We start from the raw sequence: 102716 nt of genomic DNA on the forward strand, positions 1-102716 counted from the left end.
CCTAGCACGCTGCCCTCTCACGGCAGTAGCGCCGGTTCGAATCCGGTCGGGGGTACATCCTGGAAGGCCCTCCACTTCGGTGGGGGGCCTTCCGCATGCCCCGCTCACTCGAAGCCGTACCGCCGTGCCGACTCCTCCTCCTGCGCCAGCCGGTGCAGCGCCCGGAGCACCGGCTCCACGAAGATCGCGCCCGCCACCGCCGTCTCCACCTTCTCGGCCTCCGAGGGATGCGTCTCCACGAAGTCCAGGTCGAGCACGGCCGCCTCGTGCATCAACTTGGCGTAGTTCACGACGAGTTCGGGGGGCCAGTCGTAGCCGAGCCGGCGAAGTGCGGCCACCGCCACCACCAGTGAGCGGTAGGACGGCGAAATGGTCACCAGGGCCTGGGAGTTGGACCAGCCCAGCGTCTCCAGGAGCTGGTCCACCTCACGGTGCGCGGCCTGAACGTACTCGTCCTCCGCGTCCGGCTCCGGAACCTGCGGCAGCGCCCAGAGCGCCGCGCCCAGCCGGATCGTACGGCCGAGGGAGTCGTCGTCGACATGGCCGAGCACCTCGCGGACCGTGGCCACCGGCAGCCGGCCGACCTGGATCATCGCGCGCACCAGCCGCAGCCGTCGCAGATGTTCCTCGTCGTACTCGGCGGTGGTCGCGTTGAGCTGACGGCCGGGGCTCAACAGCCCTTCCCGCAGGTAGTACTTGATCGTCGCGATGGACACACCGCTCCGCTCGCTCAACTCGGACAGCCGCATGTCTTGCGCCCCTTCTCGGATACCGGCACTATCCAAACACGGGTCATCGGATAGCGCTGGTACCCAACAAGGGGGAGTCATGTTCGCGAAGGCTGTCAACGGCCGCACCACCGCTGCCGCCGAGGGGGAGGTGGTGGTGCTCCTGATCGGGATGCGCGTCAATCATTTCTGGGCCGTGCACCACTGGGTGCCGGTGTTCCTCGCGATGCCGCGCATGCTGCGGGAGTTGGGGAAGGACAGGAGCCGCGGACTGCTCGGGCACGTACTGCTGACGGCGTCCCCGCGGACGTACTACGTCGTCCAGTACTGGGAGTCCAAGGAGAAGCTGTACAAGTACGCGAGTTCGCCCGACATGCTCCACCACAAGGCGTGGGCCGTCATCAACCGCAAGGAGAAGGCGGGGAAGGTGCGCGGGCACGTCGGTCTGTGGCACGAGAGCTATGTGGTGCCCGAGGGTTCGTACGAGGCGATCTACGCCGACATGCCGGCCTTCGGACTCGCGGCGGCGCACGGACAGGTGCCGGTGGAGCGGCGGGGGAGGCGGGCGAAGGACCGGTTCGCGTATCGGTCGGGGAGTGTGACGTCCGAGTAGTCGGACCGGGGGAGTGGGCAGCGCCCCGAAGGGGTGCGGAGCTGTGTCGATTTGTGGCTCCGCCACGCGGGCGCGGCCAGCCACGACGGCGCGGCACCGGAACGACGGTCGATGTGAGGCGCTTGATCCCGGACATGACGAAGGGCCTGCCGCGGCGTTGAGGCAGGCCCTTCTGTGGTGTTCCGGGGGGTCAGCCCGTACGGCGCAGGGCCTCGGAGAGGCGGGCCGCGGCGTCGATGACCGCCTGGGCGTGCATACGGCCCGGGTGGCGCGTCAGGCGCTCGATGGGGCCGGAGACGGACACAGCGGCCACCACGCGGTTCGAGGGGCCGCGCACGGGTGCGGAGACGGACGCGACGCCCGGCTCGCGCTCGCCGATGGACTGGGCCCAGCCCCGGCGCCGTACGCCCGAGAGCGCGGTGGCCGTGAAGCGGGCGCCCTGGAGGCCGCGGTGCAGGCGCTCCGGCTCCTCCCAGGCCATCAGGATCTGGGCCGAGGAGCCGGCTTTCATGGTGAGGGTCGAACCGACCGGGACCGTGTCCCGCAGTCCGGACAGGCGTTCCGCCGCGGCCACGCAGATGCGCATGTCGCCCTGGCGGCGGTAGAGCTGCGCGCTCTCGCCCGTGATGTCCCGCAGATGCGTGAGCACCGGGCCCGCGGTGGCGAGCAGGCGGTCCTCGCCCGCGGCCGCGGCCAGCTCGGCGAGGCGGGGGCCGAGAATGAAACGGCCCTGCATGTCGCGCGCCACCATACGGTGGTGTTCCAAGGCCACGGCCAGCCGGTGTGCCGTGGGTCGTGCCAGCCCGGTCGCCGCGACCAGACCCGCGAGGGTGGCCGGACCGGACTCCAGAGCGCCCAGGACAAGGGCTGCCTTGTCCAGGACGCCGACGCCGCTACTGTTGTCCATGAAACGATACTCGCGTCTCACTCTGTGAAACGCAAGTTCCTTTTTTCGTGAGACGCGCAACTCTTGTAGACACAGCGGCCCGCGTTCCAAACGGGCCAGGCGGCGGCTGCCCGTGAACCAGGGGTGCGAGCGCCGTCTCCTCAAGATCTCTAGTTGGGCCGGCTCTGTTCTGCCGGCCGGAGGGAAAGCGATGGGTAGGACACTCGCGGAGAAGGTCTGGGACGACCATGTCGTCCGGCGCGCCGAGGGCGAGCCCGACCTCCTCTTCATCGATCTGCACCTGCTGCACGAGGTGACCAGCCCGCAGGCCTTCGACGGTCTCCGCCAGGCCGGGCGTCCCGTGCGGCGCCTCGACCTCACCATCGCCACCGAGGATCACAACACCCCGACCCTCGACATCGACAAGCCCATCGCGGACCCGGTCTCCCGGGCTCAGCTGGAGACGCTGCGCAAGAACTGCGCCGACTTCGGCGTGCGCCTGCACTCCCTGGGCGATGTCGAGCAGGGTGTCGTCCACGTCGTAGGACCGCAGCTGGGTCTGACCCAGCCCGGTACGACGGTCGTGTGCGGTGACTCCCACACCTCCACGCACGGCGCCTTCGGCGCGCTGGCGTTCGGCATCGGCACCTCGCAGGTGGAGCACGTGCTGGCGACGCAGACGCTGCCGCTGGCCCGCCCGAAGACCATGGCCATCACCGTCGACGGCGAACTGCCCGACGGCGTCACCGCCAAGGACCTGATCCTCGCCATCATCGCGAAGATCGGCACCGGCGGCGGCCAGGGCTACATCCTCGAATACCGCGGCTCCGCCATCGAGAAGCTCTCGATGGAAGCCCGCATGACCATCTGCAACATGTCGATCGAGGCCGGTGCCCGCGCGGGCATGATCGCCCCCGACGAGACCACCTTCGAGTACATCAAGGGCCGCGCCCACGCCCCCGAGGGCGAGGACTGGGACGCCGCCGTCGCGTACTGGAAGACCCTGAAGACCGACGAGGACGCCGAATTCGACGCCGAGGTCGTCATCGACGGTCCCTCGCTGGCGCCGTTCGTCACCTGGGGCACCAACCCCGGTCAGGGCGCGCCGCTTTCGGCGTCCGTCCCCGACCCGGCTTCGTACGAAGACGCTTCGGAGCGCCTCGCTGCCGAAAAGGCCCTGGAATACATGGGGTTGGAGGCCGGCCAGCCGCTGCGCGACATCAAGGTGGACACCGTCTTCGTAGGTTCGTGCACCAACGGCCGTATCGAGGACCTGCGTGCCGCCGCCGCGATCGTCGAGGGCCGCAAAGTCGCCGACGGCGTACGGATGCTGGTCGTCCCGGGCTCCGCGCGGGTCGGTCTCCAGGCCGTCTCCGAGGGCCTGGACGTCGTGTTCAAGGACGCCGGTGCCGAATGGCGGCACGCCGGCTGCTCGATGTGCCTGGGCATGAACCCCGACCAGCTGGCGCCCGGCGAGCGCTCCGCGTCCACCTCCAACCGCAACTTCGAGGGCAGGCAGGGCAAGGGCGGCCGTACGCACCTGGTCTCGCCGCAGGTCGCCGCCGCGACCGCCGTGCTGGGCCATCTGGCCTCGCCCGCCGACCTGTCCGACGCCCCTGTGCCCGCTGGAGTCTGAGAGTCATGGAAGCATTCACCACGCACACCGGCCGGGCCGTCCCGCTGCGCCGCAGCAACGTGGACACCGACCAGATCATCCCCGCCCACTGGCTCAAGAAGGTGACCAGGGACGGTTTCGAGGACGGGCTGTTCGAGGCCTGGCGCAAGGACGAGAACTTCGTCCTCAACCGCCCCGAGCGCAAGGGCGCGACGGTTCTGGTGGCCGGCCCCGACTTCGGCACCGGCTCCTCCCGCGAGCACGCCGTGTGGGCGCTGCAGAACTACGGCTTCAAGGCCGTCATCTCCTCCCGCTTCGCCGACATCTTCCGCGGCAACTCGCTGAAGAACGGCCTGCTCACGGTCGTTCTGGAGCAGAAGACCGTGGACGCGCTGCAGGAACTCACCGAGAAGGACCCGCAGGCCGAGATCACGGTCGACCTGGAGGCCCGTGAGGTGCGCGCCGAGGGCATCACCGCCGCCTTCGAACTCGACGAGAACGCCCGCTGGCGGCTGCTGAACGGACTGGACGACATCTCCATCACCCTCCAGAACGAGGGCGACATCTCCGCGTACGAGGCCAAGCGCCCCTCGTACAAGCCGCGGACGGTCCAGGTCTGACCCCAACCCCCGCACCAGGTCGAGATCCGGCCACCGCGACACCCTCTGTACCCCCGATCGCCACGATTGGGGGTACAGCCATGTCTGCACCCGAACGGCCCCGCGCGCCTCCAACGCTTCTCTCAACTTCCCATGTTAGACAGGGTGTTGACTGGGTAGGCGCACCTTTGAGCCAAGGCTGCCGCCGGGCTCCGTCAGGCCGTTCGAGGCACCAGTTGCGACCCCCGCAGGCGACAACTCGCCCCAGATGGCACAATCTGTGCATGGAACACGACGGCCAACTCAAGCTCTATGCGGCAGTCGCGGACCAACTCAAGGAAGCGCACACAAGGGTGCGCGCACTGCAAGTCCCGGAGGGCGTACGGATGGCGCTGGCCCGGAAGCTGCTGGTCATTACGGCCGCGGCCAAGCACGATCTCGCCGACGCGACAAGGCGACTGGACCGGTTCACGGCGGACCTCGACGCGGGTCGATTCCCCGAAGAGGAACGCTGAACAAGTCCAGGACAGTCGAGTTCGTTGCGGCGCACGGGTGATTAGCCCGTTTCGTGTTTGATTTGCGGTATATATCTGCCTAACGTGCGGAAAAGCCTGAACACTTTCGTTCCGGCAATGTCTCCGAAGGGGAAGACGTGAACAAGGCGCAGCTCGTAGAAGCGATTGCCGACAAGGTCGGTGGCCGTCAGCAGGCCGCCGAGGCGGTCGACGCGGTACTGGACGCCATCGTCCGTGCCGTCGTCAGTGGGGACCGGGTCTCGGTCACCGGTTTCGGTTCGTTCGAGAAGGTCGACCGTCCGGCCCGTTACGCCCGCAACCCCCAGACGGGCGAGCGGGTTCGGGTCAAGAAGACCTCCGTTCCGCGCTTCCGCGCGGGCCAGGGTTTCAAGGACCTGGTGAGCGGCTCGAAGAAGCTCCCGCGCGGTGGCGAGGTCGCCGTCAAGAAGGCACCCAAGGGCAGCCTGAGCGGCACCGCTTCGGCGACGGTCAAGAAGGCCGCGGCCAAGAAGACCACCGCCAAGAGGGCGACGGCCACCGCGAAGAAGACCGTGGCGAAGAAGACCGTGGCCAAGAAGACGGCGGCCAAGACGGCCACCGCCAAGAAGACCACGGCCAAGAAGGCGACCGCCAAGAAGACCACGGCGACGGCCAAGAAGACGGCGGCCAAGAAGGCCACCGGCACCGCCAAGAAGGCTGCGGCCAAGAAGGCCCCGGCCAAGAAGTCGACAACGCGCAAGACCACCGCCAAGAAGGCCACCGCCACCCGCTAGTCAGCGGAACGCAGGGCACTCACGCGCCGGGCCGGACTCCCGCTGGGAGTCCGGCCCGCGGCGTGTTCACGCCCCGTGCACGGGCGTTCAGAAGGTTTGCAGCGTCACCAATGTGACCCTGAGGCCGTCCTTCGGCCCCTCGGTCTCGATCCGCACCCGCTGTCCCGGGCGCAGCAGCCGCAGCCCGCCCGCGTCGAACGCGGCGGAGTCGAAGGGCACCGGGGTGCCGTCGTCGAGCAGCACACTGCCGGTGCGGGTATCGGCGTCGTAGGTGTAAGCGGTCGCCTGCATGGCCGCAGCCTACTGCCGTCTACTGCCCGGGGATCAGCAGCCCCGCGGCCGCCGCCGCCGTGCGCGGCCCCACGCCGAGGGCCAGCGCCGCCCGCAGGTCCTCGCCGGTGTCCACGTCCTGCCGTACGGAATCCACCGCGTCCAGAGCGAGTTCGGCAGCGCCGGAGGCGCGATGGCGGGCGCGGGAATCGGTGCCGAATGCCGGGCGCAATTCCCGGCCCGCGCGCGCGGTGAGCAAGGTGGTGCCGATTGCGGCGGCGTCCGGGAGAAAAGCGCGCGGGAATTCCGCCGCCGCGTCCAGGACCCGGGCCAATTCCATGGGGCGCAGCGCCGGCAGATCGGCGTTCAGGGCCGCCACCGCGCTTTCGGGGCGGGAAACCCGCACGACCGTCGCCGCGTGCCGCAGTGCGGCGTTCAGGCCGTCTCCCGGCTCGTCGGCGACGATACGGGCGCCCAGCGCGGCCAGTTCGCGGCCGGCCAGGGCGTCGCCCGTGACGACCGCCACATCACGGACCGCCGGGCAGGCCAGCACGGCCGCCACGGTGTCCTGCGCGAAGGCGAGGGCGAGCCCCGGCCGCAGCCCGTCGCCGGCCGTGTCCGAGAGCCTGGTCTTGGCTCGCGCCAGAGACTTCAGGGGTATGACCAAGGTCCACTGCACGCGGGTTCCGTCCCTCTCTTGTCGCGGCCATTGTCACCCGGGCCCCCTGGCGTTGTCGGTGGCGGGGCGTACGGTGTTCTCGACAGACCGACGGCCTGGGGCGACACTTGTGCGGCCCCCCGGGTCCAAGAGGAAGGTGTTCGCGTGCCCCGCCGCAGAATCGGGTTCTGGTACCGCTTCGCAGCGGTCCTCTGCAAACCGCCGCTGGTGGTTCTGATCAAGCGGGACTGGCGCGGAATGGAGCACATTCCGGCCGAGGGTGGATTTATCACCGCGGTGAACCACAATTCGCACGTAGATCCCCTTGCTTACGCTCACTTTCAGTACAACACCGGGCGCGTTCCGCGATTCCTCGCGAAGAGCGGCCTTTTCAAGAAGGGATTCGTCGGCGCCGCGATGCGCGGCACCGGACAGATCCCCGTCTATCGCGAGACCACCGACGCGCTGAGCGCCTTCCGCGCCGCGATCGACGCCGTGGAGCGCGGAGAATGCGTCGCGTTCTATCCCGAGGGCACCATCACCCGCGACCCCGACCAGTGGCCCATGACCGGCAAGACCGGTGCCGCGCGCGTGGCCCTGCAGACAAAGTGCCCGGTGATTCCCGTCGCGCAGTGGGGCGCCAACGAACTGCTGCCGCCGTACGCCAAGAAGCTGCACGTCTTCCCGCGCAAGACCAGCCACGTGCTCGCGGGCCCGCCGGTGGACCTCACGCGCTTCTACGGCAAGGAGATGAGCCCGGACCTCCTCAAGGAGGCGACCGAGGTCATCATGGCCGACATCACACGCCTGTTGGAGCAGATCCGCGGCGCCAAGGCACCCGAGACGCCCTACGATCCGCGCCGCGAGCGGATCGAGCAGCGGCGCCGGACGGCCGCGGAGACCGAGCAGTTGGAGTCCAGGGCCGAGTCGGCGACCGAGCCGAAGGTCGAGCAGGAAGAGGGGCAGGGCACGTGAGCAAGCCGGTCAAGGCGGCTGTTTTCAGCGCCGGTTCATGGGGCACGGCTTTCGGCATGGTGCTCGCCGACGCGGGGTGCGAGGTCACCCTGTGGGGGCGCCGCGCGGAGGTCGTGGACGCCATCAACTCCGGCCGCACCAACCCCGATTACTTTCCCGGTGTCGAACTCCCGGAGAACCTGCGGGCCACCACCGACCCCGCCGAGGCCGCCGCCGACGCCGACTTCACCGTCCTGTCGGTCCCGTCGCAGACACTGCGCGCCAACTTGGCCGACTGGGCACCCCTGTTGGCGCCCGACACGGTCCTCGTCTCGCTCATGAAGGGCGTCGAGCTCGGCTCCGTCATGCGGATGAGCGAGGTCATCGAGGACGTCGCCAAGGTGAGCCGGGACCGTATCGCCGTGGTCTCCGGACCCAACCTCGCGCGGGAGATCGCCTCCCGGATGCCGGCCGCCGCGGTGGTCGCCTGCACCGACGAGGCCGTGGCCCGCCGGCTCCAAGCTGCCTGCCACACCCCGTACTTCAGGCCGTACACCATCACCGACGTCGTGGGCTGCGAGCTCGGCGGCGCGGTGAAGAACGTGATCGGGCTCGCCGTCGGCATCGCGGACGGCATGGGCCTGGGGGACAACGCGAAGGGCTCGCTCATCACGCGCGGGCTCGTCGAGACGACCCGGCTCGGTATCGCGATGGGTGCCGACCCGCTCACCTTCTCCGGACTCGCCGGACTCGGCGACCTGGTGGCGACCTGCTCCTCGCCGCTGTCGCGCAACCACACCTTCGGCACCAACCTCGGCAAGGGCATGACGCTCCAGGAGACCATCGCGGTCACCAAGCAGACCGCCGAGGGCGTCAAGTCCTGCGAGTCCGTGCTCGACTTGGCCCGCAGGCACGGCGTCGACATGCCGATCACGGAGACGGTCTTCGAGATCGTGCACGAGGGGAAGTCGCCCGTGGTCGCGGTCAAGGAACTGATGTCGCGGAGCGCGAAGCCGGAACGACGCTGAGCAACGCGGGTCAACGGACGCTGACTCAGGGCAGTACCACCGGGTACGCTCATCGCGATATGAGCACCGAGAACCTCTCCCAGAACCCTGAGCAGCCGCCTCGCAAGCCGCGTGTGGCCGTCGTGTTCGGCGGTCGCAGCTCCGAACACGGGATCTCCGTGGTCACCGCCGGCGCCGTCCTCGCGGCCATCGACCGGACCAAGTACGACGTCCTGCCGATCGGCATCACCCGCGAAGGCCGCTGGGCCCTCACCGCCGACGCGCCGGAACGCATGGCGATCACCGACCGCCGCACCCCGGACGTCGAGGAGCTCGCCGAGTCGAGCGAGGGCGGAGTGGTGCTCCCGCTCGACCCCGGAAACCGCGAAGTCGTCATCAGTGAACCGGGATCCGTGCCCAAGGCCCTCGGTGAGGTCGACGTCGTCTTCCCCGTCCTGCACGGCCCCTACGGCGAGGACGGCACCCTTCAGGGGCTCCTGGAGCTGTCCGGTGTGCCGTACGTGGGCGCGGGTGTGCTCGCCTCGGCCGTCGGCCAGGACAAGGAGTACATGAAGCGGGTGTTCACCTCGTTCGGCCTCAAGGTGGGCCCCTACGTGGTGATCCGGCCGCGCGAGTGGCAGCGGGACGAGTCCGCCGCCCGGAAGAAGATCGTCGACTTCGCCGGTGAGCACGGCTGGCCGCTGTTCGTGAAGCCCGCGCGTGCGGGTTCGTCCATCGGCATCACCAAGGTCGACGACCTGTCCGGCCTCGACGAGGCGATCGAGGAGGCGCAGCGGCACGACCCGAAGATCCTCGTGGAGGCCGCGCTGCGCGGGCGCGAGATCGAGTGCGGGGTGCTGGAGTTCGAGGACGGGCCGCGGGCCAGCGTGCCGGCCGAGATCCCGCCGCCCCAGGAGCACGCGTACTACGACTTCGAGGCGAAGTACATCGACTCGACCCCCGGCATCGTGCCCGCTCCGCTGACGCCCGAGGAGACGGCCGAGGTGCAGAGGCTCGCGGTGGACGCCTTCGACGCGGCCTCCTGCGAGGGGCTGGTGCGGGCGGACTTCTTCCTCACCGAGGACGGCGAGTTCGTCATCAACGAGATCAACACGATGCCCGGTTTCACGCCGATCTCGATGTACCCGCAGATGTGGCAGGCCAGCGGCGTCTCCTACGGGGAGCTGGTGGACCGTCTGGTGCAGGCGGCCCTGCGCCGGTCCACCGGACTGCGCTGAACGGGCCGGTCCGGTCGAGCTAGTCGGCGATCCCCGCGGGGATCGCCTTCTTCACGGACTTCGCCAGGTCGACGAGGGGCGCCAGGCCGTCTCCGGTGCGGTCCTTCGGGATGGTCACCTCGACGTAGGCCCTGCGCAGTGTCGTGGTGAACCGGAAGGACCCGTCGTCCTGCTTCTGCAGCAGCCAGCCGACGCCGTTCACCTCGACGCCGTCGGCCTCGGGGTCGTTCATCTTCGCGGGTCTCACGACACCGCAGCGCAGTATGATCGCCGGGTTCCCCCAGCCCGCGGTCAGCGCGGACGCGGGCTCGGGATCCCGGCGGCCTTGGCCGTCGACCTTCGACGGCAGCACCTTGTCCAGATTCCGGCACAGCCCGGTGACCTTCGCGCCCGGTGAGGGAACCGCCGCCGACGCGCTGTCGTCTGCTGAGGAGCAGCCCGCGAGGGTGATCAGCGGGGCGAGCACGGACAGCCCGATGACAGAACGGCGCCGGTGACGGAGAGAGTTCACCGGCCAAGGGTAGACGGGGGCTACAGATGCACCACCGGGCAGGTCAGGGTGCGGGTGATGCCGTCCACTTGCTGGACCTTGGCGACCACCATACGGCCGAGATCGTCGACCGTGTCGGCCTGGGCGCGCACGATCACGTCGTACGGTCCTGTGACGTCCTCGGCCTGGATCACTCCGGGAATCTTGCTGATCGTCTCGGCGACGGTCGACGCCTTGCCGACCTCCGTCTGGATCAGGATGTACGCCTGTACCACGGAACCTCCAGGGCGGCCACGAGGATCATGTGGGGAAAAGGAACGCCACGGTATCGCGTCGCCGCTCACCACGGGGAGACCCGCGGAAGCCCTTCCCCTCGTGCCGGGGCACGGGCACGACTGAAGTTGACGGTCACCTCGACCGTACCGAGCACACCGACGGCTCGCGACCGGGCGCTGCCGTCACGAGAAGAGGACGAACGATGAAGGGCACCGTCGGTGAGTTGGGGGAGTTCGGGCTCATCAGGGAGCTCACTTCCCGGCTCACCACCACCCCCTCGGTCCGGGTCGGCCCCGGCGACGACGCCGCGGTCGTCGCCGCGCCCGACCGCAGGGTCGTGGCGAGCACCGACATCCTGCTGGAGGGGCGGCACTTCCGCCGCGACTGGTCCACGGCCTACGACGTAGGACGCAAGGCCGCCGCGCAGAACCTCGCGGACATCGCCGCGATGGGCGCCGTACCGACCGCCCTGCTCCTCGGACTGGTCGTGCCGGCCGAGCTCCCGGTCACCTGGCCCATGGAGCTGATGGACGGCCTGCGCGACGAGTGCCAGGTGGCGGGCGCCTCGGTGGTCGGCGGCGATGTCGTACGGGGCGACACGATCATGGTGTCGATCACCGCGCTCGGTGATCTGCGCGGCCGGGAGCCGGTCACCCGGGCCGGCGCGCAGCCCGGTGACGTGGTCGCGGTGACCGGCTGGCTGGGCTGGTCCGCGGCCGGGTACGCGGTGCTGTCGCGGGGCTTCCGCTCGCCGCGCGCGTTCGTGGAGGCACACCGGCGCCCCGAGCCGCCGTACCACGCGGGTCCGGCGGCGGCCGGGCTCGGCGCGACCTCGATGTGCGACGTCAGTGACGGGCTGATCGCGGACCTGGGGCACATCGCCGAGTCGAGCAAGGTCCGGATCGACATCCGCTCGGGCGCGATCGACATCCCGACCCAGATGCACGACATCGGGCAGGCCGTCGGCGTCGACCCCATCCAGTGGGTGCTCACCGGGGGAGAGGACCACGCGATCGTGGCGACCTTCGCCCCGGACGTGAAGCTGCCGGCCCGCTGGAAGGTGATCGGCGAGGTCCTCAACCCCTCGGCGCTGCCCCAGGTGACGGTCGACGGAGCGCCGTGGACCAGCAAGGGCGGCTGGGACCACTTCGGGGACATCGAGTCGTGAAGCCCCTTGTGCTGACCGTGGCCGGCTCCGACTCCGGTGGAGGGGCGGGAATCCAGGCCGACTTGAAGACGATGCTGGCGCTCGGTGTGCACGGCATGAGTGTCGTCACGGCAGTCACCGCGCAGAACTCCCTTGGTGTGCAAGGGGCTTGGGAACTTCCGGCGGAGGCGGTGCGCGCCCAGTACCGCAGTGTCGTCGACGACATCGGCGTCCATGCCGTGAAGACCGGCATGCTCGCGTCGGCCGAACTCGTCGAGACGGTCGCGGAGTTGCTCGCGGGGACGGACGCCCCGGCGGTCGTCGACCCGGTCGGCATCTCGAAGCACGGGGACTCGCTTCTGGCGGACTCCGCGCTGGACGCCGTACGCACGAAGCTGCTTCCGGTGGCGACCGTGGCGACGCCGAACCTCGACGAGGTGGCGCAGCTCACCGGGGTGCGGGTCGAGACGGAGGAGCAGTTGCGGGAGGCCGCGGCGGCCGTGCTGGCGTACGGACCTCGGTGGGTGCTCGTCAAGGGCGGGCATCTGTCCGGCGACGCCGTGGACCTGCTCTCCGACGGCACCGAGGAGCACTGGCTGCGCGCGCCCCGGTACGACAACCGGCACACCCACGGCACGGGCTGCACGCTCGCCTCGGCGATCGCGTCTGAGCTGGCCAAGGGGCGGTCGGTGCCGGAGGCGGTGACGGCGGCGAAGGAGTACGTCACCGGGGCGATCGCGGCGGGGTTCGCTCTGGGGGGCGGGATCGGGCCGGTGGATCATGGATGGGCGCTGCGGTCGGATGCCGTCTGACACGGCACGGCAAAAAGCCGGCCCACACGAGGTGGACCGGCTCGATGCAGCGAACCAGCAGTGGCCGCGCGCTCAGCAGTGCGTCAGCGCGAGACCTTGCCGGCCTTGATGCACGAGGTGCAAGCGTTCACGCGCTTCGGCGTCCCGCCGACCACGGTACGAACGCGCTGGATGTTCGGGTTCCAGCGACGCGGCGTACGGCGGTGCGAGTGCGAGATGTTGTTGCCGAAGCCCGGCCCCTTGCCGCAGACGTCGCAGTTGGCAGCCACGGGTCACTCCAAAGACTTCAGATGCACAGATGCACTTACGGATGATCCCGGCATGCCGGGATCAGGATCTAGGATCTGAAGTGGCACTGCCAGGGGGGATGGCCCGATCGGGATCGGGCAACCGGAGCAGCATACAACGACTGCGCCGGTTCAACGAAACTACCATGCCTGGTCGAGGGCCTGCTCCGGCCCTCCTCGGGCCCGGCCCCCTCCGGGGTCTACGCTGCGTGCCAGTCCAGCAGCTCAAGGAGGCGCAGGTGCCGCAGGTGCCGCAGACATTCTTCGATGCTCTCGCGGTGCGTACCTGGTGCGGTCTCGCGCTGCGCGCGCTGGGGCGTGCGCGCGAGGAGATCGACGCCATCAACGTGTATCCCGTGGCCGACGGGGACACCGGCACCAACCTCTACCTGACCATGGAGTCCGCCGTCACGGCCGTCGAGGCGGTGTTCGCCGGACACCGCACCCTGACCGAGCAGAAACCGCCGCTGGCCGACGCGGCCCGCGCGATGGCCCACGGGGCGCTCATAGGGGCGCGCGGCAACTCCGGGACGATCCTCGCGCAGCTGCTGCGCGGCATGGCCCAGGTGCTCGCCGCCGACGGTGAGACGGCTCACACGGACGGGGAGGGGCTGCGGCTCGCGCTGCGGCACGCGGCCGACTCCGCCCGGCAGGCCGTGGCCCACCCGGTCGAGGGCACGGTCCTCTCCGTCGCCTCGGGGGCGGCCGACGCTGCCGACGACACCGAGGGCGACTGCGGGACGGTGGCACGGGCCGCCTACGACGGAGCGTGCGTGGCGCTGGCCGCGACCCCGGGGCAGCTGGCCGTCCTGGAGCGCGCGGGAGTGGTCGACGCGGGCGGCCGCGGGCTGGTGGCGGTGCTGGCCGCGCTGGTGGAGACGTTCACCCGGGAGGCGCCGGTCTTCGGAGGGCACGCGCGCGTGGAGGCCCGTTCGGTTATCGGGGCTCCCGGAGTCGACGACGTCCTCCTCTGCGAGGACGACCCGACTGCCGCCCAGGAGGGCGGGCCAGCCTACGAGGTGATCTACCTCCTGGAGGCCGAGGACGCGGCCGTGACCCGGCTGCGGGACCGGCTCGACGCGCTCGGCGACTCGCTCGTCGTGGTCGGCGGCGACGGCCTGTGGAACGTCCATGTGCACGTCGACGACGCCGGCGCGGCCGTGGAGGCGGGCGTCGAGGCCGGACGGCCGTACCGCATCCGGATCACCCACTTCGCGCTCGGCGACGTCCACACCACGGGTGCCGAACGGCCGCCCAGGGAGCGCGCCCAGCGGGCCGTCGTCGCCGTCGTCCCGGGGGAGGGCCTGGCGGGGCTCTACGGCGAGGCCGGTGCGACCACCGTGCTCGCGCGCCCCGGGGAGCCGCCTGCCAGCGGGGAGCTGGTCGCGGCCCTGCGGCGGGCGCACGCGCGTGAGGTCGTGCTGCTGCCCAACGACGCCGACCTGCGGCACACGGCGGCAGCGGCGGCCGAGCAGGCGCGGGCCGAGGGCATCAGGGTCGCGCTGATCCCGACGCGCTCCGCGGTCCAGGGGATCGCCGCGCTGGCCGTGCACGAACCCGAGCGCCGCTTCGACGAGGACGTCGTCTCCATGACCTCGGCGGCCGGCGCGACCCGCTACGCCGAGGTCGCCGTCGCCGAACGCCAGTCCTGGACCATGGCCGGCATCTGCCAGGCCGGGGACGTCCTGGGCCTCGTCGACGGCGACGTGGCGGTGATCGGCGCCGACGTCACCGCCACCGCCCTGGCCGTCCTCGACCGCATGCTCGCGGCCGGCGGTGAACTGGTCACCCTCGTCCTGGGCGACGAGGCCCCAGAGAGCGTTGCCGACGTCCTGGAGGTCCACGTCCGCGAGTCGTATCTCGCCGTCGACACGGTGGTGTACCGGGGCGGCCGGCAGGGCGCCCTGCTGCTCATCGGCGTCGAGTAGGGACTATTTGTTCTCGTTCTGCTCCTCCATGAGCTGGAGCAGCTGCTCGGCCTCGGCACGACGGGCCCGTACCGTCTCGTCGCCGTCGTCGGCACCCTCGTAGGCCTTCAGCACGCCACGCGCGCGTGCCGCCGCGTCGGCGGGACGGCTGAGGTCGGCCTCCAGCCAGCCCGCGGCGAGTTCGGCGGCGGTGCGGGTGTGCACGGCGCCGTCCCCGAGGGCGGCGAAGACGGCGACAGCCTCTGCGGTCTGCGCCAGGGCGTCCTCGAACGCCCCCTGGATCGCGGTGTCCTCGGCCTCCTCGGCGACCGAACGGGCCAGCAGCTCGCCGAACTGCCGGTGGGTGTGGCCGAGTTCACCGGTGAGCCGCTGCCGCGCCTCCTCGTCGTCCGTCACCAGCAGCGCGGCCTCGCACTCCTCGATCGCGGCCGACATCAACTCCCGCGCGCTGTCGAGCCCTTGGTCGGCGCGCAACGCCAGCCAGGCGCGGGCGCGCAGCGACCGCACCAGCCCGTGCACATTCCCCAGGGACCGCCACAGGTCACCCGCGCGCGTGTACGCCTGGTCCGCCTCGGTGTGCAGCCCCGCGTGCCCCAGGGACTCGGCGGCGAGATGGGCGAGCGTCGCGTGGTCGTGCTGCTCCGGCCAGTGCCTGGCGATCTCGGCAGCCTGCAACCGATGTTCGGCCGCCGCGCGGTGCTCGCCCAGCTCGCTCAGACAGTCCCCGAGCCACCACTTCGTCTGGACGACCGCGCCGTCGCCGTGTGTCTCGGCGCTCAGGTCGGGCAGCGCCGACTCCAGCACCTCCGCGGCCTCGGCCCACCGGCCCTGACGCAGCAGGAAGCCGCCCAGCTGGTGCCGCGCCCAGGCGCCCAGCGTCGGGCCCTCGCCCGCCTCGTCGGACCAGTGAGCGGCCTCCAGGGCGTGCTCCGCCGCCTCCTGGGACCGGCCCCGGCCGCCGAGCACCTCGGCGAGCTGGAGATGCAGCTGCGCCCGCCCCGGCGCCTCCAGGTACGGCCCGCCGTGCTCCAGGGCGGCCCGCAGTGCCCGCTCCGCCTCCCCGATGTCCCCGAGGTGATGGGCCAGCCCGGCCGACCGGGCCTCGTACTCCACCGCGAACCACGGCAGCCCCGCCTCCACGAAAGCCGCCGAGGCCTTCGCGAACAGCCGTACCGCCGTCTCCAGGTCCCCGGTCCGCACCGCGAGTTCGGCCAGCATCGCCTGCCCCTCGGCACCCCGCGCGGCCAGCCGGACATCGACCTCGCCACCCGGGAGGGGCCGCCCGTCCACCAGGGCCAGCACCTCCCGGACAGCGGCCTCGGCGGCGGCCAGGACCTCCGCGTCGGGGGAGTCGCCCGAGGGATCCTCGTGCACGCCCCGCATCAGGACACGCGCCCGGCTCATCAGCACACCCGCCGTCTGCCGCACACCTGTGGCGCCCTCGGCGTACAGCGCGAGCACCCCGTCGTACGGCTCGGCGATCGCCGCGAGAGCCTCGTCGACCTCGCCCGTGAGAGCCCGTACGTACGCCCCACGCGCGCGTGCCGCCAGCGCCTCCCCGGGGTCGCCCGCCTCCGCGTACAGCTCGGCGGCGCGCTCGAAGAGGGCGATGCCCTCCGGGCCCCGGTCCATCGCCTGGTGATCGGCGATCTCGGCACGGTCCAGGGCGGCCAGCTCGACGCCCTCGGCGGCCCGCGCGACGGCCAACCAGGCCTCCACGGCGTGCGGTTGCAGCGTGTCCGACAGTCGCCGCGCCTCCGCGAGCAGCGCGGAGAGGTCCTTCTCGGGGGCCGATCCGGGGACCGGTCGGGGGGCGGGGACGGTCACCGGCGCGGTGGCCGGCCGGCCCGCCGAACGCACTCCCAGGGGCAGTCGCTCCACCAGGGGACGCTGATCCATGCGGGCGCGTGCCCGGTCGCCGACATGGGTCGTGCCGTTGCGCTCGTCGAAGCGGGCGGCCAGCGCGAGGGCCTCCACGCGCGCGTGGGCGGCGAGTTCACGTGCCGTCCAGGGACGGCCGGCCGGTCCCGGCACCCGCTGGTCGCCGAGCCCCAGCTCCGTCAGCCGGTCCATCAGCAGCGTCACCACGGACAGGAACTCCAGCCCGCTGCGCGGGTTCCCGGAGTCCGTGAAATACGCCGGACGCTCCGCCAGCAGCTCCAGACCGCGCGCCTCGTTGCCGCTCAGCGCGCAGAACTCCACGTGGTCCGCGTACGCGCCCCGCATGCTCTCCATGGGCCGTACTAGCCGGAAGCCCCGCAGGTGATGGGCGCGCGCCTCGTCGGCCCGTCCCAGGCGCAGCAGCGGGGCCAGGGAGGATGCGAGGACGGTGTGCGGTTCGTGGGCGCAGGTGAACTCGCCCTCCAGGACCGGACCCCACAGGTCCAGGGCCTCGGCGTCCCGCCCCCGCTCGACCTGCCACTCGCCCTGGCTGTGCAGCTCGCACGCGTGGCAGTCGGCCATGGTGTCCCGGTCCGCGGCCAGCCACGCGGCGTACGCCCGCTCGGCCCGCGCCAGGTCCCCGACATGTGAGGCGACGCTGAACTCGGCGCTGCGGACGGCCCGTTCGGAGTGCCCGGCCAGCCGGTAGCGGTGCTCCATCTCGGCGAGCCACTTCTCGATCGACGCGAGCGGGATGTGCGGCTGGCCGAGCATCCCGGACGACATCCACTTGAAGACCCAGTGCAGCGAGTGGATCTCGTACTCGTCGAAGTCCTCGGGCCGTTCGTCCCACATGCGCAGCAGGCGCGCGAAGGGGACGAACATCTTGTCCTTCTCGGAGCTGTAGTTGTAGACCTTCAGCTGGTGTCCGAGCGCCTCGATCACCGCGAGCGGGATGTCCAGCTTCTCGGCCTCGGCGAGCAGTTGCTCCGCGCGCGCGTTGCGGGCCGGTCCCTCCGGCTCCTCGGAGTTCTCGGCCATCGCCCGGCGCAGCGCGTCGAAGTCCGTGATCCCTGTCATCAGTGGTCGCCCTCCCCGTGTGTGGCCCACTCCAGGAGGCCGATGAACGCCCGGTTCAGCAGTGCCGAGTCGGCGGGGCGCAGGGGTCGCTGCGCCATCAGGAGTGCCTGCCCGTAGAGCGACTCCGTGGCCGTCCCGATCAGGTCCCGGTCCTTGAGCGAACTGATCCGCCGGATCAGCGGGTTGAGATGGTTGAGCACCAGACGCGCGCGGGGCGCGCTGCCCCGCAGCGAGCCCAGAATGCCCGCCCACAGGTCGTCGGCCTGCTCCTCGGCCTCCGCGCGGGCCTGCTCGTGCCGGGCCGAACGGTCGTCCAGATGCAGCGCGGGCACCGACAGCGGATGGAACGCCCGGAGGACGACATCGCAGCCCAGGGGGTCCAGTTTGGCCCGCACGGCGGCCAGGAAGTCCGCCAGCGCCAGCTCCTCGGCCGGATCGACCGAGTCCAGGTGCGCGGTCACGGTGTCCGAGTCCAGCTCGGCGACCACCGTCCCCGGGCGCACCGACGGCAGCGCCTCGACCAGCTCGCCGTCGTAGGTGTAACCCCCGTTGATCACGCCGATGCCCTGCGCGGACGCGATCGGCGCGACCTGCCGGTACTCCTCCACGGTCCGCGTGAAGTGCACCACCGCGTGCCGCTGCGCGAACTCCTCCAGGGAGACCCGTCCGTCGGTCGTCTCGAACGGGAGCCACGGCAGCATCGTGCGCAGCATCTCCGGGTCGTGCCGCGCCAGGGACTTCACCCCCAGGTGGTGCACCGACAGGAACGCGGCCAGCCGCTCCGGATCGCCCGCCGCGAGCCCGGTCAGCCAGGAGCGAATCCTTTCACCCAGCGCCTCCCGCACGGCGGCCAGCGTCTCGTCCTCGTACAGCGACTCGCGCGAGGCCGTGGGCCGCAGACTGTCCGTGTCCAGCACACAGCGCACGAAGAACGCCCAGTCGGGCAGCAGCTGTTCGGCCCGCTCGGTCAGCAGCATGCCCTTGAGATGCACCCGGTGCGTGGCACGCTGCGCCGGGCTCACCGCCGACGGCAGCACATAGGCCACCCCGCGGATCCCGGCGAGCGGCACGGACAGCTCGATCGAGTCCAACGGCGTGAACCCGAACAACTCGTGACAGTGCCGGGCCAGCGCCACCCTGCGCGCGCCGGGACTCGGATACGACCGGTCCCAGGGCGCCGGCAGATCGGTGATCGCCTCACCGTCCACCCGCACGTCGTACGGCAGCAGCGCCCCGAAGTCCCGCGCCAGCGCGAGCACCCGCTCCTTGGTGAGCCACTCGCCGGCCCCGGCGCGCGCCACCAGGTGCACGGTGGTGCCCGGTTCGGGGTGCTCGACGGCGGGCAGGGTCCGCACGGTGTACGACCCGTCGTCCGTCGCCGTCCACTCCACGGGCGGCGCGTCGGGGGTACGGGCGCTGCGGCTGACGACCCGGATCCGCTCGGCGACCACGAAACAGGCCAGCAGCCCGATGCCGAACTGCCCGAGGAACTCCGAGCGGGCCTCCTGGAGTCCGTCGGCGCGCTTGGAGCTGCGGCCGATCGTCGCGAGGAGGCTGTGCACGTCCGCCTCGGTGAGCCCGACGCCGGAGTCCTCGACACGCAGGGTGCCACCCTCGGCGTACAGCCGCACCAGGGCGGGGGCGTCGGGCTGCTCGGCCCGGCGCGCGGTGATCGCGTCCACGGCGTTCTGCAGCAGCTCGCGCAGATAGACCTTGGGGCTTGAGTAGAGGTGATGGGAGAGCAGGTCCACCAGACCGCGCAGGTCGACCTGGAACGTGTGAGGTGACTGGGATGCCTGTGATGACTGTGAGGTCTGGGAGTCCATCGTCGCAGCGCCGAGGTGGGGGAAGGTGCGAACGGCGCGAGGGTCGGGCGGTCCCTGTGAGGCGGTGACCGCGGGGGATGGCCGGAGCGCGCCATCCTAGAGCCGGAACGAGCCGCCTGACCAGGGGTTTCGCGAGACGTATACGGCAATGTCAGTGGCGTGGTGTGCAATGGATCTCGTGCCCGCACTGGAAGAACCACTGAAAAAGGTGCTCGGCCCCGCCACCGCGAAGGTGATGGCCGAGCATCTCGGCCTGCACACCGTGGGCGACCTCCTGCACCATTACCCGCGCAGATACGAGGAGCGCGGCCAGCTCACGCACCTCGCCGAGCTGCCGATGGACGAGCACGTCACCGTGGTCGCCCAGGTCGCCGACGCCCGCCTGCACACCTTCGCGTCCAGCAAGGCCCCCCGGGGCAAGGGCCAGCGACTCGAAGTCACGATCACGGACGGCAGCGGCCGGCTCCAACTCGTCTTCTTCGGCTCGGGAGTTCACAAACCCCACAAGGAACTCCTGCCGGGCACGCGCGCGATGTTCGCCGGCAAGGTCTCCGTCTTCAACCGCCGACTGCAACTCGCGCATCCGGCGTACGAGTTGCTGAAGGGCGACGCCGAGGAGACGGTCGAGACCTGGGCGGGCACCCTGATCCCCATCTATCCCGCCACCGCCAAACTGGAGTCCTGGAAGATCGGCAAGGCCCTCCAGACAGCCCTGCCCAGCGCCCAGGAGGCCGTCGACCCCCTCCCGGACTCCCTCCGCGAGGGCCGCGGCCTGGTCTCCCTCCCGGAAGCCCTCCTCAAGATCCACCGCCCCCACACCAAGGCGGACATCGCCGCCGCCCGCGACCGCCTCAAGTGGGACGAGGCCTTCGTCCTCCAGGTCGCCCTGGCCCGCCGCCGCCACACCGACGCCCAACTCCCGGCCGTGGCCCGCAAACCGTCCCCGGACGGCCTCCTCACCGCCTTCGACGACCGCCTCCCGTTCACCCTCACGGACGGGCAGGTGAAGGTCTCCAAGGAGATCTTCGACGACTTGGCGACCGAGCATCCGATGCATCGGTTGTTGCAGGGAGAGGTGGGATCGGGCAAGGCCCAGCCGCTTGACTCGCTCGTGCTCACGCCTGACGGGTTCCGCCCCATGGGGGATCTGGAGGTGGGTGACGAGGTCGTCGTTCCGGACGGCGGGATCGCGCTGATCGACGGAGTCTTTCCCCAGGGAGAGCGTGAGGTCTGGCGCTTGGTCCTCTCCGACGGAAGCCATGTGGAGTGCGACGACGAGCACCTCTGGATCGTCGGCACGAGCCGCGGGTGGCACCGAGGACAGGCTCCCGAAGTCATGACGACTCGGGAGATCCGGCTGGACACGTTCAAGGCGAATGGATCTCCGAAGTGGTATCTCCCGACAGCTGCCCCGGTCGATCTCGGAGGCGACTGTGGACTGCCTCTGGATCCCTACCTGTTCGGTCTCCTTCTGGGAGACGGCTCATTCCGGCACAACCTGCGGTTTTCCACGATGGACGACGAGATCCGTGATGCTGCGGCGACTGTTCTCGCCCCAGAGTGCCGAGTGGTTCCGGTGAAGGGCTCCCGTTGTGACTTCACCATTCAGCCTGCCCACCGGGCCGGAGGCGTTCGTAATCCCGTGATCCAGACCTTGCGTGGTCTGAATCTCTGGGGTGTCACACCGCACGGCAAGTTCGTTCCCGACGAGTTCAAGAACACATCGATCAAGAACCGTCTGGCTCTGCTCCAAGGGCTGATGGACACGGACGGTACCGTTCACGCGGACGGTTTGAGCATCTCGTTCTGTTCTGCCTCGCTCGCACTGGCCAACGACGTTGCCTGGCTGGTGCGTTCACTCGGCGGGCGAGCGCGTGTCCTGCCGAAGAAGGCGGCCTTCAACGTCTCCGTGGCCCTGCCTGACGAACATGCTCCGTTCAGGCTCGCTCGCAAGGCCGAACGCGTGGCGGCCAGGCCGGAATACAACACGTTCCGCCGTGGAATCCGGGCAGTTGAGTACGTGGGACGCAAGCCCGTCCAGTGCATCAGCGTCGCCCACCCAAGCCATGCCTACGTCACCGACAACTTCACCGTGACGCACAACACCATGGTGGCCCTCCGCGCCATGCTCGCCGTCGTCGACGCGGGCGGTCAGGCCGCGATGCTCGCGCCCACCGAAGTGCTGGCGCAGCAGCATCACCGATCCATCACCGAGATGATGGGGGAGCTGGCCGAGGGCGGGATGCTGGGCGGGGCCGAGCGGGCCACGAAGGTCACGCTGCTCACCGGCTCGATGGGCACGGCCGCCCGCCGACAGGCACTGCTCGACCTCGTCACCGGCGAGGCCGGGATCGTGATCGGCACGCACGCGTTGATCGAGGACAAGGTCCAGTTCCACGACCTGGGCCTGGTCGTGGTCGACGAACAGCACCGCTTCGGTGTCGAGCAGCGCGACGCCCTGCGCGGCAAGGGCAAACAGCCCCCGCACCTCCTCGTCATGACCGCCACCCCCATCCCGCGCACGGTCGCCATGACGGTCTTCGGCGACCTGGAGACCTCGGTCCTCGACCAGCTCCCGGCCGGCCGCTCGCCCATCGCCAGCCATGTCGTCCCCGCCGCCGACAAACCCCACTTCCTGGCCCGCGCCTGGGAGCGCGTGCGCGAGGAGGTGGGCGACGGCCATCAGGCGTACGTAGTCTGCCCCCGCATCGGCGACGAGGAGGACGACCCCAAGAAGGCCGGCAAGAAGAAGTCGGCCGAGGACGAGGCCGAGAAGCGCCCCCCGCTCGCCGTCCTCGACGTGGCCGCCCAGCTCGCCGAAGGCCCGCTCCAGGGCCTCAAGATCGAAGTGCTGCACGGCCGTATGCACCCCGACGACAAGGACGCCGTGATGCGCCGCTTCGCCGCCGGGGACACCGACGTCCTGGTCGCCACCACGGTCATCGAGGTCGGCGTCAACGTCCCCAACGCCACGGCGATGGTGATCATGGACGCCGACCGCTTCGGAGTCTCCCAACTCCACCAGCTGCGCGGCCGGGTGGGGCGTGGTTCGGCACCCGGTCTCTGCCTCCTGGTCAGCGAGATGCCCGAGGCGAGCCCGGCCCGCCAGCGCCTCAACTCCGTGGCGTCCACCCTCGACGGGTTCGAGCTCTCCCGCATCGACCTGGAACAGCGGAGAGAGGGCGACGTACTGGGACAGGCGCAGTCCGGCGCCCGTACGTCTCTGCGGGTGCTGTCCGTCATCGAGGACGAGGAGGTCATCGCGGAGGCGAGGGAGGAGGCGACGACGGTTGTCGCGGCCGATCCCGAGCTCACGGGGCTTCCCGGCCTCCGTACGGCCTTGGACGCCCTCTTGGACGAGGAGAGGGAGCAGTACTTGGAAAAGGGCTGAGGCTGCCCCACCCAGGCGCGGGGAACTGCGCGACCAGCCACAATGGACCTGCACCCACCCACGATCAAGGACCCCAGATGACCCGCGTGATCGCCGGCGAAGCCGGTGGACGTCGACTCGCCGTGCCGCCAGGCACCGGCACCCGCCCCACCTCCGACCGCGCACGCGAGGGCCTCTTCTCCACCTGGCAGTCCCTCCTCGGCGCCCCCCTGAGCGGCGAACGGGTCCTGGACCTCTACGCGGGCTCCGGAGCCGTAGGCCTCGAAGCCCTCTCCCGTGGCGCGAGCCACACCCTCCTCGTCGAGGCCGACGCCAAGGCCGCCCGCGTCATCAGGGAGAACGTCAAGAACGTCGGCCTCCCCGGAGCCGAGGTCAGGGTGGGCAAGGCCGAGCAGGTCGTCCAGACAGCGGCGCCGACCGACCCGTACGACATCGTGTTTCTCGATCCGCCGTATGTTGTCCCAGATCACGATCTTCGGGAGATTCTCCTCACACTCCGGTCTGGGGGCTGGCTCGCGCCGGACGCTCTCGTCACCGTGGAGCGCAGCACCAGAGGCGGCGAATTCGGGTGGCCGGACGGTTTCGAGGGGATCCGGGCCCGTCGCTACGGCGAGGGGACCTTTTGGTACGGTCGCGCCGCCTCTACGTGCGAAGACGCACGATGACCGGACCGGAGAGCGAGGGAAATCAAGTGCGCCGCGCTGTTTGTCCGGGGTCCTTCGACCCCATCACCAACGGACACCTCGACATCATCGCCCGTGCCTCCCGGCTGTACGACGTCGTGCACGTCGTCGTGATGATCAACCAGTCGAAGAAGGGCCTTTTCACCGTCGACGAGCGGATCGAACTGATCCGCGAGGTCACCGCCGAGTTCGGCAACGTGCAGGTCGAGGCCTACCACGGCCTCCTCGTCGACTACTGCAAGCAGCGCGACATCCCCGCCATCGTCAAGGGCCTGCGCGCGGTCAGCGACTTCGACTACGAGTTGCAGATGGCCCAGATGAACAACGGACTCTCGGGCGTCGAAACCCTGTTCATCCCGACCAGCCCCACCTACAGCTTCCTGTCGTCCTCGCTGGTCAAGGAGGTCGCGACCTGGGGCGGCGACATCTCCCACCTGGTGCCGCCGGTGGTCCTGGACGCGCTCAAGGGCCGGATCGGCAAGGCCTGAGGGACTGACTGTGCGTCACCCGGTGTCGGGCGGGACGGGAGTGGTCGTACAGTCGACCCGTCCGTCTCCAACACGTCGGTAGAGAGTGGCGAGCACACGGTGGACGTGCAGAAGAAGCTCGACGAGATCGTCGCCTCGGTCTCCAGCGCCCGGTCCATGCCCATGTCGGCCTCCTGCGTGGTCAACCGCGCCGAGCTGCTCGCCATGCTCGAAGAGGTGCGCGCGGCACTGCCCGACTCGCTGGCCGAGGCACAGGAGCTGATCGGCGGCCGGCACGAGATGGTCGAGCAGGCCCGCCAGGAGGCCGAGCGGATCATCCAGAGCGCGCACGCCGAGCGCGGCTCGCTGATCTCCGACACCGAGGTCGCCCGCCGCTCGCAGAACGAGGCGGACCGCATCCTCGCCGAGGCCCGCCACGAGGCCGAGGAGGTCCGCGCGGAGGCCGACGACTACGTCGACTCCAAGCTCGCCAACTTCGAGGTCGTCCTCACCAAGACCCTCGGGTCGGTCGGGCGGGGTCGCGAGAAGCTGCTCGGCACCGGCCCCGGCATCGACGACCAGGGCTACGAGGACGAGGACGCCCCCGAGCGCAGCCACGACCCGGAGACCCTGCGCCGCGACGCCGACGCCTACGTGGACGTCAAGCTCGGCGCCTTCGAGGCGGTCCTCGCCAAGACCCTGGAGGCCGTGGGCAAGGGCCGGCAGAAGCTGCACGGCCGGATCGCCAGCGACGACCTCGGCGCCCTCGCCTTCGACGACGACGGCAACCAGGTCCAGCACACCAGCGACGCCGACTACCTCGCCGACCTCGCGACCGTCACGGACACCCCGGTCTCGAACACCCCGGTCCAGCCCGAGCAGCAGGACTACGCCCCGCAGGCGGCCTACGACTACCAGCAGACCGGCCAGCAGCAGGACCAGTACGGCTACCAGCAGCAGTACGCCCAGCCCCAGCAGCAGGACCCCTACGGCTACCAGCAGGCCGACCCGTACGCCTACCAGGGCTACGACACCGGCCAGCAGCCCGTGTACGACCCGAACCAGATGCAGCAGGCCCAGCTCGACCAGCAGGCGCAGCAGGCGCAGCAGGGGTACGCCCTCGACGAGACCAGCCTCTTCGACACCGGCATGATCAGTGCCGAGCAGCTGCGGGCGTACGAGCAGGGCCGAGGCCTGTAAGGACCACCGGATTGGGCCGTGAGCGAAAGGTCCAGTATCCTGGCTCTTCGGTCGCGTGTACGTCCGCGATCACCGCTGCCCGGAAGCACCGAAGGGCAGCGCTCCTTGAGCTCAGCAGACCGAAAGACAGGAATGGCTCTGAACGCCCGCCTCGACCACCGCAACCCTCTCGTGTTCGACACTCACGAGCTGGGGCGGCGTCCTGGTGCGCTGCAGCGCCTGACCCGTTCGATCGACGCTCCCAAGGATCTCGGGATCCAGGGAGTCATCGGAGTGCCGGAAGGCGCCCCGGTGAAGCTCGACCTCCGCCTTGAGTCGGTCATGGAAGGTGTGCTTGTCACAGGCACCGCCCGTGCACAGGCCAAGGGGGAGTGCGTAAGGTGTCTGGAGCCGCTTGAGCTGTCGCTCGAAGCGGACTTCCAGGAGATGTTCTCGTACCCTGACGCCGACGACCGTGGCCGTGTGAAAGCGGAACCGGTCGACGACGCCGAGGAAGACGAGGACAGGCTCTTCATCGAGGACGGCCTGTTCGACCTCGAACCCGTGCTGCGCGATGCGGTGGTGCTCGCACTGCCGATGCAGCCGGTGTGCCAGGACGACTGCCTGGGCCTGTGCTCCGAGTGCGGAGTGCGGCTCACGGACGACCCGGACCACCACCACGAAGCCGTCGACATCCGTTGGGCGGCACTGCAGGGACTCGCCGGTTCACTCGAAGACGGCGAGAAGGACGAGATCAGTGGCGAGGCGCCCCGACCGGCGCGCGCCAACGAGAAGCAGGAGAAGTAGCCGTGGCTGTTCCGAAGCGGAAGATGTCGCGCAGCAACACGCGCCACCGCCGGTCGCAGTGGAAGGCTGCGGTCACCCCTCTGGTTGCGTGCGAGCGCTGCCACGAGCCCAAGCAGCAGCACATCGCGTGCCCGTCTTGCGGCACGTACAACAAGCGCCAGGTCCTCGAGGTCTGAGCGGCTGGTGAGAGGCACCATGTCTGACGTCAAGGCCGACTCAGTCGCCAAGAAACACGCGGACACAGCCTCGTCCCACACGCTGTTGGAAGGGCGGCTCGGGTATCACCTCGAGTCCGCCCTTCTGGTGCGTGCGCTGACCCACCGTTCGTACGCGTACGAGAACGGCGGTCTGCCGACGAACGAGCGGCTGGAGTTCCTCGGGGACTCCGTGCTCGGCCTCGTCGTCACGGACACGCTGTACACCACCCACCCCGACCTGCCCGAAGGCCAACTGGCCAAGCTGCGGGCCGCGGTGGTCAATTCTCGTGCGCTGGCGGAGGTCGGTCGCGGTCTGGAACTCGGCTCCTTCATCCGGCTCGGCCGGGGCGAAGAGGGCACGGGTGGCCGGGACAAGGCGTCCATCCTCGCCGACACCCTTGAAGCGGTGATCGGCGCGGTCTATCTCGACCAGGGCCTCGACGCGGCCTCCGAACTGGTGCACCGCCTGTTCGACCCGCTCATCGAGAAGTCCTCGAACCTCGGTGCCGGCCTGGACTGGAAGACCAGTCTCCAGGAGCTCACCGCGACCGAGGGGCTCGGTGTCCCCGAGTACCTGGTCACGGAGACCGGCCCCGATCACGAGAAGACCTTCACTGCTGCCGCCCGCGTCGGAGGCGTCTCGTACGGCACCGGCACCGGCCGCAGCAAGAAGGAGGCGGAGCAGCAGGCCGCCGAGTCCGCCTGGCGGTCCATCCGGGCCGACGCGGACGAGCGAGCCAAGAAGGCGAAGGAGACGGCCGAACAACAGGCCGCCGAAACCGCCGCCGAGGCCGCAGAGCAGCCTGCCGAGGAGAGCGCCGACCAGTCGTCGGCGTCCGCCTGACCGAACAGCGCGACCCGAGCGCCTGTCCCCGCCGAGGGACGGGCGCTCGGCTCATTCACCCGTGTCCACAGGGGATGCCATGCCCGAGTTGCCCGAGGTCGAGGTCGTCCGGCGCGGTCTGGAGCGGTGGGTCGCCCAGCGCACCGTCGCCGACGCCGAGGTTCTGCATCCGCGTGCGGTACGACGCCATATCGCGGGCGCCGACGACTTCGCGCACCGGCTCAAGGGGCATCGCATCGGCACCCCGAGCCGGCGCGGCAAGTACCTGTGGCTGCCGCTTGAGGACACCCACCAGGCGGTGCTGGCCCACCTCGGGATGAGCGGCCAACTCCTCGTCCAGCGGCACGAGTTCCCTGACGAGAAGCATCTGCGCATCCGGGTCCGGTTCGCCGACACCCTCGGTACCGAACTCCGCTTCGTCGACCAACGCACCTTCGGCGGGCTGTCGTTGCACGACACCACCCCGGACGGGCTGCCGGACGTCATCGCGCACATCGCGCGCGACCCCCTGGACCCGCTGTTCGACGACGAGTTGTTCCATCAGTCGCTGCGCCGCAAGCGCACGACCATCAAACGGGCACTGCTGGACCAGTCGTTGATCAGCGGAGTCGGCAACATCTATGCGGACGAGGCCCTTTGGCGGGCCCGCGTCCACTACGAACGCCCGACCGCGACCTTCACCCGCCCGCGCACCGCCGAACTCCTGGGCCACGCACGGGATGTGATGAACGCGGCCCTCTCCGTGGGCGGCACCAGCTTCGACAGCCTGTACGTCAACGTGAACGGGGAGTCGGGCTACTTCGACCGCTCGCTCGACGCGTACGGCCGTGAGGGCCTGCCGTGCCGGCGCTGCGGTACGCCGATGAAGCGGCAGGCGTGGATGAACCGGTCGAGCTACTTCTGCCCCAAGTGCCAGCGGCCGCCGCGCGGTTAGCCCCTCAGGGCGTCCCGGAGACCGTCGCGGGTCTCGTCGTAGCGCGTGCGGGCCGCGAGGACGTCGTCCATGCGGGACTCCATGAAGTCGACGAGTCGCATCAGGCGTTCGGCGACGCCGTGTCCGAGCGGGGTCAGTTCGTAGTCCACGCGGGGTGGGTTCGTCGGCTGGGCCTCGCGGAGCACCAGGCCGTCGCGCTCCAGCGCGTGCAGGGTCTGCGAGAGCATCTTCTCGCTCACGCCGTCGACGCGCCGGCGCAGCTCGTTGAAGCGCAGCGAGCCCTCGTGCAGCGCGCACAGGGTGAGTCCGCCCCAGCGGCCCGTGATGTGCTCCAGGGTGGCCCGGGAGGGGCAGGCCTTGGCGAACACGCTGTACGGGAAGTTCTGCTCCTCCGTACGCTCCTGGGTGGTGTCCATTTCTTCAGCGTACGCGAACGCAGCGCTAACCAGAAGGGAGCACTAACCGTCGGTTAGCGCTCCCTGTTCCGGCCGGTCGGACTAGTACCCGAAGTCCTGCGTCCACCACGGGCCACCGGTGCCGAAGTGCACACCGACGCCCAGCGTCTTGAAGTCGCAGTTCAGGATGTTGGCCTTGTGGCCGGGGCTGTTCATCCAGGCGTCCATGACGGCGGCGGCGTCCGCCTGGCCGCGGGCGATGTTCTCGCCGCCGAGGTTGGTGATACCGAGCTTCTCCGCCCGGTCCCACGGGGTGGCCCCGCTGGGGTCGGTGTGGTCGAAGAAGTCCTGGTCGGCCATCTGCTGGCTGAAGTTCTCGGCCAGCGTGGTCAGCGAGCTGTTGGCGGACACCGGGCTGCAGCCGGCGATCGCGCGCTGCTCGTTGACGAGCTTGAGCACCTCGGCCTCGGCGGCGGCCTCCGCGGAGACCGTGACCGGCGTGTCGGCGGACTGCGTGGGCGCGGGGGTGGGTTTGGCCGAGGGAGTCGAGGTCGTCGGCTCCTCGGTCGGGGTGGCCGCCGGCTTCTTCGCCGGGGCCTTGGTGGCGGGGGGAGCCGTGGCGGACTTGGTCGGAGCCGCCGACGGGGAGGCCGCGCGGTTCGCGTCACGGCTCGTGGAGGAGCCGTCGTCGCGGGACTGCGCGCTGCCGGAGGTGCCGCCCTGCTGGGTCGCCGAGTTGGACGGGGAGCCCGCGGCCTGCACCTTGTCGCTGTTGTTGCCGCCGCCGAGCTTGTAGTTGTCCAGCCCCGGCATCGCGCCCGTCGCGACGGCCACCGTGCCGATGGCGACGGCGGCGGAGACCCCCAGCAGGCCCGTCTTGACCGGCGTCACGGTCTTGCGCTTACGGCGGCGGCCACGGCCCGGGCGCGAACCGTCGCCCCGGGCGGAGATGCCTGCAGCCTCGGGGAAGACCACGGCGTAGTCCTCCTCGGTGGCGAAGAGATAGGCCTCGCTCTTCAGCCGGGTGTCCGCCTTCAGGCGGGACTCGGCCCGCAGCCGGGCTTCGGACTTCGGAGGTGCCTCGTGGTGTGCCTGAGGCTGGTGACTCGTGTGAGCCTGGTGGTTCGGGTGGAACTCGGCGGGCCCCTCCGGGTGGAGATAGGGCGCCATGCCGATCGTGGAGCCGTCCGCCGGGTTCCAGTCGAAGCGGTCGTTCCGGTCGGAGCGGTCGTTCCAGTCGTACGAGGCGTGCGGGTCGTAGCCGCTCGTGTATGAGCCGTGCGTCTCTGTGACCCCCGTGGCGCGGCTCGTGGCGGCGCGGCCGGCGGCGGAGCGTCGGTGGCGTCCCATGTCCTTGCCTTTCGTCCTTGCGGTCAACTCGTCCGTGCGGTGACCCAGCTCACTCGATCGAGTGAGTTTCATATGAGATTCATTGGGGCGGACGGTACCGCATGGCGGGTGGGGAGCAAGTGTCCCGAGAGACATTGGCCGGTTAGGTTGCAGCCATGAGCGAGGATGCGCGGATGGTCGCCTGGGTGCGAGGGCGTGTGCAAGGTGTGGGTTTTCGGTGGTTTACCCGTGCCAAGGCTCTGGAGATCGGGGGCCTGAGTGGTTTTGCTCTCAATTTGGGCGACGGACGTGTGCAAGTGGTCGCGGAGGGATCGCGCGAGGACTGCGAAGGACTCCTCGACTGGCTCCGGGGTCACGACACGCCCGGGCGCGTGGACGGCGTCACCGAGATCTGGGACACACCTCGGGGCGGCTACGACGGCTTCGCGATCCGCTGAGCACATTCTCCGAAAAGGTGTAAAGCGGCCCTGGCGGAAGGGGAGGAACATGCCGCCGGTACCTGCCCACAGCAGAAATGGCCTGGTGGTTGCCAAGAACGGCGCGCTCTGGCAGGCTCCGCACCTAAGGATGATCGCCAGTCCCGTCAGGCCCCGCAGGAGCCGCAGCGCCGCCCGGTCAGGGCCGCGCAGCCCCGGGTTGCCCGCCAATACGGGGCGTGATCGTGTTGACCGTCAAACATTTTGGTGAGACGCTGAAAACCCCGCGCACCTTAGCTGTTTGGCATGGAAGAACAGCAGAGCAACCCTCGAGTGTGTCAAGCATCGCGGGTGCGATTCCCTCACGACCCACACCGCTTCGGTCGGTCACTCAGTGTGGAGGACCATCCATCATGGCAAAGGCGCTTCTCGGTTACGTCGGCGGCTCCGACCCGCGACTCCTCGCCGAGATGCGACGGCTCCAGCAGCGCGTCCAGGACCTGGAATCAGAGCTCGTACGGATCCAGGAAGAGAACGACGCGCTGACGGCTGCCGCAACTCACGATTCGCTTCTCGAGCTCGACGCACGCCAGGCGGAGCCCGCGCTCACCTGATCACTGCACCGCATCATGACAAGCAGTGGTTGGGCGGCCTGTATCAACCGCTAAGTTGTCAGAGTTTGCAAGGGACGCTTCGGCGTCCCTTCTTTCTTTCCCCCGCAAGCCTCCACCCTCTTTAACGTTTGGTGTGCCCTGCACGTTCAAGGGCGAAACCGCGGGGAACCGGACGTTCATGGAGAGAGCGCGCAGCGGAAGGTAGAGTCCAGCGCCGTGCACCTCAAGGCCCTGACCCTGCGGGGGTTCAAGTCGTTCGCCTCGGCGACCACACTCCGGTTCGAGCCGGGGATCACGTGTGTCGTCGGTCCGAACGGCTCGGGCAAGTCCAATGTCGTGGACGCGCTCAGCTGGGTCATGGGCGAGCAGGGCGCCAAGTCGCTGCGCGGCGGCAAGATGGAGGACGTCATCTTCGCCGGCACCACGGGGCGTCCGCCCCTCGGCCGCGCCGAGGTCTCCCTGACCATCGACAACTCCGACGGCGCGCTGCCCATCGAGTACGCCGAGGTCACCATCACGCGGATCATGTTCCGCAACGGCGGCAGCGAGTACCAGATCAACGGCGACACGTGTCGCCTCCTCGACATCCAGGAGCTCCTCTCCGACTCCGGCATCGGCCGCGAGATGCACGTCATCGTCGGCCAGGGCCAGCTCGACTCCGTGCTGCACGCCGATCCCATGGGCCGCCGCGCCTTCATCGAGGAGGCGGCCGGCGTCCTCAAGCACCGCAAGCGCAAGGAGAAGGCGCTCAGAAAACTGGACGCGATGCAGGCCAACCTCGCCCGCGTACAGGACCTCACCGACGAACTCCGCCGCCAGCTCAAGCCCCTTGGCCGCCAGGCCGCGGTCGCGCGCAGGGCCGCCGTCATCCAGGCCGACCTGCGCGACGCCCGCCTCCGCCTGCTCGCCGACGATCTCGTACGACTCCGCCAGGCGCTGAACACCGAGATCGCCGACGAGGCCGCGCTCAAGGAACGCAAGGAAGCCGCCGAACTGGAGCTGCGCAAGGCGCTCCAGCGCGAAGGGCTCCTGGAGGACGAGGTGCGCCAGCTCACCCCGCGCCTCCAGCGCGCCCAGCAGACCTGGTACGAGCTGTCCCAGCTGGCCGAGCGGGTACGCGGCACGATCTCGCTGGCCGACGCCCGCGTGAACAGCGCGACCTCGGCGCCCCCCGAGGAACGGCGCGGCCGTGACCCCGAGGACATGGAGCGTGAGGCCGCCCGCATCCGGGAGCAGGAGGCCGAGCTCGAAGCGGCCCTGGAGGCGGCCGAACACGCCCTGGAGGACACGGTCGCCCACCGCTCCGAGCTGGAGCGTGAACTGACCGCCGAGGAACGGCGGTTGAAGGACGTCGCCCGCTCCATCGCCGACCGCCGCGAGGGCCTCGCCCGGCTCAACGGCCAGGTCAACGCGGCCCGTTCCCGCGCCGCCTCCGCCCAGGCCGAGATCGACCGCCTGGCCTCCGCCCGCGACGAGGCCCAGGAACGGGCGACCACCGCACAGGAGGAGTACGAGACCCTCCAGGCCGAGGTGGACGGCCTCGACGCGGGCGACGAGGAACTCTCCGAGCAGCACAAGGCGGCCCGCGCCGCACTGTCGGAGGCGGAAGCCGCCCAGTCCGCCGCCCGCGAGGCGGCCACCACGGCGGAACGCCAGCGCGCGGCCACCCAGGCCCGCCGCGACGCACTGGCCCTGGGCCTGCGCCGCAAGGACGGCACGGGCATACTGCTCGGCGCCCAGGACCGCCTCACCGGAATCCTCGGTCCGGCAGCGGAACTGCTCACAGTGGTCCCGGGCCACGAGGTCGCCCTAGCCGCAGCCTTCGGCGCGGCGGCGGACGCGATCGCGGTGACAACTCCGTCGTCGGCGGCCGACGCGATCCGCCTGCTGCGCAAGCAGGATGGGGGGAGGGCGGCGCTGCTCCTGGCGGGAGACGCGGGCCCTTCAACGCCGCCCACTGAGGCGCCCCACAGGGGCGCGGGGCAGCATCCATTTGCGGCTCCGCCGCGGGGCGCGGCCGGCCACGACGAGCCCGCACCCGCCCAACAACCTTTCGCTGCGGACCTGGTCCGCGCCCCCGTCGATCTCATGCCCGCCATCCGCCGCCTCCTCCACAACGTCGTCGTCGTGGACACCCTCGAAGCCGCCGAACAACTCGTGTACACGCACCCGGAGTTGACCGCGGTCACCGCCGAAGGCGACCTCCTCGGCGCCCACTTCGCCCACGGCGGCTCCGCAGGCGCCCCCAGCCTCCTCGAAGTCCAGGCATCGGTGGACGAAGCCGCCGCCGAACTGGAAGAACTGGCAGTCCGCTGCGAGGAGTTGAGCGCCGCCCAGCAGTCCGCAGCCGAGCGCCGCAAGGAATGCGCCGCGCTGGTCGAGGAGTTGGCGGACCGGCGTCGGGCCGCGGAACGCGAGAAGTCGGCCGTAGCACAGCAGTTGGGACGGCTGGCTGGGCAGGCGCGCGGTGCCGCGGGGGAGGCGGAACGGTCCGCCGCTGCCGCCGCACGGGCACAGGAGGCTCTCGACAGGGCCGTGGAAGAGGCCGAAGTGCTGGCCGAGCGGCTGGCTGTCGCCGAGGAGATGCCGGTCGAGGAGGAGCCCGACACCTCCGTGCGGGACCGGCTCGCCGCCGACGGGGCCAACGCCCGGCAGACCGAGATGGAGGCGCGGCTTCAGGTCCGTACGCACGAGGAACGGGTCAAGGGGCTTGCCGGGCGCGCCGATTCGCTGGACCGTGCCGCCCGGGCGGAGCGCGAGGCACGTGCGCGTGCGGAGCAGCGACTGGCGCGGCTGCGGCACGAGGCGGCCGTGGCGGAGGCAGTTGCTTTCGGGGCGCGGCAACTGCTCGCTCACGTCGAGGTGTCGCTCGGCCGGGCGGACGCGGAGCGCACCGCCGCCGATGCCGCCAAGGCGCGTCGTGAGCAGGAGCTGACCGCCGCCCGGAACCAGGGGCGTGACCTCAAGGGCGAGCTCGACAAGCTGACCGACTCGGTGCACCGCGGTGAGGTGCTCGGTGCCGAGAAGCGGATGCGGATCGAGCAGTTGGAGACCAAGGCGCTGGAGGAGCTGGGGGTGGAGCCGGCGGGGCTGATCGAGGAGTACGGGCCGCATCAGCTCGTGCCGCCCTCGCTCGCCGCCGAGGGCGAGGTGCTGCCGGAGGATCCGGAGGACCCGCGCAACCAGCCCCGTACGTTCCACCGCGCGGAGCAGGAGAAGCGGCTCAAGTCGGCCGAGCGGGCGTATCAGCAGCTGGGCAAGGTGAACCCCCTCGCGCTGGAGGAGTTCGCGGCGCTGGAGGAGCGGCACAAGTTCCTCAGCGAGCAGTTGGAGGACCTGAAGAAGACCCGCGCCGACCTGCTTCAAGTGGTGAAGGAGGTCGACGAGCGCGTCGAGCAGGTCTTCACCGAGGCGTACCGGGACACGGCTCTGCAATTCGAGGGTGTTTTCAGCAGACTGTTTCCGGGCGGCGAGGGCAGGTTGATTCTGACCGATCCCGACAACATGCTCACCACGGGGGTGGATGTGGAGGCCCGCCCGCCCGGCAAGAAGGTCAAGCGGCTGTCCCTGCTCTCCGGCGGGGAGCGGTCCCTGACCGCCGTAGCGCTCCTGGTGTCGATCTTCAAGGCACGGCCCAGTCCGTTCTATGTGATGGACGAGGTCGAGGCGGCGCTCGACGACACCAACCTGCAGCGGCTGATCCGGATCATGCAGGAGCTGCAGGAGGCCTCGCAGCTGATCGTGATCACCCACCAGAAACGCACGATGGAGGTCGCCGACGCGTTGTACGGCGTCTCCATGCAGGGCGACGGGGTCTCGAAGGTCATCTCCCAGCGCCTTCGCTAGACCCTCACGGTGTGTTCAAGTTCTGAACGCATTTCGATCACTTGTGGCGTTGAACGTCACAATGACCCCCTGTTGACTTCGAAACTTGAAAGAATAGTCTCTTCAGCGTTGCTTTTACCTTCAGGTGGTGGGCAGCGGGAAGCTGTGCGCCACTGGAAGGGTCGCCCCCCACCCCGGCAGCGACGCCGGTGGCCTCAGGAGTTACACGTGACCAGCACTGCGCAGACATCACAGTCAGGAGCCGGGCCGGCTCATCCCGAACATCTCGCGCATGTCATCTTCATCGCGGCGGCGGCCGCGATGGGCGGCTTCCTCTTCGGCTACGACAGTTCCGTGATCAACGGCGCCGTGGAGGCGATCCGGGACCGCTACGACGTGGGCTCCACGCTCCTGGCGCAGGTCATCGCCATCGCCCTGATCGGCTGTGCCATCGGCGCCGCGACCGCCGGCCGGATAGCCGACCGCATCGGCCGTATCCGCTGTATGCAGATCTCCGCCGTGCTGTTCACCATCTCCGCCGTCGGTTCGGCGCTGCCCTTCGCGCTCTGGGACCTCGCCTTCTGGCGGATCATCGGCGGTTTCGCCATCGGCATGGCCTCCGTCATCGGCCCCGCCTACATCGCCGAGGTCTCCCCGCCCGCCTACCGCGGCCGGCTCGGCTCCTTCCAGCAGGCCGCGATCGTCATTGGCATCGCGATCTCGCAGCTGGTCAACTGGGGTCTGCTGAACGCCGCCGGCGGCGACCAGCGCGGCAAGCTCATGGGCCTGGAGGCCTGGCAGGTCATGCTCGGCGTCATGGTGATCCCGGCCGTCCTCTACGGCCTGCTCTCCTTCGCGATCCCCGAGTCCCCGCGCTTCCTGATCTCGGCGGGCAAACTGAGCCGCGCCCACGACGTGCTGCGTGAGGTCGAGGGCGACGACATCGACCTGGACGCCCGCGTCGCCGAGATCGAGCACGCGATGAAGAGCGAGCACAAGTCGACCTTCAAGGACCTGCTCGGCGGTGGCGGCGTCTACTTCAAGCCGATCGTCTGGGTCGGCATCGGCCTCTCGGCCTTCCAGCAGCTCGTCGGCATCAACGTCGCGTTCTACTACTCCGCCACGCTGTGGCAGTCCGTCGGCGTCGACCCGACCCAGTCGTTCTTCTACTCCTTCACGACGTCGATCATCAACATCATCGGCACCGTGATCGCCATGATCTTCGTGGACCGCGTCGGCCGCAAGCCGCTGGCCCTCATCGGCTCGGCAGGCATGGTCGTCGGTCTCGCGCTGGAGGCCTGGGCCTTCTCCTACGACCTCGTCGACGGCAAGCTGCCCGCCGCGCAGGGCTGGACCGCACTGATCGCGGCCCACGTCTTCGTCCTCTTCTTCGCCCTGTCCTGGGGTGTCGTGGTGTGGGTCTTCCTCGGTGAGATGTTCCCGAACAAGATCCGCGCCGCCGCCCTCGGCGTCGCCGCCTCCGCGCAGTGGATCGCCAACTGGGCCATCACCGCGAGCTTCCCGTCGCTGGCCGACTGGAACCTCTCCGCGACCTATGTGATCTACACGGTCTTCGCCGCGCTCTCCATCCCGTTCGTCCTGAAGTTCGTGAAGGAGACGAAGGGCAAGAAGCTGGAGGACATGGGCTGACCGGCCCTCCCGCGAACCGGGCCCGCGAAGGCGGGCCCCCGCAAGCTCGGGGAGACGGGCTCCATCCCCCGCCGCCCGTCTCCCCGAAACCCCGTCTCACCAGATCAGGACGCCGCCGCCGATCTTCCGGGCGCGCACGGCGGCCGACTCGATGTTGTCCAGCCGGTTCCCGACCAGGTCGGGAGCCTCTCCCACGGCCGCGGCGACGGCGTCGAGATGCTCCCGCAGCAGCGCGACCTCGCGCAGGAACTCCGGCACGTCCGCGGCCTCGACGTACAGGTCGCTGGTGGCCAGCACGGGAAGATACACGGCACCGAGCGACCGTACGGCGGGCGAACCCCACACGGTCTCCCGCCAGTTCTCGAAGCCGGCCGAGTCGTTGCACCCCTCCGGAACGTCGAGCACGTTCCACTGGCCGTCCGCGTCACGCAGGAACACATCCACTGCCAAGGTCATGACCGCAGTGGACCACCGGTGGACCGGCCGGTCCACCGGTTAGGGGTAAGAGTCACTCCGTGCTCACTCCCCGAGCACCGGCAGCACCCGCTCCGCGAACAGCCGCAGGCTGCGCCATCCCTCGTCGACCGGCATCCCGCCCGCCAGCGGATGCAGTACGAGATTGTCGAGGCCCAGCGCCACGCACTGGTCCGGCGTGAGGATCCGGTAGACGCCCTCCGCGCGCAGCTCCGCCACCGTGGTGGCCCCCGACTTCACCGCCGAGCGGATCTCCCCGGACTGCCAGGAGGCGTAGGTCCGCGCCTCGTGCAGGAAGTGCCCGCCGTACTCGGCCCAGGCCCGGTCCGGGTCCTCGGCGATGTGCAGCAGCGGGGTCTCCGCGCCCGGCATCATGGTCCAGCCCTCGGTGCCGTACTCGACGAGCCGGTCCTTGTAGTAGGCCTCCAGGTCCGGCAGGTGCGCGCTGGGGAAGAAGGGCAGCCCCAGCCGGGCGGCCCGGCGGGCGGCGGCCTTGGAGGAGCCGCCGACCAGCAGCAGGGGGTGCGGGTCGGAGAAGGGGCGCGGGGTGACCCGTACGGTACGGCCCCGGTACTCGAACTCCTCGCCGGACCACGCCTTCAGTACCGTCTCCAGCAACTCGTCCTGGAGCCTGCCGCGTTGCTTCCACTCCACGTCGAACTGGGCGTATTCCTCCGGGCGGTAGCCGATCCCGGCCACGGTCACCAGCCGGCCGCCGCTCAACAGGTCCAGTACGGCGATGTCCTCGGCCAGCCGGAGCGGGTCGTGCAGCGGGCCGATGACCGCGGAGACGGTCACCGCGATGTGCCGGGTCGCGCCGAAGACCGCGCCCGCGAAGGTGAAGGGCGAGGGCAGCCAGTTGTTGGCGACGCCGTGGTGCTCCTCCGTCTGCACGGTGGTGATCCCGTGCTCGTCGGCGTACGCGGCCATCTCCAGGGCGGCCCGGTAGCGGGCGCTCAGCGAGGCGGGGGTGGCGCCGGGTTCGACGAGGTTGAAGCGGACGACCGAGACGGGCATGGGAGGTCCCCCTTCCGTGTGTGGTGGGGGACGTTAGCTGACGGTGTGTCAGATGGCCATGGGCATGACTGCGGCGGTTCGGGGCCGGGCGAGGGTGACCGCGACCACCCGCCCGCGCGCCCGCGCTGGGCCCCGGCCAGGCCCATGGCTGATACTGGGTGGGTTATGGAAACCGTCATCCTTGCTGTAGTCATCGCCGTGGTCGTGCTCGGTGCGCTCGGCGGGCTCGTCGTCGGCAGCCGGCGCAAGAAGCCGCTGCCCCCGCCGCCCACCTCCGTGCCCGACATCACCGCCCCGCCGGCCGAGCCGCACATCGGCGACGAGGCCGAGACGCCGCGCGACGAAGCGCGCCGGACCATAGAGGAGGTCGATCTTCCGGACGGCTCGGCCCCGGTCGCCGTCGAGGAACCACCGGCAGTCGGGGAACCCCTCGCACTGGAGGTCCCCGAGCCGACCGCCGGACGGCTCGTCCGGCTGCGCGCCCGGCTCTCCCGCTCGCAGAACGCGCTCGGCCAGGGGCTGCTCACGCTCCTGTCCCGCGAGCACCTCGACGAGGACACCTGGGAGGAGATCGAGGACACCCTCCTCACCGCGGACGTCGGCGTCGCGCCCACCCAGGAGCTGGTCGACGCGCTGCGCGAGCGGGTGAAGGTGCTCGGTACCCGGACTCCGCAGGAGTTGCGCAGCCTGCTGCGCGAGGAACTGCTCAAGCTGGTCGGCACGGATGTCGACCGGACCGTCAGGACCGAGCCCGAGGACCGCAAGCCCGGCATCGTGATGGTCGTCGGGGTCAACGGCACCGGCAAGACCACCACCACGGGGAAGCTGGCCCGGGTGCTCGTGGCCGACGGCCGTACGGTCGTGCTCGGCGCCGCCGACACGTTCCGGGCCGCCGCCGCCGATCAGTTGCAGACCTGGGGTGAGCGGGTCGGTGCGCACACCGTGCGCGGGCCCGAGGCCGGCGACCCCGCCTCCGTCGCGTTCGACGCGGTGAAGGAGGGCAAGGAGATGGGGGTCGACGTCGTCCTCATCGACACGGCCGGGCGGTTGCACACGAAGACCGGGCTCATGGACGAGCTCGGCAAGGTCAAGCGGGTCGTGGAGAAGCATGCGCCGCTCGACGAGGTGCTGCTGGTGCTGGACGCGACCACTGGGCAGAACGGGCTGGTGCAGGCGCGGGTCTTCGCCGAGGTCGTGGACATCACCGGGATCGTGCTGACCAAGCTGGACGGTACGGCGAAGGGGGGCATCGTGGTTGCCGTGCAGCGGGAGCTGGGGGTGCCGGTGAAGTTGATCGGGCTGGGTGAGGGGGCGGATGATCTGACGCCCTTTGAGCCGGAGGCGTTTGTCGATGCCCTTATCGGGGACTGATGGGTCGCTTGTTCGCCGCGGGGCGGTGGGGGCTGGTCGCGACCACGCGGCGGAGCCGCAAATGTCACAGCCCCGCGCCCCTGTAGGGCGCGTTGCAGTCGGCCTCGTTCGTAGAAGTGCCCTTCCTCGACTCGCCGTTGGGGAAGGGCACTTCGTTGTCTCTACGACCTATGCGCGCGACCTGTGTGCCACGTACGCCAGGGTGCCCAGGAGCAGGCGGGCCGCCGGGGGCCTCGTCGCTGAATCGAGTGCGGGGGAGCGGAGCCAGCGGACCGGGCCCAGGCCTCCTCGGTCGGAAGGCGGGGCCGTGATGTGGGTGCCGGGGCCCAGGCCGCGGAGGTCCAGGGAGGCGGGGTCGTCCCAGCCCATGCGGTAGAGCAGGGAGGGGAGTTCGGCGGCCGCGCCGGGGGCCACGAAGAAGTGGGCGCGGTGGTCGGGGGTCGCCGCCACCGGGCCGAGGGGGAGGCCCATCCGCTCCAGGCGGGCGAGTGCGCGGCGGCCCGCGGGCTCGGCCACTTCGATCACGTCGAAGGCGCGGCCCACCGGCAGCATCACCGACGCGCCCGGCAACTCGGCCCAGGTCTCGGTGACTTCGTCGAGGGTCGCGCCGGCCCGCACCTCGGGTGCGAAGGCCAGCGGATGCGCGCCCGGCGCGGTGCACTTGGTGTCTCCGCAGGAGCACGCGCCGCCCGCGGCCCGCGCGCCCGCGACCACGTCCCAGCCCCACAGCCCGGTGAACTCGGCCACGGCCGTGCACTCCGAGGTGCGGCCGCGGCGGCGCGTGCCGGACCGGATGTCGCGGATACCCCGGCTGCTGCCGATCGTGAAGCCCATGCCCCCTCCAACGGGTCCAACGCACCGGTGGTTACGAGACGGATGCGGATCGTCACTCTGCGTCCACGCCTACCCGGTGCCGCTGGGTGTCCAGGCGGCGCCCAGGGGTATCTCGGGTGGTGTGCTTGGCGGTGTGCGCCCCTGCGTGCACCGCTACGCCCACCTCCGGCCGTCCTATGTCAAGTGAATCGTGCGGAGGCAACCGTAGGTTCATTCGAAGGGGTGGCGAATGGTGGCGTTTCCGGGATCGCCGTGGCTGGACGGGTGATCGTAGGATTACTTTGTGTGCACAAGCCCTCGGGGCACATGCACTCGTGGGTATGCCGGAGGCAACTCGTCATCTCGTTCGAAGGGTGACAAGTGCGGGACGGGAAGCCGTATTTACCGGCATTCTGATAGGGCTTGGCGCACAGCGGCGACAAGTGGTTCCAGGGATGGGGGCGTTCCAGTGGGCGGCAACGGCGGAAGCGGGACGACCGCGACCAGTACGGACAAGCGCCCCAATGAGCTGCTCGGCTCGTGGTTCGTGCGCAGCGGCTGGTCCAAGGGTGAGCTGGCGCGTCAAGTCAACCGGAGGGCCCGGCAGTTGGGGGCCAACCACATCTCCACGGACACCTCCCGCGTGCGCCGCTGGCTGGACGGCGAGAACCCGCGCGAGCCGATCCCGAGGATCCTCTCGGAGCTGTTCTCCGAGCGCTTCGGCTGTGTCGTCTCGGTCGAGGACCTGGGTCTGCGCGCCGCCCGCCAGGCACCCTCCGTGTCCGGCGTCGACCTGCCCTGGACGGCCCCGCAGACGGTGGCCCTGCTCAGCGAGTTCTCGCGCAGCGACCTCATGCTGGCGCGGCGCGGCTTCCTCGGAACCTCGCTGGTCCTGTCCGCGGGACCGTCCCTCATCGAGCCCATGCAGCGCTGGCTGGTCCCCGGCCCCTCGGCCCTCCCGCCGGAGCCCGAGCCGGCGGGTTCCTCCCGGCACGTGGGGCGGCTCTCCAGGCCGGAGCTGGAGCTGCTGGAGTCCACCACGGCGATGTTCCGCAAGTGGGACGCCCAGTGCGGCGGCGGCCTGCGCCGCAAGGCGGTGGTGGGGCAGCTGCACGAGGTGACCGACCTGCTCCAGGAGCCCCAACCCGAGGCCACCACCCGCAAGTTGTTCAAGGTCGCCGGTGAACTCGCCGAGCTGGCGGGCTGGATGTCGTACGACGTGGGGCTTCAGCCCACCGCGCAGAAGTACTTCGTCCTCGCCCTGCACGCCGCGAAGGAGGCGGGCGACAAGCCGCTCGGATCGTATGTGCTGTCCAGCATGAGCCGCCAGATGATCCACCTCGGGCGGCCCGACGACGCGCTGGAGCTGATCCACCTCGCGCAGTACGGCAGCCGGGACTGCGCGAGCCCGCGCACCCAGTCGATGCTGTATGCGATGGAGGCCCGCGCCTACGCCAACATGGGACAGCCCGGAAAGTGCAAGCGGGCCGTCCGGATGGCCGAGGACACCTTCGCCGACGTCCACGACTGGGACGACCCGGACCCGGACTGGATCCGTTTCTTCTCCGAGGCCGAGCTGCACGGAGAGAACTCGCACTCCTATCGCGACCTCGCCTACGTCGCCGGCCGCAGTCCCGCCTACGCCTCGCTGGCCGAGCCCGTCATGCAGCGGGCGGTGGACCTCTTCGCCAAGGACGACGACCACAAGCGGTCGTACGCGCTCAATCTCATCGGCATGGCCACCGTGCACCTGCTGCGGCGGGAGCCGGAGCAGGGCGCGGTGCTCGCGGCCGAGGCGATGACCGTCGCCAAGAAGGTGCGCTCCGAGCGGGTCAACACTCGTATCCGAAAGACGATCGACACGGCGGTCCGCGACTTCGGTGACCTGGCCGAGGTCATCGACCTCACCGACCGGCTCGCCATCGAGCTCCCGGAGACCGCCGAGGCGGTCTGAGCACCCCAGTCCCCGGCCGCGGCCGGCCTTCCCGAACCGCCCGACTCGGCTCCCCCATGCCAGGTCGTCGGAAGGCCGACCGCGGCCGGTTCCATGTCCGGCGGCCGACCGGGCGACGCCGGTACGGCAGCGCGGGCCGGGCAGCCGAAGGACTGTCCGGCCCCTTGGGACTCGTATTCGAAAGACCGTCCGCGCGGTGGTGCGCGGTGCCGGTGGTCCGCCCGGAATCGCCGACCCCGCCGACAGCCTTCCGGCCGGGCCGCGGGAGAGCGCCGAAGGGGCCCGGACCCCATGCCCCGGCGCCCCCGCGCCGCGCCGCCGCAACTCCGGCCGCCGCCGGTTTCCCGCCGCCGGGGAAGGTTGCGCGACGATAACGATCGCCCGGCCGGAGATCCGGCAGTTCATCGACGCGTAACACGCGCGGCGCCTTCGTCACTCCGGCGAAACAACGTGGGGCTTCGACCGAAACCGCGCTGCGCCAATCTCATGGCGCATAACCGGACCCCCCGCCTTGACCGGACCGCATCCAGGCTTCGCCCGCACGGGGCCGTACAACCGACGAGGAGACGCCGATGGCATCAGCCGCCATCACGCTTGCCGCGGAGGCACCCAAACTGTCCTCCGCGAACACAGGCTTCATGCTCATCTGTTCCGCCCTGGTGTTGCTCATGACACCGGGACTCGCCTTCTTCTACGGAGGCATGGTCCGCGTCAAGAGCACCCTGAACATGCTGATGATGAGCTTCATCAGCATCGGGATCGTCACCATCCTGTGGGTCCTCTACGGCTTCTCGCTCGCCTTCGGTTCGAGTAACGGCTTCATCGGCTACGACTCCGACTGGCTGGGCATGAGCAAGGTCGGCCTGACGGACCTCTGGCCCGGCTACACCATCCCGATCTTCGTCTTCATGGTCTTCCAGATGATGTTCGCCGTCATCACCCCGGCCCTGATAAGCGGTGCCATCGCCGACCGCGTGAAGTTCTCGGCCTGGTGCCTCTTCGTCGCCCTGTGGCTGACCGTCGTCTACGTCCCGGTCGCCCACTGGGTGTGGGGCGCCGACGGCTGGGCCTTCAAGCTCGGTGTGATCGACTTCGCCGGTGGTACCGCGGTCCACATCAACGCCGGTGCCGGCGCTCTCGGCGTCATCCTCGTCATCGGCAAGCGCGTCGGCTTCAAGCGTGACCCCATGCGTCCGCACAGCCTCCCGCTGGTCATGCTCGGCGCCGGTCTCCTGTGGTTCGGCTGGTTCGGCTTCAACGCCGGTTCGTGGCTCGGCAACGACGACGGCGTCGGCGCGCTGATGTTCGTCAACACCCAGGTCGCCACCGCCGCCGCCATGCTCGCCTGGCTCGCCTACGAGAAGATCCGCCACGGCGCGTTCACCACGCTGGGTGCCGCCTCCGGTGCCGTCGCCGGTCTGGTCGCCATCACCCCCTCGGGCGGTGCGATCTCCCCGCTCGGCGCCATCGCGGTCGGTGCCATCGCCGGTGTCGGCTGTGCCGCGGCCGTGGGCCTCAAGTACAAGTTCGGCTTCGACGACTCCCTCGACGTCGTCGGCGTCCACATGGTCGGCGGTATCCTCGGCTCCCTGCTGATCGGCTTCTTCGCCACCGGCAAGGGCCAGTCCACCGCGACCGGCGTCTTCTACGGCGACCACTCCTTCACCCAGCTGTGGAAGCAGTTCGCCGGTGTCGGCGCGGTCCTCGGCTACTCCCTGGTGGCCTCCGCGGTCCTCGCCTTCCTCCTCGACAAGACCATCGGCATGCGGGTCACCGAGGACGAAGAGGTCTCCGGCATCGACCAGGCCGAGCACGCCGAGACCGCATACGACTTCAGCGGCGCCGGCGGCGGCCTCAGCGGCGGCACCCTCACCGCTGCCACGGAGACGAAGAAGGTGGACGCATGAAGCTCATCACCGCCGTCGTGAAGCCCCACCGGCTCGACGAGATCAAGGAAGCGCTGCAGGCCTTCGGGGTCCACGGTCTGACGGTCACCGAGGCGAGCGGCTACGGTCGTCAGCGGGGACACACCGAGGTCTACCGGGGCGCCGAGTACACGGTCGACCTGGTCCCCAAGATCCGCATCGAGGTGCTGGCCGAGGACGACGACGCCGAGCAGCTGATCGACGTCATCGTCAAGGCCGCCCGCACCGGCAAGATCGGTGACGGCAAGGTCTGGTCCCTCCCGGTCGACACGGCCGTCCGGGTCAGGACCGGCGAGCGCGGACCGGACGCGCTCTAAAAAGCAACAGAACAGGAGTCGCTGGGTGACGAGTACGGACGTGCGCAAGGATGCAGAGGACTCCGGACCCAGCGGCTACGCGGCGGCCCGGCTGCGCCTCCTCACTGAGGGGGCGCGGTCCGGGCCGCCGCGCCGTGCCGCCCTCGCCGAACTGACCGACGACTGGCTGACCGGCCTCTTCACCGCCGGCAACGAAGCCCTCAAGGGCGTCTCCCTGGTCGCCGTCGGCGGCTACGGCCGCGGCGAACTCTCCCCGCGCAGCGACCTCGACCTGCTCCTCCTGCACGACGGCTCCGACTCCGGCGCCGTCGCCGCGCTCGCCGACCGCATCTGGTACCCGGTCTGGGACCTGGGCCTCGCCCTCGACCACTCCGTTCGCACCCCCGCCGAGGCCCGCAAGACCGCCGGCGAGGACCTCAAGGTCCAGCTCGGCCTCCTCGACGCCCGCCACATCGCCGGCGACCTCGGCCTGACCGCCTCCCTGCGCACGGCCGTCCTCGCCGACTGGCGCAACCAGGCGCCCAAACGCCTCCCCGAACTCCAGGAACTCTGCGCCGAACGCGCCGAGCGCCAGGGCGAGTTGCAGTACCTCCTCGAACCCGACCTCAAGGAGGCCCGCGGCGGCCTCCGCGACGCCACCGCGCTGCGCGCCGTAGCCGCCTCCTGGCTCGCCGACGCCCCGCGCGAGGGCCTCGCCGACGCCCGCCGCCGCCTCCTCGACGTCCGCGACGCCCTGCACCTCACCACCGGCCGCGCCACCGACCGGCTCGCCCTCCAGGAGCAGGACCAGGTCGCCGCCGAGCTCGGCCTCCTCGACGCGGACACCCTGCTGCGCCAGGTCTACGAAGCGGCACGCGTCGTGTCGTACGCCAGTGACGTCACCTGGCGCGAAGTGGGGCGCGTGCTGCGGTCGCGGGCCGTGCGGCCGAGGCTGCGCGCCATGCTCGGCGGGGGCGCCAAACCCGCCGCCGAACGCTCACCCCTCGCCGAGGGCGTCGTGGAGCAGGACGGCGAGGTGGTGCTCGCCCGCGCCGCCCGACCCGAACGCGACCCCGTCCTCCCGCTGCGCGCCGCCGCTGCCGCCGCGCAGGCCGGCCTCCCGCTCTCCCTGCACGCCGTACGGCGCATGGCGACCACCGCGCGCCCGCTGCCCACGCCCTGGCCCGCCGAGGCCCGCGAACAGCTCGTCACGCTGCTCGGCTCCGGCCAGCCGACGGTGGACGTGTGGGAGGCGTTGGAGGCGGAGGGCCTGATCACCCGGCTCCTCCCCGACTGGGAGCGGGTCCGCTGCCGGCCGCAGCGCAACGCCGTGCACATCTGGACCGTCGACCGGCACCTCATCGAAACCGCCGTCCGCGCCTCGGAGTTCGCCCGCCGCGTCAGCCGCCCCGACCTGCTCCTGGTCTCCGCGCTGCTGCACGACATCGGCAAGGGCTGGCCCGGCGACCACTCCGTGGCCGGCGAGATCATCGCCAAGGACGTGGCCGCCCGCATCGGCTTCGACCGCGCGGACGTCGCCGTACTCGCCACCCTCGTACGCCATCACCTCCTCCTCATCGACACGGCCACCCGGCGCGACCTGGAGGACCCGGCGACGGTCCGCTCGGTCGCCGAGGCGGTCGGTACGACAAGCACCCTGGAGCTGCTGCACGCCCTGACCGAGGCGGACGCGCTGGCCACCGGACCGGCCGCCTGGTCGTCCTGGCGGTCCTCCCTCGTCACCGACCTGGTGAAGCGGGTCGCCGCCGTCCTCTCCGGCGACGCCCCCGACGAGCCCGAGGCGGGCGCGGCGACGGCGGAACAGGAACGCCTGGCGATCGAGGCCGTGGCGACGGGCGGTCCGGTGCTGGCGCTGCGCGCGCAGACCGAACCCCCGTCCGAGGACGAGCCCTCCGGAGACCCCGAACCCCTCGGCGTGGAACTCCTGATCGCCGTACCGGACCAGCCGGGCGTCCTCCCCGCGGTGGCGGGTGTGCTCGCGATGCACCGCCTGACGGTCCGCACGGCGGAGCTGCGCGCGCTCGACCTCCCGGCCGGCGTGGAGGGCTCGGTCCTGCTCCTCAACTGGCGGGTCGCCGCCGAGTACGGCTCCCTGCCGCAGGCGGCCCGGCTGCGCGCCGATCTCGTACGGGCCCTGGACGGGTCGCTGGACATCGCGGGCCGCCTCGCGGAGCGGGACGCGGCGTACCCGCGCCGCCGGGGTGTCGTGGCACCGGCGGCCCGCGTGACCGTCGCCCCGGCCGCCTCCCGGCACGCCACGGTCATCGAGGTGCGCGCCCATGACGCGCCTGGGCTGCTGCACCGGCTCGGGCGGGCGCTGGACGAGGCGAAGGTGCGGGTGCGCAGCATGCATGTCAGCACCCTGGGCTCGAACGCGGTGGACGCCTTCTACGTCACCGGCGCGGAGGGCATGCCCCTGCCGGCGGCGGAGGCGACGGCGGTCGCACGCAAACTGGAGGAAACCCTGCGCGGCTGACCCGTGACCCGGTCTTGTGCGGCCGGGATACCCTGGAGGGCGATTCCCCAATAGCCACCGACCCCGAGGACCGCGAGCGCCGTGTTCGATACTCTCTCTGATCGCCTCTCAGCCACTTTCAAGAACCTGCGCGGCAAGGGACGGCTCTCCGAGGCGGACATCGACGCCACCGCGCGTGAGATCCGGATCGCGCTGCTCGAAGCGGACGTGGCGCTGCCCGTGGTCCGTACGTTCATCAAGAACGTCAAGGAGCGCGCCCTCGGCGCCGACGTCAACAAGGCGCTGAACCCGGCCCAGCAGGTCCTGAAGATCGTCAACGAGGAACTCGTGACGATCCTCGGCGGCGAGACCCGGCGCCTCCGCTTCGCCAAGAACCCGCCGACCGTGATCATGCTCGCGGGTCTGCAGGGTGCCGGTAAGACGACCCTCGCGGGCAAGCTCGGCAAGTGGCTCAAGGACCAGGGGCACTCGCCGCTGCTCGTCGCCGCCGACCTCCAGCGCCCCAACGCGGTGAACCAGCTGAGCGTCGTCGCCGAGCGCGCCGGTGTCGCGGTCTACGCGCCCGAGCCGGGCAACGGCGTCGGTGACCCGGTCAAGGTCGCCAAGGACTCCATCGAGTTCGCCAAGTCCAAGGTCCACGACATCGTGATCGTGGACACCGCCGGCCGCCTCGGCATCGACCAGGAACTGATGCGGCAGGCCGCGGACATCCGCGACGCGGTCTCCCCGGACGAGATCCTGTTCGTCGTCGACGCGATGATCGGTCAGGACGCGGTCAACACCGCCGAGTCCTTCCGCGACGGCGTCGGCTTCGACGGCGTGGTGCTCTCCAAGCTCGACGGCGACGCCCGCGGTGGTGCGGCCCTGTCGATCGCCTCGGTCACCGGCAAGCCGATCATGTTCGCGTCGAACGGCGAGAAGCTCGACGACTTCGACGCCTTCCACCCGGACCGGATGGCCTCCCGCATCCTCGACATGGGTGACCTGCTCACCCTGATCGAGCAGGCGGAGAAGACGTTCAGCCAAGAAGAGGCCGAGAAGATGGCCTCGAAGCTGGCGTCCAAGAAGGGCCAGGACTTCACCCTCGACGACTTCCTGTCCCAGATGGAACAGGTCAGGAAGATGGGCAGCATCAGCAAGCTGCTCGGCATGCTCCCCGGCATGGGCCAGATCAAGGACCAGATCAACAACCTGGACGAGCGCGACGTCGACCGTACGGCCGCGATCATCAAGTCGATGACCCCGGCCGAGCGTGCCGAGCCGACCATCATCAACGGCTCGCGCCGCGCCCGTATCGCCAAGGGTTCCGGCGTCGAGGTCAGCGCCGTGAAGGGTCTGGTCGAGCGGTTCTTCGAGGCCCGCAAGATGATGTCCCGCATGGCACAGGGCGGCGGGATGCCCGGCATGCCGGGCATGCCGGGCATGGGCGGCGGCCCCGGCCGCACCAAGAAGCAGCCCAAGCAGGCCAAGGGCAAGCAGCGTTCCGGCAACCCGATGAAGCGCAAGCAGCAGGAGCTGGAAGAGGCCAGGCGCCGCGAGGCCGGCGCGGCCCAGGGCGGCAACGCGTTCGGGCTGCCCGAGCAGGGCGGCAAGGACTTCGAGCTCCCGGACGAGTTCAAGAAGTTCATGGGCTGAGCCGCATATGGCTCTGGGCTGACAACCCGTCTGCTGCGGCCCTACTTCTACGTCGTCGAGGGCGCCCCTCTCCGGAAGGGCGCCCTCGGCGTATGCCGGGCGTGCCGACGCCTGGCCCTTGTCGTAACTTGCCGGTATGACCAACCCCGCGCCGCCGCGCAAGTCGCCCGATCAGCCCTGGCGTACGGAGGGCACCCCCGACGAGCCCCCGAAGCCGTCGCCGGGCGGGAAGAAGATGCGCGGCGGCTGGTGGAGTCTCGTCCTCACCGCGCTGGTCGTGTACCTGATCGCCAACCTGATCCTGTCGTTCTTCAACGAGGGCGACGAGCCGACGATCTCGTACACCGAGTTCAGCAAGCAGGTCGACGCGGGCAACGTCACCAAGATCTACGCCAAGGGCAACGCGATCCAGGGCCAGCTCAAGAAGGAGCAGAAGAACCCGGACGGCGACGGCAAGTACACCAAGTTCGACACCGAGCGGCCGACCTTCGCGGACGACAAGCTCTGGGAGGACCTGACCAAGCACGACGTCACGGTCACGGCCGAACCGGTCGTACAACACCGTAGTTTTCTGGCCAATCTCCTGATCTCGCTGGCCCCGATGCTGCTCCTGGTCGTCCTGTGGCTCTTCATCGCCCGGCGGATGAGCTCGGGGCTCGGCGGCGCGGGCGGGATGCTCGGCCGCAAGGCCCCGCCGAAGCCGGTCGAGCTGGAGGCGGGCAAGCCGCGCACGACCTTCGAGGACGTGGCCGGCATCGACGAGGTCGAGGGCGAGTTGAACGACGTCGTCGACTTCCTCAAGAACCCCGACGAGTACCGCAAGATGGGCGCCAAGATGCCCCGCGGTGTGCTGCTCGCGGGTCCGCCCGGCACCGGCAAGACGCTGCTCGCGCGGGCGGTCGCGGGGGAGGCGGGGGTGCCGTTCTTCTCGGCCTCGGCCTCCGAGTTCATCGAGATGATCGTCGGTGTCGGCGCCTCACGCGTGCGTGAACTCTTCGCGGAGGCCCGCAAGGTGGCCCCCTCGATCATCTTCATCGACGAGATCGACACCATCGGCCGGGCCCGCGGCGGCGGCTCCGGGATGGGCGGTCACGACGAGCGCGAGCAGACCCTGAACCAGATCCTCACCGAGATGGACGGCTTCTCCGGCTCCGAGGGCGTCATCGTCATCGCGGCCACCAACCGCGCCGACGTCCTGGACCCGGCCCTGACCCGCCCCGGCCGCTTCGACCGGGTGGTCGTCGTCTCGCCGCCCGACCGGGGCGGCCGCGAGGCGATCCTGGAGATCCACACCCGCGAGATCCCGCTCGCGAAGGACGTGAACCTCGCCCAGGTCGCCCGTACGACCCCGGGCATGACCGGCGCCGAACTCGCCAACCTCGCCAACGAGGCCGCCCTCCTCGCCGTCAAGCGCAAGCAGAGCGAGGTCACCCAGTCCGACCTCTCGGAGGCACTGGAGAAGGTCCAACTGGGCGCCGAACGCCCGCTGGTGATGCCCGAGGAGGAGCGCCGGCGCACCGCCTACCACGAGAGCGGCCACGCCCTCCTCGGCATGCTCCAGCCCGGCGCCGACCCGGTCCGCAAGATCACCATCGTCCCGCGCGGGAGGGCACTCGGCGTGACGCTCTCGACGCCGGACGCCGACAAGTACGCGTACACCGAGGAGTACCTGCGCGGCCGGATCATCGGCGCCCTCGGCGGCATGGCCGCGGAACAGGTCGTCTACGGTGTGATCACCACCGGCGCCGAGAACGACCTCGAACAGGTCACCAACATCGCGCGCGGGATGGTCGCCCGCTGGGGCATGAGCGAGCGCGTCGGCCGCCTCTCCGCCCTCCCGAACGACGCCCAGCAGGCCTACGGCCTCGCAGCGGCCCCGGGGACCCTCGACGTGATCGACCACGAGATGCGCCGCATCGTCGACGAGTGCTACGACGAGGCCTGCCGCAAACTCCGCGACCACCGCGGCCAGTTGGACTCGCTCGCCGAGGCGCTCCTGGAGAACGAGACACTGGAGGAGACGGACGCGTACCGCATCGCCGGCGTCACGCGCCTCTTCAAGGAGGACTCCTAGGGCCGTAGTTCTCCAGTCCTCAGGGCGTACGCGCGATCACGTACCGGAACACGTTCGGCATCCACACCGTGCCGTCCTGCCGCCGATACGGATGCAACGCCTCCGCCAACTCCTTCTCCACCTGCACCTGATCCGTCGCGGTGATCGCCGCGTCGAAGAGCCCCGTCGACAGCAGCCCTCGTACGGCACTCTCCACATCGGCGTACCCGAAGGGGCACGACACCCGCCCGGAGCCGTCCGGCCGCAGACCGGCGCGCTGGGCGACCTCCTCCAGGTCGTCGCGCAGAGCCGGTCGCCAACTGCCCCCGCCGCGCAGCGGATCCGCCATCCTGGCGGCCACCCGCAGCACGGACGACGTGGCACAGCGCTCCGGCGGACCCCAGCCGGCCAGCACCACCGGCGCCCCGTGCTCGGTCGACGGCGTGGCGGACGCGAGCAGTTCACCGAGTCCCTCCGCGTCGCCCGCGAGACACCCGATGGGCTCGAAGGCGGTCACCAGGGAGTACGCGGGCGTCTCCGCGTCGGCCGCGTCCCTGGAGGAGCCGTAGACGAGCCGGGTCTGCGCACGCGCGCGTGGGGACCACGGGTCCGGCAGCAGCCGCTCCCGGGCGAGGGCCAGCCGTTCGGGGGAGGAGCGCTCGACACCGGTGACCGACGCGCCTCTGGAGGCAGCCATCAGCAGGGCGAGCCCGGAGCCGCAGCCGAGGCCGAGCAGCCGGGTGCCGGGCCCCACTTCGAGTCGCTCGTAGACGGCTTCGTAGAGCGGTACCAGCATCCGCTCCTGGATCTCGGACCAGTCACGCGCGCGTGCACCCAGGTCCACACGGGGCGCGGGCCCCGCATGAGGCAGGTAGTGCCGCACGAGCGTAGGTGTCATCGAAAGCGCCCCAATCCGCCGAGAGTTGTGGCCGTGCCCGTTTCCGAGGCCCCCGTGATGTGCGCTCGCACTTCCCCCGTATGCCAGCAAACTCCGCGCTCGCTACGGCGTCCAGGGTTTGTGGGGCCCGGCTTGTGGCTTCTCTGTGGGAGTGGCGAGAATTCACACGACGGCAACGTGGGCCCGTACCATCGCGCCATGGCGAAGGCACCCGTACTCACACCGCGGGCGGAAGATTTCCCCCGCTGGTACCAGGATCTGATCAGCAAGGCCGAGCTGGCCGACAACGGCCCGGTGCGCGGCTCCATGGTCATCCGACCGTACGGGTACGGCCTCTGGGAGCGGATGCAGGCCGAGATGGACGCCCGCATCAAGGAGACGGGCACCGAGAACGCGTACTTCCCGCTGCTGATCCCGCAGTCGTATCTCGCCCGCGAGGCCGACCACGTCGAGGGCTTCGCGCCCGAACTGGCCGTGGTCACGCACGGCGGCGGCAAGGAGCTGGAGGAGCCCGCGGTCGTCCGGCCCACCTCCGAGATGATCATCAACGACTACTTCTCGAAGTGGGTGCAGAGCTACCGCGACCTGCCCCTGCTGATCAACCAGTGGGCGAACGTGGTCCGTTGGGAACTGCGCCCCCGGCTCTTCCTCCGGACGAGCGAGTTCCTGTGGCAGGAGGGCCACACGGCGCACGCGACCTACGAGGAGGCGCGCGACTTCGCCGCGCACATCCACCGCAAGGTCTACGAGGACTTCATGGTCAACGTCCTCGCGATGGACGTCGTGCCGGGACGCAAGACGGTCAAGGAGCGGTTCGCGGGCGCGATCAACACCCTCACCCTGGAAGGGATGATGGGCGACGGCAAGGCGCTGCAGATGGCGACCAGTCACGAGCTGGGCCAGAACTTCGCCAAGGCCTTCAACACCCAGTACCTGTCCAAGGAGGGCAAGCAGGAACTGGTGTGGCAGACCTCCTGGGGCTCCACCACACGCATGATCGGCGCCCTGGTGATGATGCACGGCGACGACGACGGACTGAGGGTGCCGCCGCGGCTGGCGCACATCCAGGTCGTCGTTCTCGCGATCAAGGGCGACGAGGCGGTTCTGGCCAAGGTCCGCGAGCTCGGGGCCCGGCTCAAGGCGGCGGGCGTCCGCGTCCGTGTCGACGACCGTACGGACGTGCCCTTCGGGCGCCGGGCCGTCGACTGGGAGCTCAAGGGTGTGCCCGTACGGATCGAGATCGGGCCCCGTGACCTGGAGAACGGCACCGCGATGCTGGCCCGCCGGATCCCTGGGGGTACCTCCCAGGCTTTCGGCTCTGGGGGAGGCAAGGAGCCGGTGGCGATCGACTCCCTCGTGGAGCGGCTTCCCGTCATCCTTGAGGAGGACCAGGCGCTGCTGCTGAAGCAGTCCCGCGAGCGGCGCGAGTCCCGCACCTCCGAGGTGTCCACGATCGGGGAGGCCGTCGAGGCCGCGACCGCCGGCGGCTGGGCGCGCATCCCGTGGGCGACACTCGGTGAAGAGGGCGAGGCCGAGCTGGCCGAACACGCGGTCACCGTACGGTGTCTGGTCGCCGAGGACGGGTCGGTACCGGACGCCGACAAGGCACCCGGTAACGTCGCGGTCGTCGCGCGCGCCTACTGAAGCGGCGGCCTCCGGCGGCAGAGCGACCGAAAGGCCTCTTGCGCAACGGCGGACGACAGCTCCCCCGGCGCGCGGACACCGTCTACGCGCCGGGTCGTACGGAGGACTACGCACCAGCTTGGTATGAGCTGTGAGGCTTCTCCGCAGATCAGCGCACCCGCCCTCGTCAGGACGCATCAGCGGCAACTGACGGGTACGTGCAAATTATTTGGGATGCCCCGGAATCGGAACACAGGGGCACTCCGGCTCGTTGTCATTACGTGAGCACGACACAGACACCACCTGTTCTCGCCGCAGAGCTGGCAGAGGCGTGGGCCGACATTCAGCGGTACCACCCCGAACTGCCCGATCTGGCCGCGCCCGAGTCCCTGATCGGAGAGTCGTCGTCCGCCTGCGGACACGAGCTCTCCTTCGAGCGACTGCTCCATGAGGCAGTCCATGGCATCGCCGCAGCGCGCGGCGTGCGCGACACGTCCCGCGCCGGCCGCTACCACAACCGCAGATTCCTCGCGATCGCCGAGGAACTGGGCCTGGACCACCCCGACGAACCGCATCCCAGCAGCGGTTTCTCGCTGGTCCAGCTCAACCCCGAGGCCAAGCGGCGCTACCGGCCGACGATGGAGCGTCTCCAGCGCGCGCTGAAGGCGCACACCGTCGCCACCTCCGCGGACACCTCCCGCACCTTCCGCGGCCCGGCCGCCCGGCACGGCTCGTCCGGTGGCGGGGTCCGCGTCAAGGCGGTGTGCGACTGCGGTCGTAACGTACGGGTCGTCCCGTCGGTGCTGGCCCAGGCGCCGATCGTGTGCGGGGGCTGCGGCAAGCCCTTCCGCATTCCGGAGGTCGTGGGCGCGGCCTGAGGGTGCGGCTGCTCGTGGCAGCCGCACCCCGCAGGCCGGGTTGCGTACACCCGCGCCGGTCACCTCCCGGCGCCGGGTGTCGCTTCCGCATGGGCGGGGGCATGCGGGAGGCATGCTCCCCGGTCGGGCGAACCGCCAGGGTGTGGCACAATGGCTAGCTGTACTCGACAGCCGCACAGGAACCCTCTCGCCTCCGGCTGACGCGTCCATCGGGCACTCGGGTACCGCAACCCCACGCGGCCATCTGCCGTGCCCAACCACGTCAAAACCAGGAGAACCCACTCCCGTGGCAGTCAAGATCAAGCTGAAGCGTCTGGGCAAGATCCGTTCGCCTCACTACCGCATCGTCGTCGCCGACTCCCGTACCCGCCGTGATGGCCGGGCCATCGAGGAGATCGGTCTGTACCACCCGGTGCAGAACCCCTCGCGCATCGAGGTCGACACGGACCGCGCGCAGTACTGGCTGGGTGTCGGCGCACAGCCGACCGAGCCCGTCCTCGCCATCCTGAAGCTCACCGGCGACTGGCAGAAGTTCAAGGGCCTGCCGGCCCCGGCTCCGCTGCTCGTGGCCGAGCCGAAGGCCGCCCGCCCCGTGTTCGACGCCCTCGGTGGCGACGACGCGAGCAAGGGTGAGGCCATCACCCAGAAGAAGAAGGCCGACAAGAAGGACGAGGCCCCGGCCGAGTCCGAGTCGACCGAGGCCTGAGCATGCTCGAGGAGGCTCTCGAGCACCTCGTGAAGGGCATCGTCGACAACCCTGACGATGTGCAGGTCGCCTCACGCGACCTGCGTCGCGGACGCGTGCTGGAGGTCCGGGTGCACCCCGACGACCTCGGCAAGGTGATCGGTCGCAACGGCCGCACCGCTCGCGCTCTGCGCACCGTCGTGGGCGCCATCGGCGGCCGGGGTGTACGCGTCGACCTCGTCGACGTGGACCACGTCCGCTGACGTTCATCGCATACCGGCTCGGGCCGGGGAGGGCCTGCGGGCCGTCCCCGGCCCGTCGTCGTACTCGTCCTCGTACCAGTCGTCGTACTCGTCGCATCACAGGAGAGCAAGCACAGTGCAGCTGGTAGTCGCTCGCATCGGCCGCGCCCACGGCATCAAGGGCGAGGTCACCGTCGAGGTACGCACCGACGAGCCGGAACTCAGGCTCGCCCCCGGAGCCGTCCTGGCCACCGAACCCGCCTCCACCGGCCCCCTGACCATCGAGACCGGCCGGGTCCACAGCGGCCGGCTCCTGCTGCGCTTCGAGGGCGTGAGCGACCGCACCGGCGCCGAGGCCCTGCGCAACACCCTCCTGATCGCCGAGATCGACCCGGAGGAGCTGCCGGAGGAGGAGGACGAGTACTACGACCACCAGCTCATGGACCTGGACGTCGTCACCAAGGACGGCACCGAGGTCGGCCGGATCACCGAGATCTCGCACCTGCCCTCCCAGGACCTCTTCATCGTCGAGCGTCCCGACGGCAGCGAGGTGATGATCCCGTTCGTCGAGTCGATCGTCCTGGAGATCGACCTGGAGGAGCAGCGCGCGGTCATCGACCCGCCGCCCGGGCTGATCGACGACCAGGCGGAAATCGTGTCCTCCAAGGAAGCCTCTTCCGAAGAGGAGGCGTAATGCGGCTCGACGTCGTCACGATCTTCCCCGAGTACCTCGAACCGCTGAACGTCTCCCTCGTCGGCAAGGCGCGCGCGCGTGGACAGCTGAATGTGCACGTGCATGATCTGCGCTCCTGGACGTACGACCGCCACAACACGGTCGACGACACCCCCTACGGCGGCGGCCCCGGCATGGTGATGAAGACCGAGCCCTGGGGCGACGCCCTGGACTCCGTCCTGGCCGACGGCTACGAGACCGGCTCGGGCGCGCCCGCGCTCATCGTGCCCACGCCCAGCGGCCGGCCCTTCACCCAGGAACTCGCCGTGGAGCTCTCCGAGCGCCCCTGGCTGGTCTTCACGCCCGCCCGCTACGAGGGCATCGACCGGCGGGTCATCGACGAGTACGCGACCCGTATGCCCGTCTACGAGGTGTCCATCGGCGACTACGTGCTCGCCGGCGGCGAGGCGGCCGTCCTGGTCGTCACCGAGGCCGTGGCACGGTTGCTGCCGGGTGTCCTGGGCAACGCCGAGTCCCACCGCGACGACTCCTTCGCGCCCGGCGCCATGGCGAACCTCCTGGAGGGGCCGATCTACACCAAGCCGCCCCAGTGGCGCGGCCGGGAGATCCCGGACGTGCTGCTCAGCGGCCACCACGGCAAGATCGCCCGCTGGCGGCGCGACGAGGCGCTGAAGCGCACGGCCACCCACCGGCCCGACCTGATTGAGCGCTGCGAGCCCAAGGCCTTCGACAAGAAGGACCGCGAGATGCTCTCGATCCTGGGCTGGGCCCCGGACCCGGCGGGGGAGCCGTACGGCCGATTTTGGCGCAGGCAGGACGGCGTGGAAGAATAGGTCGCTGTTGTGCGTCGTCCGGCGTGCGCCCCTGCCACAGGGGGACACGACGCCCGCCCCGACACGGACAACATCCTTCACTTCACCTATCTCCCGTCGGTGACCTGTGGCATCGATGAAGAAAGCAGACGAAATGTCCCACCTGCTCGACATCGTCGACGGCGCCTCGCTGCGCACCGACATCCCGGCCTTCCGCCCGGGTGACACCGTCAACGTCCACGTGCGCGTCATCGAGGGCAACCGCTCCCGTGTGCAGCAGTTCAAGGGCGTAGTCATCCGTCGCCAGGGCTCCGGTGTCCGTGAGACCTTCACGGTCCGCAAGGTCTCGTTCTCCGTCGGCGTGGAGCGCACCTTCCCGGTGCACACCCCGATCGTCGAGAAGATCGAGCTCGTGACCCGTGGCGACGTCCGTCGCGCGAAGCTGTACTACCTCCGTGACCTGCGCGGCAAGGCCGCGAAGATCAAGGAGAAGCGCGACAACTAGTCGCCCTGCCGGGGTTCTTGCCGGGGCCGGATAACATCTGGCTCCGATGGACACCGAAGCACAGCCGACTGAGCGCGACCGCTCCTCCCGCCCTTCCGACTCCGAGGACATCTCGGACACCGGAGGGTCGGAGGGGCGGTCGCGTTTCGCGTTGCTGTCCCGTGCCGTCGAGTGGCTGCCCGGCGGCCGGATCACCCTGGCTGCCCTGGTCTGCTTGGTCTTTCTGCTGCTGCTCAACACTTTCTTGGTCCAGCCTTTCCAGATTCCCAGCGGATCCATGGAATCCGGATTGAGGATCGGAGACCGCGTTCTCGTAAATAAGTTGGCGTACCGTTTCGGTGCCCATCCGCGGCGTGGCGACATCGTTGTGTTCGACGGCACCGGCTATTTCGGGGATGCCGACTACATCAAGCGCGTTGTGGGTGTGGGGGGTGACCACGTGGTCTGCTGCGACAAGGAGGGGAGACTCCAGGTGAACGGGCGGTCGGTCGACGAGACGGCGTTCCTGTACCCCGGGGACACCCCGTCCGGCGTGCCGTTCGACGTCGTGGTGCCCTCCGGCACCCTCTTCGTCCTCGGTGACCACCGCAGCGACTCAAGCGACTCCCGGGATCACCTGGGCGACCCGGGCGGAGGCATGATTCCCGTTGGTGACGTCATCGGACGAGCCGATTGGGTCATCTGGCCCGCCGGGCACTGGACCCACCTCGTCCGACCCGGCGCCTACGCGCGCGTACCCGCCGCGGACGGCGCCCATGGGTAACCGCGGCAAACCGCGCGGCGCGGCGCCGGGCGGAAACTTCGGGAACGAGAACCTGCTGCCCACCGGCTTCCGACGCGCGGGCGCGCTCGCCCCGGCGGGCGGCGCTGGCCGCAGCCGGGCCGAGCGGCGCAAACTCCAGCGCAAGGTCAAGCGGCGGCGCAGGCGCGGCGCGGTCCGGGAGATACCCCTCCTGGTGGGCGTCGCGGTCCTCATAGCCCTCGTACTGAAGACCTTCCTCGTCCAGGCGTTCGTGATCCCGTCGGGCTCCATGGAGCAGACGATCCGCATCGGTGACCGGGTTCTGGTCGACAAGTTCACCCCGTGGTTCGGCTCCGAGCCCAAGCGCGGCGATGTCGTCGTCTTCCACGACCCGGGCGGCTGGCTCGCGGACGAGCAGACCACCAAGAAGAACGACCCCGTCGTGGTCAAGCAGGTCAAGGAGGGCCTCCAGTTCATCGGCCTGCTGCCGTCCGACAACGAGAAGGACCTCATCAAGCGGGTCATCGGCGTCGGCGGTGACCACGTCAAGTGCTGCGACTCGGAGGGGCGGGTGACCGTCAACGGCGTTCCCCTGACCGAGGCCGACTACCTGTACCCCGGGAACGCGCCGTCGGAGACGCCGTTCGACATCACCGTCCCCAAGGGCCGGCTGTGGGTGATGGGCGACCACCGCGGCAACTCGGCCGACTCCAGGGCGCACCAGAACACCAGTTACGGCGGTACGGTCGCGCTCTCCTCGGTGGTGGGGCGGGCCAAGGTGATCGCCTGGCCGATGGGCCACTGGACCAGCCTGAACGAACCTAAAACCTTCGCATCGGTTTCCAACTCCGTGTCGGGGACGACCGCCGGTCCCGAACTGTCGCATAGGGTTGCCCCGGTCGATCCGAACGGATCGGTCCAACTCCCGAGCCCTGCGGAACTCCCGCTCGTTATGGGAGTGGTGGGCCTGCGCCGAGGATCGGGCAGGCGGTGGCACAGAGTGAGGAGTTGGCGTGGGGGATGTGGCGGTTGGCGCACGGTCCGGACACGACGGCGAGGAGCACCAGGGACATCCCGTGGAAGTACCCGCCCCGGCCGCGGACAGCGCCGTGACCTCCGGGAGTGACGCCGGAGCGGACGAGGACGGTACGGCGCCCGGCGACGCGGCCCGGACCGAGGTGGTGGGGTCGGGCGACTCGCCCCCTCAGGCGAAGAAGCAGCGCTCCTTCTGGAAGGAGCTGCCGATCCTCATCGTCATCGCGCTCGTCCTGGCGCTGCTGATCAAGACGTTCCTGGTCCAGGCGTTCTCGATCCCCTCCGACTCGATGCAGAACACCCTCCAGCAGGGTGACCGGGTCCTGGTCGACAAGCTCACCCCGTGGTTCGGGTCCAAGCCCGAGCGCGGTGAGGTCGTCGTCTTCCACGACCCGGCCGACTGGCTGGCGGGCGAGCCGACGGCAAACCCCAACGCCCTGCAGACGGTGCTCAGCTGGATCGGCCTGATGCCGTCCGCCCAGGAGAAAGACCTGATCAAGCGAGTCATCGGCGTCGGCGGCGACACGGTCTCCTGCAGCGGCACCGGCCCGCTGATGGTCAACGGCAAGGCGCTGAACGAGCCGTACGTCTACCCGGGCAACACCCCGTGCACCAACGACGACCAGGGCGGTCAGTTCACCGTCAAGGTCCCCAAGGGTGACATCTGGGTGATGGGCGACCACCGGCAGAACTCGCGGGACTCGCGCTACAACCAGTCCGACAAGAACCACGGCATGGTCCCGGTGAAGGAGGTCGTCGGCCGCGCGATCGTCAAGGCCTGGCCCATCAACCGCTGGGGCACGCTGCCGATCCCGGACACCTTCGACCAGACCGGCATCAACACCCGGGCCTCGGCGTCCCGCCTGCTCACGGCCGCACCGGAGGGCCTCGCCCTCGTCGGCGTGCTGCCGCTGGCCCTGTGGCGCCGCAGGCGGTCCGCCAAGGTCGGGTAAAGGCCTTGTAGAGCTTGTGACCTTGGTCCCGGAGGAAGGGCTGACCACCCTCGGTACCGCCGGGTAGGGTGCGGACCCATGGGTGGCGAGAGCGCAACACGTACGGCCCCGCGTACCGGCGGTGGCACTGGCAAGGGCCCGGTGGGCAGCCGGACCGGACAGCGATTGTCCGGACTGGCCGTCGCACTGGGCCTTGTGCTGTTCCTCGGCGGATTCGGCTGGGGAGCGGTGGTCTACCGGCCGTACACGGTGCCCACCAGCTCCATGACGCCGACCATCGACATGGGCGACCGGGTGCTGGCGCAGCGCATCGACGGCAGCGAGGTGCGCCGGGGCGACGTCGTCGTCTTCACCGACAAGACCTGGGTGACGAACGCCCCCGTGGTCAAGCGCGTCGTCGCGGTCGGCGGGGACACCGTCTCCTGCTGCACCAACGGCAAGCTCGTCGTCAACGGCAAGCAGATCGACGAGGGCTACCTCAAGGGCGGCGCGGTCGAGGACAAGACGATCCCGACGGTGAAGGTCCCCAAGGGCCGCCTGTTCCTCCTCGGCGACGAGCGCCAGGGCTCCCTGGACTCCAGCGCCCACCTCACGGACGTCGCCAGCGGCACCGTCGCGAGCAGCGCCGTGAACGCCCGCGTGGACGCCGTCGTATGGCCCATGAAGGGCATGCTGGACCGCCCCACCGGCTTCGAGGAACTCGGCGGCCTCTCCCGGCCGGGCCCGCTGCGCACGGTCGTCGCCCTCATTGTCGCGGGCGCGGTGCTCGTCCTCGGCGGCGGCGCCTACGGCCCCGTCGCCAAGCGGCTGGCCGGCCGCCGCACCCGGACCCGTACGGAGCCCGCCGGTGCCCGCTGAGGCCACCGAGGAGGGCGCCTACGGCGACTCGTACGAGGGCGGGCTGCGCAAGGTCGCCCGGGTGATCCTCCTCGACCCGCAGGACCGCATCCTGCTGCTGCACGGCCACGAGCCGGACGACCCGGCCGACGACTGGTGGTTCACGCCGGGCGGCGGCCTGGAGGGCGACGAGACCCACGAGGAGGCGGCGCTGCGGGAACTCGCTGAGGAGACCGGGATCACCCGGGCGGAGCTCGGCCCGGTGCTGTGGACCCGGACCTGCTCCTTCCCGTTCGCGGGCCGCCGCTGGGACCAGGACGAGTGGTACTACCTGGCCAGGACGCCCGCCACGGCCGACGGGGTACCCGGTGCCACGGCCCTCACCGAGCTGGAGCGGCGCAGCGTCTCCGGAGCACGTTGGTGGACGTGCCGGGAACTGGAGCGGGCGCATGAGACGGTGTATCCGACCAGACTCGCCGAACTGCTCCGCAGGCTGATCGACGAAGGGCCCCCGGCCGGGCCGGTGACCCTTGACACGGAAATCGTCTAGGGGTGCACGGGACTGGCGCACAATGGTGGGATCGCACGGCTGAAGGGGAACATGCCATGAGCGCCGAGGACCTCGAAAAGTACGAGACCGAGATGGAGCTGAAGCTCTACCGGGAGTACCGCGATGTCGTCGGTCTGTTCAAATACGTGATCGAGACCGAACGGCGCTTCTACCTCACCAACGACTACGAGATGCAGGTGCACTCGGTCCAGGGCGAGGTTTTCTTCGAGGTGTCCATGGCGGACGCCTGGGTGTGGGACATGTATCGACCGGCTCGCTTCGTCAAGCAGGTCAGGGTGCTCACATTCAAGGACGTGAACATCGAGGAGCTGAACAAGAGCGATCTGGAGCTGCCGGGCGGCTGACGGCGGCTCCTCGCGGAGCGCCCGTCGCTCGTGTGGGTGACGGAGTTCTCCACAAGCACTGAACGGTCCACCAAGATCCACTCGGTGGACCGTTCTGCGTGACGGTTGGCGCCGGAGGTGGTGCCGACATGAACGCACGCAGTGCACTCGGCAAGTACGGCGAGACGCTGGCCGCACGACGGCTGGTCGCGGCCGGGATGACGGTCCTGGAGCGCAACTGGCGCTGTGGCAGGACCGGCGAGATCGACATCGTGGCTCGGGACGGCGACGTCCTGGTCGTCTGCGAGGTCAAGACACGGCGGGCCGGAGCCTACGAGCACCCGATGGCCGCGGTGACCCCCGAGAAGGCGGAGCGCCTGCGCGGCCTCGCCGAATGCTGGATCCACGCCCACGGAGGGGCACCACCGGGCGGTGTCCGCATCGACCTCGTGGGAGTCCTCCTGCCCGGCCGTGGCGCAGCCGTCGTCGAGCACGCGCGGGGGGTGGTCTGAGATGGCGTTCGCTCGTACGTGCTCGGTGGCGCTGGTGGGCGTCGAGGGCGTGGTCGTCGAGGTCCAGGCCGACCTCGAACCCGGCGTCGCCGCGTTCACGCTGGTCGGACTGCCCGACAAGAGCCTGACGGAGAGCAAGGACCGGGTGCGGGCCGCGGTCGTCAACTCCGGCGCCGCCTGGCCGCAGAAGAAACTGACGGTGGGCCTGAGCCCGGCGTCCGTACCGAAGAGCGGCAGCGGCTTCGACCTGGCCGTCGCCGCCGCGGTACTGGGCGCGTCCGAACGGATCGATCCCCGGGTGCTCGCCGACATCGTGATGATCGGAGAGCTGGGACTCGACGGGAGGGTCCGGCCGGTCCGGGGGATCCTGCCGGCTGTGCTGGCGGCGGCGGACGCGGGGTACGAGCAGGTGGTGGTGCCGGAGTGTGCCGCCGCCGAGGCATCCCTCGTGCCCGGGGTGTCCGTGCTCGGTGTCCGCACGCTGCGGCAGCTGATCGCCGTACTCGCCGACGAACCCGTGCCCGACGAGGAACCCGACGAGCTGGGACGCCCGGACCCGCTTCTCGCCGGACTGCGCATGCCCGGCACGGGCGCCGCCACGGGGATGCACAGCATGGGCGCGGCCCAGCACGACGCGGGGCATGACCTCGCGGACGTCGTAGGCCAGCTCTCCGCGCGGACGGCAGTGGAGGTCTCGGCGGCCGGGGGACATCATCTGTTCCTCGAAGGCCCGCCGGGAGCCGGCAAGACAATGCTCGCGGAGAGGTTGCCCGCCGTCCTGCCGCCGCTCGACCGGCAGGAGTCACTGGAGGTCACGGCGGTGCATTCGGTGGCGGGCCTCCTGCCGTCGGGCAGGCCCCTCATCGATGCCGCCCCCTACTGCGCCCCGCACCACTCGGCCACGATGCAGGCCCTCGTCGGGGGCGGGCAGGGGATCGCGCGGCCCGGGGCGGTGTCGCTTTCACACAGAGGTGTTCTGTTTCTGGACGAAACGCCGGAATTCAGTGGTCAGGCCCTCGACGCGCTTCGACAGCCCCTGGAGGCCGGGCATGTGGTGATCGCGCGCAGTGCGAGCGTCGTCCGGTTCCCGGCGAGGTTCCTGATGGTGCTCGCGGCCAACCCCTGTCCGTGCGGCCGTTTCTCGCAGACCGACGATCTGTGCGAGTGCGCGCCGATGTCGATCCGCCGCTATCAGGCCCGGCTCTCCGGCCCACTGCTCGACCGGGTGGACCTGCGGGTCACGGTGGACCGCGTCACGCGGGAGCAGCTCACCGCCTGCGGCGTGCGAGGAGAGACCACCGCGACGGTCGCGGACCGGGTGCGGGCGGCCAGGGAGCGGGCGGCGGCTCGCCTCGCGGACACTCCGTGGCGCACCAACAGCGAGGTGCCCGGCCGTGAACTGCGCAGCCGCTGGCACGCCGTGCGCGGAGCGATGGACGAGGCCGAACGCAGTCTGGAACGGGGTGCGCTGACCGCGCGCGGGATCGACCGGGTCCTGCGCGTGGCCTGGACTGTCGCGGACCTCAAGGGGCACGACCGGCCCGACCACACGGACGTGCTCCTCGCCCTGCAACTGCGCACAGGCGTCGCACGTGGCGCGCTGACGTCCCTCGGGGCACCGGCGTGACCGCGCACGAGGACCCGGGCGACGAGTTCCATGCCCGCGTCTTCCTCGCCCGGGTCGTCGAACCCGGCGACGAAGTGGCCGGGCGCTGGATTCGGGAGCTCGGAGCCGTGGAAGTGGCCCGGCGGCTGCGGGACGGGGGGCCGCAGCTGGTCGGGGTCACCGACAAACGCTGGGCCGGGCTGTGCACGCGGGCCGAGTCGGTCGAGCCGGGGCGGGACATGGAGGTCGCGCGGGAGGCCGGGGTGCGATTCGTGTGCCCCGGTGACACCGAATGGCCCGCCCAGCTGGACGACCTCGGGGACGCGCGGCCCATCGGACTGTGGGTGCGCGGGCGGCCCAGTCTGCGGGTATGGGCACTCAAGTCCGTCGCCGTCGTCGGCGCCCGCGCCTGCACCGAGTACGGCGCCCACATGGCGGCCACCCTCGCCGCCGATCTCGCCCAGGACGGCTGGATCGTCGTGTCCGGGGGTGCCTACGGCGTCGACGGTGCCGCACATCGCGGCGCCCTCGGCGCGGGCGGTGCCACCGTTGCCGTGCTCGCCTGCGGGGTCGACCGGGCCTACCCGCGCGGCCACGCCCAGTTGATCGACAGGATCGCCGAACAAGGGCTCGTGGTGGGCGAGTTGCCGCCCGGCGAGCATCCGACGCCGAGCAGGTTCATCCTCCGGAACCGGGTGATCGCGGCGCTCACCAGGGGCACCGTGGTGGTCGAGGCGGCGTACCGCAGCGGATCGCTCGTCACGGCCCGGGCGGCGCAGCGGCTGGGGCGCCACACCATAGGGGTGCCGGGGCCGGCCACCAGCGGGCTGTCCGCCGGTGTGCACGAACTCCTGCGCGGGGACGCGGTGCTGGTCACCGACGCGGCCGAAGTCGTCGAACTGGTCGGCGACATGGGCGAACTGGCTCCGGACCGACGCGGACCGGTGCTCCCGCGCGACCTGTTGGAGCCGGCCGCCCGCCGCATCCTCGCCGCCCTCCCCGGCAACAGGGCGGCAGCGGTACGGGAGATCGCCCGCGGTGCGCAGACCACGGAGGACGACGCGGTCGCGAGACTGTACGAACTCCGAGCACTTGGTTACGTCGAACGACACGGCGACGGCTGGAAGTTGACACGCCAGGCGATGATCTCGGTCCGGCCCGATCGGGGGCGCCGCTGACCGAGTGTGTTCGGCCGTCCGGGGGAACCCCGACACCCTTGGGAATTCCCGCAGTTGGCGCATTCCGGTGATCACGCAGAGCGACTGGAGTGGCCCGTTCCGGCAACCCGTCGAACGCGTCCGTGGCCGGTCCGAGCCCTGCCCTTCGCACACCGCGACACTCCAGTCACGCTACGCTCACGGGGATTCCGGCACAGACCGGCAAACAGACCGGCATCTCCCCATCACTCCGACAGCTCACCCAGGCAACCCCACTTCACGGCAGAACGGCACAAGGCGACGAATGCCCCAGCACACCTCCGGGTCCGACCGGGCGGCGATCCCCCCAGCCGCCCGTGACGGTGGCAGCGTCCGGCCGCCCGCTCCCTCGACGCTCGACGAGCTGTGGCGGTCGTACAAGACGACGGGCGACGAGCGGCTGCGCGAGCAGCTGATCCTGCACTACTCGCCGCTCGTGAAATACGTCGCGGGACGGGTGAGCGTGGGGTTGCCGCCCAACGTCGAGCAGGCGGACTTCGTGTCGTCGGGGGTGTTCGGACTGATCGACGCCATCGAGAAGTTCGACATCGAGCGGGAGATCAAGTTCGAGACGTACGCGATCACCCGCATCCGGGGCGCGATGATCGACGAGCTGCGCGCCCTCGACTGGATCCCGCGCTCGGTGCGGCAGAAGGCGCGGAATGTGGAGCGGGCGTACGCGACGCTGGAGGCGCGGCTCAGGCGCACCCCCAGCGAAGGCGAGGTGGCCGCCGAGATGGGCATCGCGGTGGACGAACTCCACGCTGTCTTCAGCCAGTTGTCGCTGGCCAACGTGGTGGCCCTGGAGGAGCTGCTGCATGCAGGCGGAGAGGGCGGCGACCGGCTCAGCCTGATGGACACCCTGGAGGACACCGCCGCCGACAACCCGGTGGAGGTGGCGGAGGGGCGGGAGCTGCGGCGGTTCCTGGCGCGGGCGATCAACACGCTGCCCGAGCGGGAGAAGACCGTCGTCACGCTCTACTACTACGAGGGGCTGACCCTCGCCGAGATCGGCAATGTGCTCGGGGTGACCGAGAGCCGGGTCAGTCAGATCCACACCAAGTCGGTGCTGCAACTGCGCGCCAAGCTGGCCAGTTTCGGCCGCTGAGCGAAAGCCGTACCGCCTTCTCGACCTCGCAGAATCGTGCCTGCATGGCCCCGGTCACTCCCGCCGGGGGTGGACCGTCCGTAGAGTGGTTGACGTGCCAAGGATTCGAGCGGCCTCCGTGGCCGAGCACCGGTCGATGCAGCGAGCCGCCCTGCTGGACGCGGCTCGCTCCCTGCTGTCCGAGGGCGGGACGGAGGCGCTGACCTTCCCGGCCCTGGCCGAGCGGACGGGTCTCGCGCGGTCCTCCGTGTACGAGTACTTCCGCTCCCGGGCCGCCGTCGTCGAGGAACTCTGCGAGGTCGACTTCCCCGTCTGGGCGGCGGACGTGGCGGCGGCGATGGAGCGGGCCGGCTCCGCCGAGGCCAAGGTGGAAGCGTACGTGCGGCAGCAGCTGGCCCTGGTCGGGGACCGGCGGCACCGGGCCGTGGTCGCCATCTCGGCGAGTGAACTGGACGCCGGGGCGCGGGAGAAGATCCGGGCCGCACACGGTGGGCTGGTCGCGATGATCGTCGAGGCGTTGGCGGAGATGGGGCATGGGGAGCCTCGGTTGGCCGCGATGTTGCTGCAAGGGGTTGTCGATGCGGCTGTGCGGCGGATTGAGCTGGGGGCTGCGGAGGATCCTTCGGTGATTACCGAGGCTGCGGTGAGTATGGCTTTGCGGGGCGTTCAGGGTTGAGTGTCGGCTGCGGGCCGGTGGGGGCTGGTCGCGCCCCGCGGCGGAGCCGCAAATCGATACAGCCCCGCGCCCCTAAAGACCGGGCGTTCCCAGGACCGGCAGCAAGCGTGACGGCCCCCTGTTCAGCAGCCACGGTGGCAGTAGTCCCAGCGGGTCCAAGTACGCCTCTCCTCTCAGCAGGCCCCAGTGCATGCACGTCGTCGCGCAGTGCGAGCCCGTGACCTCGACCGTCCCCACGACGCCGCCCGCCTCCACCACGTCCCCCTTCTTCACCGTCGCGCTCACCGGTTCGTAGGTCGTGCGGAGATCCGTCCCCGTCAGTTCCACCGAGACCACCCCTTTCCCTGCCACCCGCCCCGCGAAGGACACCCGGCCCGCCGCCACCGCCCGTACCGGAGCGCCGGCCGGGGTCGACAGGTCCACGCCCCGGTGGCCGCGGGCGTAGAGCGTCGCCGGGGGCTCCCAGCCTCGTAGGACCAAGGGGTGGGAACCGACGGGCCAGGTGCGGGCCATGGCCGGTAGGGGAGGGGGTGGGACTCCCGGTGGCGGTGGAGGGGCGTCGTCCGCCCGGGCCGCGCAGGTCAGCAGGGTCAGGAAGAGGGCCAGTACCAAGGCCAGCGCCGGGTGCGGATGCCGCAGTTGTCGTGGATGCCGTCGTGTTCGCATGGCACAAACCGTGCCGTACCCGTGTCGATCATGGCCGGGACCTGTGGACCGGCGGGTGCCTGTGGACAACGGCGTCACCCGGTACCTCGCGGGTCCCGTACACTTCCTTTGGCGATCCGGGTCACCGGGTCGACTTCGCACGCCCCGACATCCGGTCCTCCGTCGAGAGACGAAAACCGGTGTCAGCGCTCCTCGGTCCTCTGGGCACGCGCATGTGGGCGTCAGGCGCGAGTGCCGTCCCGGTGCTCGCGGCACAACCGAGAAAATCAAGGAGAACGGCCATGGCCGTCGTCACGATGCGGGAGCTGCTGGAAAGCGGCGTCCACTTCGGTCACCAGACCCGTCGTTGGAACCCGAAGATGAAGCGCTTCATCTTCACGGAGCGCAACGGCATCTACATCATCGACCTGCTCCAGTCGCTGTCGTACATCGACCGCGCCTACGAGTTCGTCAAGGAGACCGTCGCCCACGGCGGCACGGTCATGTTCGTCGGCACGAAGAAGCAGGCGCAGGAGGCCATCGCCGAGCAGGCCACCCGCGTCGGCATGCCCTACGTCAACCAGCGCTGGCTGGGCGGCATGCTCACCAACTTCTCCACCGTCTACAAGCGTCTGCAGCGCCTCAAGGAGCTTGAGCAGATCGACTTCGAGGACGTCGCCGCGTCCGGTCTCACCAAGAAGGAGCTTCTCGTGCTCTCGCGCGAGAAGGCCAAGCTGGAGAAGACCCTCGGTGGTATCCGCGAGATGTCCAAGGTCCCCAGCGCCGTCTGGATCGTGGACACCAAGAAGGAGCACATCGCGGTCGGTGAGGCCCGGAAGCTCAACATTCCGGTCGTCGCCATCCTCGACACGAACTGCGACCCCGACGAGGTCGACTACAAGATCCCGGGCAACGACGACGCGATCCGCTCCGTCACCCTGCTCACCCGCGTGATCGCCGACGCCGTCGCCGAGGGCCTCATCAGCCGCTCCGGTGTCGCCGCCGAGGCCAAGGGTGACAAGGCCGCCGGCGAGCCGCTCGCCGCGTGGGAGCGCGACCTGCTCGAAGGCGAGAAGAAGGCTGACGAGGCTCCGGCCGCCGACGCCGAGGTGCAGACCTCCGCCGAGACGGAGAAGGTCGCCGACGCCGAGCAGGCCGACGCTCCGGTCGCTGCCGAGGAGGCCGCTGCCGAGGTCGAGGCCCCCGCCGCCGAGGCTGCTCCGGCCGCCGACGCCGAGCAGGCCTGACCCTCCGGCCAACGGCCTGACCTTCCGGGCCAAAGGGCTGAGCCGAAGTGACGGCGGGTGGTGCCGACCGCGCCACCCGCCGTTCACTCACAGCCCCTAGATCTTCGTAGCCCGTAGATCTTTGGCGGGAGCCCGCTCACCACGCGGCCGCCGCCGACTTCGAGACTTCGAACTCCGAGAAGAGATTTCCAGATCATGGCGAACTACACCGCCGCCGACGTCAAGAAGCTCCGCGAGCTCACCGGCGCCGGCATGATGGACTGCAAGAAGGCGCTGGACGAGGCCGACGGCAACGTCGAGAAGGCCGTCGAGGCGCTCCGTATCAAGGGCCAGAAGGGCGTCGCCAAGCGCGAGGGCCGCTCCGCCGAGAACGGCGCCGTGGTCTCCGTCATCGCCGACGACAACGCCTCCGGTGTCCTGGTCGAGCTGAAGTGCGAGACGGACTTCGTCGCCAAGGGCGAGAAGTTCCAGGCCGTCGCCAACCAGATCGCCCAGCACGTCGCCGCCACCGCCCCGGCCGACATCGCGGCGCTCCTCGCGTCCGAGATCGAGCCCGGCAAGACGGTCCAGGCGTTCGTCGACGAGGCCAACGCGAACCTGGGCGAGAAGATCGTCCTGGACCGCTTCGCCCAGTACGCCGACGGTTACGTCTCCGCGTACATGCACCGCACGATGCCCGACCTGCCCCCGCAGATCGGTGTCCTCGTCGAGCTGGACAAGCCCAACGCCGAGGTCGCCCGCGGTGTCGCCCAGCACATCGCCGCCTTCGCGCCGAAGTACCTGGCCAAGGAGGACGTGCCGGCCGAGGTCGTCGAGTCCGAGCGCCGCATCGCCGAGGAGACCACCCGCGCCGAGGGCAAGCCCGAGGCCGCGATCGCCAAGATCGTCGAGGGTCGTGTGGGCGGCTTCTTCAAGGACGCGACGCTGCTCGGTCAGCCGTACGCGCTCGACCCCAAGAAGTCCGTCCAGAAGGTTCTGGACGAGGCGGGTGTCACCCTGAAGCGCTTCACGCGCATCAAGGTCGGCATCTGAGTCCGTACCGCGATCGACGCGCGGCGGCCCGCGGAATCCCGCTAGGGTCGTCAGCAGTCGAGCCGGTACGCCGTCGCGCACGCGCGCGTGGCGGACGACAGCAGATCTGACGAGGAGGCCATTGCCGAGCATGGGATGCGAACGACACCCCACCGGCAGTGGCCTTCTTCGTATGTGCGACCACGTAAAAGAGGCGAGAACGTCATGACCACCAAGGCCCAGAAGAGCGACGACGGCAAAGTACGCGGCCGGTTTCTGCTGAAGCTGTCCGGAGAGGCCTTCTCCGGAGGCGGTGGCCTGGGCGTCGACCCCGACGTGGTGCACAAGATCGCCCGCGAGATCGCGGCCGTCGTGCGGGACGGCGCGGAGGTCGCCGTCGTCATCGGCGGCGGCAACTTCTTCCGCGGCGCCGAACTCCAGCAGCGCGGCATGGACCGGGCCCGCTCCGACTACATGGGCATGCTCGGCACCGTGATGAACTGCCTCGCCCTCCAGGACTTCCTGGAGAAGGAGGGCATCGACAGCCGCGTCCAGACCGCCATCACCATGGGCCAGGTCGCCGAGCCGTACATCCCGCTGCGCGCCGTGCGCCACCTGGAGAAGGGCCGTGTGGTCATCTTCGGCGCGGGTATGGGCATGCCGTACTTCTCCACCGACACCACCGCCGCCCAGCGCGCCCTGGAGATCAACGCCGAGGCGCTGCTGATGGGCAAGAACGGCGTGGACGGGGTCTACGACTCCGACCCGAAGACCAACCCCGCGGCCGTCAAGTTCGACTCGCTGAGCTACGGCGAGGTCATCACCCAGGACCTCAAGGTCGCCGACATGACCGCCATCACCCTGTGCCGCGACAACAAGCTTCCGATCCTGGTCTTCGAGCTGATCGCCGAGGGCAATATCGCCCGCGCCGTCAAGGGTGAGAAGATCGGCACGCTTGTGGGTGACCAAGGCAGCCAGGGCTGATGACCCTGACCGGGGGATGGACAATGTCCTGCCGGTCGGGAACCGTGCAGGAAGAAGACGCGACGCAGCCGGCCGCCGACGCCGACACAGCACAGCAGCCGGGCCTACTCAAGACACGCAGGAGCAAGTGGTGATCGAAGAGACCCTCCTCGAGGCCGAGGAGAAGATGGAGAAGGCCGTCGTGGTCGCCAAGGAGGACTTCGCCGCGATCCGCACCGGCCGTGCGCACCCGGCGATGTTCAACAAGATCGTGGCGGACTATTACGGGGCACTGACGCCGATCAACCAGCTGGCCTCGTTCTCCGTGCCGGAGCCGCGCATGGCCGTGGTGACCCCGTTCGACAAGAGCGCGCTGCGCAACATCGAACAGGCGATCCGCGACTCGGACCTCGGAGTCAACCCGAGCAACGACGGAAACATCATCCGCGTGACGTTCCCCGAGCTGACGGGGGAGCGCCGCAAGGAGTACATCAAGGTCGCCAAGACCAAGGCCGAGGACTCCAAGATCTCGATCCGTTCCATCCGCCGCAAGGCCAAGGAGACGATCGACAAGTTCGTCAAGGACGGCGAGGTCGGCGAGGACGAGGGCCGTCGCGCGGAGAAGGAGCTCGACGACACCACGGCGAAGTACGTCGCCCAGGTGGACGAACTCCTCAAGCACAAGGAAGCGGAGCTGCTCGAGGTCTGATGAACGACTCTTCCTGGGGAGCACCGCCACAAGCCGGGTACTGGGGGCCGTCCGACCAGGGGCCTGTCCAGGGGGCTGCCCCGGCGGGTCCCACGTACGATGCGCCTGAGGCGCAGCAGACTCGCCCCATGCCCATCGTGCCCGACGAGCCCGCATACGGCGGACACCAGGATGACGACCGGGGGGCCGCTCGGCTGAGCGGCCCCTTGTTCCGCGACGAGACGCAGCAGCCGCCGTACGACGTACGGCAGTCGCCGTCGTACGACCCGCGGACGCAGCCCTCTGACACGCCGCAGGCGCAGCCCTACGGGGCGGTGCCGCAGAATCCGGAGCCCATGCCCGACGCCTCGCCACCGGCGCCCGCCCCGCAGAAGAAGAGCGCGGGCCGGGACCTGGGTGCGGCCATAGGGGTCGGCGTCGGACTCGGTGCGGTGATCATCGCGTCCCTGTTCGTCGTCAAGGCCGTGTTCGTCGGCGTGATAGCGGTGGCCGTGGTCGTCGGCCTGTGGGAGCTGACCTCGCGGCTGCAGGAGCGCAAGGGCATCAAGGCGCCCCTCGTGCCCCTCGCGGTCGGCGGGGCCGCGATGGTCGTCGCCGGTTACGTCCGGGGTCCCGAGGGTGCCTGGGTCGCCATGGCGCTCACCGCGCTCGCCGTCCTCGTGTGGCGGATGACGGAACCGCCGGAGGGCTACCTCAGGGACGTAACGGCGGGTGTCTTCGCGGCGTTCTACGTGCCGTTCCTGGCCACGTTCGTCGCCCTGATGCTCACCGCCGACGACGGCGCCTGGCGGGTCCTGACGTTCCTGCTGCTGACGGTCGTCAGCGACACCGGGGCCTACGCCGTCGGCTGGCGCTTCGGCACGCACAAGCTCGCTCCGCGCATCAGCCCCGGAAAGACCCGCGAGGGCCTGTTCGGGGCGGTGTCCTTCGCGATGGTGGCGGGCGCGCTGTGCATGCAGTTCCTGATCGACGACGGCAGCTGGTGGCAGGGCCTCGTCCTGGGCCTCGCGGTCGCGGCCAGCGCCACGCTGGGCGACCTCGGCGAGTCCATGATCAAGCGCGACCTCGGCATCAAGGACATGGGCACGCTGCTGCCGGGCCACGGCGGCATCATGGACCGGCTGGATTCCTTGCTGCCGACTGCTCCGGTCGTGTGGCTGATGTTCGTGTTGTTCGTCGGGTCCGCCTGACGATCGTCGTCGTACGACATTCCGGGCGCCCCCGTTCCGTGGAGGACTTCTCCAGGGCACGGGGGCGCCCGGTCGTATGATTTCGGTACAAGCCCTGAAAAAGGGGACCGCCCTCAAAGGAGGAGGGCATCGTGTCCGCCTTCCATGAAGAGTTCGACGTGGACTGCCGTCCCGAGGACGCCTGGGCGTACGTCATCGACCCGTCCCACCTCCCCGAGTGGCAGGAGAGCGCGCTGTCCGCCGAACAGCTCGACGACCGGCCCTTCGGCCTCGGCTCCCGGGTCCGCGTCATCCGGCACGTGGGTCGCCGCGACATGGCGATGACCATGGAGTGCACCGAGTTCCAGCCGCCGCGCGCCTGGACCGTGCGCGGGATCGACGGTCCCGTCAGGGGCAACTTCCGCGGTGAGATCGAACCCGTCGACGACGGACGCCGTACCCGGGTGACGATGGACCTCGACTTCGAGGGACACGGCATCGGCAAGGTCCTGCTGCCCCTCGTCGTACGCCCCCAGGTGCGACGCGAGATGCCCCACAACGAGAAGCTCCTGCGGGAACACCTGGAGCACATCGGCTGATACCGGCTGAAGCGGATCACCGGAAACGGATCACGTCAAACGATCTGCGACACTGGTACAGCCATGCCTAAGCCCGGAGAACTCACATTCGTCGCCCCCCGCGGAGCCCAGAAGCCGCCGCGGCACCTTGCCGATCTCACGCCCGCCGAGCGCAAGGAAGCCGTCGCCGCGATCGGGGAGAAGCCCTTTCGCGCCAAGCAGCTCTCGCAGCACTACTTCGCGCGCCTCGCGCACGACCCGGCGGAGTGGACCGACATCCCCGCCGGGTCGCGCGCCAAGCTGCAGGAGGCGCTGCTTCCTGAGCTGATGACGGTCGTACGGCATCTGTCGACCGATCAGGAGACCACCCGCAAGACGCTCTGGCGGCTGTTCGACGGGACGCTCGTCGAGTCCGTGCTGATGCGGTACCCGGACCGGGTCACCATGTGCATCAGCTCGCAGGCGGGGTGTGGCATGAACTGCCCGTTCTGCGCGACCGGTCAGGCCGGCCTGGACCGCAATCTGTCGACCGGTGAGATCGTGCACCAGATCGTGGACGGCATGCGGGCGCTGAGGGATGGTGAGATCCCCGGCGGACCTGCCCGGCTCTCCAACATCGTCTTCATGGGCATGGGCGAGCCCCTCGCCAACTACAAGCGGGTCGTGCAGTCCATCCGTGCCCTCACCGACCCGGAGCCGGACGGTCTCGGCCTCTCGCAGCGCGGGATCACCGTCTCGACGGTCGGACTCGTCCCGGCGATCCACCGCTTCGCGGACGAGGGCTTCAAGTGCCGGCTCGCGATCTCGCTGCACGCGCCCGACGACGAACTGCGCGACACCCTGGTCCCCGTGAACACCCGGTGGAAGGTGCGCGAGGTCCTCGACGCCGGCTGGGAGTACGCGGCGAAGTCGGGGCGCCGGCTGTCCATCGAGTACGCGCTGATCCGGGACATCAACGACCAGGCGTGGCGCGGTGACCGCCTCGGCCGGCTCCTCAAGGGCAAGCCGGTGCACGTCAACCTGATCCCGCTGAACCCGACGCCGGGCTCCAAGTGGACGGCCTCCCGTCCCGAGGACGAGAAGGCGTTCGTCGAGGCCATCGCGGCCCATGGGGTGCCGGTCACCGTCCGGGACACCCGTGGCCAGGAGATCGACGGAGCGTGCGGTCAGCTCGCGGCCACCGAGAGGTAATCTTCACCCGTACCACCTGTACGTACACCTTCATATCCGACAGGGGAGCGCGCAGCGCTGAGAGTGCGGCAATCGGGCCGCAGACCCTCTGAACCTCGCCCAGGTCATTCTGGGTAGGAAGTTCGGTCATCACCGTGAACACCAAGAAGTACTGTGCTGTCCTCGTGGGTCTCGGCCTGGTCACGCTCTCCGCGTGCGGGTCGGGGTCGGACGGGAGCGGCGGCTCCGGCTCCAAGACCGTCACGCTCGTCAGCCACGACTCGTGGGCCGTCTCCAAGAGCGTGCTGAAAGACTTCGAGAAGCAGTCCGGGTACACCGTCAAGGTCCTCAAGGACGGCGATGCCGGGCAGGCCGTCAACAAGGCGATCCTGACCAAGGACAACCCCCAGGGCGACGTCTTCTTCGGCGTCGACAACACCCTGCTCTCCCGGGCACTCGACAACGGCCTCTTCCAGTCCTACGACGCGAAGGGCTCCGCCACCGTCAAGCCCGCGTACCGCGTCGACGAGACCAAGCACCGGGTCACGCCCATCGATACCGGCGACATCTGTGTCAACTACGACAAGGCCTACTTCAGCAAGCACAAGCTGACCCCGCCGGCCTCCTTCGCGGACCTGGTCAAGCCCGAGTACAAGAACCTCCTCGTCACCGAGAACGCGGCCACCTCATCGCCCGGCCTCGGCTTCCTGCTCGGCAGCGCGGCCCGGTTCGGCGACGACGGGTGGCAGGCCTACTGGAAGCAGCTCAAGGCGAACGGCGTCAAGGTCGTCGACGGCTGGGAGCAGGCCTACGACCAGGAGTTCTCCGGGTCCGCCGGCGGCAAGAAGGCGGGCGGCGACCGGCCCCTCGTCGTCTCGTACGCCTCCTCGCCGCCCGCCGAGGTCATCTACGGCGACCCGAAGCCGACCACCGCGCCCACCGGGGTGTCGTACGGCACCTGCTTCCGGCAGACCGAGTACGCGGGACTGCTCAGCAACGCCAGGAACACCAAGGGCGGCAAGGCCTTCATCGACTTCCTGCTCACCAGGAAGTTCCAGGAGGACATGCCGCTCAACATGTTCGTCTACCCGGTGGTCGAGGGCGCGACCGTGCCGGCCGAGTTCACGAAGTACGGCCCGCAGGCCAAGGACCCCGAGACCATGGCCCCCACGAAGATCGCCGCCGACCGGGACCAGTGGGTCAAGTCGTGGACCTCGCTCGTACTGAAGTAGTCCCGCGGAAGTCCCGCGGAACCAGGGGCGGCGCGACACGGCTCGGCCTCATGGCCCTGCCCGTCGCGTTCTTCGCGGTGTTCTTCGCCTACCCGGTCGCCGCGATCGTCGGGCGCGGTCTCAAGGTGGACGGCGCCTGGCAGTTGGGCCGGATCGGGGACGTGCTGGCGCAGTCCGACATCCGGCACGTGCTGTGGTTCACCACCTGGCAGGCGCTCGCCTCCACCGCGCTCACGCTGCTGATCGCACTCCCCGGCGCGTATGTCTTCGCGCGCTTCGACTTCCCGGGAAGGCATGTGCTGCGGGCCGTAGTGACGGTCCCCTTCGTGCTGCCCACGGTCGTCGTCGGTACGGCCTTCCTCGCGCTCGTCGGCCGGGGCGGACTCCTCGACGACCTATGGGGCGTACGGCTGGACACCACCGTGTGGGCCATCCTGCTCGCGCACGTCTTCTTCAACTACGCGGTCGTCGTACGGACGGTGGGCGGCCTGTGGGCCCAGCTCGACCCGCGTCAGGAGGAGGCCGCACGCATGCTCGGCGCCTCCCGGCTGCGGGCCTGGCGGAAGGTGACGCTGCCCGCGCTCGCGCCCGCCGTGGCCGCCGCCGCGCTCATGGTCTTCCTCTTCACCTTCACCTCCTTCGGCGTGGTGCAGATCCTCGGCGGCCCGACCTTCTCGACCCTCGAAGTGGAGATCTACCGCCAGACCTCGGAAGTCTTCGACCTCTCCACGGCCGCCGTGCTCACCATCGTCCAGTTCGTCGCGGTGGGCGCGATCCTCGCCGTCCACGCCTGGACGGTACGGCGACGGGAGACGGCCCTACGGCTCGTGGACCCGGCGGCGACCGCACGCCGCCCGCGCGGTACCGGGCAGTGGGCACTGCTGGCCGGGGTCCTGGCCTCCGTCCTTCTCCTCCTGGTGCTGCCGCTCGCCGTGCTGGTCCAACGGTCGCTCGACACACCGGACTTCGGCTACTACCGGGCACTGACCCATGACGACGGCGGCACCTTCCTGGTCCCGCCGATCGCCGCGATCGGCAACTCGCTGGAGTACGCCGTCGCCGCCACCGCGATCGCCGTGGTGATCGGCGGGCTCGCCGCCGCGGCGCTGACCCGGCGCGACGCGGGCAGGCTGGTGCGGGGCTTCGACGCGCTGCTGATGCTGCCGCTCGGGGTGTCGGCGGTGACCGTCGGCTTCGGCTTCCTGATCTCCCTCGACAAACCCCCGCTGGATCTACGGAGTTCGTGGATCCTGGTGCCGCTCGCGCAGGCGCTGGTGGGCGTCCCGTTCGTCGTACGGACCATGCTGCCCGTGCTGCGGGCGGTCGACGGGCGGCTGAGGGAGGCGGCGTCCGTGCTCGGCGCCTCGCCCTGGCGGGTGTGGCGCGAGGTCGATCTGCCGCTGGTGCGGCGGGCGTTGCTGATCGCTGCCGGGTTCGCGTTCGCGGTGTCGCTGGGGGAGTTCGGGGCGACCGTGTTCATCGCGCGGCCCGACAACCCGACGCTGCCGGTCGCGGTGGCCCGGCTGCTGTCCCGGCCCGGTGATCTCAACTACGGCCAGGCGATGGCCCTTTCGACGATTCTGATGGTGGTGTGCGCGGTGGCCCTGCTGGTGCTTGAGCGGCTGCGCACCGATCGGACGGGGGAGTTCTAGATGCTGCTCGGTCTTGAGAGCGGGACCGTAAGGTTCGGGGGACGGCCCGTGCTGGACGCCGTCGATCTGGGGGTCGCCGAGCACGAGATCGTGTGTGTGCTCGGGCCCAGCGGCAGCGGCAAGTCGACGCTGCTGCGCGCGGTGGCCGGGCTGCAACCCCTGGACTCCGGGCGGGTGTTGCTCGACGGACGTGACCAGGCCGGGGTGCCCGCGCACAAACGGGGGGTGGGTCTGATGTTCCAGGACCATCAGCTGTTCCCGCAGCGGGACGTGGCCGGCAACGTGGCCTTCGGGCTGCGGATGCACGGGGCGTCGAAGGGACAACAGGCGGACCGGGTCGGCGAGTTGCTCGACCTCGTCGGACTGCCGGGTGCCGCCAACCGTGCCGTCGCGGGGCTGTCCGGCGGTGAGCAGCAGCGGGTGGCACTCGCCCGAGCCCTCGCACCGCGCCCCCGGCTCCTCATGCTCGACGAACCGCTCGGCCAGCTCGACCGGTCGCTGCGGGAGCGGCTGGTCGTCGAACTCCGCGAACTGTTCGGCGCGTTGGGCACGACCGTGCTCGCGGTCACACACGACCAGGGCGAGGCGTTCGCGCTGGCCGACCGGGTCGTGGTGATGCGGGACGGGCGGATCGCCCAGTCCGGTACGCCGCTTGAGGTCTGGCAGCGCCCCGCCGACGAGTTCGTGGCCCGTTTCCTCGGCTTCGACAACGTGGTCGGGGCCACGGTCACCGGAGAGGCCGCCGACACGCCGTGGGGCAAGGTGCCGGTCCCCGAGGACGCTCCCCAGGGCGCCCGCACGCTCCTCGTACGCCCCGCAGGCGTACGCCTGTTGCCCGCCGAGGAGGGCCTGCGCTGCACGGTCGCCGCCCGCACCTTCAGGGGCACCCATGTCGCCGTACAGCTCCAGCCGGAGGGCGCGCCGCGCCTTGAGGCGGCGTGTGCGCTGCGGGAGGCGCCGGAGGTCGGGGACACGGTCGGGGTGGAGTTCGACGCGGCCGAGACCGTCGTACTCGACGGCCGGTAGACATGCGTGTGGCCCGCCCCCACGAACCGGACGGGCCACAGCAGCAACAGCGGGTGGATCAGCGGCCGTTGGTCGCACCGCGGCGGCGCATGCCGTAGTAGACGGCTCCGCCGCCCGCGACGACGAACGCGCCCGCGATACCGGCGATCATGCCGGTGTTGGAGTTGGCACCGGTCTCGGCGAGGTTCGAGCTGCCGGCCGCGGGAGACGGCGCGTTGTCCGTCGTCGTGGCGGGGGCGGTGCTGCTGCTCTCCGAGGCCGACGGGGTCGGGGTGTCGGACTCGGCCGGGGTCGAGGCGGTCTCCGACGGGGTCGGGGAGGCTTCGGTCGGGGTCGGGGTGGGCGATTCCGTGGCGCAGGCCTTGGACGGGGTGGTCAGGTTCGGCGAGATGTTCTTGTTGAGGCCATTGGCGGCCTCGACGTGGACGCGGTACGTCGCGTTCGGCTGCCAGTCCTCGGAGAAGGTGACGGTGACGCCCTCCTTCGAGCCCTTGACGGTCTGAGCCTCGCCGACCTGCTTGGCGTCGGAGCCGTTGTTCTCCAGGAACACCGTGATGGTCGCCTGGGTGGCCGAGGCGTCCTTGTCGGTCACGGTGATGACACCCTTGTCGCCGTCACAGCTGGCTGAGGCGGAGAACTCGCCGATGCTGCAGGCGAGCGCGTTGCCCGCGAATCCGAGCGCGAGCGCGGCCGAGGCGGACGCGACACCGAGGATGCGTACGGAACGTCGAGATATGGACACGTTTGCCCTTCACGGGATGTGCAACTGCGGGGGGTTTAGGGGGAGATGAGGCAGCGTTCGAGGTGAGGCACCACCACCCCCAGGAGTCTCACTGGTTTATAAGTGCTGCGTAAGCAGTGTCAATGCATATCCGGCGTGCGACAGTTGGCTTTACCTGTACTTTAATGAGTGAGACGTTTCAGCGCCTCCGGAGCCTCCTCGATCCGGTCAACGAGGGCGATACGGCTCTCCATCGACCGTTCCCGGGCAAGTGCACGCAGCAGGGGCCACGTCGGCAGCCGCTCCGTCCAGTGCTCCCGGTCCACCAGAACCATCGGCGTCGGCTCGCCGCGCGACTCGTAGTAGTTCGGCGTCGCGTTGTCGAAGATCTCCTGTACGGTCCCGGCCGCGCCCGGCAGGAACACCACACCCGCGTTCGAGCGGGCCAACAGGCCGTCCTCGCGGGTGGCGTTGGCGAAGTACTTGGCGATGTGCGACGCGAACGCGTTCGGCGGCTCGTGGCCGTAGAACCAGGTCGGGATGCCGATCGAGTGGTTGCCCTTCGGCCAGCGGGTGCGGACCTCGAAGGCGCCCTGGGCCCAGTCGGTGACGGAGGGGTTGAACGAGGGTGATCCGGCGAGGAGTTCGCACGCCTTCTCCAGCATCGCGTCCTCGTACGGCGCCGCGTACGCGCCCAGGTTGGCCGCCTCCATCGCGCCGGGTCCGCCGCCGGTCGCCACGGTGAACCCGGAGCGGCTCAGCTCCCGGCCCAGGCGCGCGGCACCGCCGTAGGCCTCCGTCCCGCGCGCCATCGCGTGGCCGCCCATGACGCCCACCACCCGTGCCCCGCGCAGGAGTTCGTCGAGGGCGTCGGAGATCGAGTCGTCGTGGACGGCACGCAGCATCGACGCGTATATGTCGCCGTCCGCCTTGGTCTGCTGGAACCAGGCGTACGCGAGCGCGTCCGGAGTCTGCTCGTACCCCTTGTCGAGCGAGGCGAACAGCTCGGCGGGCGTGTAGAGATGACCGCGGTAGGGGTCGAAGGGGAGATGCGGGACCGGCGGGAAGACCAGCGCGCCGTCGGCGCGGAGCTTCGCCTCGGCCTCCTCGCGCATCGGACAGCCGAGGAAGGCGGCGCCCGCGGTGTCTGTGGTGAGCAACTCCTTTGTACGGTCCGTCAGATCGACGGCCTGGACGCGGTATCCGGCGAGGGTGCCGCGGGCCGAGACGGTCGCGTCGAAGTCCTCGACCGTCTCGATCTCGCGTTCGTCGTGGGGGGCCGCATGGGCCGGGCTCGTCTGCACGGACCCATGCTAGGCACCGGCGTGGTCAGCCCTGGACCGCCGCCGGGTCCATCCACACGACCTCCCAGGAGTGACCGTCGGGGTCGTCGAACGAGCGGCCGTACATGAAGCCCTGGTCGATGGCGTCCGTGCTGCCGGTGGCGCCGGCGGCGAACGCCTTGTCGACGAGTTCGTCGACCTTCTCGCGGCTCTCGGCGCTCAGACACAGCAGTACCTCGCTGGTCGTCGTCGAGTCGGCGATCTCCTTCTTGGTGAAGTCGCTGTACCGCTGCTTGCTGAGGAGCATCGCGATGATCGTGTCGCTGATCACGACACACGCGCAGTCGTCGGTGCTGAACTGGGGGTTGATCGAGTAGCCGAGCTCCGTGAAGAACTTCCTCGACGCGTCGACGTCGTTCACGGCCAGGTTCACGAAGATCATCTGCTGGTACATGCGGGGTCTCTCCCATCGGGTGTGCGTGCTGTTCGGTGGGTAGACCGGCCGTCCGCGCGAAACTCATCGGCCGGCCAGCGGCAGGGCCGCCAGCTCGGCCACGAACAGGGTCAGCGGGAGGAACAGGGCCAGCAGCGCGCCCGCGCGCAGGGCCGCCGCGCTGCGCAGCATCGTCGCGGGGGCACCGAGGCGGAGCAGCGCGGCCGTGGTGTCGGCGCGGGCGTGCTTGGCCTCCAGCGCGGCGGTGAGCAGGGTCGCCACCGTGCAGCCGGTCACCAGGAGCAGACCGAGGGTGGTCAGGGGGCCGAAGGCCGGGGCGTTGGCGTCGTAGAGCGCCGTCATCGCGAAGCCGCCGGACGCCACCGCGCACACCACTCCCAGCGGGCGCCCGATCCGGGTCGCCTCCTCCATCAGCACGCGGCCCGCCAGCAGCCGCAGCGCGCCGGGGCTGACGGACTGGAGCAGCCGCCCGCAGAGGTAGGTGAGCCCGGGACCGGCCAGCGCCAGCCCGATCGCGGTCAGCACCCAGCCGGCCAGGACACTCGCGGGCCCGTCGGCGAGCCCGCCGGGCAGCGACAGCCCGCCGCCGTCGCGCGCCCGGCTGGCGTACGCCTCCACCGCGAGCCCCGCGGCCAGTACGGCGATGCCCCAGGGGAGACCCCGGGGGGCTTCCCTGGGAGCCGCGGGGCGCGAGGGGTCGGGGTGATCGGTGGAGGGTGCGGCTTCGCTCGTGCCCTCCAGCTGTTCGGTCTGTTCGGTCTCCGACGCGCCTCCGCGCGCCCCCGCACGCAGATGCGCGCCGAAACGGCCGTACGCCCCGAAGGTCTCGCGGCGGTCCGGGCGGCCCTGCGCGCCGAAGCGGCCGTACGACCTTGCCGGGCCCTTCTCCGAGGCGGGGCGGAGGTCGCGGGGGCGCAGGGTGAGGGCCACCGCGACGGAGGCGGTCACCGGTACGAGGGCGAGGAGGGTCAGTGCTGCCGGAAGCGGCAGAGGCTGGTCCGAGGCCAGGAACTCCGCCGCCGCTCCGTCGAAGGGCATGCCGGTGAGGTCGCCGCGCAGGTGCAGGAAGAAGAGGAGGGCCAGCATGGAGCCGAGGGCGCAGGCGAGGGCGGTCGTGGTCGCGGAGATGGCCATCAGGCGGGCGGGGCCGAGGCCGATCGCGGAGAGGCCTGGGCGGGGTTTTGTCGCCGGGTCGGTGCGGGCGACGGCCACCGCGAAGTAGACGGTGGCGGCCAGCGGGGTCGCGCACCAGCCGAGGCGGAGGGCCGCGGCGGCGGGGGAGTCGGGGTGGCCCATCGCGTAGCCGAGGGTGCACAGGAGCAGGAAGCCCGTGCCCGCCGAGGCCACCGCGACCAACAGGCGGCGGAGTTGGACGGCGGGGTGCGAGCCGCGGGTCAGACGGAGAGCGAGCACTCGGCCCGGCCTTCCGCTTCGGTGACCGGGGGAAGGTGGACCGTGTTCACGCGGCGGCCGTCGAGAAGCGACACCGTGCGGTCCGCGAGGGCCGCCGTCTCCGCCTCGTGGGTCGCGAGGACGACCGTGATGCCGTGCGAGCGGGCGGCTGTGGTGAGTGTGCGCAGGACGTGGGCGCGGTCCGCGCGGTGCAGCGGGGCGGTCGGCTCGTCGGCGAACAGGACCGTCGGCGCCGGGGCCAGCGCGCGGGCGATCGAGACGCGCTGGCGTTCGGCCTGGCGCAGTTCGTGCGGGCGCTTGCGGGCGTGGTCGCCGATGTCGAGGCGGTCCAGCCACTCCAGCGCGGCGGTCTTGGCCCGGCGGCGGCTGGTGCCGCGCAGCATCAGGGGGAGGGCCGCGTTCTCCCAGACGTTCAGCTCCGGGACGAGCACGGGCGCCGGGTCGATCCAGCCGAAGCGGTCGCGGCGCAGCCGCTCGCGGGTCATCGGGCCCATGGTGTGCACGGGCACGCTGTTGAACCAGACCTCGCCGCGGCCGGGGCGCTCAAGACCGGAGAGGCAGCGCAGCAGGGTCGTCTTGCCGCTGCCGCGGGGGCCGTTGACGGCGAGGATCTCGCCCTCCCGGACGCCGAGCGAGACGCCGCTGAGCGCGGGCGTTCCGTCGTGGTGCTGGAAGTGCAGGGCACGTGCCCAGAGCACGTCGTTGTCCGGCGGGGCCACCATGCGCGTACACCTCGTTCAGATCCGTTTTCCCGTATCGCATCCCCCGTCCGGGGGAACGAAGAGGGGGCCGATCGGTCACTGGCACGCTAAGGAGCGGTCGGCGGGAGCCCGGACAGCACACGGCCCCGGGCCGCCGTTTCTCACTCGAACGGCGGCGCCGGGGCCGGTGTTGATCATCCAGAAGGAAGATCCGAACCTCGCAACGATCGAAGCCTCGGAACGATCGGAACGATCAGAGCTTCGTCCAGGCCTCCGTCAGCACCTGGCGGACGATGCCCTCGATCTCGTCGAAGGTCGACTGGTCGGAGATCAGCGGCGGCGACAGCTGGATGACCGGGTCACCGCGGTCGTCAGCGCGGCAGTAGAGGCCGTACTCGAAGAGCTTCTTGGAGACGAAGCCGTAGAGCACGCGCTCCGACTCCTCGTCCGTGAAGGTCTCCTTGGTGGCCTTGTCCTTGACGAGCTCGATGCCGTAGAAGAAGCCGTTGCCGCGGACGTCGCCGACGATCGGGAGGTCGTGCAGCTTCTGCAGGGTCCCCAGGAAGTTGGCCTCGTTGTCGAGGACGTGCTGGTTGAGGCCCTCGCGCTCGAAGATGTCGAGGTTGGCGAGGCCGACCGCGGCGGAGACCGGGTGGCCGCCGAAGGTGTAGCCGTGCAGGAAGGTGTTGTCGCCCTTGTAGAACGGCTCGGCCAGGCGGTCGGAGATGATGCAGGCGCCGATCGGGGAGTAGCCCGAGGTCATGCCCTTGGCGCAGGTGATCATGTCCGGGACGTAGTCGAACTTGTCGCAGGCGAACATCGTGCCGAGGCGGCCGAAGGCGCAGATGACCTCGTCGGAGACCAGGAGTACGTCGTACTGGTCGCAGATCTCGCGCACCCGCTGGAAGTAGCCGGGCGGGGGCGGGAAGCAGCCGCCGGCGTTCTGCACCGGCTCCAGGAAGACCGCGGCGACCGTCTCCGGGCCCTCGAACAGGATCTGCTGCTCGATCTGGTCGGCGGCCCAGCGGCCGAAGGCCTCCGGGTCGTCGCCGAAGAGCGGGGCGCGGTAGATGTTGGTGTTCGGGACCTTGTGCGCACCGGGCACGAGGGGCTCGAAGGGGGCCTTCAGCGCCGGCAGGCCGGTGATGGACAGGGCGCCCTGCGGGGTGCCGTGGTAGGCGACCGCGCGCGAGATGACCTTGTACTTGGTGTGCTTGCCCTGCAGCTTGAAGTACTGCTTGGCGAGCTTCCAGGCGGTCTCGACGGCCTCGCCGCCGCCGGTGGTGAAGAAGACCTTGTTCAGGTCGCCGGGCGCGTAGTGCGCGAGACGCTCCGCCAGCTCGACGGCCTTCGGGTGGGCGTACGACCAGATGGGGAAGAACGCCAGCTCCTGCGCCTGCTTGGCCGCGGTCTCGGCCAGCTCGGCGCGGCCGTGACCGGCCTGGACCACGAACAGACCCGCGAGACCGTCGAGGTAGCGCTTGCCCTTGTCGTCGTAGATGTAGGTGCCCTCACCACGGACGATCGTGGGAACGGGCGCGTTCTCGTACGAGGACATGCGGGTGAAGTGCATCCACAGGTGGTCGTACGCGGTGCGGCTGAGGTCCTTGCTCACGGTTATCGGGTTCCCCACATGTAGGTCTGCTTCTTGAGCTTCAGATAAACGAAGCTCTCGGTGGAGCGCACTCCGGGCAGTGCCCGGATGCGTTTGTTGATGACGTCCAGCAGGTGGTCGTCGTCCTCGCAGACGATCTCGGCGAGGAGGTCGTACGAGCCCGCGGTCATCACCACGTACTCCACTTCCGGCATGGCCGTCAGCGCGTCCGCCACGTTCTCGACATCGCCCTCGACGTTCACACCGACCATCGCCTGTCTGCGGAAGCCCACGGTGAGCGGGTCCGTGACGGCGACGATCTGCATGACGCCCTGGTCGAGCAGCTTCTGGACGCGCTGACGCACGGCCGCCTCGGAGAGGCCGACGGCCTTGCCGATCGCGGCGTACGGCCGGCGGCCGTCCTCCTGGAGCTGCTCGATGATGGCGAGGGAGACGGAATCCAGATGCGGAGTCCCGTTCCTGGACTCGCGGGAGTCCCTGTGTTCTGCGCTACGACTGGCCACGGCTTCACTGTGCACGACGTCTCGACCGTTCCGCAAGGTCGCTTCGATGAAATTCGTTGTTTACAAGGTCGAGACTTGCGGATTTCGTAGTCTTGGCGCGACCAAGGGTGTTGAAAACGTGGGCCGGGCGATTAGGGTGGGTGTCTCAGTGATTGGACACCTGAACTTGGAGGGCCGGCAGTGAGCACCGAGCTGCGTCGTCTGCGCAATTACATCGACGGTGAGTTCCGGGACGCCGCCGACGGACGGACCACCGAGGTGGTCAACCCGGCGACCGGCGAGGCGTACGCCACCGCCCCGCTGTCCGGAGCGGCGGACGTGGACGCCGCGATGGCGGCCGCCGCGGCGGCCTTCCCGGCCTGGCGGGACGAGACCCCCGCGGCGCGCCAGCGGGCCCTGCTGAAGATCGCGGACGCGTTCGAGGAGCGGGCCGAGGAACTGATCGCGGCCGAGGTGGAGAACACGGGCAAGCCGATCGGGCTGACCCGCTCCGAGGAAATCCCGCCGATGGTCGACCAGATCCGCTTCTTCGCGGGCGCGGCCCGGATGCTCGAAGGCCGTTCGGCCGGCGAGTACATGGAGGGCATGACCTCCATCATCCGGCGCGAGCCGATCGGCGTCTGCGCGCAGGTCGCGCCCTGGAACTACCCGATGATGATGGCGGTGTGGAAGTTCGCCCCGGCGCTGGCGGCCGGCAACACGGTGGTGTTGAAGCCCTCGGACACCACCCCCGCCTCCACCGTCCTGATCGCCGAGATCATCGGCTCGATCCTCCCCAAGGGCGTCTTCAACGTCGTCACCGGCGACCGCGACACCGGCCGCCTGATGGTCGAGCACCACACCCCGGCGATGGCCTCCATCACCGGCTCCGTGCGCGCCGGCATGTCCGTCGCCGAGTCCGCGTCCAAGGACCTCAAGCGGGTCCACCTGGAGCTGGGCGGCAAGGCCCCCGTCGTCGTCTTCGAGGACACCGACATCGCCAAGGCCGTCGAGGACATCTCGGTCGCGGGCTTCTTCAACGCCGGCCAGGACTGTACGGCGGCGACCCGCGTCCTGGTCCAGGAGGGCATCCACGACGAGTTCGTGGCCGCGCTCGCCAAGGCGGCCGCCGAGACGAAGACCGGACAGCCGGACGACGAGGACGTGCTCTACGGCCCGCTCAACAACCCGAACCAGCTCAAGCAGGTGACCGGCTTCATCGAGCGGCTGCCCGCGCACGCGAAGGTGGAGTCGGGCGGTCACCGGGTCGGAGAGGTCGGGTACTTCTACGCGCCGACCGTCGTCTCCGGTCTCAGGCAGGACGACGAGATCATCCAGAACGAGGTCTTCGGACCGGTCATCACCGTCCAGTCGTTCACGGACGAGGCCCAGGCGATCGAGTGGGCCAACGGCGTCGACTACGCGCTCGCGTCGTCCGTGTGGACCAAGGACCACGCCCGCGCGATGCGCCTGTCTAAGGCCCTCGACTTCGGCTGCGTGTGGATCAACACCCACATCCCGCTGGTCGCGGAGATGCCGCACGGCGGCTTCAAGAAGTCCGGCTACGGCAAGGACCTCTCGGCCTACGGCTTCGAGGACTACACGCGCATCAAGCACGTGATGACCTCGCTGGGCGAGTAGTCGATACGAGCGTAAGTGCGCGGCCCCGGACGGGAGTTGATCCGTCCGGGGCCGCGCTGTTCCCCCTCCGGACGGTCGGGAGTTCCCGGGGGTCCTGCGGGCGGCACTGGTCCGGGTGCGGGCGGCCGGGCAGGAGCAGGAGCGGCTGATCGACGCGCTGTTGACCCTCGCGCGCAGTCAACGGGGGCTCGGAACAAGGGAGTTCGTGGATCTCGCGACGGTCGTGCGGGGGCCGCTGCGGGGTGTGGAGCTGTCCGTGCGGGCGCGGCTCGAACCCGCTCCCGTCCTCGGTGATCCGCAGCTCTTCGAGCGACTGGTCGTCGACCTCGCCGACAACGCCGTGCGGCACAACATCCCGGCGGGGGAGGGGAGTTGGGTGAGCGTGTGGACCGGGCTCGACGCGCGGGGGCGGCCCGGGCTGCGGATCGAGAACAGCGGGCCGGTGGTCCCGGCCGACCAGGCCGCCGGACTGTTCCAGCCGTTCCGGCGATGGGGCGCTGAGCGCGTCGGCAAGCGGGACGGCCTCGGGCTCGGACTCGGCATGTCCATCGTGGCGGCGGTCGTCACCGCGCACGGCGGACGGGTGCGGGGGCGGGCGCGGACCCGGCTGTAGGGCGGGCTTGTGGTGGAGGTGAGCCTGCCGCCGTATGCCCCGCCTTACGCCCCGCCGTACGCCCCGGCCGAGCACCGGAGTCCGGCCCCCGCGGCGGCCGGGGTCGCGCACCCCGCACCTCGCGTGTGAACTGGCGGTTACTTCGCAGACAACCGATCGACAAGGTGTCGGGTCCGCGGGTGGCCGCTGGACGCAGCGTCCATTGATCGGACCGGGGTCGGCGCGTCATGCTGCGCGGGTGCCCAAGACTCCGAAGCCGTACGCGCCCTCCCGCCGCTCCCTCGTGCGGGCGCTCGGCTCTGCCGCCGCGCTCGGCGCCCTCGCCGGATGCGGTGTGCCCGCCGCCTATGTGAAGGCGGGCGACCGGGCCGGTGCCGATCTGTCCGCCACGGACAAGCGGCTGACCTGGGCGAACTGGCCGCTGTACATCGACACCGATGACAACGACGCGACCAAGCGGCCCACGCTCGACGCCTTCGAGAAGAAGACCGGGATCTCCGTCGACTACATCGAGGAGATCAACGACAACGACGAGTTCTTCGGCAAGATCAGCCCGGCCCTCATGAACCACCAGCAGACCGGCCGCGACCTGATCGTCATGAGCGACTGGATGTGCGCGCGGTTCGTCCGCCTCGGCTGGGTCCAGCGGATGGACCGGGCGGCGCAGCCCAACGTGGCGAAGTACCTCGACCCGCAGCTCGGCTCGCCCGCGTTCGACCCGGGCCGCCGCTACACGGTGCCGTGGCAGTCGGGCATCACCGGCATCGCGTACAACCACCGCAAGCTCGGCCGCGAGATCCGGCACGTCTCCGACCTGTGGGCGAGCGACCTCAAGGGCCGGGTCACCCTGCTCTCCGGCCTCGACGAGGCGTTCGCACTGCTGATGCAGGGCAACGGCGTCGACGTCACCAAGTGGACCGCGGCCGACTTCCACAAGGTGTGCGACCAGGTCCAGACCCAGATCAGCAGGAAGCAGATACGCCGGTTCACCGGCAACGACTACACCAAGGACCTCGTCAGCGGCGACGTCCTGGCCTGTCAGGCGTACTCCGGCGACGTGATCCAGCTCCAGGCCGACAACCCGGACATCCGCTTCGTCGTCCCCGAGGAGGGCGCCGAGCTCTGGTCGGACTCCCTGATGATCCCGGACCTGGCCCGCCACAAGTCCAACGCGGAACGGCTGATCGACTACTACTACGACCCCGAGGTCGCCGCCGAACTCGCCGCCTGGGTCAACTACGTCTGCCCCGTCCCCGCCGCCCAGGACGTCCTGGCCTCCTCCAAGGACAAGGACACCGCGGCCCTCGCCGAAAACCCCCTGATCTTCCCCGACGCCACGATGCGCAAGCACCTCGCCATCGCGCGGGACATCACGTCGACGGAACGGGTGGAGTTCGCGAAGGAGTGGAACAAGATCGTGGGGTTGTAGGGGGCGTCCTGCCGTGTGGCCGCGCGGCGAAGCGAGGGGCCCTTCCGAGGAGTTGGAACTGATGGAAAAGGCTGCCTGCGCCCACTGCGGCCGGGCCTGGGTGCGCCGCTACGAGCGCGAGGACACCGGCAGGAAGTTCTTCCTGTGCTCGGAATGCGAGTCCGTCTGGGAGTTGGAGGACGATCTCCACGAGGACACGGACCAGTACTTGAGCGAGTACCTGCTGACCGGCGATCCCGCGAGGGACTGGGAGATCATCACTCCTTGCCCCTGAGTGAGTTGGTGACGTCGGCGGCCCCGCTACTCCGCGCCGCCGCCCTCCAGCGCCGACGGATTCAGTGACGCCAGCAGCTTGAGCAGCAGCGCGTGCGCCTGTTCCTGCTCGGCCGGTGTCAGGGCCTGGAGCGCCTCCGCGTGGGCCGCGTCCACCGTCTCGGCGGCCTGGGCGGCGAGACGGACGCCGGCCTCGGTGGCGTGCAGGCGTTGGGTGCGCCGGTCGCCGGGGGTGGTCCGGCGCTCCAGCATTCCCCGCTCGACCAGCCCGTTGACCGCGGTCCCCATGGACTGCGGGGTGATCGCCGCCCGCCGTGCCGCGGTCGCGCTGGAGACCCCCGGGTCGAGCACGGCCTGCATCAGGGCCCGGTGCTGGGCGAGGGTCAGCCGGAGCGGGCGCAGGGCTCGCTCCATCCGGGCCGCCATGATCTGGCCGATCTGCCAGGTGACGTAGCCGGTGCGGCGGTCGGGATGGTTCACAGGGTGGACCTCTTTGTAAGGCAGCTGATTGTGATGTACAAATAATATCAGTTGCCTTCTAATCTAGGACCGCTCCCGATGTCCCAGCAAGTCGCACCCCGAGCCACCGGCACCCCCCGCCCCCCGCACAAGCACGCCCTGGACGTGGCCCACCCGCCCCCCGGTCCCGGAAACACCCGCGCCGTCCTGCTCCCCGTCGCGGTCGTGCTGCTGATCGGCACCGTGTTCGTCAGCGTCTACCTCGCCGCCTTCCACGCCCCGCGCCCGCACCAACTCCGCGTCGGCACAACGGAGATAGGCACCGCACAGGCCCACCTGACCCAGGACCTGGAGCGCATCGCCCCGGGCGGCTTCACCGTCGAGACCTACCCCGACGAGACCGCCGCCCGCGACGCCGTACAGGACAGGAAGGTCTACGCCGCCTACCTCGGCGACGGCAGGCTCCTCTACGGCAGCGCGAACGGCGGCGCCGTCACCGCGACCGTGACCACCGCCTTCGGCTCCGTCGCCCACGCCGAGCAACGCGAACTCGCCGTCGAGGACGTGGCCCCGGCCGCGGCCGGTGACACCCGGGGCCTCTCCGTCTTCTACGCGGCCTTCGGCCTGGTCCTCGCGGGCTACCTCTTCGGTATGACCACCTACCAGCTCGCTCCCCGCCTCCAGTACCGCCGGAGGATGGCCAGCCTGGCCCTGTTCGGCGTCGTCGGCGGACTGCTGATCGCGACCATCGCCGGGGACACCGGCTTCGGCGCGCTGCCCGGGTCCTTCCTGCCGCTCGTCACGGTCATCGCGCTGATGGGCGCGGCGGTCGGCGGCACGACCATGGTGCTGCTGCGACTGTTCGGCTCGGCCGGCGTCAGCCTCGCCTCGATCCTCATGCTGATCCTCGGCAACAGCAGCAGCGGCGGCATCATGCCGGCCGCCTACCTCCCCGGCTGGCTGCGCCCGCTCTCCGAGATCCTGCCGGTCGGGGTCGGCGTCCGCGCGATGCAGGGCCTGTCCCGCTTCCAGAACGACGGCCTCACCCGCGCCCTGGTGATCCTTCCGGTGTGGGTACTCGGCGCCGCCCTCGTCCTCTACCTCAAGGACGTGTACCGCCGCGGCACTCCCGCCACCGAACGGGCCACCGTGCCCGCGTGAAGCGGTCAACTCCCTTGCTCCGGCGCGGATCGGGGCCGATCGGCGCCGACTAGGCTCGACGCCGTACGAAGGGACCGGGCCGCCGGTGCCGTCACCGGAGTCTCGACCCGAGGGAGCCCGCCGTGCCCACAGAATTCGCCGCCAGGGTCTTCGCCCTGGTCGACGGGACCGACGCCGTCGGCTTCAGCCGCCTGTTCGCGTTACAGGGCCGGATGCGCTTCGGGAACGCGGCGCCGATGACCGGCCCCGAGGAGATAGCGGCCGGTGTCGGCGCCTTCTTCGGCACCATCAAGGGGCTGCGCCACAACGTCGTCCGTGAGTGGTACACCGGCGCCGACGCCATCGTCGAGGAGACCGTCGACTACTTCCGGCTGACCGGCGACACCGTCACCGTCCCCGCCGTCACCATGTGGCACATCGACGAGACCGGCCTCATCGACGACTTCCGCGTCTACGTCGACCTGGCCCCGCTCCACGCCTGAGCCCCGCAGGACGGCGGGCGCGGCGGGTGAAGTCCCGTACGCTTCCAGGACTTTGCCCGCTCTTTACAACCCGCCCTCCCGCCGCCTCGTCTCTCCGCTCGATCCGTAACCCGCCCCGCCGGTGCACCACCGGCGGGCCCGGCGGGCCGACAGACGAGAGAGAGCGATTCATGCGCCGAACTGTCCTCAGCGCCATGGCACTCGCGTGCGGCGCCGTACTGGCGAGCACCGTGCCCGCGTTCGCCCACGGGGCATCCGCGGCCCCCACCCGCGCCGCGACCGCCGCGCCGACCACGGCACCGTCCGGCACCACGGCGCCGACCCCGGTCCCCAGCGCCACCGCCGCCCCCACCCGGAGCCCGAGCACCGAGCCCTCCGCCGAACCGACCGTGGCGCCGAGCCAGGTCGCCACCGTTCCCCGCGGCGCCCCGGACACCGGTGTCGCGCCGGTGTCGAAGTCGTCCGACCTGTCGACCACGCTGATCGGCGGGGGAGCCGCCGCGGTCGTCGTCGGTGGCGGTGCCTTCGTCGTCGTACGGCGCCGGAGGGCGACCGGGGCATGACCTCGCTCTCCAGGCGCGCCTTCGTCACGGCCTCGGCGGCGGCCCTGCTCACCGGCTGCGGCGGCGGAAACGGGACCTCCTCGGTCGCGAACTCCCCTTCAAATCAAGGGAGTTCGCAGCAGGGGAGTCCCGCGCCTTCGGCGGGATCGGGCACCAAGGTGGTGCACGCCCTCGCGCGGTCCGTCCCGGTCACCCTGCGCGTCCCGGCCATGGGGGTCGACACCCCGGTCATGCGGCTGGGGCTGGCCTCCGACGGCACCGTGCAGGTGCCGCCGATCACGGCGCACGACCGGGCGGGCTGGTACCGGTACTCGCCGACCCCCGGCGCGACCGGGCCGTCGGTGATCCTCGGGCATGTGACGGTCGGCGCGTACGGGGACGGGGTCTTCCGGCACCTCGCGCGGCTGCGCGCGGGCAACCGTATCGACGTGGTCCTGGAGAACGGCACGACGGCCGTGTTCGCCGTCACCGAGGTGCGGACGGTCGCCAAGGCCGACTTCCCGTCGGACGAGGTGTACGGGAACGTGAACCGGCCCGAACTGCGGCTCATCACCTGCGGCGGAACCCGTACCGGTTCGGGTTACCTCGACAACGTGATCGTCTTCGCGGTGCTGACCGCCGCCAGCCCCTGACCCGGTCCGGATCCCGGACCGCCGGAACCCACGACGGCGGTCCGGGGTCTTCCTCCGTGAACCTCACCACCCCCTACGGAGCATGTTGAAACGGTCCCGCGAGAGGGCAGCGTCCGAACTGTTCGCCGCCGTCTACCCGCGCCTCGCCGGCTGGTGCCGCCGGCTCGTCGACGACGACGAGACGGCCCACGAGATCGCCTCCGAGGCCTTCACCCGGCTCTGGGCCCGCTGGACGAAGGTCGCGGAACCGCGCGGCTTCCTCTACGTGACCGCCGCCAACCTGGTCCGGGACCACTGGCGCAAACTGGAGCGCGAACGCCGGGCAATGCGCCGCGCCACCACCGAGGAAGCGATACGACCGCCCACCGAACAGACCGACCCGTCCGTACGGCTGCTCGTCCAGTCGCTGCCGGAACGACTGCGCGTCCCGATCCTCCTGCACTACTACGCTGACATGCCGATCCGGGAGGTGTCCGTGCTGACCGGGCGCAAGGAAGGAACCATCAAGGCCGACCTCCACGCGGCCCGCGAACTGCTCCGAGCCCATCTGAGGAGAAGCCTTGACCACACACTTTGACGAGGAGGACGAGGGGCGGGAGTCCGACTTCGCCCTCGACGACCCCCTCACGGTCATCCTGCGGCCCTCCTCCGCCGAGTACCTGGGCCCGCCCCCCGGCCGCTACGAGTCGATCCGCCGTGGCGCCAACCGCCGCCGCCTGCTCCGAGCGGCGGCCGGCGCCGGCGCGACCTGCGCGGTCCTCGTCCTCGCCGCCCTCCCGTTCCGCCTGGCCCACCACGACTCACCCGTGACCCCCACGGTCCCGCTCGCCCCGCCCCCCGTGAGCAGCAGTCCTACGACTCCGCCCACCCCGCCCGCCACCCCGCCCGCCACCCAGGCATCCACTCCCAGCGCGGACCCGAGCAGCACGAGCGCCCCCACCACGGAACCGTCCAGGATCCCCACGGCATCGGCATCGGCACCCTCGTCGGCACCGGCCTCACCCACGTCCCGGAACGTCGCCCCCTCGGCCGTACCGACCCGCACGCGGTAACTCCCGGGCTCACAGGGGCAATTGCAGCCGATGCTGTCGCGCATCTTGCTGACAATATTGCCGAGCGGTTACACAAGTGAGTCATGGGAAGGACGGCGACACCCCACAGCAGAGTCCGCACCATCCTGACAACCGTGAGCGTGCTCGGCCCCGGGCTTCTGTCCCCGGTCGCCGTCCACGCGCTGAAGTCCCCTCCCGCACAAGGGAGTTCGCGAAGCACATCGCTGGTGGTCCCCACCGCCTCCGGCAAGGTGAAGGGACAGGCCCAGACCGGATACGACGCCTGGCTCGGCATCCCGTACGCCGCCGCCCCCGTACTCCACCGGGCGAGCACCTGGGGATCCGTCCTCCCGGCAGTCTGGAGCTTCATGCTCGCCGCCCGCGCCCGCGCCCGAGGCCTCGGCACGGATTTCCGTCCGGCCCGCCGGATCCCTCGCGGGGAGGTGCTGCACCGGGACGAATGGTGACGGAGGAGCGAGCCGTCGATTGTTTTGAACGCGTTCAATTGTGGGCGTAGGCTGCCGCCATGAACGACAGAGCCGCCCTCCTGAAGGGCATCCGCGTCTGGCTTGCCCTGTTCGTCGTCTGTCTGGTGCTCAGCGGCGCCACCGCCTTCCCGCTGGTCCACGAACTCCGCTGGACCGAGGACGTGTTGGAGTCCCTGTCCGTACCGCACTACCTGCCCGCCCTCGCGGACTGGATCGAGCGCGTACGCCAGGGACTCGACACCGCCGACACCGACTACCCCTTCCTCCTCTACGGCACGGACTGGCTGGCCTTCGCACACCTCGTCATCGCGGTCGCCTTCTACGGCCCCTACCGCGACCCGGTCCGCAACATCTGGGTCGTCGAGTTCGGGATGATCGCCTGCGCCGGAATCGTTCCGCTCGCTCTGATCTGCGGACCGATCCGCGGAATTCCCCTCTGGTGGACGGTGATCGACATGTCCTTCGGCGTCGTCGGGATCGTCCCGCTGTACGTCGTACGGAAGAAGATCAAGCGGCTGGAAGCGGTACTCGCGCCAACTTCCGCCCCGGGGCTGGCTACTTGAGCGCCGCCAGTGCGATCCGCATCGCGACCGCGTTCATCGACTCGCCCTTGGCGTCCGTCGAGTCGACGGAGTAGACGAGGGTGCGGGACAGGTCGCGGGTGGCGAGGACGACCGTGCTGTAGCCGTACCGGGCGCCGGACTTGAGCCAGTACACCTTGCCGCCGTACTCGAAACGCTGGAGCCCGGCGCTGTAACTGGCGCCCTCGATGCCGGCCGGGACCGTGAACATCTCCTTCAGCCGGGGCCCCGGCACGATCCGCCCCCGGAACAGCGCCGTGATCAGCCGTTCCAGGTCGGCGGTCGTCGAGATCATGTCGCCGGCCGCCCACCGGTCCGCCTGGTTCCAGTCGGTGACGTCGACGAACTCCGTTGTGCCGTCGGCCCGTTGGACCACCTGGTAGCCGTGGTTGTGCGGGCCCCGGATGCGCGGGTCGGTGCCGGGGAAGTACGTGTCCCGCATACCCGCCGGGCGCAGCACGAGCCGCGTGGCCTCCGAGGCGTACGAGTGTCCCGTCACCTTCTCGATCAGCAGGCCGAGGATCGTGTAGTTGATGTTGAGGTAGTCCTGCTGCGTGCCCGGCCGGAACTCCGGCCCCTTCGCCACCGCCGACGCGACGACCTGCCGGGGCCTGAGCGTGTCGAAGCGGTGCGCGTACTGGTCCTCGAAGGCGTCCCCGAAGCCGTCGCCGGCCTGGACGCCACTGGTGTGGTTCAGCAACTGCCGTACGGATATGGGCTCGAAGGCCTTCGTGAGCAGTCCCGGGAGGTAGTGCTGGACCGGTGTGTCCAGGTCGACCCTCCCCTGCGCCGCCAGCCGCAGCACGGTCGCCGCCGTCACCACCTTCGTCGTCGAACCGGCCCGGAAACGGGCGTCGGGATCCGCGGCGGCGCCGCTCTCCAGATCGTGCACCCCGGCACTCCCGCGCCAGCTCCCGTCCGTCCCTCCCACCCGCACGAGAGCCGCCGTGGCATCCGCGTCCGGCAGCCCGGCGAGCGCGGACCGCAGTGCCTCGGCGTCCGGACCGGCCGTTCCCCGTACGGCGGTTGAGGGTGCGGGGGACGCGGCGAACGCGGGTGCGGCCAGCGGCCCGGCCGCGAGGGCGAGGACGAGCGAGGCGGTGAGGACGGTGGTGCGACGGCGGGTGCGCATCGGCTGCTCCTGAGTTCTCCGGTGGCTGTCGGTGATCAGCCTCATCGCATCCGGCCCGCCGCGGATCGTCGGCGAGAAGGGCACCCACCCCTGGAGTCACCCGTACCAACTCCCTTGCGGAACAAGGGGTTTACCGGGGTTGCCCCCTACGGGATCCAACTCCCCGCCGCAAAAACTGTTATCGCCGAAGTCTTCACCCCGTCTCCCTCTGCGTCCCCCGTTCCCTCACGCACCGGAGCCACGCCCATGGCAACGAACGCATCCGAGCCGACCGGCGGCGCAGCCAAGCCGACCGGCGCCCGCAAGCCCGCCAACAAGCACCGCCTCACCCGCCGGGGCCTGTTCACGCTCGGCGGCGGAGTCGCGGCGGCGGGCGTCGTCGGCGGCGGGATCGCCGCGTTCTCCGGAGGCGGCGCGGACGCCGCGCAGCCCGGCACGGCCATCGGCACCGCCACCGCCCGGCCGGAGGCCTTCGTCCATCCGGGCATGCTGCACAACGCCGGTGACCTGCACCGCGCCAAGGTCCGGATCGCCGCCCACAAGGACCCCTGGCTGAAGGGCTGGACGCGGCTGACCAACAATCCACACTCCGCGAGCACCTGGCAGCCCCGCCCGCAGGCCGTCGTCGTCCGCGGCGGCACCGGCCAGAACTACGGCATCCTCTACAACGACATCCACGCCGCCTACCAGAACGCCCTGCGCCGGCAGATCGGCGGCACCAAGGCCAACGGCGACACGGCCGTCGCCGTCCTCAACGCCTGGTCCGCCACCCTCACTTCGGTCAACGGCAACGCCGACCGCTTCCTGGCATCCGGCATCTACGGCTACCAGTTCGCCAACGCGGCCGAACTCGTCCGTGACCACCCCGACTTCGAGTTCGCCCGCTTCAAGAAGATGCTGCGCACCGTCTTCACGCCGATGAACACCGACTTCCTCACCCACCACAACACCGCCAACATCACCAACTACTGGGCGAACTGGGACCTGTGCAACGTCGCCTCCCTCATGGCGACCGGCATCCTGTGCGACGACCGCGCCACCTTCGAACGCGCGGTGACCTATATGAAGTCCGGCGCGGGCAACGGCTCGTTCAAGCACGCCATCCCGTTCGTCTACAGCGGCCAGAACCTCGCCCAGTGGCAGGAGAGCGGCCGCGACCAGGGCCACACCATGATGGGCATGGGCCTCATGGGCGCGATCTGCGAGATGGCCTGGAACCAGGGCGTCGACCTCTACGGCTACCTCGACAACCGGTTCATGAAGGCCGCCGAGTACGTCGCCAAGTACAACCTCGGCGCGGCCGTGCCCTTCACGACGTACACCTGGCGCAGTGGCCAGGGCGCCGGACGCTCCATGGAGCAGCCTGTGATCTCCGACATAGCCCGGGGAACCGTTCGCCCGGTTTGGGAGATTCTGCACAACCACTACGCCCGTCGGCGCCGTCTGACCACCCCGTTCATCACCCTCATGGCTGAGAAGGTGCGTGCGGAGGGCGGTGGCGGCGACTACGGGCCCAACAGCGGCGGCTACGACCAACTCGGCTTCGGGACGCTGCTGTACAGCAAGTGACACCGGCGTACACGAAGTGACAGCGGGGAGGGTGAGAGGCGACATGGACGGGGACGGACGGCAGTGGCACTCCACCATCGAGGCGGCGCAGGCCGGTGACCGGCGGGCGCTGGACGAACTGGTCGCGGGCTGGCTGCCGTTGGTCTACAACGTGGTCGGCCGCGCCCTCAACGGCCATGCGGACGTGGACGACGTGGTCCAGGAGACGATGCTCCGCGCCGTCGACCACCTCGGCTCGCTCCGCGACCCCGACAGCTTCCGGTCCTGGCTGGTCGCGATCGCCATGCGCCAGATCCGGGACCGGGCGCGCCGCCGCAGGTCCCCCGACCAACTCCCGGACGGACTGCCGGGCGACGCCGCCGACTTCGCCGAACTGACCGTTCTCCGGCTCCAGTTGGAGGGCCAGCGGCGTGAGGTCGCGGAAGCCGTCCGCTGGCTCGACGACGAGGACCGCCAACTCCTCTCCCTGTGGTGGCTGGAGGTCGGCGGCGAACTCACCCGCCGCGAACTGGCGTCGGCCGTCGGCATCAGCCGCCAGCACGCGGCGGTCCGCGTCCAGCGCATGAAGGAACGCCTGGAGACCGCCCGGGCCATTGTCCGCGCCCTCGACGGCGCCTGCCCCGAACTCCGCGAGGTCACCGCCCGCTGGGACGGCCGCCAGGACTCGGTCTGGCGCAAACGCGTCGCCCGCCACCTGCGAGGCTGCACCTACTGCGGCGACCCCCGCGAGTCCGTCGTACCCGCGGAACGCCTCCTCGTCGGCATCGCCCTGGTCCCCCTCCCCCTCGGCTTCACCCTGTCCCTGGCCTTCGGCGCGAAGACGGCGGCGGCTGCGACGGGGTTGGCGGGGGCGGCTTTCGCGGCGGGGGCGAGTGGGATGGGCGGGGTGAGCGGGTCTGCTGGTACAGCGGGGGCGGCTGGTGCGGGCGGGTCCGTGGGTGCGGGCGGGGCCGTGAGTGCGGCCGGTGCGGTGCACGGGTCCGGGGCAGCGGGTTCGGCGGGCACGGCCGGAGTTTCGGGTGCCGCAGGGGCCGCCGGTTCCGCCGGTACGCCCGCCGGGTGGTCGGCCAAGTTGCTGGGGGTGCTGACCAAACCGGCCGTCGCCGTGGCAGCCGGTGCCACGATCGCCGCCGGCGGCGTGTACGTCGTCACCCACACCCCGGACGACCCACCGCCGAAGGCCCACGCTCCTACAGTGACGGCCGGTACCGTCCCCACCTCGTCCGCCGCCGCGGCACCCTCGCGGTCAAGCTCCCCCTCCCCGTCCCCTTCCTCCCCGAAGACGACGACCGGACCGTACGGCTCGGTCGTCGACGCCGTGGACCGGGCCCCGAACCCCGACACCCCGCCCGCGTCCCTCCCGCACCGCCCGGCCTCCGGCCTCACCAGCACCGGCGGCGCGCACGCCACCATGAACCACCGCGGGGACAACGTGACGCTCAGCGGCCAGGGTTACGTCCTCGTCCGCTGGCAGGTCTCACCGCAGTACCGCTCCGGCGCGCTGGTCATGCCGAGTTGGACCGCGCTGAAGGGCGAGCTCTTCCACGTCGCCTCGGGCGGCGGCCGGCGCATGGACGACCCGGTCAGCACCACCGACCCCACCGCCACCGGCATGGGCGACAAGACCACCGGCTACGACGTCCTGCCCACCGGCACCCAACAGATGTGGCAGAACGAGTACTTCTACGTCGACGGCAGCGTCACCCTCACCGTCAACGAACGCGGCGCCGACTACGGGCTGAACGTCTTCCCCACCACCTGGCACGCCGCGGAGCAGGACATCACCACCGGCCCCGCCCAGGGCGCGACCCGCTACGGTCTGACCCGCGACACCGGAAAGAACGACGCCCCGGTACCCCAGTACGTCACCCGCACCACCCCGGCCGACCCGGCGACCGTGACTCAGGCCTCCCGGGTCTGACCGTCCCGCACGGAGGCGTCCTGCGCGGCCATGACCTCGTCCCCGTGCTCGAACGCCCACACCCCGAACGCGTCGATCGGTTCGAGCAACGTCCGCCCCAGCGCGGTGAGTTCGTACTCCACCCGCGGGGGCGAACCGCCGTAGGACCGCCGTGCCACCAGCCCGTTGAACTCCAGCCGCCGCAAGGTCTCGGTCAGCACCTTCTGGCTGATCCCGCCGATCCGCCCACGCAACTCGCCCGGCCGCCGCGGACCGTGCCGCAGCGCCCACAGCACCACACAGTTCCAGGTGTTGCCCAGCAGGTCGAAGGCGAGCCGGGCCCGGCAGTCGGCGAGAAACACGGGTTCGGAGGTCACGTACCACATGGTGCCCGAGCCGCTTCCTACTGTCGTGCCATGCGCATAGGAATCCTCGGCACAGGCGGAATGGCGGACGCGCTCGGCGCGCAGTGGCGCCGGTCCGGACACGAAGTACTGTTCGGCGGACGGGACTTGGCGCGGGCGGAAGCTCTCGCGCGCCGCTGGGGCGGCGACCACGGCACCCTCCACCAGGCCGCCGACTTCGGCACCGACGCCGTACTGATGGCACTCCCGTGGCGGGCGGCCGTCGAGATCGCCGGCCAACTCCCGCTCGCAGGACGTGTGGTGATCGACTGCACCAACCCCGTCGGCGAAGGCTTCCGTCTGCTCACCGCGGGCGCCCCCTCCGCCGCCGTACAACTCGCCACCGCCGCGGGCCCCGAGGCCCACGTCGTCAAGGCCTTCAACCTCTGCCACGAGGACGTCTGGCGCCTGACACCCCCGGTGTTCGACGGCCGCCCTCTGGGCGTCCCCCTGAGCGGCGACAAGGAGGAAGCCCTCGCGGTCGTAGGGCAGTTGGTGCGGGACGTGGGCTGCGAACCCTTCGTGGCGGGGGAGTTGGACCAGGGGGCCCAGCTACTGGAGGCGACCGCGGCGCTGCTCATCCGGTTGTGGGTGGGGGAGGGGGTGGACGCTCAATCCATCGCCCCGCCGGGGGAGTTCGCGGGACCGCGAGCCCCGGCCACCGCCCTCACCCCTTCTTCCTGAGCCCGCACAGCACGCCGACGCGGTTGGTGGTGATGGAGTCGACGCCCAGGTCGAGCAGCCGGCGCATCGAGCGCCGGGTGTCGGGGGTCCAGACCGACAGGAGGTAGCCGTCGCCGTGGACGCGGGCGACGAGGTCCCGGTCGACCAGCGTGAAGCGGTAGTTGAGCCAGCGCGGCCGTACCGCCTCCAGCACCGCGGGGCGCGGCGGCGCGAGCGAGGTCCAGGTGAGGGCGATCTCGGCGGACGGGTCGGCCGCGCGCACGGCGAGCATCGAGTCGGCGCCCGCGCAGTAGTACGCCCGGTCGTCCGCTCCGTACTCGCGGATCACCTCCACGATCCGGCGGGCGGCCCGCGCATCGGCCGCGCCGGGCAGGTCGACCATCACCCGGCTGCCCTCGGTCGCGGCCAGCGCCTCCACCAGCGTCGGCACCCCGCCGTCCGTGAGCCCGCGCACCTCGTCCACCGACAGCGACTTCAGCGGCCGGTCCACTTCCCACAGCCGCCGCAGCGTCTCGTCGTGCAGCAGCACGGGCACGCCGTCACGGGTCACTCGTACGTCGAACTCGACGGCGTCCGCGCCCTGTTCGAGCGCGGAACGCAGTGAGTCGACGGTGTTCTCACGGGCACGGTAGGGGTCGCCGCGATGGCCCACGGCGGTCACGTTCTCCATGGGCTCATTGTGCTGGTTGGCGCGGGAGCGCCGGCCGTCAGGGCGCGAGCCACGCCGTGGTGTAGGTGTCGATCTCGTCGTTGATGCGGGCCTTGCCGGCCGCGTCGAGGAAGGAGGCCGCCACGGCGTTCTTCGCGAGGTCGGCGACCCCGCGCTCGTCGAGGTCGAGGAGGCGGGCGGCGACCGCGTACTCGTTGTTCAGGTCGGTGCCGAACATCGGCGGGTCGTCGGAGTTGATCGTCACGAGGACCCCTGCCCGGGTGAACTCCTTGATGGGGTGCTCGTCGAGCGTGCGGACCGCGCGGGTGGCGATGTTGGAGGTCGGGCACACCTCCAGCGCGATGCGGTGCTCGGCGAGATGGGCGAGCAGCTTGGGGTCCTGCGCGGAACTGGTGCCGTGTCCGATGCGTTCGGCGCGCAGGTCGTTGATCGCGTCCCACACCGTCTCGGGCCCGGTGGTCTCTCCTGCGTGCGGCACGGAGTGCAGGCCGGCCGCGACGGCTTGGTCGAAGTACGGCTTGAACTGCGGCCGGGGTACCCCGATCTCCGGCCCGCCGAGCCCGAACGACACCAGCCCCTCCGGGCGCAGCCGGTCGTCGGTGGCCATCCGCACGGTCTCCTCCGCCGACACCAGCCCGGCCTCACCGGGAATGTCGAAGCACCACCGCAGCACGGTCCCGAACTCGGCCTCGGCCGCCTTGCGGGCGTCCTCGATCGCGTCCATGAACGCCCGCTCGTCGATCCCGCGCCGGGTCGACGAGAACGGCGTGATGGTCAGTTCGGCGTACCGCACCTGCTGCCGGGCCATGTCCCGGGCGATTTCGAACGTCAGCAGCCGCACGTCTTCCGGCGTCCGGACGAGGTCGACCACGGACAGATACACGTCGATGAAGTGCGCGAAGTCCGTGAAGCTGAAGTAGTCGGCCAGGGCCTCGGGGTCGGTGGGCACCGTGGAGTCGGAGTGCCGGGCGGCCAACTCCGAGACGATCCGCGGGGAGGCGGAGCCGACGTGATGAACATGCAGCTCGGCCTTGGGCAGCCCGGCGATGAAGGCGTGCAGCTCGCGGGCCTGACCGCCGGCGGGTACGGCGCTGTGGTCGGACAAGGTTCCTCCCCGGAACGGCGCCCCGGGCAGTGCCGTACGGGACGCGGGTGATCGGCTGATCGATGACTCGGGATCATCGTAGGCCGGGGTGGGAGGGGGCGGGGGAGAGGGCGAGGGAGGAGGTGAGGTGGGGTGGGGTTGGTGGGGTGCCGGTCGGCGGTGGGTGGCCGGTGCGGGCTGATCGCGCGGCGCCCGGTCGGTATCGGTGGCGCCGTTCGCGGTGTGCGGCGGGCTGGTGGCGGGCAACTGGTCGTGCCGTTCCGGACCGGACCGGACCGTTGAGGGTTGTCCGTGACGTGGGCCCCCGGCCGGCGTGCGGCTGATCGCGCGGCGCCCGGTCGGGACCTGTGGTGTCGTCCGTATGACGGAACCGTCGCATGCACGCCCTAACATGGTCCGCCTGACGGTCGACCGACGGGGACGGGGACAGGACATGGGGGACCAGACACAGCCGGACGGCGACGCGGGAGCGAACGACGACCCGTGGGCACCCCCGGAGAGCAGGCCGTCACTGGACAAGCGCGCGCAGCCACCTGCCCTCGGACCACAGCCCTACCCTGCCGCCCCCGGCCAGCAGCCGCCCCCGCAGGACCAGCCTTCCGCCGCTGCCCAGTCCCAGCAGCCTCCGCCGCAGTCGACGTCCCTGCACTACCAGCCCACGATGACGGCCCTCCCGTCCGCCGGCTTCGCCCCGCCCGCCTCCGGCACGCCCGGAACGCCCCCTGCTTCCGGCGCACCGGGAGTCCCGCCCGCTTCCGGAGTCCCCGGCTACGGCCAGCCCGGTACACCCCCAGGTCACCCCGGCACACCCCCCGGCCTCCCCAGCTACGGCACCCCCGGTTACGGCCCGCCCAACGCCCCCGCCGGACCCGGCATGCCCGGCGCCCCCGGAATGCCCGGCGGCTACGGCTACCCCGGTTACCCGCAGGGCTACGGCTGGCCCGGTATGCAGATGGCCCCGCAGAACAACCTGGGCACCGTGGCCCTGGTGCTGGGCATCCTGTCCTGCTGCCTGTTCTGCATCTACGGCATCGTCTCCCTGGTCCTCGGCATCATCGCCGTCGTCCTCGGCGTCAAGGGCAGGAAGCGGGCCGACCGGGGCCAGGCCACGAACCGGGGTCAAGCCCAGGCGGGCATGATCACGGGCATCGTCGGCATCATCCTCGGCCTCGCCGTGATCGCCCTGCTGGGTATCGGCTTCGCGACCTACGAGCACGAGAAGAACCAGAAGGACTCCGACTCGACCTCGTCGTACAACTCCGCCCCCAGCCTGTCGGCACCGACCCTGCTCCAGGGCTGACCACAGGAGTCACCTCCTCCGACAGGCTCCTGCGGCACTCCTCGCCGGAGCGGTCCCCGGCCCGCCACGAACGCGAGCCCGGCTGCGGCCGAAGCGCCTCCCCTCAGCCTGTCGGCACCGACCCTGCTCCAAGGCTGACCACAGGAGCCACCTCCTCCGACAGGCTCCTGCGGCACTCCTCGCCGAAGCGGTCCCCGGCCCGCCACGAACGCGAGCCCGGCTGCGGCCGAAGCGCCTCCCC

101 protein-coding genes and 1 pseudogene are annotated in these 102716 nt (G+C 70.3%); 74 read left to right on the forward strand and 28 right to left on the reverse strand.

From position 1 onward, the window contains the following. Window positions 1-104: 104 nt before the first annotated feature. The gene (locus ACWDEW_RS07310; RefSeq protein ID WP_450510455.1) at window positions 105-749 is read right to left on the reverse strand and encodes a MerR family transcriptional regulator; all 645 of its coding nucleotides are present in this window, start codon (window positions 747-749) and stop codon (window positions 105-107) included. 79 nt (window positions 750-828) lie between these two features. On the opposite strand from ACWDEW_RS07310, the gene ACWDEW_RS07315 reads away from it, so the two are divergent. Beyond that, complete coding sequence (locus ACWDEW_RS07315) at window positions 829-1341, forward strand: DUF4188 domain-containing protein (protein ID WP_450510457.1); 513 nt, start codon at window positions 829-831, stop codon at window positions 1339-1341. A 190-nt stretch (window positions 1342-1531) separates the two neighbouring features. Here ACWDEW_RS07315 and ndgR read toward each other — a convergent pair whose 3' ends face one another. Next, window positions 1532-2248 carry an IclR family transcriptional regulator NdgR gene (gene ndgR / locus ACWDEW_RS07320; RefSeq protein ID WP_019068721.1) on the reverse strand — a complete coding sequence of 239 codons (717 nt, stop codon included), beginning with the start codon at window positions 2246-2248 and terminating at the stop codon, window positions 1532-1534. Window positions 2249-2438: 190 nt separating this feature from the next. On the opposite strand from ndgR, the gene leuC reads away from it, so the two are divergent. The 4 genes from leuC (at window position 2439) to ACWDEW_RS07340 (ending at window position 5729) form a co-directional block, all read left to right on the forward strand. Beyond that, on the forward strand, window positions 2439-3863 hold the full coding sequence (gene leuC, locus ACWDEW_RS07325; RefSeq protein WP_450510459.1) for a 3-isopropylmalate dehydratase large subunit: 1425 nt from the start codon (window positions 2439-2441) through the stop codon (window positions 3861-3863). 5 nt (window positions 3864-3868) lie between these two features. Continuing rightward, a complete protein-coding gene (leuD, locus tag ACWDEW_RS07330; RefSeq protein ID WP_406454107.1) occupies window positions 3869-4462 on the forward strand; it encodes a 3-isopropylmalate dehydratase small subunit in 594 nt (197 codons plus the stop codon). A gap of 263 nt (window positions 4463-4725) precedes the next feature. Continuing rightward, a complete protein-coding gene (locus ACWDEW_RS07335; protein ID WP_019068724.1) occupies window positions 4726-4956 on the forward strand; it encodes an SCO5555 family protein in 231 nt (76 codons plus the stop codon). 137 nt (window positions 4957-5093) lie between these two features. After that, the gene (locus ACWDEW_RS07340) at window positions 5094-5729 is read left to right on the forward strand and encodes an HU family DNA-binding protein (protein ID WP_359609289.1); all 636 of its coding nucleotides are present in this window, start codon (window positions 5094-5096) and stop codon (window positions 5727-5729) included. Window positions 5730-5816: 87 nt separating this feature from the next. On the opposite strand, the gene ACWDEW_RS07345 is transcribed toward ACWDEW_RS07340, so the two are convergent. Next, window positions 5817-6020, reverse strand: coding sequence for a hypothetical protein (locus ACWDEW_RS07345; RefSeq protein ID WP_450510462.1), 204 nt, complete (start codon window positions 6018-6020; stop codon window positions 5817-5819). 19 nt (window positions 6021-6039) lie between these two features. After that, window positions 6040-6678 carry a 2-phospho-L-lactate guanylyltransferase gene (gene cofC, locus ACWDEW_RS07350; RefSeq protein WP_450510464.1) on the reverse strand — a complete coding sequence of 213 codons (639 nt, stop codon included), beginning with the start codon at window positions 6676-6678 and terminating at the stop codon, window positions 6040-6042. Window positions 6679-6822: 144 nt separating this feature from the next. On the opposite strand from cofC, the gene ACWDEW_RS07355 reads away from it, so the two are divergent. Genes ACWDEW_RS07355 through ACWDEW_RS07365 form a run of 3 tightly spaced genes read left to right on the forward strand, consistent with a single transcriptional unit; the run spans window position 6823 to window position 9856 of the window. Next, complete coding sequence (locus ACWDEW_RS07355) at window positions 6823-7632, forward strand: lysophospholipid acyltransferase family protein (protein WP_431253198.1); 810 nt, start codon at window positions 6823-6825, stop codon at window positions 7630-7632. After that, entirely contained in the window at window positions 7629-8639 is a 1011-nt protein-coding gene (locus ACWDEW_RS07360) for an NAD(P)H-dependent glycerol-3-phosphate dehydrogenase (RefSeq protein WP_362973446.1), read from the forward strand. The genes ACWDEW_RS07355 and ACWDEW_RS07360 overlap by 4 nt, the downstream gene beginning before the upstream one ends. A gap of 59 nt (window positions 8640-8698) precedes the next feature. Then, complete coding sequence (locus ACWDEW_RS07365) at window positions 8699-9856, forward strand: D-alanine--D-alanine ligase family protein (protein WP_450510467.1); 1158 nt, start codon at window positions 8699-8701, stop codon at window positions 9854-9856. A gap of 19 nt (window positions 9857-9875) precedes the next feature. Here ACWDEW_RS07365 and ACWDEW_RS07370 read toward each other — a convergent pair whose 3' ends face one another. Further along, window positions 9876-10367, reverse strand: a complete 492-nt coding sequence (locus ACWDEW_RS07370; RefSeq protein WP_450510468.1) for a DUF3515 domain-containing protein — start codon at window positions 10365-10367, stop codon at window positions 9876-9878. A gap of 20 nt (window positions 10368-10387) precedes the next feature. Further along, window positions 10388-10621: an Lrp/AsnC family transcriptional regulator gene (locus ACWDEW_RS07375; protein WP_003997603.1), complete on the reverse strand. Its 234-nt coding sequence runs from the start codon at window positions 10619-10621 to the stop codon at window positions 10388-10390. 203 nt (window positions 10622-10824) lie between these two features. On the opposite strand from ACWDEW_RS07375, the gene ACWDEW_RS07380 reads away from it, so the two are divergent. Both ACWDEW_RS07380 and thiD read left to right on the forward strand, forming a co-directional pair. Continuing rightward, window positions 10825-11790, forward strand: coding sequence for a thiamine-phosphate kinase (locus ACWDEW_RS07380; RefSeq protein WP_019068733.1), 966 nt, complete (start codon window positions 10825-10827; stop codon window positions 11788-11790). After that, on the forward strand, window positions 11787-12581 hold the full coding sequence (gene thiD, locus ACWDEW_RS07385) for a bifunctional hydroxymethylpyrimidine kinase/phosphomethylpyrimidine kinase (RefSeq protein WP_450510470.1): 795 nt from the start codon (window positions 11787-11789) through the stop codon (window positions 12579-12581). Before ACWDEW_RS07380 ends, thiD begins: the two co-directional genes overlap by 4 nt. Window positions 12582-12664: 83 nt before the next feature. On the opposite strand, the gene rpmB is transcribed toward thiD, so the two are convergent. Further along, complete coding sequence (rpmB, locus tag ACWDEW_RS07390) at window positions 12665-12850, reverse strand: 50S ribosomal protein L28 (protein WP_004924906.1); 186 nt, start codon at window positions 12848-12850, stop codon at window positions 12665-12667. Between the two features lie 257 nt (window positions 12851-13107). Here rpmB and ACWDEW_RS07395 point away from each other — a divergent pair, with 257 nt between their 5' ends. Next, the gene (locus ACWDEW_RS07395; protein WP_450510747.1) at window positions 13108-14796 is read left to right on the forward strand and encodes a DAK2 domain-containing protein; all 1689 of its coding nucleotides are present in this window, start codon (window positions 13108-13110) and stop codon (window positions 14794-14796) included. A gap of 3 nt (window positions 14797-14799) precedes the next feature. On the opposite strand, the gene ACWDEW_RS07400 is transcribed toward ACWDEW_RS07395, so the two are convergent. Next, entirely contained in the window at window positions 14800-17757 is a 2958-nt protein-coding gene (locus tag ACWDEW_RS07400) for a tetratricopeptide repeat protein (protein WP_450510472.1), read from the reverse strand. Then, window positions 17757-19583: an HSP90 family protein gene (locus ACWDEW_RS07405; RefSeq protein ID WP_450510474.1), complete on the reverse strand. Its 1827-nt coding sequence runs from the start codon at window positions 19581-19583 to the stop codon at window positions 17757-17759. The genes ACWDEW_RS07400 and ACWDEW_RS07405 overlap by 1 nt, the downstream gene beginning before the upstream one ends. 169 nt (window positions 19584-19752) lie before the next feature. Between ACWDEW_RS07405 and ACWDEW_RS07410 the strand changes: the two genes are divergently transcribed. The 8 genes from ACWDEW_RS07410 to mutM all read left to right on the forward strand — a co-directional run bounded on the left by ACWDEW_RS07410 (window position 19753) and on the right by mutM (window position 28085). Further along, window positions 19753-22974 carry a helicase-related protein gene (locus ACWDEW_RS07410; protein ID WP_450510476.1) on the forward strand — a complete coding sequence of 1074 codons (3222 nt, stop codon included), beginning with the start codon at window positions 19753-19755 and terminating at the stop codon, window positions 22972-22974. Between the two features lie 77 nt (window positions 22975-23051). Then, entirely contained in the window at window positions 23052-23639 is a 588-nt protein-coding gene (gene rsmD, locus ACWDEW_RS07415) for a 16S rRNA (guanine(966)-N(2))-methyltransferase RsmD (RefSeq protein WP_450510478.1), read from the forward strand. Window positions 23640-23665: 26 nt separating this feature from the next. Beyond that, window positions 23666-24145: a pantetheine-phosphate adenylyltransferase gene (coaD, locus tag ACWDEW_RS07420; RefSeq protein ID WP_019068740.1), complete on the forward strand. Its 480-nt coding sequence runs from the start codon at window positions 23666-23668 to the stop codon at window positions 24143-24145. Between the two features lie 99 nt (window positions 24146-24244). Beyond that, window positions 24245-25324, forward strand: coding sequence for an ATP synthase F0 subunit B (locus ACWDEW_RS07425; protein WP_450510480.1), 1080 nt, complete (start codon window positions 24245-24247; stop codon window positions 25322-25324). Window positions 25325-25456: 132 nt separating this feature from the next. Continuing rightward, window positions 25457-26110 carry a YceD family protein gene (locus tag ACWDEW_RS07430; RefSeq protein WP_450510482.1) on the forward strand — a complete coding sequence of 218 codons (654 nt, stop codon included), beginning with the start codon at window positions 25457-25459 and terminating at the stop codon, window positions 26108-26110. Window positions 26111-26112: 2 nt separating this feature from the next. Further along, window positions 26113-26286, forward strand: a complete 174-nt coding sequence (gene rpmF / locus ACWDEW_RS07435; protein ID WP_015657589.1) for a 50S ribosomal protein L32 — start codon at window positions 26113-26115, stop codon at window positions 26284-26286. 19 nt (window positions 26287-26305) lie between these two features. Beyond that, window positions 26306-27151, forward strand: a complete 846-nt coding sequence (gene rnc / locus ACWDEW_RS07440) for a ribonuclease III (protein ID WP_406454079.1) — start codon at window positions 26306-26308, stop codon at window positions 27149-27151. Between the two features lie 79 nt (window positions 27152-27230). Beyond that, window positions 27231-28085 (forward strand): bifunctional DNA-formamidopyrimidine glycosylase/DNA-(apurinic or apyrimidinic site) lyase, encoded by an 855-nt coding sequence (gene mutM / locus ACWDEW_RS07445; protein ID WP_450510485.1) that lies wholly within the window; start codon window positions 27231-27233, stop codon window positions 28083-28085. Here mutM and ACWDEW_RS07450 read toward each other — a convergent pair. Both ACWDEW_RS07450 and ACWDEW_RS07455 read right to left on the reverse strand, forming a co-directional pair. Next, entirely contained in the window at window positions 28082-28501 is a 420-nt protein-coding gene (locus tag ACWDEW_RS07450; RefSeq protein ID WP_450510487.1) for a winged helix-turn-helix transcriptional regulator, read from the reverse strand. The genes mutM and ACWDEW_RS07450 overlap by 4 nt on opposite strands. Window positions 28502-28582: 81 nt before the next feature. Next, on the reverse strand, window positions 28583-29830 hold the full coding sequence (locus ACWDEW_RS07455; protein ID WP_450510489.1) for a CAP domain-containing protein: 1248 nt from the start codon (window positions 29828-29830) through the stop codon (window positions 28583-28585). A gap of 155 nt (window positions 29831-29985) precedes the next feature. On the opposite strand from ACWDEW_RS07455, the gene ACWDEW_RS07460 reads away from it, so the two are divergent. From ACWDEW_RS07460 to ACWDEW_RS07475, 4 genes are all read left to right on the forward strand, one after another. Beyond that, complete coding sequence (locus tag ACWDEW_RS07460) at window positions 29986-30267, forward strand: acylphosphatase (protein WP_450510491.1); 282 nt, start codon at window positions 29986-29988, stop codon at window positions 30265-30267. 392 nt (window positions 30268-30659) lie between these two features. Then, complete coding sequence (locus ACWDEW_RS07465) at window positions 30660-30860, forward strand: hypothetical protein (protein ID WP_019068749.1); 201 nt, start codon at window positions 30660-30662, stop codon at window positions 30858-30860. A gap of 216 nt (window positions 30861-31076) precedes the next feature. Continuing rightward, window positions 31077-34706 (forward strand): chromosome segregation protein SMC, encoded by a 3630-nt coding sequence (gene smc, locus ACWDEW_RS07470; RefSeq protein WP_450510493.1) that lies wholly within the window; start codon window positions 31077-31079, stop codon window positions 34704-34706. Between the two features lie 207 nt (window positions 34707-34913). Next, complete coding sequence (locus ACWDEW_RS07475; protein WP_450510495.1) at window positions 34914-36335, forward strand: sugar porter family MFS transporter; 1422 nt, start codon at window positions 34914-34916, stop codon at window positions 36333-36335. A gap of 96 nt (window positions 36336-36431) precedes the next feature. Here ACWDEW_RS07475 and ACWDEW_RS07480 read toward each other — a convergent pair whose 3' ends face one another. Both ACWDEW_RS07480 and ACWDEW_RS07485 read right to left on the reverse strand, forming a co-directional pair. After that, window positions 36432-36791, reverse strand: coding sequence for a hypothetical protein (locus ACWDEW_RS07480; RefSeq protein WP_450510497.1), 360 nt, complete (start codon window positions 36789-36791; stop codon window positions 36432-36434). A gap of 63 nt (window positions 36792-36854) precedes the next feature. Further along, complete coding sequence (locus ACWDEW_RS07485) at window positions 36855-37826, reverse strand: LLM class flavin-dependent oxidoreductase (protein WP_450510499.1); 972 nt, start codon at window positions 37824-37826, stop codon at window positions 36855-36857. A gap of 165 nt (window positions 37827-37991) precedes the next feature. On the opposite strand from ACWDEW_RS07485, the gene ftsY reads away from it, so the two are divergent. Beyond that, window positions 37992-39197 (forward strand): signal recognition particle-docking protein FtsY, encoded by a 1206-nt coding sequence (gene ftsY, locus ACWDEW_RS07490; RefSeq protein ID WP_450510500.1) that lies wholly within the window; start codon window positions 37992-37994, stop codon window positions 39195-39197. A 168-nt stretch (window positions 39198-39365) separates the two neighbouring features. On the opposite strand, the gene ACWDEW_RS07495 is transcribed toward ftsY, so the two are convergent. After that, complete coding sequence (locus tag ACWDEW_RS07495; RefSeq protein ID WP_450510502.1) at window positions 39366-40031, reverse strand: bifunctional DNA primase/polymerase; 666 nt, start codon at window positions 40029-40031, stop codon at window positions 39366-39368. Between the two features lie 448 nt (window positions 40032-40479). On the opposite strand from ACWDEW_RS07495, the gene nsdA reads away from it, so the two are divergent. The 6 genes from nsdA to ftsH all read left to right on the forward strand — a co-directional run bounded on the left by nsdA (window position 40480) and on the right by ftsH (window position 50391). Continuing rightward, on the forward strand, window positions 40480-41964 hold the full coding sequence (gene nsdA, locus ACWDEW_RS07500) for a transcriptional repressor NsdA (RefSeq protein WP_450510504.1): 1485 nt from the start codon (window positions 40480-40482) through the stop codon (window positions 41962-41964). A gap of 572 nt (window positions 41965-42536) precedes the next feature. Further along, entirely contained in the window at window positions 42537-43871 is a 1335-nt protein-coding gene (locus ACWDEW_RS07505) for an ammonium transporter (RefSeq protein WP_450510506.1), read from the forward strand. Continuing rightward, window positions 43868-44206: a P-II family nitrogen regulator gene (locus ACWDEW_RS07510; RefSeq protein WP_055725071.1), complete on the forward strand. Its 339-nt coding sequence runs from the start codon at window positions 43868-43870 to the stop codon at window positions 44204-44206. Before ACWDEW_RS07505 ends, ACWDEW_RS07510 begins: the two co-directional genes overlap by 4 nt. Before the next feature lie 25 nt (window positions 44207-44231). Next, window positions 44232-46682, forward strand: a complete 2451-nt coding sequence (locus ACWDEW_RS07515; RefSeq protein ID WP_450510508.1) for a [protein-PII] uridylyltransferase — start codon at window positions 44232-44234, stop codon at window positions 46680-46682. Window positions 46683-46763: 81 nt separating this feature from the next. Next, window positions 46764-48317 (forward strand): signal recognition particle protein, encoded by a 1554-nt coding sequence (gene ffh / locus ACWDEW_RS07520; protein ID WP_450510510.1) that lies wholly within the window; start codon window positions 46764-46766, stop codon window positions 48315-48317. 136 nt (window positions 48318-48453) lie between these two features. Continuing rightward, window positions 48454-50391, forward strand: a complete 1938-nt coding sequence (gene ftsH / locus ACWDEW_RS07525) for an ATP-dependent zinc metalloprotease FtsH (RefSeq protein ID WP_450510512.1) — start codon at window positions 48454-48456, stop codon at window positions 50389-50391. Window positions 50392-50410: 19 nt separating this feature from the next. Here the strand turns inward: ftsH and ACWDEW_RS07530 are convergent, their stop codons facing one another. After that, window positions 50411-51268: an SAM-dependent methyltransferase gene (locus ACWDEW_RS07530; RefSeq protein WP_450510514.1), complete on the reverse strand. Its 858-nt coding sequence runs from the start codon at window positions 51266-51268 to the stop codon at window positions 50411-50413. A gap of 198 nt (window positions 51269-51466) precedes the next feature. Here ACWDEW_RS07530 and proS point away from each other — a divergent pair, with 198 nt between their 5' ends. The 18 genes from proS to ACWDEW_RS07620 all read left to right on the forward strand — a co-directional run bounded on the left by proS (window position 51467) and on the right by ACWDEW_RS07620 (window position 66266). After that, complete coding sequence (proS, locus tag ACWDEW_RS07535) at window positions 51467-52912, forward strand: proline--tRNA ligase (RefSeq protein ID WP_450510516.1); 1446 nt, start codon at window positions 51467-51469, stop codon at window positions 52910-52912. 260 nt (window positions 52913-53172) lie between these two features. Next, window positions 53173-53769 carry a hypothetical protein gene (locus ACWDEW_RS07540; protein WP_019068763.1) on the forward strand — a complete coding sequence of 199 codons (597 nt, stop codon included), beginning with the start codon at window positions 53173-53175 and terminating at the stop codon, window positions 53767-53769. 286 nt (window positions 53770-54055) lie between these two features. After that, window positions 54056-54475 (forward strand): 30S ribosomal protein S16, encoded by a 420-nt coding sequence (rpsP, locus tag ACWDEW_RS07545; protein ID WP_093629382.1) that lies wholly within the window; start codon window positions 54056-54058, stop codon window positions 54473-54475. 2 nt (window positions 54476-54477) lie between these two features. Then, window positions 54478-54717 (forward strand): RNA-binding protein, encoded by a 240-nt coding sequence (locus ACWDEW_RS07550; protein ID WP_005479813.1) that lies wholly within the window; start codon window positions 54478-54480, stop codon window positions 54715-54717. Window positions 54718-54832: 115 nt separating this feature from the next. Next, window positions 54833-55390, forward strand: coding sequence for a ribosome maturation factor RimM (rimM, locus tag ACWDEW_RS07555; protein ID WP_450510519.1), 558 nt, complete (start codon window positions 54833-54835; stop codon window positions 55388-55390). After that, window positions 55390-56223: a tRNA (guanosine(37)-N1)-methyltransferase TrmD gene (trmD, locus tag ACWDEW_RS07560; RefSeq protein WP_450510521.1), complete on the forward strand. Its 834-nt coding sequence runs from the start codon at window positions 55390-55392 to the stop codon at window positions 56221-56223. Before rimM ends, trmD begins: the two co-directional genes overlap by 1 nt. A 133-nt stretch (window positions 56224-56356) precedes the next feature. Beyond that, window positions 56357-56707 carry a 50S ribosomal protein L19 gene (gene rplS, locus ACWDEW_RS07565; RefSeq protein WP_019068767.1) on the forward strand — a complete coding sequence of 117 codons (351 nt, stop codon included), beginning with the start codon at window positions 56357-56359 and terminating at the stop codon, window positions 56705-56707. A 46-nt stretch (window positions 56708-56753) separates the two neighbouring features. Beyond that, on the forward strand, window positions 56754-57470 hold the full coding sequence (gene lepB, locus ACWDEW_RS07570) for a signal peptidase I (protein WP_450510523.1): 717 nt from the start codon (window positions 56754-56756) through the stop codon (window positions 57468-57470). After that, window positions 57463-58575, forward strand: coding sequence for a signal peptidase I (gene lepB, locus ACWDEW_RS07575; protein WP_450510525.1), 1113 nt, complete (start codon window positions 57463-57465; stop codon window positions 58573-58575). The genes lepB (ACWDEW_RS07570) and lepB (ACWDEW_RS07575) overlap by 8 nt, the downstream gene beginning before the upstream one ends. After that, entirely contained in the window at window positions 58463-59437 is a 975-nt protein-coding gene (gene lepB, locus ACWDEW_RS07580; protein ID WP_450510526.1) for a signal peptidase I, read from the forward strand. The genes lepB (ACWDEW_RS07575) and lepB (ACWDEW_RS07580) overlap by 113 nt, the downstream gene beginning before the upstream one ends. 78 nt (window positions 59438-59515) lie before the next feature. After that, a complete protein-coding gene (gene lepB, locus ACWDEW_RS07585) occupies window positions 59516-60295 on the forward strand; it encodes a signal peptidase I (protein ID WP_450510528.1) in 780 nt (259 codons plus the stop codon). After that, a complete protein-coding gene (locus tag ACWDEW_RS07590; RefSeq protein WP_450510529.1) occupies window positions 60285-60824 on the forward strand; it encodes an NUDIX hydrolase in 540 nt (179 codons plus the stop codon). Before lepB (ACWDEW_RS07585) ends, ACWDEW_RS07590 begins: the two co-directional genes overlap by 11 nt. Before the next feature lie 56 nt (window positions 60825-60880). Next, window positions 60881-61189 carry a DUF2469 domain-containing protein gene (locus ACWDEW_RS07595; protein ID WP_003965949.1) on the forward strand — a complete coding sequence of 103 codons (309 nt, stop codon included), beginning with the start codon at window positions 60881-60883 and terminating at the stop codon, window positions 61187-61189. A gap of 128 nt (window positions 61190-61317) precedes the next feature. Beyond that, the gene (locus ACWDEW_RS07600) at window positions 61318-61680 is read left to right on the forward strand and encodes a YraN family protein (RefSeq protein WP_450510531.1); all 363 of its coding nucleotides are present in this window, start codon (window positions 61318-61320) and stop codon (window positions 61678-61680) included. A 1-nt stretch (window position 61681) separates the two neighbouring features. Then, window positions 61682-63307 (forward strand): YifB family Mg chelatase-like AAA ATPase, encoded by a 1626-nt coding sequence (locus ACWDEW_RS07605; protein ID WP_450510532.1) that lies wholly within the window; start codon window positions 61682-61684, stop codon window positions 63305-63307. Next, window positions 63304-64464: a DNA-processing protein DprA gene (gene dprA / locus ACWDEW_RS07610; RefSeq protein ID WP_450510533.1), complete on the forward strand. Its 1161-nt coding sequence runs from the start codon at window positions 63304-63306 to the stop codon at window positions 64462-64464. Before ACWDEW_RS07605 ends, dprA begins: the two co-directional genes overlap by 4 nt. 283 nt (window positions 64465-64747) lie before the next feature. Then, a complete protein-coding gene (whiG, locus tag ACWDEW_RS07615; protein ID WP_019068776.1) occupies window positions 64748-65590 on the forward strand; it encodes an RNA polymerase sigma factor WhiG in 843 nt (280 codons plus the stop codon). Window positions 65591-65708: 118 nt separating this feature from the next. Beyond that, window positions 65709-66266, forward strand: coding sequence for a TetR/AcrR family transcriptional regulator (locus tag ACWDEW_RS07620; protein WP_450510749.1), 558 nt, complete (start codon window positions 65709-65711; stop codon window positions 66264-66266). 72 nt (window positions 66267-66338) lie between these two features. Here ACWDEW_RS07620 and ACWDEW_RS07625 read toward each other — a convergent pair whose 3' ends face one another. Next, on the reverse strand, window positions 66339-66932 hold the full coding sequence (locus ACWDEW_RS07625; RefSeq protein ID WP_450510534.1) for a peptidoglycan DD-metalloendopeptidase family protein: 594 nt from the start codon (window positions 66930-66932) through the stop codon (window positions 66339-66341). A 281-nt stretch (window positions 66933-67213) separates the two neighbouring features. On the opposite strand from ACWDEW_RS07625, the gene rpsB reads away from it, so the two are divergent. From rpsB to ACWDEW_RS07675, 10 genes are all read left to right on the forward strand, one after another. Next, on the forward strand, window positions 67214-68158 hold the full coding sequence (rpsB, locus tag ACWDEW_RS07630; RefSeq protein WP_450510536.1) for a 30S ribosomal protein S2: 945 nt from the start codon (window positions 67214-67216) through the stop codon (window positions 68156-68158). Window positions 68159-68353: 195 nt separating this feature from the next. Then, the gene (tsf, locus tag ACWDEW_RS07635; RefSeq protein WP_450510538.1) at window positions 68354-69190 is read left to right on the forward strand and encodes a translation elongation factor Ts; all 837 of its coding nucleotides are present in this window, start codon (window positions 68354-68356) and stop codon (window positions 69188-69190) included. A gap of 204 nt (window positions 69191-69394) precedes the next feature. Next, window positions 69395-70153: a UMP kinase gene (gene pyrH, locus ACWDEW_RS07640; protein WP_450510540.1), complete on the forward strand. Its 759-nt coding sequence runs from the start codon at window positions 69395-69397 to the stop codon at window positions 70151-70153. A 130-nt stretch (window positions 70154-70283) separates the two neighbouring features. Beyond that, window positions 70284-70841 (forward strand): ribosome recycling factor, encoded by a 558-nt coding sequence (gene frr / locus ACWDEW_RS07645; protein ID WP_019068782.1) that lies wholly within the window; start codon window positions 70284-70286, stop codon window positions 70839-70841. Next, window positions 70841-72031, forward strand: a complete 1191-nt coding sequence (locus ACWDEW_RS07650; RefSeq protein WP_450510542.1) for a phosphatidate cytidylyltransferase — start codon at window positions 70841-70843, stop codon at window positions 72029-72031. Before frr ends, ACWDEW_RS07650 begins: the two co-directional genes overlap by 1 nt. A gap of 131 nt (window positions 72032-72162) precedes the next feature. After that, window positions 72163-72609, forward strand: a complete 447-nt coding sequence (locus ACWDEW_RS07655) for an SRPBCC family protein (protein ID WP_450510544.1) — start codon at window positions 72163-72165, stop codon at window positions 72607-72609. Between the two features lie 63 nt (window positions 72610-72672). Next, window positions 72673-73779, forward strand: a complete 1107-nt coding sequence (rlmN, locus tag ACWDEW_RS07660; RefSeq protein ID WP_427919731.1) for a 23S rRNA (adenine(2503)-C(2))-methyltransferase RlmN — start codon at window positions 72673-72675, stop codon at window positions 73777-73779. Between the two features lie 134 nt (window positions 73780-73913). Continuing rightward, window positions 73914-74990: a thiamine ABC transporter substrate-binding protein gene (locus tag ACWDEW_RS07665; protein WP_450510546.1), complete on the forward strand. Its 1077-nt coding sequence runs from the start codon at window positions 73914-73916 to the stop codon at window positions 74988-74990. A 50-nt stretch (window positions 74991-75040) separates the two neighbouring features. Beyond that, entirely contained in the window at window positions 75041-76642 is a 1602-nt protein-coding gene (locus ACWDEW_RS07670; protein WP_450510548.1) for an ABC transporter permease, read from the forward strand. Beyond that, a complete protein-coding gene (locus ACWDEW_RS07675; protein WP_450510550.1) occupies window positions 76643-77668 on the forward strand; it encodes an ABC transporter ATP-binding protein in 1026 nt (341 codons plus the stop codon). A 58-nt stretch (window positions 77669-77726) separates the two neighbouring features. Here the strand turns inward: ACWDEW_RS07675 and ACWDEW_RS07680 are convergent, their stop codons facing one another. The 7 genes from ACWDEW_RS07680 to ACWDEW_RS07710 form a co-directional block, all read right to left on the reverse strand. Beyond that, window positions 77727-78410, reverse strand: a complete 684-nt coding sequence (locus ACWDEW_RS07680) for an LAETG motif-containing sortase-dependent surface protein (protein ID WP_450510552.1) — start codon at window positions 78408-78410, stop codon at window positions 77727-77729. Between the two features lie 161 nt (window positions 78411-78571). Next, complete coding sequence (locus ACWDEW_RS07685; protein WP_450510554.1) at window positions 78572-79693, reverse strand: LOG family protein; 1122 nt, start codon at window positions 79691-79693, stop codon at window positions 78572-78574. Window positions 79694-79718: 25 nt separating this feature from the next. After that, complete coding sequence (locus tag ACWDEW_RS07690; RefSeq protein ID WP_450510556.1) at window positions 79719-80126, reverse strand: VOC family protein; 408 nt, start codon at window positions 80124-80126, stop codon at window positions 79719-79721. Between the two features lie 63 nt (window positions 80127-80189). Then, window positions 80190-81539 (reverse strand): hypothetical protein, encoded by a 1350-nt coding sequence (locus ACWDEW_RS07695; protein ID WP_450510558.1) that lies wholly within the window; start codon window positions 81537-81539, stop codon window positions 80190-80192. After that, the gene (locus ACWDEW_RS07700; RefSeq protein WP_450510559.1) at window positions 81521-82261 is read right to left on the reverse strand and encodes an ABC transporter ATP-binding protein; all 741 of its coding nucleotides are present in this window, start codon (window positions 82259-82261) and stop codon (window positions 81521-81523) included. Before ACWDEW_RS07700 ends, ACWDEW_RS07695 begins: the two co-directional genes overlap by 19 nt. 232 nt (window positions 82262-82493) lie before the next feature. Then, on the reverse strand, window positions 82494-83873 hold the full coding sequence (locus tag ACWDEW_RS07705) for an aspartate aminotransferase family protein (protein ID WP_200716814.1): 1380 nt from the start codon (window positions 83871-83873) through the stop codon (window positions 82494-82496). Next, on the reverse strand, window positions 83858-84373 hold the full coding sequence (locus ACWDEW_RS07710) for an Lrp/AsnC family transcriptional regulator (RefSeq protein ID WP_026178557.1): 516 nt from the start codon (window positions 84371-84373) through the stop codon (window positions 83858-83860). Before ACWDEW_RS07710 ends, ACWDEW_RS07705 begins: the two co-directional genes overlap by 16 nt. A 165-nt stretch (window positions 84374-84538) precedes the next feature. Here ACWDEW_RS07710 and ACWDEW_RS07715 point away from each other — a divergent pair, with 165 nt between their 5' ends. From ACWDEW_RS07715 to ACWDEW_RS07730, 4 genes are all read left to right on the forward strand, one after another. Then, window positions 84539-85978: a gamma-aminobutyraldehyde dehydrogenase gene (locus ACWDEW_RS07715; protein WP_450510562.1), complete on the forward strand. Its 1440-nt coding sequence runs from the start codon at window positions 84539-84541 to the stop codon at window positions 85976-85978. 115 nt (window positions 85979-86093) lie between these two features. After that, window positions 86094-86591, forward strand: coding sequence for a sensor histidine kinase (locus ACWDEW_RS07720; RefSeq protein ID WP_450510564.1), 498 nt, complete (start codon window positions 86094-86096; stop codon window positions 86589-86591). A gap of 238 nt (window positions 86592-86829) precedes the next feature. Beyond that, window positions 86830-88020: a polyamine ABC transporter substrate-binding protein gene (locus ACWDEW_RS07725; RefSeq protein WP_450510566.1), complete on the forward strand. Its 1191-nt coding sequence runs from the start codon at window positions 86830-86832 to the stop codon at window positions 88018-88020. A gap of 61 nt (window positions 88021-88081) precedes the next feature. Then, a complete protein-coding gene (locus ACWDEW_RS07730) occupies window positions 88082-88294 on the forward strand; it encodes a hypothetical protein (RefSeq protein ID WP_450510568.1) in 213 nt (70 codons plus the stop codon). Between the two features lie 26 nt (window positions 88295-88320). Here ACWDEW_RS07730 and ACWDEW_RS07735 read toward each other — a convergent pair whose 3' ends face one another. Then, window positions 88321-88773, reverse strand: a complete 453-nt coding sequence (locus tag ACWDEW_RS07735; RefSeq protein ID WP_399117263.1) for a MarR family winged helix-turn-helix transcriptional regulator — start codon at window positions 88771-88773, stop codon at window positions 88321-88323. A gap of 78 nt (window positions 88774-88851) precedes the next feature. On the opposite strand from ACWDEW_RS07735, the gene ACWDEW_RS07740 reads away from it, so the two are divergent. From ACWDEW_RS07740 to ACWDEW_RS07775, 8 genes are all read left to right on the forward strand, one after another. Continuing rightward, window positions 88852-89913 carry an ABC transporter permease gene (locus ACWDEW_RS07740; RefSeq protein ID WP_450510570.1) on the forward strand — a complete coding sequence of 354 codons (1062 nt, stop codon included), beginning with the start codon at window positions 88852-88854 and terminating at the stop codon, window positions 89911-89913. A gap of 122 nt (window positions 89914-90035) precedes the next feature. Next, complete coding sequence (locus tag ACWDEW_RS07745) at window positions 90036-90395, forward strand: nuclear transport factor 2 family protein (protein ID WP_450510572.1); 360 nt, start codon at window positions 90036-90038, stop codon at window positions 90393-90395. 170 nt (window positions 90396-90565) lie between these two features. Beyond that, the gene (locus ACWDEW_RS07750; RefSeq protein ID WP_450510574.1) at window positions 90566-90958 is read left to right on the forward strand and encodes a sortase-dependent protein; all 393 of its coding nucleotides are present in this window, start codon (window positions 90566-90568) and stop codon (window positions 90956-90958) included. Then, window positions 90955-91590, forward strand: a complete 636-nt coding sequence (locus ACWDEW_RS07755; protein WP_450510576.1) for a class F sortase — start codon at window positions 90955-90957, stop codon at window positions 91588-91590. Before ACWDEW_RS07750 ends, ACWDEW_RS07755 begins: the two co-directional genes overlap by 4 nt. Window positions 91591-91675: 85 nt before the next feature. Beyond that, complete coding sequence (locus tag ACWDEW_RS07760) at window positions 91676-92167, forward strand: RNA polymerase sigma factor (protein ID WP_450510751.1); 492 nt, start codon at window positions 91676-91678, stop codon at window positions 92165-92167. Next, window positions 92151-92642 carry a hypothetical protein gene (locus ACWDEW_RS07765; RefSeq protein WP_450510578.1) on the forward strand — a complete coding sequence of 164 codons (492 nt, stop codon included), beginning with the start codon at window positions 92151-92153 and terminating at the stop codon, window positions 92640-92642. The genes ACWDEW_RS07760 and ACWDEW_RS07765 overlap by 17 nt, the downstream gene beginning before the upstream one ends. Window positions 92643-92776: 134 nt before the next feature. After that, window positions 92777-93109, forward strand: a complete 333-nt coding sequence (locus ACWDEW_RS07770) for a hypothetical protein (RefSeq protein WP_450510580.1) — start codon at window positions 92777-92779, stop codon at window positions 93107-93109. Window positions 93110-93168: 59 nt separating this feature from the next. After that, window positions 93169-93693: a hypothetical protein gene (locus ACWDEW_RS07775; RefSeq protein WP_450510582.1), complete on the forward strand. Its 525-nt coding sequence runs from the start codon at window positions 93169-93171 to the stop codon at window positions 93691-93693. Here ACWDEW_RS07775 and ACWDEW_RS07780 read toward each other — a convergent pair. Next, entirely contained in the window at window positions 93686-94843 is a 1158-nt protein-coding gene (locus tag ACWDEW_RS07780; RefSeq protein WP_450510584.1) for a serine hydrolase domain-containing protein, read from the reverse strand. The two genes, ACWDEW_RS07775 and ACWDEW_RS07780, sit on opposite strands and share 8 nt — an antisense overlap. Window positions 94844-95089: 246 nt before the next feature. On the opposite strand from ACWDEW_RS07780, the gene ACWDEW_RS07785 reads away from it, so the two are divergent. Both ACWDEW_RS07785 and ACWDEW_RS07790 read left to right on the forward strand, forming a co-directional pair. Next, window positions 95090-96412: an alginate lyase family protein gene (locus ACWDEW_RS07785; RefSeq protein WP_450510586.1), complete on the forward strand. Its 1323-nt coding sequence runs from the start codon at window positions 95090-95092 to the stop codon at window positions 96410-96412. A 43-nt stretch (window positions 96413-96455) separates the two neighbouring features. After that, on the forward strand, window positions 96456-98333 hold the full coding sequence (locus tag ACWDEW_RS07790) for an RNA polymerase sigma factor (protein WP_450510587.1): 1878 nt from the start codon (window positions 96456-96458) through the stop codon (window positions 98331-98333). On the opposite strand, the gene ACWDEW_RS07795 is transcribed toward ACWDEW_RS07790, so the two are convergent. Continuing rightward, a complete protein-coding gene (locus ACWDEW_RS07795) occupies window positions 98315-98698 on the reverse strand; it encodes a winged helix-turn-helix transcriptional regulator (RefSeq protein ID WP_450510589.1) in 384 nt (127 codons plus the stop codon). The two genes, ACWDEW_RS07790 and ACWDEW_RS07795, sit on opposite strands and share 19 nt — an antisense overlap. Before the next feature lie 30 nt (window positions 98699-98728). Here ACWDEW_RS07795 and ACWDEW_RS07800 point away from each other — a divergent pair, with 30 nt between their 5' ends. Continuing rightward, window positions 98729-99400, forward strand: a complete 672-nt coding sequence (locus tag ACWDEW_RS07800) for an NADPH-dependent F420 reductase (RefSeq protein WP_450510591.1) — start codon at window positions 98729-98731, stop codon at window positions 99398-99400. Here ACWDEW_RS07800 and ACWDEW_RS07805 read toward each other — a convergent pair. Continuing rightward, window positions 99384-100070, reverse strand: a complete 687-nt coding sequence (locus ACWDEW_RS07805) for a glycerophosphodiester phosphodiesterase (RefSeq protein ID WP_450510593.1) — start codon at window positions 100068-100070, stop codon at window positions 99384-99386. The two genes, ACWDEW_RS07800 and ACWDEW_RS07805, sit on opposite strands and share 17 nt — an antisense overlap. 37 nt (window positions 100071-100107) lie before the next feature. Then, window positions 100108-101262: pseudogene (locus ACWDEW_RS07810) on the reverse strand (adenosine deaminase); the annotation flags it as partial. Between the two features lie 346 nt (window positions 101263-101608). On the opposite strand from ACWDEW_RS07810, the gene ACWDEW_RS07815 reads away from it, so the two are divergent. Beyond that, on the forward strand, window positions 101609-102475 hold the full coding sequence (locus ACWDEW_RS07815; protein WP_450510595.1) for a DUF4190 domain-containing protein: 867 nt from the start codon (window positions 101609-101611) through the stop codon (window positions 102473-102475). Window positions 102476-102716 lie beyond the last annotated feature (241 nt).

This window comes from Streptomyces sp. NPDC001100 (assembly GCF_053598575.1).

Coding starts and splice junctions, on each gene's coding strand:
- ACWDEW_RS07310 (WP_450510455.1), bottom strand. CDS start 749: ATGCGGCTGTCCGAGTTGAGCGAGCGGAGCGGTGTGTCCATCGCGACG.
- ACWDEW_RS07315 (WP_450510457.1), top strand. CDS start 829: ATGTTCGCGAAGGCTGTCAACGGCCGCACCACCGCTGCCGCCGAGGGG.
- ndgR (WP_019068721.1), bottom strand. CDS start 2,248: ATGGACAACAGTAGCGGCGTCGGCGTCCTGGACAAGGCAGCCCTTGTC.
- leuC (WP_450510459.1), top strand. CDS start 2,439: ATGGGTAGGACACTCGCGGAGAAGGTCTGGGACGACCATGTCGTCCGG.
- leuD (WP_406454107.1), top strand. CDS start 3,869: ATGGAAGCATTCACCACGCACACCGGCCGGGCCGTCCCGCTGCGCCGC.
- ACWDEW_RS07335 (WP_019068724.1), top strand. CDS start 4,726: ATGGAACACGACGGCCAACTCAAGCTCTATGCGGCAGTCGCGGACCAA.
- ACWDEW_RS07345 (WP_450510462.1), bottom strand. CDS start 6,020: ATGCAGGCGACCGCTTACACCTACGACGCCGATACCCGCACCGGCAGT.
- ACWDEW_RS07365 (WP_450510467.1), top strand. CDS start 8,699: ATGAGCACCGAGAACCTCTCCCAGAACCCTGAGCAGCCGCCTCGCAAG.
- ACWDEW_RS07380 (WP_019068733.1), top strand. CDS start 10,825: ATGAAGGGCACCGTCGGTGAGTTGGGGGAGTTCGGGCTCATCAGGGAG.
- ACWDEW_RS07400 (WP_450510472.1), bottom strand. CDS start 17,757: ATGACAGGGATCACGGACTTCGACGCGCTGCGCCGGGCGATGGCCGAG.
- ACWDEW_RS07405 (WP_450510474.1), bottom strand. CDS start 19,583: ATGGACTCCCAGACCTCACAGTCATCACAGGCATCCCAGTCACCTCAC.
- ACWDEW_RS07410 (WP_450510476.1), top strand. CDS start 19,753: ATGGATCTCGTGCCCGCACTGGAAGAACCACTGAAAAAGGTGCTCGGC.
- rsmD (WP_450510478.1), top strand. CDS start 23,052: ATGACCCGCGTGATCGCCGGCGAAGCCGGTGGACGTCGACTCGCCGTG.
- ACWDEW_RS07430 (WP_450510482.1), top strand. CDS start 25,457: ATGGCTCTGAACGCCCGCCTCGACCACCGCAACCCTCTCGTGTTCGAC.
- rnc (WP_406454079.1), top strand. CDS start 26,306: ATGTCTGACGTCAAGGCCGACTCAGTCGCCAAGAAACACGCGGACACA.
- mutM (WP_450510485.1), top strand. CDS start 27,231: ATGCCCGAGTTGCCCGAGGTCGAGGTCGTCCGGCGCGGTCTGGAGCGG.
- ACWDEW_RS07450 (WP_450510487.1), bottom strand. CDS start 28,501: ATGGACACCACCCAGGAGCGTACGGAGGAGCAGAACTTCCCGTACAGC.
- ACWDEW_RS07455 (WP_450510489.1), bottom strand. CDS start 29,830: ATGGGACGCCACCGACGCTCCGCCGCCGGCCGCGCCGCCACGAGCCGC.
- ACWDEW_RS07460 (WP_450510491.1), top strand. CDS start 29,986: ATGAGCGAGGATGCGCGGATGGTCGCCTGGGTGCGAGGGCGTGTGCAA.
- ACWDEW_RS07465 (WP_019068749.1), top strand. CDS start 30,660: ATGGCAAAGGCGCTTCTCGGTTACGTCGGCGGCTCCGACCCGCGACTC.
- ACWDEW_RS07480 (WP_450510497.1), bottom strand. CDS start 36,791: ATGACCTTGGCAGTGGATGTGTTCCTGCGTGACGCGGACGGCCAGTGG.
- ACWDEW_RS07485 (WP_450510499.1), bottom strand. CDS start 37,826: ATGCCCGTCTCGGTCGTCCGCTTCAACCTCGTCGAACCCGGCGCCACC.
- ftsY (WP_450510500.1), top strand. CDS start 37,992: ATGGAAACCGTCATCCTTGCTGTAGTCATCGCCGTGGTCGTGCTCGGT.
- ACWDEW_RS07495 (WP_450510502.1), bottom strand. CDS start 40,031: ATGGGCTTCACGATCGGCAGCAGCCGGGGTATCCGCGACATCCGGTCC.
- ACWDEW_RS07505 (WP_450510506.1), top strand. CDS start 42,537: ATGGCATCAGCCGCCATCACGCTTGCCGCGGAGGCACCCAAACTGTCC.
- ACWDEW_RS07510 (WP_055725071.1), top strand. CDS start 43,868: ATGAAGCTCATCACCGCCGTCGTGAAGCCCCACCGGCTCGACGAGATC.
- ftsH (WP_450510512.1), top strand. CDS start 48,454: ATGACCAACCCCGCGCCGCCGCGCAAGTCGCCCGATCAGCCCTGGCGT.
- ACWDEW_RS07530 (WP_450510514.1), bottom strand. CDS start 51,268: ATGACACCTACGCTCGTGCGGCACTACCTGCCTCATGCGGGGCCCGCG.
- proS (WP_450510516.1), top strand. CDS start 51,467: ATGGCGAAGGCACCCGTACTCACACCGCGGGCGGAAGATTTCCCCCGC.
- ACWDEW_RS07550 (WP_005479813.1), top strand. CDS start 54,478: ATGCTCGAGGAGGCTCTCGAGCACCTCGTGAAGGGCATCGTCGACAAC.
- trmD (WP_450510521.1), top strand. CDS start 55,390: ATGCGGCTCGACGTCGTCACGATCTTCCCCGAGTACCTCGAACCGCTG.
- rplS (WP_019068767.1), top strand. CDS start 56,357: ATGTCCCACCTGCTCGACATCGTCGACGGCGCCTCGCTGCGCACCGAC.
- lepB (WP_450510523.1), top strand. CDS start 56,754: ATGGACACCGAAGCACAGCCGACTGAGCGCGACCGCTCCTCCCGCCCT.
- lepB (WP_450510525.1), top strand. CDS start 57,463: ATGGGTAACCGCGGCAAACCGCGCGGCGCGGCGCCGGGCGGAAACTTC.
- lepB (WP_450510528.1), top strand. CDS start 59,516: ATGGGTGGCGAGAGCGCAACACGTACGGCCCCGCGTACCGGCGGTGGC.
- ACWDEW_RS07595 (WP_003965949.1), top strand. CDS start 60,881: ATGAGCGCCGAGGACCTCGAAAAGTACGAGACCGAGATGGAGCTGAAG.
- ACWDEW_RS07600 (WP_450510531.1), top strand. CDS start 61,318: ATGAACGCACGCAGTGCACTCGGCAAGTACGGCGAGACGCTGGCCGCA.
- ACWDEW_RS07605 (WP_450510532.1), top strand. CDS start 61,682: ATGGCGTTCGCTCGTACGTGCTCGGTGGCGCTGGTGGGCGTCGAGGGC.
- whiG (WP_019068776.1), top strand. CDS start 64,748: ATGCCCCAGCACACCTCCGGGTCCGACCGGGCGGCGATCCCCCCAGCC.
- ACWDEW_RS07625 (WP_450510534.1), bottom strand. CDS start 66,932: ATGCGAACACGACGGCATCCACGACAACTGCGGCATCCGCACCCGGCG.
- rpsB (WP_450510536.1), top strand. CDS start 67,214: ATGGCCGTCGTCACGATGCGGGAGCTGCTGGAAAGCGGCGTCCACTTC.
- tsf (WP_450510538.1), top strand. CDS start 68,354: ATGGCGAACTACACCGCCGCCGACGTCAAGAAGCTCCGCGAGCTCACC.
- pyrH (WP_450510540.1), top strand. CDS start 69,395: ATGACCACCAAGGCCCAGAAGAGCGACGACGGCAAAGTACGCGGCCGG.
- ACWDEW_RS07650 (WP_450510542.1), top strand. CDS start 70,841: ATGAACGACTCTTCCTGGGGAGCACCGCCACAAGCCGGGTACTGGGGG.
- rlmN (WP_427919731.1), top strand. CDS start 72,673: ATGCCTAAGCCCGGAGAACTCACATTCGTCGCCCCCCGCGGAGCCCAG.
- ACWDEW_RS07670 (WP_450510548.1), top strand. CDS start 75,041: ATGGCCCTGCCCGTCGCGTTCTTCGCGGTGTTCTTCGCCTACCCGGTC.
- ACWDEW_RS07675 (WP_450510550.1), top strand. CDS start 76,643: ATGCTGCTCGGTCTTGAGAGCGGGACCGTAAGGTTCGGGGGACGGCCC.
- ACWDEW_RS07690 (WP_450510556.1), bottom strand. CDS start 80,126: ATGTACCAGCAGATGATCTTCGTGAACCTGGCCGTGAACGACGTCGAC.
- ACWDEW_RS07700 (WP_450510559.1), bottom strand. CDS start 82,261: ATGGTGGCCCCGCCGGACAACGACGTGCTCTGGGCACGTGCCCTGCAC.
- ACWDEW_RS07730 (WP_450510568.1), top strand. CDS start 88,082: ATGGAAAAGGCTGCCTGCGCCCACTGCGGCCGGGCCTGGGTGCGCCGC.
- ACWDEW_RS07740 (WP_450510570.1), top strand. CDS start 88,852: ATGTCCCAGCAAGTCGCACCCCGAGCCACCGGCACCCCCCGCCCCCCG.
- ACWDEW_RS07750 (WP_450510574.1), top strand. CDS start 90,566: ATGCGCCGAACTGTCCTCAGCGCCATGGCACTCGCGTGCGGCGCCGTA.
- ACWDEW_RS07755 (WP_450510576.1), top strand. CDS start 90,955: ATGACCTCGCTCTCCAGGCGCGCCTTCGTCACGGCCTCGGCGGCGGCC.
- ACWDEW_RS07775 (WP_450510582.1), top strand. CDS start 93,169: ATGAACGACAGAGCCGCCCTCCTGAAGGGCATCCGCGTCTGGCTTGCC.
- ACWDEW_RS07780 (WP_450510584.1), bottom strand. CDS start 94,843: ATGCGCACCCGCCGTCGCACCACCGTCCTCACCGCCTCGCTCGTCCTC.
- ACWDEW_RS07785 (WP_450510586.1), top strand. CDS start 95,090: ATGGCAACGAACGCATCCGAGCCGACCGGCGGCGCAGCCAAGCCGACC.
- ACWDEW_RS07790 (WP_450510587.1), top strand. CDS start 96,456: ATGGACGGGGACGGACGGCAGTGGCACTCCACCATCGAGGCGGCGCAG.
- ACWDEW_RS07795 (WP_450510589.1), bottom strand. CDS start 98,698: ATGTGGTACGTGACCTCCGAACCCGTGTTTCTCGCCGACTGCCGGGCC.
- ACWDEW_RS07800 (WP_450510591.1), top strand. CDS start 98,729: ATGCGCATAGGAATCCTCGGCACAGGCGGAATGGCGGACGCGCTCGGC.
- ACWDEW_RS07805 (WP_450510593.1), bottom strand. CDS start 100,070: ATGGAGAACGTGACCGCCGTGGGCCATCGCGGCGACCCCTACCGTGCC.
- ACWDEW_RS07815 (WP_450510595.1), top strand. CDS start 101,609: ATGGGGGACCAGACACAGCCGGACGGCGACGCGGGAGCGAACGACGAC.